The organism is Neobacillus sp. FW104-15D2 (assembly GCF_058790155.1).
The window spans coordinates 1-115343 of record NZ_JBYTCJ010000013.1 but is presented as its reverse complement, the minus strand read 5'-3'; the positions used below and the strand labels follow the sequence as shown (position 1 = coordinate 115343).

The 115343-nt window shown below is 39.0% G+C and carries 117 protein-coding genes, 2 pseudogenes and 2 riboswitches (1 of these 121 running past the window's edge); of the genes and pseudogenes, 75 read left to right on the top strand and 44 right to left on the bottom strand.

Annotation, left to right across the window (positions count from 1 at the left end; all coding sequences use genetic code 11):
- The 3 genes in view from AC3WR0_RS12500 to AC3WR0_RS12490 are tightly spaced (each overlapping or abutting the next) and all read right to left on the bottom strand, a layout consistent with a single transcriptional unit that may run on beyond the window.
- Positions 1-1459 carry the 5' portion of a bifunctional homocysteine S-methyltransferase/methylenetetrahydrofolate reductase gene (locus AC3WR0_RS12500; RefSeq protein ID WP_492552623.1) on the bottom strand. It extends 404 nt beyond the left edge of the window, so only the first 1459 of its 1863 coding nucleotides appear in the window; it begins with the start codon at positions 1457-1459; the stop codon falls past the left edge of the window.
- A complete protein-coding gene (gene metC, locus AC3WR0_RS12495) occupies positions 1456-2649 on the bottom strand; it encodes a cystathionine beta-lyase (RefSeq protein ID WP_492552622.1) in 1194 nt (397 codons plus the stop codon). The genes AC3WR0_RS12500 and metC overlap by 4 nt, the downstream gene beginning before the upstream one ends.
- Positions 2646-3761: a methionine biosynthesis PLP-dependent protein gene (locus AC3WR0_RS12490; protein WP_492552621.1), complete on the bottom strand. Its 1116-nt coding sequence runs from the start codon at positions 3759-3761 to the stop codon at positions 2646-2648. Before AC3WR0_RS12490 ends, metC begins: the two co-directional genes overlap by 4 nt.
- 128 nt (positions 3762-3889) lie before the next feature.
- Positions 3890-4006: riboswitch (SAM riboswitch) on the bottom strand.
- A 170-nt stretch (positions 4007-4176) separates the two neighbouring features.
- On the opposite strand from AC3WR0_RS12490, the gene AC3WR0_RS12485 reads away from it, so the two are divergent.
- The 3 genes from AC3WR0_RS12485 to AC3WR0_RS12475 all read left to right on the top strand — a co-directional run bounded on the left by AC3WR0_RS12485 (position 4177) and on the right by AC3WR0_RS12475 (position 6665).
- Entirely contained in the window at positions 4177-5295 is a 1119-nt protein-coding gene (locus AC3WR0_RS12485; RefSeq protein WP_492552620.1) for a GAF domain-containing sensor histidine kinase, read from the top strand.
- A gap of 15 nt (positions 5296-5310) precedes the next feature.
- Positions 5311-5949, top strand: coding sequence for a response regulator (locus tag AC3WR0_RS12480; RefSeq protein WP_492552619.1), 639 nt, complete (start codon positions 5311-5313; stop codon positions 5947-5949).
- Between the two features lie 182 nt (positions 5950-6131).
- Positions 6132-6665 carry an NADPH-dependent FMN reductase gene (locus AC3WR0_RS12475; RefSeq protein WP_492552618.1) on the top strand — a complete coding sequence of 178 codons (534 nt, stop codon included), beginning with the start codon at positions 6132-6134 and terminating at the stop codon, positions 6663-6665.
- A 255-nt stretch (positions 6666-6920) separates the two neighbouring features.
- Here AC3WR0_RS12475 and AC3WR0_RS12470 read toward each other — a convergent pair whose 3' ends face one another.
- Positions 6921-7175, bottom strand: coding sequence for a YhdB family protein (locus tag AC3WR0_RS12470; RefSeq protein WP_027320313.1), 255 nt, complete (start codon positions 7173-7175; stop codon positions 6921-6923).
- A 159-nt stretch (positions 7176-7334) separates the two neighbouring features.
- Here AC3WR0_RS12470 and AC3WR0_RS12465 point away from each other — a divergent pair, with 159 nt between their 5' ends.
- The 3 genes from AC3WR0_RS12465 (at position 7335) to AC3WR0_RS12455 (ending at position 10179) form a co-directional block, all read left to right on the top strand.
- A complete protein-coding gene (locus tag AC3WR0_RS12465) occupies positions 7335-8321 on the top strand; it encodes a M14 family zinc carboxypeptidase (RefSeq protein WP_492552617.1) in 987 nt (328 codons plus the stop codon).
- Positions 8322-8337: 16 nt separating this feature from the next.
- Entirely contained in the window at positions 8338-8661 is a 324-nt protein-coding gene (locus tag AC3WR0_RS12460) for a DUF3889 domain-containing protein (protein ID WP_492552616.1), read from the top strand.
- Positions 8662-8772: 111 nt separating this feature from the next.
- On the top strand, positions 8773-10179 hold the full coding sequence (locus AC3WR0_RS12455; protein ID WP_492552615.1) for a SpoVR family protein: 1407 nt from the start codon (positions 8773-8775) through the stop codon (positions 10177-10179).
- An 82-nt stretch (positions 10180-10261) separates the two neighbouring features.
- Here AC3WR0_RS12455 and AC3WR0_RS12450 read toward each other — a convergent pair whose 3' ends face one another.
- From AC3WR0_RS12450 to AC3WR0_RS12440, 3 genes are all read right to left on the bottom strand, one after another.
- A complete protein-coding gene (locus AC3WR0_RS12450) occupies positions 10262-10768 on the bottom strand; it encodes a CBO0543 family protein (RefSeq protein ID WP_492552614.1) in 507 nt (168 codons plus the stop codon).
- A gap of 187 nt (positions 10769-10955) precedes the next feature.
- Positions 10956-11474, bottom strand: coding sequence for a DUF3231 family protein (locus AC3WR0_RS12445; RefSeq protein WP_492552613.1), 519 nt, complete (start codon positions 11472-11474; stop codon positions 10956-10958).
- 111 nt (positions 11475-11585) lie between these two features.
- Positions 11586-11963, bottom strand: a complete 378-nt coding sequence (locus tag AC3WR0_RS12440; protein WP_492552612.1) for a DUF3231 family protein — start codon at positions 11961-11963, stop codon at positions 11586-11588.
- A gap of 208 nt (positions 11964-12171) precedes the next feature.
- Here AC3WR0_RS12440 and AC3WR0_RS12435 point away from each other — a divergent pair, with 208 nt between their 5' ends.
- Together AC3WR0_RS12435 and AC3WR0_RS12430 are read left to right on the top strand one after the other, a co-directional pair.
- Positions 12172-13311, top strand: coding sequence for a GGDEF domain-containing protein (locus tag AC3WR0_RS12435; RefSeq protein ID WP_492552611.1), 1140 nt, complete (start codon positions 12172-12174; stop codon positions 13309-13311).
- Positions 13312-13604: 293 nt separating this feature from the next.
- Positions 13605-14210 (top strand): alpha/beta hydrolase, encoded by a 606-nt coding sequence (locus tag AC3WR0_RS12430; RefSeq protein WP_492552630.1) that lies wholly within the window; start codon positions 13605-13607, stop codon positions 14208-14210.
- A gap of 251 nt (positions 14211-14461) precedes the next feature.
- Here AC3WR0_RS12430 and AC3WR0_RS12425 read toward each other — a convergent pair whose 3' ends face one another.
- The 4 genes from AC3WR0_RS12425 to atpB all read right to left on the bottom strand — a co-directional run bounded on the left by AC3WR0_RS12425 (position 14462) and on the right by atpB (position 17252).
- Positions 14462-14665, bottom strand: a complete 204-nt coding sequence (locus AC3WR0_RS12425; protein ID WP_492552610.1) for a hypothetical protein — start codon at positions 14663-14665, stop codon at positions 14462-14464.
- A 490-nt stretch (positions 14666-15155) separates the two neighbouring features.
- On the bottom strand, positions 15156-16115 hold the full coding sequence (locus AC3WR0_RS12420) for a DUF3939 domain-containing protein (protein WP_492552609.1): 960 nt from the start codon (positions 16113-16115) through the stop codon (positions 15156-15158).
- A gap of 3 nt (positions 16116-16118) precedes the next feature.
- Positions 16119-16514 (bottom strand): F0F1 ATP synthase subunit B, encoded by a 396-nt coding sequence (locus AC3WR0_RS12415; RefSeq protein ID WP_492552608.1) that lies wholly within the window; start codon positions 16512-16514, stop codon positions 16119-16121.
- A gap of 24 nt (positions 16515-16538) precedes the next feature.
- Positions 16539-17252: a F0F1 ATP synthase subunit A gene (gene atpB, locus AC3WR0_RS12410; protein WP_492552629.1), complete on the bottom strand. Its 714-nt coding sequence runs from the start codon at positions 17250-17252 to the stop codon at positions 16539-16541.
- Positions 17253-17675: 423 nt separating this feature from the next.
- Here atpB and AC3WR0_RS12405 point away from each other — a divergent pair, with 423 nt between their 5' ends.
- Together AC3WR0_RS12405 and AC3WR0_RS12400 are read left to right on the top strand one after the other, a co-directional pair.
- Entirely contained in the window at positions 17676-18374 is a 699-nt protein-coding gene (locus AC3WR0_RS12405; protein WP_027320304.1) for a response regulator transcription factor, read from the top strand.
- Positions 18364-19782, top strand: coding sequence for a sensor histidine kinase (locus AC3WR0_RS12400; protein WP_492552607.1), 1419 nt, complete (start codon positions 18364-18366; stop codon positions 19780-19782). The genes AC3WR0_RS12405 and AC3WR0_RS12400 overlap by 11 nt, the downstream gene beginning before the upstream one ends.
- Before the next feature lie 38 nt (positions 19783-19820).
- On the opposite strand, the gene AC3WR0_RS12395 is transcribed toward AC3WR0_RS12400, so the two are convergent.
- A complete protein-coding gene (locus tag AC3WR0_RS12395) occupies positions 19821-20117 on the bottom strand; it encodes a hypothetical protein (protein WP_027320302.1) in 297 nt (98 codons plus the stop codon).
- Between the two features lie 250 nt (positions 20118-20367).
- Between AC3WR0_RS12395 and AC3WR0_RS12390 the strand changes: the two genes are divergently transcribed.
- Entirely contained in the window at positions 20368-20718 is a 351-nt protein-coding gene (locus AC3WR0_RS12390; RefSeq protein ID WP_492552606.1) for a hypothetical protein, read from the top strand.
- A gap of 199 nt (positions 20719-20917) precedes the next feature.
- Here AC3WR0_RS12390 and AC3WR0_RS12385 read toward each other — a convergent pair whose 3' ends face one another.
- From AC3WR0_RS12385 to AC3WR0_RS12365, 5 genes and pseudogenes are all read right to left on the bottom strand, one after another.
- Positions 20918-21103 (bottom strand): hypothetical protein, encoded by a 186-nt coding sequence (locus AC3WR0_RS12385; protein WP_027320300.1) that lies wholly within the window; start codon positions 21101-21103, stop codon positions 20918-20920.
- Positions 21104-21230: 127 nt separating this feature from the next.
- On the bottom strand, positions 21231-22586 hold the full coding sequence (locus AC3WR0_RS12380; RefSeq protein WP_027320299.1) for a hemolysin family protein: 1356 nt from the start codon (positions 22584-22586) through the stop codon (positions 21231-21233).
- Positions 22587-22638: 52 nt separating this feature from the next.
- On the bottom strand, positions 22639-22851 hold the full coding sequence (locus AC3WR0_RS12375; RefSeq protein WP_492552605.1) for a MerR family transcriptional regulator: 213 nt from the start codon (positions 22849-22851) through the stop codon (positions 22639-22641).
- Positions 22852-22908: 57 nt separating this feature from the next.
- A pseudogene (locus AC3WR0_RS12370) lies at positions 22909-23028 on the bottom strand (MerR family DNA-binding transcriptional regulator); the annotation flags it as partial.
- A 540-nt stretch (positions 23029-23568) separates the two neighbouring features.
- The gene (locus AC3WR0_RS12365; RefSeq protein WP_492552604.1) at positions 23569-24891 is read right to left on the bottom strand and encodes a hemolysin family protein; all 1323 of its coding nucleotides are present in this window, start codon (positions 24889-24891) and stop codon (positions 23569-23571) included.
- 212 nt (positions 24892-25103) lie between these two features.
- On the opposite strand from AC3WR0_RS12365, the gene AC3WR0_RS12360 reads away from it, so the two are divergent.
- Both AC3WR0_RS12360 and AC3WR0_RS12355 read left to right on the top strand, forming a co-directional pair.
- Positions 25104-25580 (top strand): hypothetical protein, encoded by a 477-nt coding sequence (locus AC3WR0_RS12360; RefSeq protein ID WP_492552603.1) that lies wholly within the window; start codon positions 25104-25106, stop codon positions 25578-25580.
- Positions 25567-26061, top strand: coding sequence for a hypothetical protein (locus AC3WR0_RS12355; RefSeq protein WP_492552602.1), 495 nt, complete (start codon positions 25567-25569; stop codon positions 26059-26061). Before AC3WR0_RS12360 ends, AC3WR0_RS12355 begins: the two co-directional genes overlap by 14 nt.
- Here AC3WR0_RS12355 and AC3WR0_RS12350 read toward each other — a convergent pair.
- Positions 26058-26600: a GNAT family N-acetyltransferase gene (locus AC3WR0_RS12350; protein WP_492552601.1), complete on the bottom strand. Its 543-nt coding sequence runs from the start codon at positions 26598-26600 to the stop codon at positions 26058-26060. The genes AC3WR0_RS12355 and AC3WR0_RS12350 overlap by 4 nt on opposite strands.
- Positions 26601-26619: 19 nt before the next feature.
- The gene (locus AC3WR0_RS12345; RefSeq protein ID WP_492552600.1) at positions 26620-27750 is read right to left on the bottom strand and encodes a histidine kinase N-terminal domain-containing protein; all 1131 of its coding nucleotides are present in this window, start codon (positions 27748-27750) and stop codon (positions 26620-26622) included.
- A gap of 172 nt (positions 27751-27922) precedes the next feature.
- A riboswitch (TPP riboswitch) is annotated at positions 27923-28028 on the top strand.
- A gap of 109 nt (positions 28029-28137) precedes the next feature.
- On the opposite strand from AC3WR0_RS12345, the gene thiT reads away from it, so the two are divergent.
- Complete coding sequence (gene thiT, locus AC3WR0_RS12340) at positions 28138-28734, top strand: energy-coupled thiamine transporter ThiT (RefSeq protein ID WP_492552599.1); 597 nt, start codon at positions 28138-28140, stop codon at positions 28732-28734.
- Between the two features lie 65 nt (positions 28735-28799).
- Here the strand turns inward: thiT and AC3WR0_RS12335 are convergent, their stop codons facing one another.
- A complete protein-coding gene (locus AC3WR0_RS12335) occupies positions 28800-31250 on the bottom strand; it encodes a YhgE/Pip family protein (RefSeq protein ID WP_492552598.1) in 2451 nt (816 codons plus the stop codon).
- Positions 31251-31742: 492 nt separating this feature from the next.
- Here AC3WR0_RS12335 and AC3WR0_RS12330 point away from each other — a divergent pair, with 492 nt between their 5' ends.
- The 6 genes from AC3WR0_RS12330 (at position 31743) to AC3WR0_RS12305 (ending at position 37273) form a co-directional block, all read left to right on the top strand.
- Positions 31743-31967, top strand: coding sequence for a FeoA family protein (locus AC3WR0_RS12330; RefSeq protein ID WP_492552597.1), 225 nt, complete (start codon positions 31743-31745; stop codon positions 31965-31967).
- Complete coding sequence (feoB, locus tag AC3WR0_RS12325; RefSeq protein ID WP_492552596.1) at positions 31967-33970, top strand: ferrous iron transport protein B; 2004 nt, start codon at positions 31967-31969, stop codon at positions 33968-33970. The genes AC3WR0_RS12330 and feoB overlap by 1 nt, the downstream gene beginning before the upstream one ends.
- A gap of 61 nt (positions 33971-34031) precedes the next feature.
- Entirely contained in the window at positions 34032-34184 is a 153-nt protein-coding gene (locus tag AC3WR0_RS12320; protein WP_081679961.1) for a FeoB-associated Cys-rich membrane protein, read from the top strand.
- A 101-nt stretch (positions 34185-34285) separates the two neighbouring features.
- The gene (locus AC3WR0_RS12315) at positions 34286-34747 is read left to right on the top strand and encodes a helix-turn-helix transcriptional regulator (protein ID WP_492552595.1); all 462 of its coding nucleotides are present in this window, start codon (positions 34286-34288) and stop codon (positions 34745-34747) included.
- Positions 34748-34876: 129 nt separating this feature from the next.
- Positions 34877-35041 (top strand): hypothetical protein, encoded by a 165-nt coding sequence (locus tag AC3WR0_RS12310; protein ID WP_492552594.1) that lies wholly within the window; start codon positions 34877-34879, stop codon positions 35039-35041.
- Positions 35042-35200: 159 nt separating this feature from the next.
- Positions 35201-37273, top strand: a complete 2073-nt coding sequence (locus tag AC3WR0_RS12305; RefSeq protein ID WP_492552593.1) for a transglycosylase domain-containing protein — start codon at positions 35201-35203, stop codon at positions 37271-37273.
- 612 nt (positions 37274-37885) lie between these two features.
- Here the strand turns inward: AC3WR0_RS12305 and AC3WR0_RS12300 are convergent.
- Positions 37886-38212 carry an HPr family phosphocarrier protein gene (locus tag AC3WR0_RS12300; protein WP_492552592.1) on the bottom strand — a complete coding sequence of 109 codons (327 nt, stop codon included), beginning with the start codon at positions 38210-38212 and terminating at the stop codon, positions 37886-37888.
- A gap of 182 nt (positions 38213-38394) precedes the next feature.
- Here AC3WR0_RS12300 and iadA point away from each other — a divergent pair, with 182 nt between their 5' ends.
- The 7 genes from iadA (at position 38395) to AC3WR0_RS12265 (ending at position 45984) form a co-directional block, all read left to right on the top strand.
- Positions 38395-39570, top strand: a complete 1176-nt coding sequence (gene iadA / locus AC3WR0_RS12295) for a beta-aspartyl-peptidase (protein WP_492552591.1) — start codon at positions 38395-38397, stop codon at positions 39568-39570.
- A gap of 491 nt (positions 39571-40061) precedes the next feature.
- A complete protein-coding gene (gene sigY, locus AC3WR0_RS12290; protein ID WP_492552590.1) occupies positions 40062-40631 on the top strand; it encodes an RNA polymerase sigma factor SigY in 570 nt (189 codons plus the stop codon).
- Positions 40573-40920, top strand: a complete 348-nt coding sequence (locus tag AC3WR0_RS12285) for a YxlC family protein (protein WP_492552589.1) — start codon at positions 40573-40575, stop codon at positions 40918-40920. The genes sigY and AC3WR0_RS12285 overlap by 59 nt, the downstream gene beginning before the upstream one ends.
- Positions 40917-41114 carry a sigma-Y antisigma factor component gene (locus tag AC3WR0_RS12280; protein WP_492552588.1) on the top strand — a complete coding sequence of 66 codons (198 nt, stop codon included), beginning with the start codon at positions 40917-40919 and terminating at the stop codon, positions 41112-41114. Before AC3WR0_RS12285 ends, AC3WR0_RS12280 begins: the two co-directional genes overlap by 4 nt.
- Positions 41115-41133: 19 nt before the next feature.
- On the top strand, positions 41134-41448 hold the full coding sequence (locus AC3WR0_RS12275) for a YbjQ family protein (protein ID WP_492552587.1): 315 nt from the start codon (positions 41134-41136) through the stop codon (positions 41446-41448).
- Between the two features lie 778 nt (positions 41449-42226).
- The gene (locus AC3WR0_RS12270) at positions 42227-43984 is read left to right on the top strand and encodes an ABC transporter ATP-binding protein (protein ID WP_492552586.1); all 1758 of its coding nucleotides are present in this window, start codon (positions 42227-42229) and stop codon (positions 43982-43984) included.
- Positions 43981-45984 carry an ABC transporter ATP-binding protein gene (locus AC3WR0_RS12265; protein WP_492552585.1) on the top strand — a complete coding sequence of 668 codons (2004 nt, stop codon included), beginning with the start codon at positions 43981-43983 and terminating at the stop codon, positions 45982-45984. The genes AC3WR0_RS12270 and AC3WR0_RS12265 overlap by 4 nt, the downstream gene beginning before the upstream one ends.
- 242 nt (positions 45985-46226) lie before the next feature.
- On the opposite strand, the gene AC3WR0_RS12260 is transcribed toward AC3WR0_RS12265, so the two are convergent.
- On the bottom strand, positions 46227-46847 hold the full coding sequence (locus tag AC3WR0_RS12260) for an NAD(P)-dependent oxidoreductase (RefSeq protein ID WP_492552584.1): 621 nt from the start codon (positions 46845-46847) through the stop codon (positions 46227-46229).
- A 308-nt stretch (positions 46848-47155) separates the two neighbouring features.
- Between AC3WR0_RS12260 and fumC the strand changes: the two genes are divergently transcribed.
- Positions 47156-48535 carry a class II fumarate hydratase gene (gene fumC, locus AC3WR0_RS12255; protein ID WP_492552583.1) on the top strand — a complete coding sequence of 460 codons (1380 nt, stop codon included), beginning with the start codon at positions 47156-47158 and terminating at the stop codon, positions 48533-48535.
- Positions 48536-48618: 83 nt separating this feature from the next.
- On the opposite strand, the gene AC3WR0_RS12250 is transcribed toward fumC, so the two are convergent.
- On the bottom strand, positions 48619-48840 hold the full coding sequence (locus AC3WR0_RS12250; protein ID WP_027322815.1) for an alpha/beta-type small acid-soluble spore protein: 222 nt from the start codon (positions 48838-48840) through the stop codon (positions 48619-48621).
- A 323-nt stretch (positions 48841-49163) separates the two neighbouring features.
- Between AC3WR0_RS12250 and AC3WR0_RS12245 the strand changes: the two genes are divergently transcribed.
- Positions 49164-49406 (top strand): hypothetical protein, encoded by a 243-nt coding sequence (locus AC3WR0_RS12245; protein ID WP_492552582.1) that lies wholly within the window; start codon positions 49164-49166, stop codon positions 49404-49406.
- Positions 49407-49671: 265 nt separating this feature from the next.
- Here the strand turns inward: AC3WR0_RS12245 and AC3WR0_RS12240 are convergent, their stop codons facing one another.
- The gene (locus AC3WR0_RS12240; RefSeq protein ID WP_492552581.1) at positions 49672-50784 is read right to left on the bottom strand and encodes an ABC transporter ATP-binding protein; all 1113 of its coding nucleotides are present in this window, start codon (positions 50782-50784) and stop codon (positions 49672-49674) included.
- Positions 50785-50892: 108 nt separating this feature from the next.
- The gene (locus AC3WR0_RS12235; protein ID WP_492552580.1) at positions 50893-51795 is read right to left on the bottom strand and encodes a PucR family transcriptional regulator; all 903 of its coding nucleotides are present in this window, start codon (positions 51793-51795) and stop codon (positions 50893-50895) included.
- A 216-nt stretch (positions 51796-52011) separates the two neighbouring features.
- On the opposite strand from AC3WR0_RS12235, the gene AC3WR0_RS12230 reads away from it, so the two are divergent.
- Positions 52012-52272 (top strand): metal-sensitive transcriptional regulator, encoded by a 261-nt coding sequence (locus tag AC3WR0_RS12230; RefSeq protein WP_166028054.1) that lies wholly within the window; start codon positions 52012-52014, stop codon positions 52270-52272.
- Between the two features lie 120 nt (positions 52273-52392).
- On the opposite strand, the gene AC3WR0_RS12225 is transcribed toward AC3WR0_RS12230, so the two are convergent.
- The 5 genes from AC3WR0_RS12225 to AC3WR0_RS12205 all read right to left on the bottom strand — a co-directional run bounded on the left by AC3WR0_RS12225 (position 52393) and on the right by AC3WR0_RS12205 (position 57685).
- Positions 52393-52611, bottom strand: coding sequence for a YheE family protein (locus AC3WR0_RS12225; RefSeq protein WP_492552579.1), 219 nt, complete (start codon positions 52609-52611; stop codon positions 52393-52395).
- Between the two features lie 64 nt (positions 52612-52675).
- The gene (locus tag AC3WR0_RS12220) at positions 52676-53851 is read right to left on the bottom strand and encodes a YheC/YheD family endospore coat-associated protein (protein WP_492552578.1); all 1176 of its coding nucleotides are present in this window, start codon (positions 53849-53851) and stop codon (positions 52676-52678) included.
- Positions 53848-55212 carry a YheC/YheD family endospore coat-associated protein gene (locus AC3WR0_RS12215; RefSeq protein WP_492552577.1) on the bottom strand — a complete coding sequence of 455 codons (1365 nt, stop codon included), beginning with the start codon at positions 55210-55212 and terminating at the stop codon, positions 53848-53850. Before AC3WR0_RS12215 ends, AC3WR0_RS12220 begins: the two co-directional genes overlap by 4 nt.
- Complete coding sequence (locus AC3WR0_RS12210) at positions 55190-56299, bottom strand: YheC/YheD family endospore coat-associated protein (RefSeq protein ID WP_492552576.1); 1110 nt, start codon at positions 56297-56299, stop codon at positions 55190-55192. The genes AC3WR0_RS12215 and AC3WR0_RS12210 overlap by 23 nt, the downstream gene beginning before the upstream one ends.
- A gap of 3 nt (positions 56300-56302) precedes the next feature.
- Complete coding sequence (locus tag AC3WR0_RS12205) at positions 56303-57685, bottom strand: YheC/YheD family endospore coat-associated protein (RefSeq protein WP_492552575.1); 1383 nt, start codon at positions 57683-57685, stop codon at positions 56303-56305.
- A gap of 469 nt (positions 57686-58154) precedes the next feature.
- Here AC3WR0_RS12205 and AC3WR0_RS12200 point away from each other — a divergent pair, with 469 nt between their 5' ends.
- From AC3WR0_RS12200 to AC3WR0_RS12185, 4 genes are all read left to right on the top strand, one after another.
- Positions 58155-58508 carry a YlbF/YmcA family competence regulator gene (locus tag AC3WR0_RS12200; RefSeq protein ID WP_492552574.1) on the top strand — a complete coding sequence of 118 codons (354 nt, stop codon included), beginning with the start codon at positions 58155-58157 and terminating at the stop codon, positions 58506-58508.
- Positions 58509-58863: 355 nt separating this feature from the next.
- Positions 58864-59733: a Cof-type HAD-IIB family hydrolase gene (locus AC3WR0_RS12195; RefSeq protein ID WP_492552573.1), complete on the top strand. Its 870-nt coding sequence runs from the start codon at positions 58864-58866 to the stop codon at positions 59731-59733.
- A 205-nt stretch (positions 59734-59938) separates the two neighbouring features.
- Complete coding sequence (locus AC3WR0_RS12190; protein ID WP_492552572.1) at positions 59939-61450, top strand: coproporphyrinogen III oxidase; 1512 nt, start codon at positions 59939-59941, stop codon at positions 61448-61450.
- A 238-nt stretch (positions 61451-61688) separates the two neighbouring features.
- Positions 61689-62480 (top strand): enoyl-CoA hydratase, encoded by a 792-nt coding sequence (locus tag AC3WR0_RS12185; protein ID WP_492552571.1) that lies wholly within the window; start codon positions 61689-61691, stop codon positions 62478-62480.
- Positions 62481-62573: 93 nt separating this feature from the next.
- Here the strand turns inward: AC3WR0_RS12185 and AC3WR0_RS12180 are convergent, their stop codons facing one another.
- Complete coding sequence (locus tag AC3WR0_RS12180) at positions 62574-62759, bottom strand: YhzD family protein (RefSeq protein ID WP_492552570.1); 186 nt, start codon at positions 62757-62759, stop codon at positions 62574-62576.
- A gap of 142 nt (positions 62760-62901) precedes the next feature.
- On the opposite strand from AC3WR0_RS12180, the gene AC3WR0_RS12175 reads away from it, so the two are divergent.
- The 6 genes from AC3WR0_RS12175 (at position 62902) to AC3WR0_RS12150 (ending at position 71198) form a co-directional block, all read left to right on the top strand.
- The gene (locus AC3WR0_RS12175) at positions 62902-63801 is read left to right on the top strand and encodes an ABC transporter ATP-binding protein (protein WP_492552569.1); all 900 of its coding nucleotides are present in this window, start codon (positions 62902-62904) and stop codon (positions 63799-63801) included.
- Complete coding sequence (locus AC3WR0_RS12170; protein WP_492552568.1) at positions 63794-65047, top strand: ABC transporter permease; 1254 nt, start codon at positions 63794-63796, stop codon at positions 65045-65047. Before AC3WR0_RS12175 ends, AC3WR0_RS12170 begins: the two co-directional genes overlap by 8 nt.
- A gap of 428 nt (positions 65048-65475) precedes the next feature.
- Complete coding sequence (locus AC3WR0_RS12165) at positions 65476-66699, top strand: metallophosphoesterase family protein (protein WP_492552567.1); 1224 nt, start codon at positions 65476-65478, stop codon at positions 66697-66699.
- Between the two features lie 20 nt (positions 66700-66719).
- A complete protein-coding gene (locus AC3WR0_RS12160; RefSeq protein ID WP_492552566.1) occupies positions 66720-69722 on the top strand; it encodes an ATP-binding protein in 3003 nt (1000 codons plus the stop codon).
- A gap of 55 nt (positions 69723-69777) precedes the next feature.
- The gene (yhaM, locus tag AC3WR0_RS12155) at positions 69778-70722 is read left to right on the top strand and encodes a 3'-5' exoribonuclease YhaM (RefSeq protein ID WP_492552565.1); all 945 of its coding nucleotides are present in this window, start codon (positions 69778-69780) and stop codon (positions 70720-70722) included.
- A gap of 281 nt (positions 70723-71003) precedes the next feature.
- A complete protein-coding gene (locus AC3WR0_RS12150) occupies positions 71004-71198 on the top strand; it encodes a sporulation YhaL family protein (RefSeq protein ID WP_492552564.1) in 195 nt (64 codons plus the stop codon).
- A gap of 154 nt (positions 71199-71352) precedes the next feature.
- Here AC3WR0_RS12150 and AC3WR0_RS12145 read toward each other — a convergent pair whose 3' ends face one another.
- Entirely contained in the window at positions 71353-72222 is an 870-nt protein-coding gene (locus AC3WR0_RS12145) for a peptidylprolyl isomerase (protein ID WP_492552563.1), read from the bottom strand.
- 324 nt (positions 72223-72546) lie between these two features.
- Here AC3WR0_RS12145 and AC3WR0_RS12140 point away from each other — a divergent pair, with 324 nt between their 5' ends.
- On the top strand, positions 72547-72642 hold the full coding sequence (locus AC3WR0_RS12140; RefSeq protein ID WP_492552562.1) for a YjcZ family sporulation protein: 96 nt from the start codon (positions 72547-72549) through the stop codon (positions 72640-72642).
- Between the two features lie 129 nt (positions 72643-72771).
- A complete protein-coding gene (locus AC3WR0_RS12135) occupies positions 72772-72864 on the top strand; it encodes a YjcZ family sporulation protein (protein ID WP_081680155.1) in 93 nt (30 codons plus the stop codon).
- A gap of 303 nt (positions 72865-73167) precedes the next feature.
- On the opposite strand, the gene AC3WR0_RS12130 is transcribed toward AC3WR0_RS12135, so the two are convergent.
- Positions 73168-73347 (bottom strand): hypothetical protein, encoded by a 180-nt coding sequence (locus tag AC3WR0_RS12130; RefSeq protein WP_027323084.1) that lies wholly within the window; start codon positions 73345-73347, stop codon positions 73168-73170.
- Between the two features lie 205 nt (positions 73348-73552).
- Here AC3WR0_RS12130 and AC3WR0_RS12125 point away from each other — a divergent pair, with 205 nt between their 5' ends.
- Entirely contained in the window at positions 73553-73891 is a 339-nt protein-coding gene (locus tag AC3WR0_RS12125) for a DUF1878 family protein (RefSeq protein ID WP_492552561.1), read from the top strand.
- On the opposite strand, the gene AC3WR0_RS12120 is transcribed toward AC3WR0_RS12125, so the two are convergent.
- The gene (locus AC3WR0_RS12120) at positions 73888-74457 is read right to left on the bottom strand and encodes an HTH-type transcriptional regulator Hpr (protein WP_492552560.1); all 570 of its coding nucleotides are present in this window, start codon (positions 74455-74457) and stop codon (positions 73888-73890) included. The two genes, AC3WR0_RS12125 and AC3WR0_RS12120, sit on opposite strands and share 4 nt — an antisense overlap.
- 229 nt (positions 74458-74686) lie before the next feature.
- Entirely contained in the window at positions 74687-75058 is a 372-nt protein-coding gene (locus tag AC3WR0_RS12115) for a YtxH domain-containing protein (protein ID WP_492552559.1), read from the bottom strand.
- 196 nt (positions 75059-75254) lie between these two features.
- On the opposite strand from AC3WR0_RS12115, the gene yhzF reads away from it, so the two are divergent.
- Positions 75255-75443, top strand: a complete 189-nt coding sequence (yhzF, locus tag AC3WR0_RS12110; RefSeq protein ID WP_492552558.1) for a membrane protein YhzF — start codon at positions 75255-75257, stop codon at positions 75441-75443.
- Between the two features lie 48 nt (positions 75444-75491).
- Here the strand turns inward: yhzF and AC3WR0_RS12105 are convergent, their stop codons facing one another.
- Positions 75492-76025, bottom strand: a complete 534-nt coding sequence (locus AC3WR0_RS12105; RefSeq protein WP_492552557.1) for a tryptophan transporter — start codon at positions 76023-76025, stop codon at positions 75492-75494.
- A gap of 143 nt (positions 76026-76168) precedes the next feature.
- Positions 76169-76588: an HIT family protein gene (locus AC3WR0_RS12100; protein ID WP_492552556.1), complete on the bottom strand. Its 420-nt coding sequence runs from the start codon at positions 76586-76588 to the stop codon at positions 76169-76171.
- A 682-nt stretch (positions 76589-77270) separates the two neighbouring features.
- On the opposite strand from AC3WR0_RS12100, the gene AC3WR0_RS12095 reads away from it, so the two are divergent.
- From AC3WR0_RS12095 to AC3WR0_RS12085, 3 genes are all read left to right on the top strand, one after another.
- Positions 77271-78011 (top strand): ABC transporter ATP-binding protein, encoded by a 741-nt coding sequence (locus AC3WR0_RS12095; protein WP_492552555.1) that lies wholly within the window; start codon positions 77271-77273, stop codon positions 78009-78011.
- Positions 78004-79230 carry an ABC transporter permease gene (locus AC3WR0_RS12090; protein ID WP_492552554.1) on the top strand — a complete coding sequence of 409 codons (1227 nt, stop codon included), beginning with the start codon at positions 78004-78006 and terminating at the stop codon, positions 79228-79230. Before AC3WR0_RS12095 ends, AC3WR0_RS12090 begins: the two co-directional genes overlap by 8 nt.
- A gap of 78 nt (positions 79231-79308) precedes the next feature.
- Positions 79309-80034, top strand: a complete 726-nt coding sequence (locus AC3WR0_RS12085; RefSeq protein WP_492552553.1) for an EcsC family protein — start codon at positions 79309-79311, stop codon at positions 80032-80034.
- Positions 80035-80064: 30 nt separating this feature from the next.
- Here AC3WR0_RS12085 and AC3WR0_RS12080 read toward each other — a convergent pair whose 3' ends face one another.
- Positions 80065-81261, bottom strand: a complete 1197-nt coding sequence (locus tag AC3WR0_RS12080; RefSeq protein WP_492552552.1) for a M20 family metallopeptidase — start codon at positions 81259-81261, stop codon at positions 80065-80067.
- A gap of 177 nt (positions 81262-81438) precedes the next feature.
- On the opposite strand from AC3WR0_RS12080, the gene AC3WR0_RS12075 reads away from it, so the two are divergent.
- Entirely contained in the window at positions 81439-82080 is a 642-nt protein-coding gene (locus AC3WR0_RS12075; protein WP_492552551.1) for a phosphatase PAP2 family protein, read from the top strand.
- 185 nt (positions 82081-82265) lie between these two features.
- On the opposite strand, the gene AC3WR0_RS12070 is transcribed toward AC3WR0_RS12075, so the two are convergent.
- Both AC3WR0_RS12070 and AC3WR0_RS12065 read right to left on the bottom strand, forming a co-directional pair.
- A complete protein-coding gene (locus AC3WR0_RS12070; RefSeq protein WP_492552550.1) occupies positions 82266-83660 on the bottom strand; it encodes a hypothetical protein in 1395 nt (464 codons plus the stop codon).
- Positions 83661-84005: 345 nt separating this feature from the next.
- On the bottom strand, positions 84006-84512 hold the full coding sequence (locus AC3WR0_RS12065; protein ID WP_492552549.1) for an antibiotic biosynthesis monooxygenase family protein: 507 nt from the start codon (positions 84510-84512) through the stop codon (positions 84006-84008).
- A gap of 264 nt (positions 84513-84776) precedes the next feature.
- Here AC3WR0_RS12065 and hemE point away from each other — a divergent pair, with 264 nt between their 5' ends.
- The 6 genes from hemE to AC3WR0_RS12035 all read left to right on the top strand — a co-directional run bounded on the left by hemE (position 84777) and on the right by AC3WR0_RS12035 (position 92305).
- Positions 84777-85814 (top strand): uroporphyrinogen decarboxylase, encoded by a 1038-nt coding sequence (hemE, locus tag AC3WR0_RS12060; protein WP_492552548.1) that lies wholly within the window; start codon positions 84777-84779, stop codon positions 85812-85814.
- A 119-nt stretch (positions 85815-85933) separates the two neighbouring features.
- Positions 85934-86869 (top strand): ferrochelatase, encoded by a 936-nt coding sequence (gene hemH / locus AC3WR0_RS12055; RefSeq protein WP_492552628.1) that lies wholly within the window; start codon positions 85934-85936, stop codon positions 86867-86869.
- Positions 86870-86891: 22 nt separating this feature from the next.
- Positions 86892-88307, top strand: a complete 1416-nt coding sequence (gene hemY / locus AC3WR0_RS12050; protein ID WP_492552547.1) for a protoporphyrinogen oxidase — start codon at positions 86892-86894, stop codon at positions 88305-88307.
- 198 nt (positions 88308-88505) lie between these two features.
- Positions 88506-89240 carry an MBL fold metallo-hydrolase gene (locus AC3WR0_RS12045; RefSeq protein WP_492552546.1) on the top strand — a complete coding sequence of 245 codons (735 nt, stop codon included), beginning with the start codon at positions 88506-88508 and terminating at the stop codon, positions 89238-89240.
- 15 nt (positions 89241-89255) lie between these two features.
- Entirely contained in the window at positions 89256-90245 is a 990-nt protein-coding gene (gene lplA / locus AC3WR0_RS12040; RefSeq protein ID WP_492552545.1) for a lipoate--protein ligase, read from the top strand.
- A 500-nt stretch (positions 90246-90745) separates the two neighbouring features.
- Positions 90746-92305, top strand: a complete 1560-nt coding sequence (locus AC3WR0_RS12035) for a fatty acid--CoA ligase family protein (protein ID WP_492552544.1) — start codon at positions 90746-90748, stop codon at positions 92303-92305.
- A 2-nt stretch (positions 92306-92307) separates the two neighbouring features.
- Here the strand turns inward: AC3WR0_RS12035 and AC3WR0_RS12030 are convergent, their stop codons facing one another.
- Positions 92308-92484: a hypothetical protein gene (locus AC3WR0_RS12030; RefSeq protein ID WP_492552543.1), complete on the bottom strand. Its 177-nt coding sequence runs from the start codon at positions 92482-92484 to the stop codon at positions 92308-92310.
- Positions 92485-92552: 68 nt separating this feature from the next.
- On the opposite strand from AC3WR0_RS12030, the gene AC3WR0_RS12025 reads away from it, so the two are divergent.
- From AC3WR0_RS12025 to AC3WR0_RS12005, 5 genes are all read left to right on the top strand, one after another.
- Positions 92553-93329: an enoyl-CoA hydratase-related protein gene (locus tag AC3WR0_RS12025; protein ID WP_492552542.1), complete on the top strand. Its 777-nt coding sequence runs from the start codon at positions 92553-92555 to the stop codon at positions 93327-93329.
- A 145-nt stretch (positions 93330-93474) separates the two neighbouring features.
- Positions 93475-94203 (top strand): AzlC family ABC transporter permease, encoded by a 729-nt coding sequence (locus tag AC3WR0_RS12020; protein ID WP_492552627.1) that lies wholly within the window; start codon positions 93475-93477, stop codon positions 94201-94203.
- A complete protein-coding gene (locus AC3WR0_RS12015; RefSeq protein WP_492552541.1) occupies positions 94193-94498 on the top strand; it encodes an AzlD domain-containing protein in 306 nt (101 codons plus the stop codon). Before AC3WR0_RS12020 ends, AC3WR0_RS12015 begins: the two co-directional genes overlap by 11 nt.
- Positions 94499-94631: 133 nt before the next feature.
- A complete protein-coding gene (locus tag AC3WR0_RS12010; protein ID WP_492552540.1) occupies positions 94632-95912 on the top strand; it encodes a M48 family metallopeptidase in 1281 nt (426 codons plus the stop codon).
- A gap of 123 nt (positions 95913-96035) precedes the next feature.
- Positions 96036-96704, top strand: coding sequence for an SOS response-associated peptidase (locus AC3WR0_RS12005; RefSeq protein WP_492552539.1), 669 nt, complete (start codon positions 96036-96038; stop codon positions 96702-96704).
- 75 nt (positions 96705-96779) lie between these two features.
- Here the strand turns inward: AC3WR0_RS12005 and AC3WR0_RS12000 are convergent, their stop codons facing one another.
- Positions 96780-97013, bottom strand: coding sequence for an IDEAL domain-containing protein (locus AC3WR0_RS12000; protein WP_492552538.1), 234 nt, complete (start codon positions 97011-97013; stop codon positions 96780-96782).
- A gap of 222 nt (positions 97014-97235) precedes the next feature.
- Here AC3WR0_RS12000 and AC3WR0_RS11995 point away from each other — a divergent pair, with 222 nt between their 5' ends.
- Positions 97236-97808 (top strand): competence protein ComK, encoded by a 573-nt coding sequence (locus AC3WR0_RS11995; RefSeq protein ID WP_492552537.1) that lies wholly within the window; start codon positions 97236-97238, stop codon positions 97806-97808.
- A 2-nt stretch (positions 97809-97810) separates the two neighbouring features.
- Here the strand turns inward: AC3WR0_RS11995 and AC3WR0_RS11990 are convergent, their stop codons facing one another.
- The gene (locus tag AC3WR0_RS11990; protein WP_492552536.1) at positions 97811-98197 is read right to left on the bottom strand and encodes a YhjD family protein; all 387 of its coding nucleotides are present in this window, start codon (positions 98195-98197) and stop codon (positions 97811-97813) included.
- 197 nt (positions 98198-98394) lie between these two features.
- On the opposite strand from AC3WR0_RS11990, the gene AC3WR0_RS11985 reads away from it, so the two are divergent.
- The 13 genes from AC3WR0_RS11985 (at position 98395) to lepB (ending at position 111740) form a co-directional block, all read left to right on the top strand.
- Positions 98395-100374 carry a S9 family peptidase gene (locus tag AC3WR0_RS11985; RefSeq protein ID WP_492552535.1) on the top strand — a complete coding sequence of 660 codons (1980 nt, stop codon included), beginning with the start codon at positions 98395-98397 and terminating at the stop codon, positions 100372-100374.
- Positions 100375-100751: 377 nt separating this feature from the next.
- Positions 100752-101198 (top strand): Lrp/AsnC family transcriptional regulator, encoded by a 447-nt coding sequence (locus AC3WR0_RS11980; RefSeq protein ID WP_492552534.1) that lies wholly within the window; start codon positions 100752-100754, stop codon positions 101196-101198.
- A gap of 16 nt (positions 101199-101214) precedes the next feature.
- On the top strand, positions 101215-102276 hold the full coding sequence (locus tag AC3WR0_RS11975) for a M42 family metallopeptidase (protein ID WP_492552533.1): 1062 nt from the start codon (positions 101215-101217) through the stop codon (positions 102274-102276).
- 79 nt (positions 102277-102355) lie between these two features.
- Positions 102356-103204 (top strand): M55 family metallopeptidase, encoded by an 849-nt coding sequence (locus tag AC3WR0_RS11970; protein ID WP_492552532.1) that lies wholly within the window; start codon positions 102356-102358, stop codon positions 103202-103204.
- Positions 103205-103229: 25 nt separating this feature from the next.
- Entirely contained in the window at positions 103230-104156 is a 927-nt protein-coding gene (locus AC3WR0_RS11965; RefSeq protein WP_492552531.1) for an ABC transporter permease, read from the top strand.
- Between the two features lies 1 nt (position 104157).
- The gene (locus AC3WR0_RS11960; protein ID WP_492552530.1) at positions 104158-105102 is read left to right on the top strand and encodes an ABC transporter permease; all 945 of its coding nucleotides are present in this window, start codon (positions 104158-104160) and stop codon (positions 105100-105102) included.
- A gap of 11 nt (positions 105103-105113) precedes the next feature.
- Positions 105114-106133, top strand: coding sequence for an ABC transporter ATP-binding protein (locus AC3WR0_RS11955; RefSeq protein WP_492552529.1), 1020 nt, complete (start codon positions 105114-105116; stop codon positions 106131-106133).
- Positions 106130-107083: an ABC transporter ATP-binding protein gene (locus AC3WR0_RS11950; RefSeq protein WP_492552528.1), complete on the top strand. Its 954-nt coding sequence runs from the start codon at positions 106130-106132 to the stop codon at positions 107081-107083. The genes AC3WR0_RS11955 and AC3WR0_RS11950 overlap by 4 nt, the downstream gene beginning before the upstream one ends.
- 25 nt (positions 107084-107108) lie before the next feature.
- Positions 107109-108743 carry a peptide ABC transporter substrate-binding protein gene (locus AC3WR0_RS11945; protein WP_492552527.1) on the top strand — a complete coding sequence of 545 codons (1635 nt, stop codon included), beginning with the start codon at positions 107109-107111 and terminating at the stop codon, positions 108741-108743.
- 143 nt (positions 108744-108886) lie between these two features.
- Entirely contained in the window at positions 108887-109261 is a 375-nt protein-coding gene (locus AC3WR0_RS11940; RefSeq protein ID WP_492552526.1) for a DUF3899 domain-containing protein, read from the top strand.
- Between the two features lie 289 nt (positions 109262-109550).
- Complete coding sequence (locus AC3WR0_RS11935) at positions 109551-110495, top strand: LCP family protein (protein WP_492552525.1); 945 nt, start codon at positions 109551-109553, stop codon at positions 110493-110495.
- Positions 110496-110541: 46 nt separating this feature from the next.
- Positions 110542-111171 carry a TVP38/TMEM64 family protein gene (locus tag AC3WR0_RS11930; protein WP_492552524.1) on the top strand — a complete coding sequence of 210 codons (630 nt, stop codon included), beginning with the start codon at positions 110542-110544 and terminating at the stop codon, positions 111169-111171.
- Positions 111172-111185: 14 nt separating this feature from the next.
- A complete protein-coding gene (gene lepB, locus AC3WR0_RS11925) occupies positions 111186-111740 on the top strand; it encodes a signal peptidase I (protein ID WP_027322716.1) in 555 nt (184 codons plus the stop codon).
- Between the two features lie 222 nt (positions 111741-111962).
- On the opposite strand, the pseudogene AC3WR0_RS11920 reads toward lepB, so the two are convergent.
- Positions 111963-112372 (bottom strand): annotated as a pseudogene (locus AC3WR0_RS11920) (transposase); the annotation flags it as partial.
- Between the two features lie 363 nt (positions 112373-112735).
- On the opposite strand from AC3WR0_RS11920, the gene AC3WR0_RS11915 reads away from it, so the two are divergent.
- Both AC3WR0_RS11915 and AC3WR0_RS11910 read left to right on the top strand, forming a co-directional pair.
- Positions 112736-113281, top strand: a complete 546-nt coding sequence (locus AC3WR0_RS11915) for a GNAT family N-acetyltransferase (RefSeq protein ID WP_492552523.1) — start codon at positions 112736-112738, stop codon at positions 113279-113281.
- Between the two features lie 173 nt (positions 113282-113454).
- Positions 113455-115343: helicase-exonuclease AddAB subunit AddB (locus AC3WR0_RS11910; RefSeq protein WP_492552522.1), on the top strand; the 1889-nt coding region annotated here is incomplete at its 3' end.

Below are 115343 nucleotides of genomic sequence, written 5' to 3'. Positions count from 1 at the left end.
GGATTTTCTTCTCCAGCCGCTTTACAGCTTTTTCAAGTGAACGTACATTAGGATTAAAAGCAGCGGCAATACTGAATGCGGCTTTTTGTCCCAAGTCTTTGCCCGAAAAAGACAAACCTTCATTTAATTGCTTGATCATTTGGATCAATTCAAAGGAAGAAACATCATATACAGAAGATGCTCCTGGAAAGTCCCCAACTCTGGCAGGGTCACCAGTAATGGCCAAAACATCGTGGAGACCTAGAGTATGCAGTCCCATAAGGTGAGACTGAAGGCCAATAATATTCCTGTCGCGGCAGGCGATATGGATGAGAGGGCGCATGTCGAGTTCCTGCTTTACGAGATAGCCAAGGGACTCATTTGAAATTCTAACAGATGCAAGGGAATTGTCTGCTAATGTAATAGCATCTATTCCAGCCTGCTTTAATACCCTTGCGCCTTCAAAAAATTTGCTTGTATCCAGCTTACGCGGCGGATCCAATTCAACAATAACGGAAGGGCGCTCTTTCACAATTTCCTGTAGAGGGGAGTAATCCCGTTGTGTTGGCAGAGGTACAACCGTAATTTTTTCTGGCTGAAGTTTAACTTTTTTCTCCGAAACGGGAGCGATATTTTTTAATTCCGAAGCAAAAGCCCGAATATGCTCAGGTGTTGTTCCACAGCAGCCGCCAAGCAAACGGACACCTTCATTCCTAAAAGCCATTGCTGAGTTTCTAAAATAATCAGCATCTCCTTCGTAATGGAATTTGCCGTCTGTATATGTTGGTAGACTGGCGTTAGGATATGCTGATAAAAATGCCTTCGAGGGAAGTTCTATTTGCTCAAGAGTCAGCAGCATATGGTGAGGACCGAGACGGCAATTTAATCCCACAATGTCTGCACCGATTCCCTCAAGCCGTTTCAATGCCTCGTTTACCGGGATTTGATTTTGCAATATACCAGGCTCCTGAAGAGAAACCTGCGCAACAATCGGAAGTTTAGTTTCCTTCCGGGCAATGGCGAGGACTGTTTCCAGTTCTTCCAGATCATAAAAGGTTTCCAAAAGAAGTCCATCCACACCTTCTAGGAGAAGGCAGTAAAGCTGTTCGCGAAAGCTTCTCTTAATTTCTTCGATTGAGACAGAATTAGGCTTAATTCCCCGATTTCCACCGATGGTGCCAAGCACATAAGCCTTATTTTTTGCCGCTATTTTTGCATTTCTGACAGCAGCACTGTTAATTTCCTTTACGGAATCCTCCAGGCCGTATCTTAACAGTTTAAGATAATTAGCCGCATAAGTATTGGTCTGAATCAAATCAGCTCCAGCGTCAATATAGGCCTTATGAATACTTTGAATCTGCCCGGGATGAGACAGATTCAGTTCTTCAAAACAACAATCAGTGCCGAATGAGTATAAAAGAGTACCCATAGCGCCATCACCGATTAATATTTGTTTTTCCAGCTTTTCTAAAAAGCTCATGATAGTTCTCCTTGTTGAAGGATTAATTCTTTCTTATTCACATTCTCCAGTGCTTGAGTAAAGTCCTTTATGAGATCATCCGGATGCTCCAATCCGACTGATAAGCGAAGCAGGCTGTTAGTAATGCCGCGCTTTTCTCTTTCAGCCTGTGGCATTGCCGCATGGGACATTTTTGCTGGGTAGGATAAAATCGACTCAACGGCTCCAAGACTAACTGCAAATACAGGGAGTTTGACAGCCGTTACAAAGTTCCGGAGAGCTTCTTCATTAGAAAGTTCAAAAGATAACACTGCTCCAGGGCCTTGAGCCTGAGATTTTTGTAATTCATTTTGTGGATGTGAAGAAAGTGCTGGATAATATACATTTTTGATGGCAGGATGATTATTCAAAAACTCAGCTATTTTTAAAGCCGATTTCTGGGACTGTTCCAGACGTACCTGCAAGGTTTTAATACCTCGCATTACCAGCCACGCATCCTGCACACCGAGAATGGCCCCAAAAGCATTTTGAAGAAATCCTAGTTTCTTTGCCAATTCCTCATCCTTCACAACTGCCAGACCAGCAACTACATCACTGTGCCCAGACAGGAACTTTGTAGCGCTATGCAGGACAATATCTGCACCAAGCTCCAGCGGCCTTTGCAGGGCAGGGGTTAAAAAGGTGTTATCTACAAAAGTAAGGGCGCCCTGTTTCTTTGCCAGCTCACTGATAGCCCTTATATCCGTTACCTTTAGCAAAGGGTTGGAGGGGGTTTCGACATAAAAGGCTTTAGTATTTGGTTTGATGGCAGCTTTCACTTGCTCTAAATCTGTCATATCAACAAAGGTGTGATCAATGCCGAACCTTGAAAGTACTTCTGTTACCATTCTGAAAGTTCCGCCGTATACATCTTCGGTAATGACAATATGGTCATCGGATGACAATAGTAGAAAAGCAGTAGAGATCGCCGCCATTCCAGATGCGAAGGCAAAGCCTTTTGTACCGCCTTCAAGCTCAGCAATAATTTCCTCGAGCGCTTCGCGTGTCGGGTTGCCGCTCCGGCTGTAATCATATTTTCCAAAACGGTCAATTTCAAATTGGTGGAAGGTTGAAGCATGATGAATCGGAGTGCTGACCGCACCTGTTGATGAATCTATTTTTTGCCGGTTATGAAGAAGCTTTGTTTCAAATGAATAATTTTCACCTGTCATCGCACGGCCACTTCCTTTTCCACTCTGGCAAATGCCTGCTCAAGATCATTAATTAAATCTTCATGGTCTTCAATACCAACAGAAAAACGCAATAGCCTATTGCAAACACCCGACTGTATTCTAATTTCCTCTGGTATGTCAGCATGTGTCTGTGTTGCCGGATAGGTTATTAAACTTTCAGTTCCTCCCAGACTTTCAGCAAAGGTAATGAGGGAAAGCCCTTGAAGGAAAGGATTAACCCATGACTCGTCCTTTACCCTAAAGGAAACCATGCCTCCTCTCCCGGGATAAAGCACATCTGTAATACCATCATGATTGCTTAGAAATTCAACTACTTCCTTAGCATTTTTCTCATGTTGTTTCATTCTCAGCGACAGGGTTTTCATTCCCCTCATTAACAGCCAGGAGTCAAATGGACTTAGTACCGCTCCTGCTCCATTATGGTAGAGAGCCAGAGCTTCACATAGTTCCTGGCCCTTACCTACAATCAAACCGGCAAGCACATCATTGTGTCCGCCAAGGTATTTGGTTGCACTATGTATAACAATATCAGCACCAAGATTTATCGGCTGCTGTAAAATTGGAGTATAAAAAGTATTATCAACAATTAGCAGGATGCCGTGCTCCTTAGCAATTTTTGAAACAGCAGAAATGTCTGATTGCTGCATGAGAGGATTAGTTGGAGTTTCAAGAAAGATTGCTTTTGTTTGCGGGGTAATCTTTTTCTCAATCTCCTCAGGACAACAGGTATTTACATACTGGGATTTTAATCCCCATTTTTTATAGCCCTGTTCAAGCAGACGATATGTACCGCCATATAGATCTTCACTTACAAGCCATTCATCACCAGACTGGAATAGTGATAAAACTGTAAAAATAGCTGCCATCCCAGAACTGCAGGCAAATCCCTGATCTCCGCACTCAAGGTCTGCAATTGTTTTTTCTAGCAGCTGTCTTGTTGGATTTCCGGTGCGGACATAATCAAACCCGGAGGATTGCCCAATTCCATCATGGCGGTAGGCTGTCGAAAAATAGACAGGAGGGTTAACAGTTCCTGTGGAAGATTCACTTCTATTACCGATTTGTGCAAGTTTTGTTTCAATTTTATACATTTTTTTCACTCCTTTAATGTTGGAAAGCTATATTGCATGAAAGCGGGATTTCATTGAGGGGAGGAGAAGAAAAATAAAAAAGCCTTCTATAAGAAGAAGACTTTTAAGTGCAGATTAAGCAGCCATTCTTCTTATCTCCCAAGTTACAATCCTAACTTGCTGGAATTAGCACCTTTTCAATGGCAAAGCCATTGATGGTTGCTGAGGTGTCATAGGGCCGTTCCCTCAACCTCTCTTGATAAGAAACAAATATTTAAATTATTTATAAAATTTACTACAATTTAAGGAATGTGTCAATTGTTTTTACAAATTTCCGACCTTTGACGGAGTCATTCTCAGTCTTTATTCTAAAGATTCTGCTTCCTGAAAAAGGTATAATGATGAAAAAGAGTGAAGAAACGGGGAGGAAAATGAAGTGGGGGAGGACAATCGGTATTCGGAATTAAAGATATTAAAAGAGATAGCCGAGCTATTAAATAATGGCACAGACCTAAAGCAGGTACTTACGCAGGTTTTAAAAAAACTGTTAAATGTAACTGGATTAAAGACAGGCTGGATATTTTTAATTAACAGTGACGGGCATTATGAAATGGCGGCAAATGAAAACTTGCCTAATGCCTTATCATTTAATAGGTGCGAGCCGATGTGTTCAGGTGAATGCTGGTGTATTAATCGGTATCTCAATGGAAGATTGGATAAGGCTACCAATATAATTGAATGCAAACGACTCGAAGATGCGATTGATTTAAACTGGGGAGAGACAAACGGACTAACACATCACGCAACTGTCCCTTTAAAAGCGGGGGATGAAAAATTCGGAATCCTTAATGTTGGTTCCCCGCAAAAAAGACATTTTGAGATAGACGAGCTAACCATGCTTGAATCCGTTGCCTTTCAAATAGGAACGGCCATTAAACGAATAAACTTAACACAGAAAGAACAGGAGCTCGCCCTGACCGCGGAAAGAAACAGGCTCGCAAGGGATCTTCATGATTCAGTTAATCAGCTGCTATTTTCACTTACTCTGACAGCAAGAGGAGGAATAGAAAGGTCTGAAGATCAAGAAGTAAAAGAAACCTTTGCTTACATCCAGGATCTTGCACAGGAAGCTCTTAATGAAATGAGGGCATTAATTTGGCAATTGCGTCCAAGAGGATTGGAATGCGGATTGGTCAGTGCACTAAAAAGCTACGGAGAAATGCTTGGGCTCAAAATGGACATCAAAGTAAAAGGCGTTATCTCTCTTCCAGGCCAGGTAGAGGAAGTGCTCTGGAGAATTGGCCAAGAGGCATTAGCTAACTGTAAAAAGCATTCCGGGCAGAATGAGGCAAGGCTGAAATTTACGATAAAAGAAAAAGAAGCATTTCTTGAAATCCGGGACGAAGGCTGTGGATTTTTATATGATGGAATAAAAGAACTTCCATCGTTGGGACTGAAAAATATGAAAAACAGGGCAGAAGCACTTAATGGGCGTTTTATATTAAAGAGTGAACTGGATAAAGGAACAGAAATCAAGATTGTCATTCCGGTTTAAAGGGGATATTTTTATATGGGAATTCGGATTTTAATTGCTGATGATCATCATGTGGTTAGAAGAGGCCTGGTTTTTTTTCTTAAAACTCAGCAGGGGATTGAAATAATTGGTGAAGCCAAAAATGGGCAGGAAGCAGTGGAGCTAGCTGCTCAAATGACACCAGATATCATATTAATGGATTTGGATATGCCAGTTATGAATGGTATAGAGGCGACACGGCAAATCAAAGCTCATAACCCTTTAATTAAGATTATGATGCTGACAAGCTTTTCTGATCAAGATCATGTTATTCCAGCCATCGAAGCAGGAGCTTCAGGCTACCAGCTTAAGGATATTGAACCGGATGAACTAGTCCGGGCAATTAAACAGCTGATGGATGGAGAAAACCAACTCCATCCAAAAGCAACTACTCACCTCCTTACACACTTTAACAATAGAAATAAACCGGAAAAAACCCCTCTGGATGAACTGACTAAGAGAGAAATGGATGTGCTGAAGGAAATTGCCAAAGGAAAAAGCAATAAAGAGATTGCCTTATCTTTGTTTATAACTGAAAAGACAGTAAAGACGCATGTATCTAATATTTTGGCAAAGCTTGATCTGGCCGATCGTACTCAGGCAGCACTTTACGCTGTACGAAATAGGGTCGTTTAGGAATGAAAAATGCAGAATAGCTAGAACATCAGACTAAAGTTGTAGATATTTCTTTTTATTTACGACTAATTTCGGAGGCAAAAATCAATCTGACCGACGAGTTGCAAGTTCATGATTCTCTCTATACTGAAAGTAACAATAGTAACTGGCTGCAAAAAGCCTGGGACAAAGGAGAGCTTATCATGAATTTAGTTATTATAAATGGAAGTGCGCGCAAAAACGGACGGACTGGAATTGCCTGCCGGCATATTCAAAAGAAATTTGGGGTTGACCTAATTGATCTTAGCCTGCTGCAGCTGCCCATTTTTAATGGGGAAAAAGAACAATTTGAACTTGCTGAATATAAGTGGCTTGAGGAAAAGGTAAGCAAGGCGGATGGAATTATACTTGCCACACCTGAATACCACAATGGAATGAGTGGGGCGCTCAAAAATGCACTCGATTTTCTCGGGAGCCAGCAATTCTTTCAAAAGCCAGTTGCCTTGTTAGCGGCAGCCGGCGGCGGTAAAGGCGGCATTAATGCTCTTAATAATATGAGGATTGTTGCCAGAGGGCTTTATGCAAATGTCATTCCAAGACAGCTTATTGTTGACCCTGATTGCTTTGATTATGAAAGGGAAGAACTTCTTCCCGAGGCAGATGGACTGGCGAGTTTGATGATGGAGGAATTGAAGCTTTTTGTAAAACTCCACAGTATGATGAAGGAGGGGAAATAATGGTGATTTTATATTAAGATCGCTGTTTCCACTCCATATTGGCTGCTGATATTCTTTCGTTTGGCTCAAAATTACAATAACCGTCGTTCCTTCTAATTTCAAAGGACGAAGGGGGCACACTTAAATCGAAACGCTAATACGAAATGGTGCATTCTTAAAAACACGGCATCCCACTAGGGACACCGTGTTTTTTTGGTGGAATTCTTCAGCCCGGTTTTTAAAAAATTTTTTAACTTCATGCATTTACTTTTCGCTTCAGGAAAGACTATACATCGGTTCATCCTGCGGATCATTTTCCAATGATTCGTTGGCATGGTCAATGTAACGTAACAGGGAAAATAATGTTTTTTCTATTACTGAATAGTCATGTTCAAAATTATAAGCGTGTAGAAATTGCTCAATTTTTTTAGATAAAAATTGGTCTGATGTTCTTACCATCAGAATTAATAAGTTATCCCATTGGGAACGGTGCGTATAGTATAGCGCCCGATCATAATCCATCTTATTCATTTAGACTTTCCTCCTTATAAGGAGTTGATATTATTTTGTGAGTTTTTCCTGAGAACTTTCACAGAAAATCTTGGACATCCCTGTTCAAAGGGTTTAGCAAATTTAACCTGTATAAATTTTGTGGATGTTCTTCAAATTTGAGAGGGATGATAAAAACAGATGCCTAAAATTTTATTGTGTTTACTATGTCTGTTTTTACCTTACAATCCGGAAGATGCGGGGGCTGCCGAATTGTATCGTCCCTATTCATATCAGTCGCAGGTTCGTGATTTAATGGAACTGCGTTTTAAATATAAAAAAGAATTAACCTTTCGAGTGATCGGGACAGCTCATTCGGGAAGAAAGATTTGGGCAGTCAAGCTTGGAAAAGGGGAAAAAAATATTCTGCTTGTCGGATCCCATCATGGGAGGGAGTGGATGACAAGCATGCTACTGACAAAAATGCTTAAGACCTATACTGAGGCCTATGCCAAAGGAAAACCCATTGGCTCCTTTCCATCCGACTTACTTAATGAAGTTTCTATATGGTTTGTTCCGATGCTGAACCCCGATGGAGTCACCATCCAGCAGAAAGGGTATCGCGAATTTCCTTTCTGGGATAAGGATAAGATAATAAAAATGAATAATGGATCGACTGACTTTACAAGATGGAAAGCAAACGGCATAGGGGTCGATTTAAACAGACAATATCCCGCTGGGTGGAATAAGCTTGATAGAACTACTCCAACACCGTCATACCAATTTTATAAAGGTAAAGCCCCGTTGGAAGCGCATGAAGTAATTTATCTTGTTAAATTTGTAAAAGAAATTAATCCGAAAATTGCAGGAGCGTACCATACTGCTGGAAGAGAAATTTTCTGGAATTATCACAACGGCCCTAATATAAAACGGGACAGGGCAATAGCAAAAAAAATTACGAAGATGACTGGATATAAGTTAAGCAAGCCAGTTAGAGAGGCGGTTGGAGGGGGCTTTACGGATTGGTTTATAACAGAGTATCGCAGGCCAGCTTTTACGATTGAAATCAGCTACTTAGTAGGGGAAAGCCACCCGCCATTATCCGTATTTCCCGAAGAATGGAAAAGAAATCGATTGGTTGGAATGCTTCTAGCAAATGAGGCTTATAAATTGACTTGGAAAAAATAAATTTGGAGGTATTACAATGATAAGAAAAAATATATGGATGTTTTTTGCAGCTGTTTTTTTAGTTATGAATCTTAATCCTCAGGGTACAGCAGCGCAAAACCCTGATTATGAGAAGTACGGACGAATTGCTATTGCGGTAGTCAGAGCGGATTATCCGGAAGCAGAGGTTAGAGAATATGAATATTTAGGCAGGGTAAAGGGTGCAGAAACAAATGTTACAGATTCCTTCCGTTTTCAAATAAAAGAAAAAGGAAAAATGGGATATGTCATTATTAGGATTGAGCACAATTTAACTAATAAGAAGCTGTTAAATCTAAAGGTGGAACCTGCTGCTGGCTAATAGAGAGCCCAGGTTTTTCCACTGCTAAAATGGACTTAATTTTATATCTCGTTTCATCATTCCCCCTTTTTCTTCATACATTGTGGTAAGAAGTGAAAGGGGGAACAGCTCGTGAATGCAGAAGAACGAAAGGCCTTGGAATATTCCATAGAAGAGATTACTGAAGTAGCGACTGGCTTTGGTTTGGATTTTTTTCCGATGAGATATGAGATTTGTCCTGCTGACATCATATATACCTTTGGTGCTTATGGAATGCCAACCCGATTTTCACATTGGAGTTTTGGAAAACAATTTTACAAGATGAAGCTCCAATATGACCTTGGATTGAGCAAAATATATGAATTGGTCATAAACTCTAATCCATGCTATGCATTCCTGCTTGATTCCAACAGCTTGATCCAGAATAAATTGATTGTTGCGCATGTTCTCGCTCACTGTGATTTTTTTAAAAACAATGTTCGTTTCCAAAACACGAAAAGAGACATGGTCGAAAGTATGGCGGCTACTGCCGATAGAATAAGCCAATATGAAATCCGTTATGGAAAAAAGGAAGTAGAAACCTTCCTTAATGCTGTTCTTGCCATTGATGAACATATTGATCCTTCTTTAATGCGGCCAAAGCTTTCCTGGTCAATGGAGGACGAGGAAGAAGAGGATCAGCCAAGAGTAACTCCGTATGATGATCTATGGAAGTTAGGTCAAAAGGAAGTCCCAAAAAAGGAAGTAAACAATAGAAAAGTATTCCCGCCTAAACCCGAAAAAGATTTGCTCTTATTTATTGAAACCTACAGCAAGGAATTGACTGAATGGCAAAGAGATATCCTGACCATGATGAGAGAGGAAATGCTTTATTTCTGGCCGCAGCTTGAAACTAAAATCATGAACGAAGGCTGGGCTTCCTATTGGCATCAGCGCATACTTCGCGAGCTGGATTTAACTAGTGGTGAGTCTATTGAGTTCGCCAAGCTCAACGCGGGAGTAGTTCAGCCATCCAAAACAGGAATTAATCCATATTACCTTGGCATTAAAATGTTTGAGGATATTGAGGAAAGATATGATAATCCGACGGAAGAAATGAAACGCAGGGGAGTCAAGCCGGGTTCCGGAAGAGAGAAAATGTTTGAAGTAAGGGAAATCGAATCAGATATCTCTTTTTTAAGGAATTATCTAACCAAAGACCTGGTTATGCGCGAGGATATGTATCTCTTCCAAAAACAGGGCCGTGAATACAAAATTATTGATAAACAATGGGAAGAGGTCCGTGACCGTCTTGTTAATATGAGGGTTAACGGCGGATTTCCATATATTACTGTTAACGATGGAGACTATTTACGGAATGGCGAATTATATTTAAAGCACTGGTTTGAAGGAATCGAATTAGATATTAAATACCTGGAGAAGGTACTTCCTTATGTGCATCAGCTTTGGGGAAGGCCTGTGCATATGGAGTCTATTATTGAGGATAGGCAAATGCTTTTTTCGTATGATGGAAAAGGAGTACATCGGAAATACTTATAGGGTCGGTGAGGGCGCCTCAAAGGGTGCTCTCTCTTTAATTAAGCTAAAGAAGCCATTAATAATAAGGGGATCTTTAGCTTAATTATTTTGCGAATTTAAAAGGTACTTCGAAATGCCATATTAAAAATAAAATAACAAGGATTGATATGAAATAGGCACGAAAAGGATGGTATTGGTGAAGGGCTATAACTGAAAACATGACAATATCAAATAAAAAGGAGTACCAGAAGTGCCACCCGTTTTGATAGGAAATTCTGCCGCTTATCAGTAAAATCCACTCAGCTGTAATGTAGATCAGCGACCACATTAGGATGTAGAAAAACCTTACGCGCCAGGTTTTGGGAAAGTGTGAAAGGAACAAAAAAACACTTATAGGCATGGTTATAAGAGCATAGACGACAACAGTCAATCCATGGCCATATAAAAAATCGGGATGAAATTTCCAGAGGGTATATTCTCTAACTATGTATTCATATAACAGTCCACCGGCAGCAATGAATAACATACTTGCATGGTATTCTCTCCAGTTTTTCCAATCTCCCCATTTAAAAGAAGCGATAATTGTAAAAACAGTTAGTGCAAGATGCATTTTCTACAATCCCTTCTGCTTATGTTTTCTATATTTTCCCCATAATCTGGTTAGTCATTCCAACTTGCCGGGTATGCTGCATTTTTGAAATTATGCATCTGGTAAATCAGGTGTTCGAATGAGAACAGGAAGCTCTATAGTTGTATGTGAAAGCTTTTAAGCTCTTGATTGGATAAGAAGTTTGACTCTATTCACCTCTAATTAGATGTTCCCGGTCAATTGTCTGAGGAGGTTCCTCCATCCAGCCATGATTAATCATAATATTCACCCCATCTTCAGCGTAAAGGACCACTTCGGGAATGAGTGAAGCAAATCTTAGCGCCAGATCGCGTCTGGGGCTTCCTGAAATGGCTGCTCCGTAATTTGTTACCCCTGCCGCAGTCATGCCGGATACATGGAACATCATGAGCTTATCAGAAAAAATAGGCTCTGTTGAGTCAGATAAAGAGGTATCCCATGCCATTGGAGCTGGAAGGTCCTCTTTCATTAAAATATCAGTGAAAATCTCAATATGCTTTTCTGAGAGTTTTTTTCCTCGTAAAAAGTACTCCTTCACATCTTTATGTTTGGCTATTTGGGCAAAACCAATAATTAAAGTTTTTCCGATGGAGTTGGTTTGGACGTTATTAAAAAGAATTGTGACTTCCTGGGCAGTTAAAGGCCGCTTCTCACCGATAAATCCAGCAAGGAAATGCTGTCTTTTCACAAAATCAACCTTGTCTGGCATTGAAAGCATTGGGGGCCTAATATATATCCCCTGACTGAGCATTAGTTCTCTTGTTAAGTCCTGCAAACCGACTGCAGACTTTAATACAGATTAAAAAAAAGAAATGACATCTTCCCTTGTGGAAAGTCCAATGGCACCGCTGCTAGATGCCATTCCTAGGACCGACATATTTCTTAAGTACATAAGAGCATAAGAATCAGAAAATAATTTAGGGGCATTCGGTTTGACATCCTCTTTGGTAAAACCTAAAGGGGGCGGGAATCCCTCCGCCAGAAAAAGGTTCTTTAAAAAAGAGATATTTCGTTTTGAGGATTCTAGAGCAAATTCAATAACAGGGCGGACTTGATCATCTTCCGCCTTTGAAAGGAAATGGCTATTTATACAAATGGAAGCTGTGTCATTTACATATTGCATCCATAATGCAGATATTTCTGCAGCCGTTAAACGAATTTTTGTTTTATTATCCAAAAACATCACACCCTAATTAACATATATGCTTTTAGTATTTTTCAAGAGGGGAAAAATTATTATATATCCTTGTAATTTATTAAGGTGAGAATAATATCACGGAAAAAATTAACCATTTTAAACCAAAAACATGATAAAATAGTCCTATTAATCATTATGGAAATTAAAATGATAGCCTGTTTATTTTAGTGAGTGGGAATGAGGAAATATGAAAACAAATAAAGTAATAGTTGGAGCAATTGCTGCTTTTGGTGCCATTTCATCGATTTATGGAATGGTTTTAACTATATCTGATAAAAGCTTACCTTATCTAGTTGATATGTGTGTCTTAGGAGTTATTTTTCTTTTAATATCAAATTGGTCAGTAGTCTTGCCAAGCGGGGCATCCTGGCGGCCTGGAATATCCGTCATTATGTTCAATGCTTTGGTGTTTCCTGCTCCGCTTGCGATTTTTGTTTCATTACCGGGACTTTTAAGAATTACAGTTAAAAATAAAAATCCATTACGGCAGACTTTTTTAATGATTGGTCATATTAACGCGGGAATATTGGGAACAAACTTGGTTTTTTATCACTTCTCCCAATATTCTCATAGTATCTATTATACTTTTGCGGTTCTTCTGGTAGCCTTTTTCATTCACTTTATCATTAATCGTTTTCTATCTGCCTGTATTTTGGCCAATAAGAAAAAAACAACGATTATTCAGCAAATCAATGAAAGCAAGAAGGACATAAACTGGGGTTTTTTAAATATTTATCTTATCAGCTATATAATGTATCTTCAGTATTACTTTATGGGTGTTGTCGGAATTATCCCGGAGATTCTCCTTTTAATCGGGATATATCAATCAGTAAATTATTTTAATAGAGCCTATAAACTCGAAAAAAAGGCACATACTGATGCACTTACAGGTGCGGAAAACCGAGCTTCCTGGGAAAGATTTACCTCAATCAAGACAGAACTTAACGGAACATTTGCATTGCTTGATTTGAATGATTTTAAAAAAGTTAATGATAACTTTGGTCACGATAGAGGGGACTTGGTCTTAAAGGATACGGTGAAAAAGCTGCAGGAGGATTCCTATTTTTATCACCGAGTATTCAGGTACGGGGGAGATGAGTTTATTCTCTATTTTCCACATGGTGAAGATAGGAAGGATTACGTAAAAATGTGGATTAAAAAGTGCATTCTGGAATTAGAGGAGTTATGGGAAAGGGAGGGGCTCCCAGTTACAATCAGTTTTGGATCAGTATTCTTTCAAGGTAGCCCAGTGGATTTGGCTGTAACAATAAAAAAGGCAGACGAACAAATGTATGAGTATAAAAAGAAGAAAAAAAGGTTAATATAAAAATTTTTGAAAAGCTGACTTGAGGTTATTATGACATTTTAGCTAGTCAGCTTTTTTTAGGTTTTGTGTGAACAGTGAATGATAAAAGCTTTAAAATTGACACAATTTTATATACGAGTTACTATTATCTTGAATTCGAGACATTTTAGAAAAAATTAAGGAACCTTTATTTATAGTTGTTCAGGAGAGCAGGGAATAATAAAGAAGCTTACTGACAATATTTTTTTCACTAGCCTGCAAAGGTAAGATTTCCTATAGCTTCAGGGATTAAAATATTTTACGAAAGGATAATTATAATGAAACATTTATTTCAAAAAGGGACCGATGAAACAAGTCCAACATTGCTTTTACTGCATGGGACTGGAGGAAATGAACATGATCTGCTCCCAATCGCAGGAATGATTGACAAACAAGCTTCAGTCCTAAGTGTTAGAGGAAATGTTCTTGAAAATGGCATGCCGCGTTTTTTTAGGCGGCTTGCTGAAGGGGTTTTTGATGAAGAGGATTTAATTTTTCGGACAAAAGAATTAAATGAATTCCTTGATGAGGCAGCAGAAAAGTATCATTTTGACAGAAATAATATTATAGCTATCGGTTATTCAAATGGTGCTAATATAGCTGCAAGCTTATTGTTTCACTATCAGAATGCTCTAAAGGGTGCAATCCTGCATCATCCAATGGTGCCAAGACGAGGAATAGAGCTTCCGGATTTAACAGGAGTTCCAGTCTTTATTGGAGCTGGGACAAATGATCCTATTTGTTCTCCGCTAGAGTCATCCCTTCTTGATGAGCTGCTAAGAGGAGCAAAAGCAGATGTCCATATACATTGGGAGAATAGAGGGCACCAATTAACTGTTGAGGAAATTGAAGCTGCTGCCCAGTGGTATCGTACAAAATAGAATAGAAAACAAAAAGCGCAGGCGTCCTATCTGGACGCTTGCGCTTTTCTAATTTCTAATTCCAGCGCGCAGTGACTCGTGCACCCCTCTAATCAACAACGAATCGATTTGCATTTCCTCAGTCATAGCGGGGGGCTGAAGGACAAGGAAAGCTTCGAACGATGCAGGTTAGAAAGTGTTCCCAAAAGAATATAGCATTTTTAGCCTTTTTTTAATTCCCATTGGACGCTCAACGGGCACTTCCTCTTTTCTTATATAGTGCCATTTATAAATGGCTGGTCTGAACTTAAACGAACAACCATTTCACTTAGAGCAATTGTGACAAGATCTTTTTCCGTGTATGTTTCTGCATCAAGAGGAGAAATACCGAGTGCATGACTACCGTGAGCCAGTTTTTCTCTGATTTGCTGGCACATCCAAAGGTGGTAGTCGGAAAGTTCGACTTGCTTGGTCATAAAAACCCCTCCTTTACACTTTATTTCCCCGCTTTTATTCGCACTCAAACGTATGGATCGTTCTTAAAAATGAACATTTTGAGGCGTTTTCTCTGTATAGCTTTCTTTATAGCTTTCAGATTTGAAGGTGCCATCGTCTATGAGCGGGGGGCTATTAAGAACAAAACACACCCGGCTCAATGAAGTAGGTCCGGCTTTCCAATGAAAGGCTTTACTGTTTTGTTCCCAGCTTTGCTATATCTACCGTTTTTCAATCAGAAGGAAGATACTGGACAATAAGGTCCATCTTTATTACCCGTTTTTAAACCTAAAAGAGGTTTACGATCAAAAAGAACCTTGGATATTATCTGTTTCTCCTTCTTAATAATAATCTCGGTCAATAATGGCTGTAATAGTTTGTGACATAGTTATAGTTTTTATAAGTTGTTTATTAGAAATGCCGCAATAAAAAGAGGGCGTCACAATTATGTCACCCACTTCCAATTTATATTTAAAAGCTCTTGGACTTTTTTTGTTTTTTATGTGAGACAAGACCATCAACATCCGTTATATAAAATTGGATTTGAGGTTCTGTCTGAAGAAGGTGTGCCTGTATGAGCTGAAAATAATTCACACGGCGGGAAGGATCAAATTTTAACATCGGATATTGTTTGTGCTCTTTCATATACTGGTCGACCGCTTGCTGGATAATATCCATTTCACCTGGAATATGTTTTTCCTCTTCATCGAAAATATCATATGTTTCCCTTGACATATAAAAATTTTTAGAAGGAATTCCGTCTAGCAAATGGGCAAGCTGTTTAAAATCAATGCTGTGATCATCTTGAATAAGAATTGTCCGGTAAACGCCTCCTGGAAGATCTTCTGAAAAAGAACGTACAGCTCTTTGTACATCCTCAATGGTTACGTCAATAATAGGGTAATTTTTAGCTTCCATCTTTTTATGAACTCTTGGTTTCTTTTTCTTGTGTACCTCAACTTGTGCAGGTCTCATATATTTATAAATAATTCCATATGCACCTAGTCCGCCAACACTAATACCACTAAAAACTCCTACTAAAGTAAAGGTTGGAAATATAGCGTACCTGGTATCCAATAGAGATCCAATTTTAAATCCGGTAAAAATAGATAATCCAAGAATTACACCTATTACTAGGTGAAGGGAGAGTGCTTTTATTAAGAAGTCGGTAAAATCCTTCCATTTGGAATCCTTATTCTGGCTAACTCCCATCAAAAAGGTTTTGATTTCTTTTTTTATTTCTTCCGAAACGCGGTTTTCTTCTAAAAAGCCTGAAATGTATTCCCAGATTGGTTTAGAATCATTTTTTAGAATACATGCTGTTTGTTCTTTAGTTCCTTTAGAATAATGAACATAAATCCATTTGTCCTCCAGGATGATATCAAAAGCCTCGGTTACCTTTCCAAAGGTTTTAGTGAAGGTTTTTTTCATCTTTTACGCCCCCTTGTTTTTTCCTTTGGAGTTGGGAGACAAAGAACGGGCATTAATAGAATTCATCTTTACATTCCGTAAAACTTCATAAGCTTCCTTCTCAGCATCCTTAATTATTAGATTGGCTTCTTTTCGGCTATGCTCCAATATTTCCTGCGCTTCTTTTTTGGTTTGTAATATTGACTGAATATAAGCTTCTGCGTCCTGCCTGGCCTCAACCTTATACCTTTCTGTTAAGGCCAGTTGATTTTCGATATAATCTTTTCTGAGTTCAATTACTTTTACTAGCTTTTTAATAACAAACTTTTTCAATAAGAACACCAGAACTGTAAAGATAATGGCCTGGTAAATCATTGTTCCAAGGGAGACAGGCAAACCGAATATATAAAAATCACCCATGGAAAACAGCTCCTTCCTACTAAATTAGGTAACTCTGTGACCAATGTAAACCATCGTTAAGGTAACAAATATATATGCCTGAATGGCACCGATAAAGAGGCAAAATCCCTGCCAAAGAAGCATTGGAACCGAGATGAGAACGGCAGCCAATAACCCATTAGTAATGGCTCCTGCTAAAAGGCCCATCATCATTTCACCTGCATATATATTTCCAAACAGCCTTAGTCCTAAAGTTAAAGTGGTACAAAACTGCTCCATGATATTAATCACGAATAAAAATTTAAAAGGCCTAAAGTAACCAAGGATATAATGCTTAAATCCATGAAGGCGAATATCGATAAAATGAGTGTAAGCCATGATCATGATCGCAAGAGTCATAGTGACATGAGCATCAGCAGTGGGGGACTTCCACCATGAAATAGGATGCTCAATCCCAGTTATAAAGTTAAACGGAAGTCCTAGCAGGTTGGAAATGAAGATAAACATTAGAAGCGCAATACCAGTGGATAAAATAAATAGGTTATCTGCCTTGCCCATGGAGCTTTGCATAATATCCTGCACAAACTCTACAATCCACTCCATAAAATTTTGCCATTTTGCAGGAGTTTTTAGGGAAAGATTTCTTACCGAAAGTAATGCTAAGAGGAAAACGGCGAGAGAAGCAAGTGTGCTTGTGAGGATGATTGAAATGTCAAAGGTAAGGTTGAACCAGGTGAATAAGGGTCTTGAGTAATCCATCATATCCTTCCCCCTTCTATTAAAAGATGGGAAACAATTAATAAAGTGATTAAGCTGTAATTTGGTTCAAAAGTATTATTTGAAACCTATTTTCGTAATATAATATGTCTCTTCAATTATATTGTAACTAATTTCACAATTATTTACTATTTTCTGAAAAAGATAGATTAGCACGATATAAACATTCAAAAGAGGAAAAAAGACTGGGATTTTCACTGGAATTTGTTTTGGAAGGTTGGCTTTTTTCGTTGGGAAATTCCTATTTGACCTTTGGGCATACTCTTTCCTGATTATTATTGTTTCTGCATAACGAATGGAACATGATAAAATGGTAGGTAAACATGGATGCAATTTAATATATGATAGCTATAATTGAGATCGTTGTTAGGTATAATCCCGAGGAAAAAAAGGCAGGTAGCGTATATGAATATTTTAGTCATAGAGGATAATGAAAGTGTTTGTTCCATGCTGGAAATGTTTTTTATGAAAGAGGGATATAAAGGGGAGTTTGTCCATAATGGGCTCATGGGCTATGATCGATTTCGAGCGGGAAATTGGGATTTGCTAATTGTTGACTGGATGCTTCCGGGGATGGATGGGGTAAATCTCATTAAAAAGATAAGAGAGACCAGCAATGTGCCCATTATTCTATTGACTGCTAAAGATAGTGAATCAGATCAGGTCCTTGGTTTAGAGATGGGGGCAGATGATTATGTAACGAAACCTTTCAGCCCCCTGACTTTGCTGGCAAGAATAAAAGCAGTTTCCCGCAGGTTTCAGCAGGATGTAAGGAATCAGGAGAACCATTTTATAGAGACTGAGTATTTTAAAATCAGCAAGGAAACAAGGGAAGTTTATTTCAATGGAGAGAAAATGCCAAATCTAACTCCGAAGGAATTTGATCTGCTTTATTTCTTTATCCAGAATCCTCGCCAGGTTTTTTCGAGGGAACAGCTTCTCGATAAAGTATGGGGTTATCAATTTTATGGAGATGAAAGAACAGTAGATGTTCATGTGAAACGATTGAGAAAGAAAATTGGGAGCCCGAATCAGCCATTCATTCATACCATTTGGGGAATAGGCTATAAATTTGATGAATCGGTGATTGAAAATGAGGTTTAAATACCTGTATCAATTACTCCTAAGCCATATCAGCGTATTGCTTATTGCTATTTTACTATTGTGGCTTTTGTTTTCCAGCTTTGTCGAGCATTTTATTTATGAAAGTAAAGTGGACGAGCTAAATTCATTTGGGGTACAAATACTCCATGATCTTTCCGATCCTGCCCAGGCAAGTCCGCAATTTTTAAAGCATTATAGTAATTTGCTTCAAGCAAGGAATATTAGGTTTTATTTATTTGATGCGAATAGCCGGGTAGTGAATTATAAAAATCAATCAACTCTGCTTGTGAAATTAACGGATAAAGAATGGGCACAAATTGAAAAAGGCCAAAGGATTATGGTCAAGCGTGATTTGAAGAGGTTTGGACAGGAGGTCACTCTTGTAGCAATTCCTTATATGCAGGGTGATATTTTTTTAGGCGGGGTATTGCTTGTATCTCCCATAAGCGGAACAAAGGAAACAATTGATGAAATTATTCAGTTTTTCTTCTATGCTGTTTTAGCAGCTTTGGCTGTTACTATACTGCTTAGCTGGTTTTTATCAAAGTTCCATGTAAAACGAATTGACAGGATTCGTCACGCTACATCCCTTATAGCCAGTGGGAATTACGATATTAATATTCCAGCGAGTGAATTGGACGAAATAGGGGACCTTGCAAAGGATTTCAATGGAATGGCGGGCAGATTGCTTTCCTCTCAGGAAGAAATTGAAATGCTTGAAAATAGAAGAAGGCAGTTTATTGCAGATGTCTCCCATGAGCTTAAAACGCCCCTTACCACAATAGGAGGGCTTGTAACAGGCCTGAAAAATGATTTGATCCCGTCTGGGGAAAAGGAAAGATGCCTCGGGCTTATCGAAAAGGAAACAAAACGGCTTTCAAGGCTGGTAAATGAAAATCTGGATTATGAAAAAATCCGTTCAAATCAGATTGTTTTAAATATTGAACCCATCCAGATATCTGAGGTTTTTGAGATTATCAAGGAGCAGCTAGAAATGCAGGCTGATGAGAAAGGCAACCGCCTTAAAACAGAAGCGGCTGAAGACTTGGTTATTTATGCGGATTACGACAGACTCTTTCAAATTCTAATTAATATCACCAAGAATAGTATTCAGTTTACCAACAATGGAGAAATCTTTTTAAGGGCGTTTGAAGATGGTCCAAATAATATTATTGAAATAGAAGATACGGGTATTGGGATAAAACCGGAGGAAATCGAGTCTATCTGGGTGCGGTTTTATAAGGCAGATATTTCTCGAACAAGCAATCCTTACGGGGAATTTGGACTTGGCCTTTCGATTGTGAAAAAACTGGTGGAATTCCATAAAGGCACAATTGAAGTTTCTAGCGGAATTGGGCAGGGAACAAAATTCAAGATTAAGTTTCCCCGCTATACACAGAAGAATTGAAAAAGGAGGAGGTCCTTGAAGAAAGGACCTCCTTTTATTTAATGAACTCCCTCATATTTTACAAGAAGCTCTTTTATTCTCTCATCATAGGATAAGAATGTATTGGTATCTTCAAAAAACCAGGTATCATTGCCCTCTACATAAAAAGTAATGCCTTTCTGTTCTTGAATAAAGCCTGCATTGGCAGGTACTTCAGCAGAAAAGGCAAGACTGTATCCTTTATGCTTTTCTCCAAAGCCTGCGTATTGCGGAAACATACGAATATAAAATGGTCTGTTTATTCCAAACTCATCAGTAAACCAAATCAGGGCCTTTTCATCAATGGAAATCAACATAGTGAGCACCAACCTTTATAAATTTTGATTTCAAAAAAACAATTCATCCTATAATCAAATGGTATAAGGAAACAAACTTTTTCACTATGATTTTTTTCACACTTTCTGGTTAAATCCGAATAAGTAATAAAGTGTTCAAATATAAAACAAAGTTCCTACACAAGTTGTGCTGATTTTGTAACATCCTCATAGTGTTTAAGGTGTTAAAATTAGATTAAAGAAAACACTATGTTATAAGGAGAATGCCATCATGGATCAAAAAGTTAATCAGCTGTGGGACAGCGTTCACGATATAAAAAGCTTAATAGAATCTTTTCATGCTACTTTAGAAAGTATTGAAAACAGGCTGGCAAGGCTTGAGAAGGTTGACAGTATCGAACACCGGGTTGCAGTAAACCAGATCGATTTATCAGATATTAAAGATTCTCTTCATAGGATTGAAGAATTTCAGGAGCATGTTCAAAAAAGAGTAATTGCTTCCGATGAGGAAGTTGGGGCAGGTGGTCCTGATGACGTTCGATATGCACACCGTCGTCTTGACTCTCATCTTGTTAAGATAGCAAAACTTGAAGAAGAGATTCTTATATTAAAATCAAAATAAAAAAACTCGGCAATTGCCGAGCCTTTAGGTGACACGAGTGCGTGTAGTTGCACTTATCAGGCTAAAAAAGGCACATCCTCGAAAAGATATGCCTTTTCTTCGTGCAAAGTTAAAGATGACGAAGATTTCCTTTTCCCGTCTGTCGTCTGATTAGATAAAAAAGCTTCCCCTTATTTAAAGGGGAAGACAGCATGCTAATTTACTTTTTGAGCAGAGCTCGAATACCTAGATAAAGTATGGCAAATCCAAAAATTACGACAGCAACAATAGCTATAATGGAAATAAGATGGCCTAAACCGGAAACCAAACCAATGCCGCCGGCAACTTTTAGCAGTGCAAGACCTGCAAGGATACAAGCCAAGTATAAATATGCCAGTTGATTCATTTTTATCCCCTCCTTATGAATAAACTATTCGTTTGGAGTGGAAAATGAGTGGTCTTTTGACTATTCATAAAAAATTCATTTATAAAAAGATAAAAACCCAGACCGAGTTCTTTGGTCTGGGTTTTAGCTAGAAGAGAACCTCTGATTCTGTCAGGGGAATCTTTTGGGCGGAAGGCTCGCCGCCTTCTGCCATTTTTGATACTTCCAAATATTTTATATGGTGTTCTTCCATTTCTAGAATTTTAAAGGTGTAGGATTCATGCAGAATGTTGTCACCTTCCTTAGCCTCATAATTCTCTGTCAGAATCCACCCGCCTATTGTATCAATATCTTCATCATTAATTTCAATCCCAAGTAAGTCATTGACTTCGGTTACTAAAACTTTTGAATCGATAATGTAATGGTTGTCTTTAATTTTTCTAACCATTGGAATCTCATCCATATCAAATTCATCGCGAATTTCTCCAACAATCTCTTCAAGGATATCCTCTACTGTCACAAGACCGGAGGTTCCGCCATATTCATCCATTAAAATAGCCATATGGACCCTATCCTTCTGCATTTTAACAAGAAGGTCATGAATAGGAATGGTTTCAATTACCCTTATTATCGGCCGTGTATAGGCTTCAAGTGTCTGGGATGACAGGTTCTCATTACCAATTAGATCAGTCATCATTTCCTTAATATTTACAAGGCCTATAATATGGTCCTTATCTCCATCAATAATTGGATAACGTGTGAATTTCTCTTCTCTCAGCACTTCGAGGAAGGTTTCGAGCGTATCATCCTTTGATAAAGAAACCATTTCAGTTCTCGGAACCATTATTTCTTTAGCTATTCTGTTATCGAATTCAAAAATTTTATTAACATACTTAAACTCTGATTGGTTAATTTCACCACTTTTATAGCTTTCAGACAAAATGATTCGAAGTTCTTCTTCACTGTGGGCCAATTCATTCTCTGATACCGGCTTTAACCCGAAAATACCTGCTGTAAGGCGGGCTGAACCATTCAGTGCCCAAATAAATGGGTACATCACTTTATAAAAAAGAATAAGAGGCTTTGACATGTAAAGAGTAATTGATTCTGCTTTCTGGATGGCAAAGGTTTTAGGAGCCAATTCCCCGACAACTACATGGAGAAAGGTAATTGCAGCAAAAGCAATTGTAAATGATAGCACCTTAGCCACACCTTCCGGAATGTTCAGCCCGCTACTAAACAGAGGGTGAAGCATATCCTCGATGGTTGGTTCTCCAAGCCAGCCGAGGCCGAGTGCAGTAAGGGTAATACCTAATTGGCACGCAGAGAGATATCCATCCAGATTGGTTACTACTTTTTTCGCAGAAATTGCAGATGTCCTGCCTTCCTCAATCAGCTGATCAATTCTAGAACTTCTCACCTTAACAATCGCAAATTCAGATGCGACAAAAAAAGCTGTTAAAGCAATTAAAATGGCTATTAAAACCAAGTTTAATATGTCCAATAAGTTTCCTTATCCCGCTAAAATTCGGGTAAGGAGTCACCTCCCAGTGTAATCAAAAGTTAACCGTTAGATTCAAAAGAGATTTTATCAGGGCAGTTCCCTGCAGGTTTATGGTTTGTTCAAAATCTTCCTTTTGCTGTTGATCCATCTTTTCGATCAATGGTAATAATACAGATAAATCTTCGTGTAGCTGCTTCATCTGCTGGCTGACAGCACTGATATGTTTTTCCATTTCGGATTCACGGATTTTTTTTGCTCTCTTCATATCTAGCTTTCTCTTAATCTCGCCCAATGGATAATGCAATACCTTGCAGTCCTCAATAAACTTTAAATCGGCTAATGCCTCTTCAGAATATATACGGTAATTGGACTTGGACCGCTCTGCATTCAGCAAACCAATTGATGTATAATAATCAACTGTGCGCTTAGAAACACTTGCAATACACGCTAATTCGCCGATACGATAGAATACCCCATCATATCACCTCTATATTAAAATTAAGAATAATTATAAAGAAATAAAAGTATACAGTCAAACGTTGCAGTTAGAAACTGTGTTATTTAAAACATTTTATGGAAATGCATAAAAACTTATGTAGGCTGAATAAAAAATATTTTTATGGATATGCAAAAAAAAATCTGTTAAATTTCCCCAAAGGAAATAGATGTTTTTTAGACATAGTGACTGTAAACTTGTCTGTTGATTGGCGCTCACTGTTCTAAGGGCGGACAAGATGCCTCTTGGAAATAACATCGCGATAAGCTCTTTGGACAGCTGCATGCGGCTTTGCGACGAGCGGGCTTCTGCTGGAGCACTAAGGAACCTCCCAGGCGCTTTGCACTTGGGGTCCTTTGACCGCTATTCCTGCAAAATGCAAAGCTTTTACATGGCTAAGCAATAAGAGGGAGAGTAAACGGGTTAAAAAAAGCCGATCTCAAAAACCGCAAATTAATGGTTTTTAGGATCAGCTTATCGGGGTAATTATTGATCTTTAATTTGCTCATGCACAGCTGGGACTTTCTTTACCTCAACATATAGAATATGATGGCCTTCAATTTCTTTTATTTGAAAAATAAACCCTTCCCGCTCAAGTGATTCTCCTTCTTGAACATCAAATTTCTGTGTCAAAAACCAGCCGGCAATTGTATCCACTTCTTCTTCTTCGAGGGCTATTCCTAATAAATCATTCACTTCGGTTATCAATACTTTTCCCTCAAGAATGTAGTGCCCTTCACCCTTTTTTTGAATTAAAGGGAGCTCATCAAGATCAAACTCATCACGAATTTCGCCTACTATTTCTTCCAGGATGTCCTCAACTGTAACAAGTCCTGCCGTACCGCCGTATTCATCAGATAGGATAGCCATATGGGACCTGCTTTTTTGTAAACGTACAAGCAATTCCTGGATGGGAATATTCTCAATAACGTGGATGACAGGTTTAATATAAGGTACAAGAGGCTGATCACCCTCACACTTATGCTGCATACAGTCTGTTAGTACCTCTTTTACATTCACGATACCGAGAATATTATCCTTGTCTCCTTCAGTAACCGGATATCTTGTATATCTCTCTTCTTTGATGATGTCGAAAATTTCCTCCATGACCATGTCTTTTGTCAGAGCGATAATCTCTGTGCGTGGAACCATGATTTCCTTGGCAATCCGGTTATCGAATTCGAAGATGTTATTCACATAGCTGAATTCGGACTGGTTGATTTCTCCGCTTTTATAGCTCTCAGATAAGATCATCCTTAATTCCTCTTCAGTATGGGACACATCAAGTTCTGAGGAGGGCTTTAAGCCAAACATTCCCGTTACCGCTCTGGATGAATGGTTAAGTATCCAGATAAATGGATACATGATTCTGTAAAACCAGATAAGTGGAGAAGCGAAAGAAAGGATAACCTGTTCGGCTTTTTGAATCGCAAAAGTTTTCGGAGAAAGCTCACCAATGACCACATTAAAAAAAGTAATGATCGCAAAAGCTAAAATAAAAGATATGATATGTTTTAATGATCCCTGAAGTTCAATTTTATTAAACAAAGGATTTAGCATTTTCTGAATGGTAGGTTCACCAAGCCAGCCTAAAATTAGTGATGTAATGGTTATGCCTACTTGAGTAGCAGATAAATATCCGTCGAGATTCATTAGTATTTTTTTTACTTTTGTAGCTTTTCTGTTTCCTTCCGAAATTAATTGTTCAATTCTTGTAGTCCGGACTCTGATCATTGCAAATTCTGAGGATACAAAAAAAGCAGTCAATGCTATTAAAATTGCGATAATCATAATATTTGTTAATATCATCTAATACCTTACAATTCCTGTAAGGACGCACCTCCATTCCCAAAACCTACATTTTCACTATTATACCCCTAAGTTACATTTTCTACTTTTTTGGAGCTTTGAAACATTTTTAGCGCAATTTTTTCTTTTTATATCTCATACTTGTCTGCATTTACCGGGTAAAATATTAGCACTAGGACATAATAATCAAAAAATAAAAGGATGCAGACTTAATGACTGTGTTTATTTTTACTTTATTAGCCTTAATACTAGGTGCTGTGTACAATTATCAAAAAAAGAACATTCCTCTTATAGAGAATTTAATTGTTTTTTTCATTGTATCTATGCTTTTGATGAACGGAAGCACGATTCTCTGGCTGAATCTAAATTTTATAAAGGTTTCAGTATCCATCGAGAAATATATTGCTTTTATTATATGCAGAAACATTGTTTTACCATTATTGGTTTTGCTATGGCTTAATTTAAATGAAATCGCTAAGACCTTTCAAAGGAGAGTCATTATATTTATTATGGTTCTTATGGTTTCGATGGGAATTGAAATTCTTCAGAGGCTCTTAGGAATGTTAATTTACAATAAATGGAATGCAATCTTTTCAGTCATGCTGTTCTGTGCAAATTTAATTATATCGTTTTATGTATGGAAAATAGTAAACAAGCAAGAAAGGGTGAAGGGAGTTGGTTCGGTATGACCAGTCATTTGATGCAAATGAAATTTTTGTTCTTATGGTAACTGTTATTGGCTATTTAGCTGTCTATTTAGCCAGAAAACAATTCTCCTTCAAAATGCTGTTATTATGCCTGCTATTCGGGATATACACAGGCTTCTTTTTTGACCATACTATCAGCTTGTATCCCATGAACTACTATGATGTAAATGAGGTCTCGAAATTTGAGCTTTTTGATTTTATTTCGTATGTAATGTATGGACCTTTTTCATACTTTTTTATTTATTTATGGGAAAAGCTTCAACTGCAAACACGCCACGCTGTTGCATATATACTTTGCTGGTCTTTAATTGGATTATTAACGGAAGCAGTGGCTCATAAAGTGGGGATTTACCATTACAGAGACGGGTTTTCTATTTTTTATTCTTTTACTTTCTACCCAATTGTCCAGCTAATATGGCTGAATTTATATTGGAAACTAAAAAAAGAGCCGGCCGCAAATTAATGCAGCCAATCTCTTGATAACATTCCGTATATAACCAGATTATGATAGCGTCCATATAATTGTTCGCCATCTTGAATCATGCCTTCTGTTTTAAATCCCAGCCTTTCAGGAATGGCACGGCTTTTAATGTTTTTTTCACCGCAGCGGATTTCCACCCGGTTTAGTCCAAGATCATAAAATACATAGTTTAACACACCTTGTACTGCCCTTGTCATAATTCCATGTCCCTGAAACTTTTGGCCAAGGTAATAACCAATGCTGGTTTGCCGGTTATGCCAATCAATTTGGTGGAGGCCCAAAGAGCCTGCCAGTTCTCCTTTATATACAATCCCGGCGTTAAATCCATTATTTTCGGCGAACTGTTTAAGCCACATTGGGATAATTCCATGATATTGGAAGGAGGAGGTCATACCATCCACCCAAGGCAGCCACTCCCTTAGATAGGTTCTATTTTCATCTACCAGTCTATACAACTTTTGTGAATCATGAAGCTGAAATAATTGAAGTTCAATGTCCTGATCAATTTTCAAGGTAAACATTACAAAATAACTCCTTTAATCAAGTATTTAGTGCTATTGGAAGGATAATAGAAAAGGATGTATTCTTCGGCATGGATTTGCAATAAATTTCACCCTTATGTTTTTCAATAATTTCCTTGCACACAAATAGTCCGAGCCCCGTCCCCAACTTTTTTGTTGTGAAAAAGGGTTCGAAAATTGTTTTTTGTATTTCCTCGGGTATCATCGGACCATTATTTGAGACTGTTATTTTGACGCTTGTCTCATCCAGGGATTCCGATACAATTCCAATTAAAGGATTCTCACTGCTCTGGTGGCCGAGTACATCAATGGCATTAAAGATGATATTAATGAATACTTGCCTTATTTCATCCGCATATCCATAAAGCTGAGGGTCACCTGACAACTTTTTATCAATTTTCACTTTCCCATCCAGAATACTGGGATAGAGAAAGTTTAAAACTTCCTCAATTAAAGTATTCAAACTGTAGTAACTCTTTTCTTTGCCAATCAGTTCCTTTTTTGATAGAAGAAGAAACTGTGAAATGCGGAAATTCAATTGTCCCAATTCGTTCGAAATGATATCCAGATATTTCATATCGGGAAAATCTGATTTTAACAGCTGAATAAATCCCTGAATGGAAGTAAGTGGATTGCGAAATTCATGAATAAAACTTGATGTCATTTGACCAAGCAAGGTAAGCCTGTCCTGATGTGTAGAGTCAATAAACTTGGTTTTTTCTTCTATAATTTTATTTTTTTCCTCGGTATAGTGGGAAACAGCAAAGTAAAGGAATTTGTCAAAACAGAAATTGATTAAATTGATTGATTCCTGCATGTCGCTCCAGTCCAGTTCAGCTTTAGAAAGATAGCTGTAAAGCACACTTCTGCCAAGATTAACGTTATAAACAAATTCCCCGATATTGATATTTGCCTCTACACGCTCTAGAGATACGCTTGTAGCCAGATGTTCTATGTATTCCAACAGTTCGTCCTGGGTCATTTTAAAAACCATTAACACCATATTGAAAAGGGACTCGCCATTAGCAAGTATTTTGTCCCTAAAAGGATCCTTGTCCGAAACAATAATAGATTTGTCCCAATCGTATAAAAGCTGCTGTTTCTGGCTTTTAAAAAAATTGAGTAAAGCCTCTTTTTTTTGAGTTAGCATGTTGGTCCTCCTATCGGGATAAATGAAAGTGGGCTTTAGATGAATTAATTCGATAGGGTGAAGCATAATTCCTTCTAAATAAAATCGTCCAATGGCCATGTTTTGCATATTCCATGTTTTTCCTTGTCGGAGATGAAAAAAAGTAGTATATTCGAAAAGGAATTAAATTTAATATTTCCACAGGGGGAGCTGCAAAAGCGGCTGAGAGTGAATGTTCGAGTTCTGACCCTATGAACCTGTTAGTTAACGCTAGCGTAGGGATGTGGTTTGAGGATATAGGCAATGCAGGGTCCCCAACCGTCCTGGATTGCTTTTTGCAGTCCACTTTTATGCGGAGCATTAGGTAATAGGGAAAGACACTCTCCAAATTAAAAGGGGGAAAAAGTTTTGAATCAGAAAAGCAATACATTGTTTTTAGTGGAGGTAGCAGTTTTTACAGCACTTGCTTATCTACTGGACCTGGCATCAGGTTTTATTTTTTCTAGAATCTGGCCGCAGGGAGGATCTGTTTCTATTGCGATGGTTCCTATTTTTCTAATGGCCTACCGCTGGGGAACCAAAGGCGGGGTTTTGACTGGCTTTTTATTAGGACTGCTTCAATTGATTTTAGGGTTTTCGACCGTTGTTCATCCTGTTCAGGGCTTCCTTGATTATATTCTAGCTTTTGCAACAGCGGGCCTTGCTGGATTAGTTGCTGCTGGCTTAAAGCAGTCATTGGCACAGAATCGAAAAGGGCAGTGGATGACCCTTGCAGTTGTCGGTGCTTTTATCGGAAGCCTGCTAAGGTTTATCTGCCATTTTATTTCCGGGATTGTATTCTTTGGTTCGTATGCACCCAAAGGCCAGCCTGTAGCACTTTATTCATTAATTTATAACGGCACATATATGCTGGCTAGCTTTGTTATCAGTGCAATCTTGGTGATTCTTGTTATAAACGCAGCACCAAGAACCATGCTCAATAGTACAGCTAAGAAAGAGTATTAATAAGCTGAAAAAAGCCCTCATTCCATATGGAAGAGGGCTTTTTTTTACTTATTTAAAAGAATAATTTAAACCGCAATGTCCGCTTGGTGGGGATGTTCCTTGGACTTAAATAAGAAAACAGCTGCTGAAAGCAACATAAATAATACAAAGAAGCCAAGCAAAATCGCCATGTTTCCAAAAGCTGCACCTGAGTCATTAAGTGAAATAATAGACTTAAATCCTTCTATTGTATAAGTAAATGGAAGGTACGAGCTCAGGTTACGGAGATTTTCAGGCAGCATTTCGATTGGGAGGTTAGCCCCAGTTGTAGAAAGCTGTAATACTACGAACGCAAGAGCCATGAATCTTCCGACATTCCCCAATGATGCAAAAAATAAAATAATACCTGAAAAAATGATACTTACAATTATGGTAAATAAAACGAAAGCCACTGGGTTATCTACATCCATTCCTAAAAAGCCAAGGACAACTAGTGATAATAGGAGAGCTTGTCCTACAGCAAGAACCGAAAGATTTAAGAACTTAGCTCCAAACCAGCTGAGCGCGGAAACTTCTTCAGGCCTTCTGAAATTAATAAATAATGATAAAACCAGAATTCCAACAAATAAAGCTAAAGATAAAACATACGGTGCAGTTGAATCCCGGTAGTGCGGATACTTATGAATCGTGCTTCCTGCCAGATTAACAGGTGAAGCAAACATTTGGATATTTTGATCATCCGCTTTAATGGCACTAGTTTTTTGTGCACCATCTTTTAATCCGGAAGCGAGCTGGTTCGACCCGTCATCAAGCTTGGCAGCTCCATCATTTAATTGAGTAACACCTGTTGTTAGGTCACCCCATCCTTGGTTAACAGATGCATTTCCGTCGCTGACCTGAACCATGCCTGTATGAATTTGTGCAGCACCGGCAGAAAGATCATGCCAACCTTTATCAACCGATGCATTTCCGGCTGAAATCTGAGCGGCTCCATTATCAAGCTTCGTTACGCCTGCAGTCATGTCACTCCAGCCTGTTTGGACGGTCTTTGTTCCATCGGCAATTTGAGTAGTGCCACCGTGGAGAAGTGTAACTTGATCAATCATTGTATTCCAGCCTGTCGCAAGGTCCGCTGTGCCCTTTTGAAGAGCAGGAGCCTTAGCGGCTAAATCAGCAACACCTGCATTGATTTGCGTCTGACCTGCTATTAAAGCATTAAGACCATCAACAGGTGTAAGTATCTTTCCAGGAACTCCACCAGGCTCAAATGCTTTTGGTAAAGCGGTTGCGCCAGCAGTAAGTGCAGAAAGATCGTCTTTTGTTTTTTGTGAATTTAGGTAGTCAGACATCTTTCTAAGTTCACCTATAGCGAAAAGATAAGGTGCTTTATTTTCAGATGTAGGGTTTGAAATATAATTCTCGATTAAAGAAACATAACCATCGAGTCCCTTTGCAGTAAGTGAGACACTCCCAACTAGATCGGTAACACCCTTCGATAGTTCTTCGGTTTTAGGCTTCACTACTAAAGTGAGTCCATTTTTGGTGTCATTTAAACCTTTTAAAATCCCTTCAGTGCCAGCTTTTAGAGCTGGTGCACTTTCTGCTAGGCTCTTCCCGCCTCCAGCGAGCTGCTGAACGCCAGGCTGCCCAGCTTTTAGAGCAGCAAGCAATTTTCCTGTCCCGTCATTAGCAGCAGCAGATCCTTGAGCTAAGCGGGTGATGTCGCCTGATTTACTGTTTAAAGAGGAAAGGAGAAGTCCAGTTCCATTTTTTAATTCCTTGGAACCACTTGCAAGTTTGGTTATATCACTTTGCTTAGAGGATAAAGAACCAGCCATCTCCGCAGTTCCTGCCTCAAGTTCTTGTGAACCGTCTGCAAGTTTTTTAATATCGGCTGATTTTTCTGTTAGTGAATCCAGCAGCTGGCCAGTTCCATCATGAAGCTGGACCGTTCCGTCATGCAGTTGAGAAGAACCATCCGCAGCTGTTTTAAACCCATTTGCTACATCACCAAGATTTGCAAAAATATTCTTTACGTATTTCTCGGTAATTTTATTAGCAAGCTGTTCGCGGATACTTTCTGTTGCAGTTTTGGTTACCTGTGCAGCCATAAAATTAAGACCTTCATTTTGAGTAAATTTAAGCTCCAGGTTTTTTGGGTTTGGTTCAAGTACAGTGGTTACTCTCTTAGAAAAATCCTTTGGGATTTCAATAATCATATAATACTTAAAATTATCAAGTCCGGATCGAGCTTCGTCTGAATCAACAAATTCCCAGCGCAAATCCTTGCCTTTTTTCAGATCAGCAACCAGGTCATTTCCTACATTAATTTTCTCATCTCCTGACATAGCACCTTCATCGTTGTTTACAACTGCTACTGGCAGGTTAGAAAGATTGTCATACGGACTCCATGTAGGAGAGAGAAGAATTCCACCGTACACAACAGGGATCAGCAGAGCAGCTATAACAGACAGTAAAACCCCTTTTTTTACCGCAAGTTTAGCTAATTCACTCCAAAATAAGCTAAAAACATTCAATTCATAATACCCCCTTTGTTTTTTTGTTGAGAAAAACTGAATGATCATTCATTTTTCACTCGATTTATATAATTCTATAGAAATGGTAAAAATACCTTTAATTTACAGAAAATAAAAAATATTGTAAAAATTATATTGGAATAATACTATTTACCTATGTATTGGAAATAAAATAGAAGTAGGTTTCTCTTAAATTTTGGCTGTGTTAAAAAGCAACTTTGAATTTATATGTTGATCGTAGCGCAAGGTCACGAGACTCCCGCGGAAAGCGACCGGCTCGGAGATATAATCAACAACTAAGATTAAAAGCGCCTAAATTTAAAAACCAAAAAAAGCGAAAAAAAAAGTAAATATGTCAAACTTATAAACTTTTATCCTTTTTCAACATATTCAAAGGAATTTCCCTTAATATTGCTTTTACATTTTTTTGTTTTTAATGTTAAAATAACTACATAGTAAAGATAATCATTCTCAATTAAAAGGGTGATAAGCATGTTTGGTCAGTTGAAAGCAGGAGAAAAAGGAAAGATCATTGATATCTCGCATGTAGGTCACCTTGTTAAAAGGCGTTTACTTGATTTAGGTATCACAGAGGGAACTGAGGTCTGTGTAAAATGTGTAATGCCTTTTGGGGGCCCCATCATGATTGAATCCTGCGGGCAGTGTGTGGGCATACGCCGCAAGGAAGCAGATTGTATTGAAGTGGAGCGGTTATAATGGAAGTTGCTTTAATAGGAAACCCCAATACTGGTAAAACTTCGTTGTTTAATAACTTAACTGGGTCCTATGAATATGTCGGCAACTGGAGCGGCGTAACTGTAGAAAAAAAAGTAGGACTGTTTAAAAATAATATTGGCAGATTAATTGATTTGCCAGGAGTTTATACATTAAATCCCCTTTCAAAGGATGAAGGGGTGGTTACATCCTTCTTTTTAAATGAAAAGGTTGATCGATTATTAAATATATTGGATGCCTCGCAGCTGGAGCGTAATTTGCATTTAACGGTCCAATTGCTTGAATATGGAAAGCCAGCTCTAATAGGGCTCAATATGGTTGATGTAGCTGCTAGCCGCGGAATAAATATCGATATTCAGAAGTTTTCCAGTATGGTTGGCGTAACCGTTGTCCCTGTGGTAGCAAGGAGCGGAAAAGGCTGCGACCAACTGGTTAATGTCATTTCCGATGGTGAGGATGCCTTAGACCGGAAAAACCTGGTTTATTATGGAAAAGATGTTGAGGACGTCATTTTATTAACAGCAGGTGAATTAGAGGGAAAAACCAACCATTCACCAAGATGGCTGGCACTTCAATGGTTTGAAGGAAACAAATATGTAGAAGAGTACCTTCGTACTATCATGAATCCGCAAAAAATGGAGGCTCTCCTCACTGATGTTACTGAAAAAGTAAAAGTCAAAGAAGGTGGCAAGACACTTCCTCATTTTATCTATTTAAAGAGAAGAATGGTTATTGAAAATATTTTGAGTGAATCGGTCAGGAAGAAAGAAGCTGGAACTCCCTTAACAGAAAAGATAGATAGTCTGGTAACAAACCGTTATCTTGGAATGCCTATTTTTCTGGCTTTAATGTATGTGATGTTTATGCTCACTTTTGACTGGCTTGGAACTCCTTTGGCTGACCTGCTTGATAAATTACTCACAGGTCCCGTAACAAATGGAATTGAGAAATTACTGTCAGTTGCTGGAGCGTCTCAATTTATCCATGACCTAATTATCCAGGGACTGGTTGCTGGTGTAGGAGGCGTACTTGTCTTTGTACCGCAAATATTTATCCTGTTCTTCTTCATATCACTTTTAGAAGACTCAGGTTATATGGCAAGGGTTGCTCTTGTTATGGACAGGATTATGGAATCTGTCGGATTAAACGGTAAAGCCTTTATTCCAATGATGATTGGCTTTGGCTGTAATGTACCGGGGATTATGGCTGCAAGGACAATCGAGACACCGCGCGAACGACTGTTAACCATATTGCTCACTCCGCTCATGTCCTGTTCAGCAAGACTTCCGGTTTATGCCTTATTTGTGGGGGCCTTTTTTCAGGGACAAAAAGCTTTAGTAGTTTTAAGCTTATATGTACTGGGAATTGTCGTTGCTCTTATTCTAGCTAAAGTTTTTTCTTCAACCATCTTAAAGTCGGAAACATCCTTGTTTGTGATCGAGCTTCCGCCTTACAGACTACCACAGTTTCAGGCACTTAGAAGAAGTACTTGGGATAAAGGGAAAGGCTTTGTTAAAAAAGCCGGAACATTTATTTTTGCAGGTTCTGTTTTTATATGGGTTTTATCGTATGCAGGTCCTGGCGGATTAAAGGTGGATATGGATCACAGCTTCCTTGCATCTATTGGTGGAGTGCTTGCGCCTCTGCTCGCGCCGATTGGCTTTGGTACTTGGCAGGCAGGAGCATCCCTTCTCACAGGCTTTTTGGCGAAAGAATCCATTATCTCCACAATGAATATCATCTATTTTGTTCCTAAGGGTGAAAACCTTCAGGGATTATTATCAAACTACTATACACCGCTTGCGGCCTATAGCTTTATGGTATTTATTCTTCTGTACATTCCATGTCTGGCAACAACAGCGACTATATACAAAGAAACATCATCCAAGAAATGGACTGCTTTCTCCATTATTTATGCCTTAGCAATAGCCTATTTACTGGCTGGAATCGTTTATCAGGGCGGAAAAATGTTTGGGCTTGTATAAGGAATAATTCCAACTCGAACAGCTGTGACTAATTCACGGAAAAGAGAAAGGTGTGGGATTTATGATCGCAAATATTATAATAGGCGGTGCCATCTTTAGCTATGCCAGCTGGGCTTTTGTCCGGTTTATCAATAAATCAAAAAAAGGCAAATGTGCGGCCTGCTCTCTGTCAAAAAATTGCGAAAGCCAGTGCAGTACTTTCGAAAGTAAATAAATCGATCAACGGCTGTTCCCCAGGGGCAGCTGTTTTTCTTTTAAAAAAGGATATTTATGTGTAAAATTTCACTATAACACCAGTTGAAGGAAGGGTTCCTAGTGACCAGGGAAGAAATTATAAAAAAGGTATCTGAAAAACTCCGTCTCATTCGTATGGAAGCAGGATATACCCAGGACAGAATGGCTGATATTATTGGTGTTTCAAAGAAAACTCTTGTTCAAATTGAGAAAGGTAGAGTCTTGGCAGGGTGGTCTACAGTAGTCTCTGCCTGTGCCTTGTTTAGGGAGTCCGATACCGTTCAATTCCTTTTTGGAAATGAACCTATTGAGGTCCTTGAAACTGTCGCCCGTGAAGGTATTGACGTAAAAAAACAAAAGACAATGGGTGGAAGAGTTTGGTGGAAGGAAGTATCCAGGGTAAATGAGTATGTCCTTCAGCAAAATATTTTAAGTAAACATTTTAGAATTCTCGATCAAGACCACTACAGAGTATTCAGCAGTTTTGATGAAGATTATTCCAAGATGCGCTTAGATGAACTTTCAGGACAAAATAACGTGTAGCAAAGGGCAGGAGCATCTTATTTTCATAGGCTTTTTCTCGTCCCAAAATGGTAATCTAACTAGCTTGAAACCCCCACAAATGAACCCTCATTTTCGAATCTTTTTCTAAAGGAATGAGGTGAAAAAATTATGGGTAATGCTGAATCGCAAAGCATGCACTCCACAATTCAAAAATGCCTCCAGCATCTTGATGTTTTAGAAGCAGATAATAAAACAAAACAAATTGTTTATATGTATATGGAAGCACTTTATAAAGAATTAGGCAGCCAGGATTGCAATCAGCAAAATAAATGACAAGAGGCCTTTGAATCAATGGAATCACATTCCGTTTCAAAGGTTTTTATTTTTGTGGCGCCGCATAGAATATCCCGTGTGTAAACGCCTTTATGAATGGGTAAGTGGTATTGCATCTTAGAAAAAAAAGGCAAATTTTTATGGTCTCAGGGGGAAAATATGAGGAAATTAGTGTTAATTAAAAATTGGAAGAAATGGCATATGAATCAGGTGATGATATTATTGTTTGCAACAATTATCCTGTCCTTTTTATGGTTTTTGCATAGCTTTTCCAATGATACAGATATTACTGCATTAAATAATGAATTATCTCAGCCTACCGTGCTGTATGATGTAAATGGAAAAAAGGCGAGTATGATATCAGGATCAAAGCATGAAGGAGTAGCAATCCGGCAGGTGCCAAAGTCCATGAAAAATGCTGTAGTAGCCATTGAGGACCGCCGTTTTTATGAGCATGGAGGAATAGACTACAAAGGTATCTTTAGGGCCTTTTTCAAAAATGCTGTGGCAGGCGAGGTGGTTGAAGGGGGCAGTACCATTACCCAGCAGCTTGCCAAAAACACCTTGCTTACTTCCAAAAGAACATATAAGCGCAAGCTAGAAGAATTCTTTTTGGCCAAAAAAATAGAAGGAAAATACAGCAAGGATGAGATCCTTCAAATGTACTTTAACCAAATTTATTTTGGCAAAGGAGCATGGGGGCTAAAAAATGCCTCCCAAAAATATTTTGGTAAAGACGTTAAAGATTTAACTATAAGTGAATCCGCCATCCTGGCAGGAATCATTAAAGCTCCATCAGCTTTAAATCCATATGACCATCTACAAGAAGCCATTGACCGAAGAAATATTGTTCTCGCAGCAATGAAAACACAAGGCTTTATTACAAGCGAACAATTTAAAAAGTCGGAATCTGAAAAGGTTGTTCTGAAAGATGGCGGAGGAGATCCTTTTTGGGGAAGGTATCCATATTATGTAGACCAGGTTTTTGAAGAAGCTATTAAAGAGTATGGACTATCTCAAAAGAAGCTTTTAGAAGGCGGATACGAGATTTATACTGAAATGGATCCTGGGATGCAGGCTTCAGCAGAAGAAACCTATAAAAATGATTCCTTATTTCCACAGGGAAATGGCCGTCTTGTTCAGAGCGGCGCCGTAATCATGGACCCTCATACTGGAGGAGTAAGGGCTCTTGTGGGGGGCAGGGGAGAACACACCTTTAGAGGTTATAATAGGGCAACCCAGTTACAAGCTCAGCCAGGATCCTCCTTTAAACCGGTTGCTGTTTATGCTCCTGCTCTGGAAGAAGGCTGGAATATTACGGATATGCTAAAAGATGAACCTATGAAATTTGGAACATATGAACCAAAGAATTATAACCATCAGTATCTTGGCGAGGTACCTATGTATGATGCTGTCAAAGAATCTATGAATGTACCAGCAGTCTGGCTTTTAAATGAAATTAGTATCAAAAAAGGCCTTGATTCAATTAAACGTTTTGGAATTCCGCTTGATAAAGAAGACCGTAATTTATCGATTGCACTAGGCGGACTTCATAGGGGCGTATCACCAATGAAAATGGCAGAGGCTTTTTCCGTTTTTCCGAATAAGGGAGAACGAATTCCTGCGCATTTAATACGTAAAATTGTCGACTCAGATGGCAATAAAATAGCAGGCTGGAAAGAAAAAGAAGTAAGGGTAACCACAAAATCTGTCACTGATAAAATGAACACTCTTCTGCTTGGTGTAGTTGAAGAAGGTACAGGAAAAGGTGCTCAGGTTCCGGGTTATGAAATTGCCGGAAAAACTGGTTCCACCCAGGTGCCGATCAAAGGAATCAATGGTGTAAAGGACCAATGGTTTGTCGGCTATTCTCCTAATTTAGTAGGGGCTGTTTGGGTAGGTTATGATAAAACAGACAGTAAGCACTACTTAACCACAACCAGCAGTGAGGGAGCAGCAAGGGTTTTCCAGCAGGTTATGTCCGAGGCTCTAAAAAATACCAATCCTGAAAGCTTTAATGTCCAGCATATAGGAGCATTAATGGAACAAAAGAGACAGGAAGAATTGTTGAAAAAGCAGCTTGAACAGCAGCAGGCCCAGCAAAATAGCCTGCAGCAGCAATTTAATGGGGCTGCGAAAAAGTGGGAAGAAAAGATTAAGAAAGAAAAAGAGAAGTTGGAAAAGAAAGTGAAAGGGCATGGAAAAGGGAAAGGCCATGGCCATGGCCATTAAGAAAAAGGGAGTATCTTAAAGGATACTCCCTTTTTTGTGCACCAACATGGGGATTAAGAAAGACTCAGGACTTGATTGATGTTCTTTTTCTGAAAAAATCATAGTTTTATAGCAATTAAGAAGTAAATTAACTAAAAAACTACCTAAAGCAAATCCAAATCCTCTTTTTTTAACTAAAGTACCCCGCTCCCATGATAAAAAGTTTTAATTTATCAATCAAATGCACGATTTCAAGGAAGGAATGCACGAATTCAGGGGAAGAATGCAAGATTTCAAAGAAGGAATGCACGAATTCAGGGGAAGAATGCACGATTTCAAAGAAGGAATGCACGATTTCAAGGAAGGAATGCACGTCTTGCATTTGCAAATGCCCAGTTCTTAAGTGAAATGCCCGCATTCATCGACAAATGCCCGGTTCTTAAGTGAACTGCCCGAACCGGTTCTTAAGTGAACTGCCCGAACTCATCAGCAAATGCCCGCCTTGAAGCTGGAATGACTGGATAAACCTTGAAGTGCCATCTCGTGTATGTATTGCCCTTCTTTCAGCAGTGCTGTGCACCATTCAAACACAATAAAAGCCCCAGGGTTTCTACCTGGGGCATACATTATAATCTATAACTGAAATGTTTCAGAAGTATTCAAAAAGCGCTTTTGTGAAATTTTAAGAACAGTAACATGACCAGTACACATATTACTAATAAGATCTAAATGCTCCTGAACATTTTCACCTTCAACGATAATTTTCAATGTAGATTTAGTTTTGCATGTTAATAAGAACGAAACAAGTTTTGTTAAATTAGTGGCATCAACTGCTTTATGGTTACTATATAGAAAGGTAGATCCGTTATACTGTTTGGAAGCTTGAAAGATTTCAAGCATTTTCTTCATAGTGAACTTGTTTCGAACGATGACATTAGTTGAAATAATTTCTTTCATCATTCTATTCTCCTTTGTCCTATTAGACTAGTTATTTGTTGTTTGTTGTTATTTATTTACCCAGCAGGAGAACGATTAAACCCTTTTAAAACAAAATGGGTAATTTGCCTAAAGAGTTAAGATTTTCAAATTATGTAAATTGACTTATATTAATTGCATATTGAATTGGAAAGGGTGTCTCAGCCTTGTTAACACTTATTCAGAATGGCGAAATTTACGCTCCTCATTATCTTGGGAAAAAGGATTTATTAATCGTTGATGAGAAAATTGGGTATATCTTAGATAAAATTAATTTACCTGAAAACTTTGTAGACATTAAAGTGGTTAATGCAGAAGGTAAATTAGTTGTTCCCGGCTTTATTGATTCACATGTGCATATTACTGGAGGTGGGGGTGAAGGAAGCTTCCGCACTCGTACACCTGAGATCCAGCTGACAGATGCCACTCTTGCTGGAATTACCACACTAGTTGGTGTTCTTGGTACAGACGGCACAACCAGAACAATGCCCAGCCTGATTGCAAAAGCACGCGGGCTTGAAGAAGAAGGAATTACCTGTTACGTACATACAGGCTCTTATCAGGTGCCCCTAAAAACACTAACTGGGAAAATTGAAGATGATATCATCCTTGTTGATAAAATAATTGGTGCGGGGGAGGTAGCTATTGCAGACCACCGGTCCTCCCAGCCAACAGCAGAGGAAATGGCGAAAATTGCATCTGCTGCCAGGATTGGCGGCCTGCTTTCTGGAAAGGCCGGAATCGTAAATGTGCATGTTGGAGATAGTTTTGATCATTTAAAGATAATTGAAGAGGTTGCAGAAAAAACAGATATACCTATCCGCCAGTTTCATCCCACCCATATAAACCGCAATCCACATCTGTTTGAAGAAGGTATCCGCTTTGCCAAAAAGGGTGGCTATGTTGATTTTACAACAAGTACTATCCCTAAGTTCTTTGAAGAGGGGGAGATAAAATGCAGTGCAGGATTAAGAAGAATGCTTGATGCCCATATTGATATATCGCAAATAACCTTTACTTCAGATGGACAGGCAAGCCTTCCTGACTTTGATGAATTTGGAGAACTTATTGGATTGAAGGTAGGAAGTGTTGCTACTCTCTATCAGGAGGTAAGGGACGCGGTCCTCGAAGAGTCTGTTCCACTTGAAATAGCATTACGAGTTATTACACAAAATCCAGCAGCTATCTTAAAGTTAAAACAAAAGGGAATGATTGTGGAAGGCAAGGATGCAGATCTTGTATTTCTTAACAAAGAGGATTACAACATTCACTCGGTTTTTGCTCGAGGGAAATTAATGGTTGAAAACGGAAAAGCAATTGCGAAAGGAACGTTCGAAAGGTAAAGGGCTGCTCCATGTGCAGTCTTTCTTTCTATATGGCCATTGCGGCTCTCATTGAAAAACAGGTCAGCCAAAAACCATTCATTTTCAACATGTAAAAAAACCAATAATGAACGCTAAAATAGTCAGATCTCTTTAAAGAAGGTACTTGTTCCCTTCCTCTGTCGAAATGCAAAGAATCGACGGAACGAAGATGCGAGACTCCTCGGAAATCCTCAATATGCTTTCGCAAAATGTGGTGCGATGTAAATTTCCGGATGTTTTTCTTGTGCATCGCATTTCCTGGTGTGTGGGGGATTTCAAGAGTGCTAATCAATGTCCTGCGGGAAAGCGGTAAGGGAGACCCCGCAGGCACACAGTACGCACCTAATGCGGAACTCAACAACCCTTTTTGAAAAAAAATAAAAACACTGAACGAAATTAAATTTAAAACGTCTAATTAATAGAGAGAAAAAGGAAGCGGGATACAGGGGAAAGTGAGGACTTAAAATCGAATGGACGACATTATTAAAAGTGCCAAACAGGGCGACCATATTGCTTTTGCAATCCTGTTTAAAGAGAATTATCCATTCCTGGTGAAATACTTAATGAAAATCACTATGAATCCCGATACAGCAGAAGAACTTGCCCAGGAAACAATGACAAAGTGTGTTCAAAAACTAGAGCTTTATAACGGGGAATCTAAATTTTCCACCTGGCTGATATCCATTGCCACGAACACGTATATAGACCATTGCCGGAAGAAAAAGAGGGAGAAGGAGTGGCATCTTCAGGAGGAAACCTCCAGAAAACTAAAATGGCATTTTGAAAGCAGGAATGAGGAATGGAACGACACCCTGGCCGCCCTGGGAAAATTGCCTGAGGAAGTGAGAATACCTATTATTTTAAAGCATTATTACGGATATTCTTATGAGGAAATAGGGAAAATGCTGAAAATATCTGCGGGAACAATTAAGTCAAGAGTGCATAACGGCATTATGTCAGTCAGAAGGGAGCTAAAAATCGATGAAGAAGAAGAAAATCGTATCGCTAGAGAACGAGCATCTAAACAAGGAAGATATTAGAACGATTGATGAGATCAAACAAGGTTTGGAGAAAATTGATCATATACCGGTTTATTCCCCGGATCTTCATTGGTTTGAAACAATGATTCTAAATGAAAAGCAGCAATATAAGAAAAAATTGATTAGAGATCTGACTCTATTTTTCATAATTGCCGCTTTTATCCTTACAGGAATTATTGTGTCCTTATATCACATGCCGATTGTTTTTATCGCCCTTCAGGCTGCAGGGGTCGTTTTTATTGTGTCTTACACCAGCCTTCGCGCTATCAGGAAGGTGAATGATATATGAATAAAGAAATGACGCCTGGCCTCATCCTGCTAGTTGCTATCATCTTATTATCCCAAAGCATCTTTTTGTTTTTGGATGCCAGAAAACGAAGCCATAACTACTGGCTCTGGGGCATAGTCGGGCTTATTCAGGCACCAATGCCTGTCCTGTTTTATTTAATCTTTGTTAGAAAAATTTTTGCGAGAAAAGAATGAATAATAGGGGGACAAGGAAATGATTATTGTAACCACTGAATCTATTCCCGGGATGGAAATTAAAGAGTGTCTGGGTCTCGTCAGGGGCAGCACAGTTCAGTCAAAGCACATTGGCAATGATATTATGGCAGGGTTAAAAACGATCATTGGCGGAGAAATAAAGGAATACACAGATATGCTGAATGAGGCGAGAGAAAAGGCTATCAGAAGAATGGAAGAGGAAGCGGAAAGGCTGGGGGCAAATGCGATTGTTGCAATGAGGGTGGCAACCAGTTCAGTCATGCAGGGGGCCTCTGAAATTATTGCATATGGGACAGCGGTGGCATTAGATTAAAAAATTAAAAAGTTTCTGAAAATGGGAATTGACTTTCATTTCATCTGGTGTTAACCTTACAAAGGAAGAAAATTAAGGAAATGGAGGGGTTGCGAAATGTTGATGATTCAGGCTTTTCACTCATTAACTGAATATGAAATAGTGAATGTAACCTGTCCATATAAGCTCCTTTTTTAATTTTAAAAAAGTATTCTTATGGCATGGGCTGCGTTCTTATACGCTTCCTGTGCCATTTTTAGTTTAAATTGTATTTTAGTTTAACAAGGCATAGCGTATGTTAATTGCGTTATGCCTTTTTTTAATGGTTAAGAAAGCATAAAGTTTTACCTTTTAAATTGTCTAGCTCCAGCGCCCAGCGCCTAGTGTCCATCCCGCTTCTCCCTACGATAAGTCAACATCGAAATGCTTTGCATTTCGTGTATCCTTTATCTCAGTCGAAAGTGGGCCCCAGTCCATACGTCGCTGAACGGGCGCTTACGCTTTTCTAATTTTTCTGGGTTAATGTTTTGGATAATCTGATCATAGTTCCTGTGGAGACCCCCGGGACAGGGAATATCACATGAAGAAAAGCTCAGCTTTTCGAGGGAGTGGCGATTTAGCCTTTCATCTTCTGATCAGGGCGCTTACGTTTTTTGTTTTGGAGACAATTGGTTCATTCCAATTCTCAATAAAATTTAGGAGGATACGTCATGTACAATTTTACGGAAGTTCGGCTTGCTCATCTTGAGGGAGATCTCGATGGCGGATAGTTAAGGACACCTAAGGAGGAGATATTAATATGTTTTCAGTTTTAAAGAAGTTAGGCTGGTTTTTTAAAGAAAATTGGAAAAGATACGTTTTGGCTGTTTCCTTATTAATTCTGGTTGGAATTCTGGATGTAATTCCCCCGAAATTAATCGGATCAGCAATTGATGATATTCACTTTGGAAGGATGTCCAATGAGAAAATCATTCATTATCTCGAATACCTGTTTTTAATAATGGTTTTTTCGTACGGAATTACTTATGTATGGATGTATAACCTATTTGGCGGTGCTTTTCTGGTAGAAAGAAAGCTTCGTTCGCAATTCATGGGGCACTTATTAAAAATGACTCCCTCCTTTTATGAAAAAAACAGGACGGGAGATTTAATGGCAAGGGCAACAAACGATTTAAAAGCCATTTCTAATACGGCAGGGTTTGGGATTCTTACCTTAATTGATTCCTCCGTTTGGATGATGACATTACTGTTCACTATGGGGTTTTTTATCAGCTGGAAATTGACTATAGCTTCAATCCTTCCTTTGCCTATAATGGCGTTACTGATGAAAGTTTATGGAAAAAGAATTCACGCCCGTTTTATGGAAGCACAAGATGCTTTTGGTGACCTGAACGACCGGGTGCTTGAATCAGTTGCAGGTGTGAGGGTAGTAAGGGCATATGTACAGGAAAAAGCTGAAGAGAAAACGTTTCATGAGCTAACAGAGGATGTTTTTAATAAAAATATTAAAGTGGCAAGAATTGACTCTTTGTTTGACCCGACCGTTAAGATACTTGTCGGCCTAAGCTATTTAATTGGACTTGGATATGGGGCATATCTAGTTTTTCATCAGGATATAACCCTTGGGGGACTTGTGTCTTTTAATGTATATCTAGGAATGCTGATTTGGCCAATGTTTGCGATTGGTGAGTTAATCAATGTCATGCAGCGCGGAAATGCATCTCTTGACCGAGTTCAAGAAACTCTTAATTACAAAGAAGATGTTAAAAGTCCGGAGCAGCCAGTACTGGTTTCATCTCCAGATAATATTAACTTTGATGAGGTTACCTTCCGATATCCTTCCTCAGCGACGGATAACTTGCAAAAAATTAATATTCATCTTAATAAAGGTGAAACATTAGGAATTGTTGGGAAAACGGGCAGTGGCAAAACCACTTTTATAAAACAGCTTTTGAGAGAATATCCGCATGGAAAGGGTGCCGTTTCGATTTCTGATGTACCTATTCAGGACCAGGAGCTGAACCAGGTTCGCGGCTGGATTGGATATGTGCCTCAGGATCATGTTCTTTTTTCAAAAAGTGTAAAAGAGAACATTTTATTTGGCCATAAGAGTGCCACAGAGGAAGAACTCCAAACAGCCATTGATTTATCTGCCTTCCGTAAGGATTTAGAGATACTGCCTGAAGGTCTTGAGACACTGGTAGGAGAAAAAGGAGTTGCACTCTCAGGTGGGCAAAAGCAAAGGATTTCTATCGCCAGAGCGCTAATTAAGGATCCTGAAATCCTGATTTTAGACGATTCCCTCTCAGCGGTTGATGCAAAGACCGAAAAAAGAATCATTGATAATATCAGGGAGGTTCGTCAGGAAAAGACGACTATTATTGTTTCGCACCGGATGTCAGCTGTACAGCATGCCAGCCAAATTATTGTACTGGATGAGGGCAGAATCATTGAAGAGGGAACGCATGAGGAACTGATAGCCCAAAACGGCTGGTATAAAGAACAATTCATGCGTCAGCAAATTGAAGCAAACCAGGAAGAGGAGGTTTCAGCATGAGTACAGGAAAACAATTATTAAGATACGCATTAACTTTTAAAAGAATAATATTTGCGGCCCTAATCATGCTGACCATTTCCGTGGCTGCAGACCTTGCTGGGCCGTTTATTGCCAAAACGGTGATTGACCAGCATATACTTGGCATTGAATCTGTTTGGTATGAAGCGGGAAAAGGGGACAGTACCGTAAAGTTTCATGGAAGCTATTATAAGCGTGAAAAGTATTTTTCGAATAATGAAGAAAAAGGCCAGAGTGCAAGGATACTCCAGGCGGGAAGAAATTTTGTCTTTATTAATAGGGATTTAAAGTTTGATGGCAAACGAAGCTTTAAGGATGGAAAGCTGACCGTTCAGCAGGGGGAAAAAACGGCTGTTTACCGGGCGGCCCAATTATCCCCGGGAGAGGTGCTTGCTTTTTCAAGACCTGAAATACCAATGATTATTAAGCTTTTGGCTATTTATTTTGGACTGTTGGTGGTCTCTTCCATTTTTCAATACGGGCAAAAGCTCTGGCTGCAGACATCCGCCAACCGCATTATTCAAAAAATGAGGGAGGACATCTTTAGCCATATTCAGAGGCTCCCAATAAAATATTTTGATAATCTTCCGGCAGGTAAAGTTGTTTCCAGGATAACAAATGATACAGAGGCCATTCGGGAGCTTTACGTTACCGTACTGGCAACCTTTTTTACAAGTGTTATTTATATCGCCGGAATCTATATTGCTCTTTTTATCCTTAATGTTAAATTGGCTGCCATTTGCCTTCTCCTGCTGCCGATTCTATATGGCTGGATGATTGTATACAGGAAGTATGCATCCAAGTATAATCAGGTCATTCGTTCGCGTATAAGTGATATAAACGCTACTGTAAACGAATCCATTCAGGGTATGAATATTATTCAAGCATTCGGCACAGAGAAAGAAACGCAGCAGGAGTTCGAAAAGCTTAACAAGGAGCATTTTGTGTACCAAAATAAGATGCTGAATCTAAATTCAATGACCTCACATAACCTTGTAGGTGTATTGAGGAACCTTATTTTCCTAGCGTTTATTTGGTATTTTGGTGCTCAATCGCTTCAAGCAGATGCAGCTATTTCACTCGGTATGCTGTATGCCTTTATTGACTATATCAACCGATTGTTTCAGCCTGTCCAGGGAATCGTGAATCAGCTTGCAAATCTTGAGCAGGCTATCGTGGCAGGCGAAAGGGTATTTAAGCTAATGAATGAACCTGGGGAGGATGTAAGTGAAGAAACTATTCCTCGGTATAAGGGCAATGTTGTTTTTAACGATGTATCCTTCGGCTACAAAAACGATGAATATGTTTTAAAGAATATAAATTTTGAAGCGAATCATGGTCAAACCGTTGCACTGGTTGGGCATACGGGCTCAGGAAAAAGTTCGATTATGAATTTGCTGTTCCGCTTTTACGAAAGCAATAAAGGAAAAATAACCATTGACGGAAAAGACATTACAAGCCTGCCCCGCCAAGTGATACGGAAGCATATGGGCATTGTTTTGCAGGATCCTTATTTATTCACAGGAACCATTGCTTCCAATGTGAGCCTGAACGATCCTTTTGTCACTCGAGAAAAGGTAGAAAAAGCACTGAAGGACGTTGGGGCTGAAAAAGTATTCAGGAATTTGGAGAATGGGTACGATGAGCCAGTTATAGAAAAAGGCAGCACTCTTTCAAGTGGGCAGCGACAGCTCATTTCCTTTGCAAGGGCGCTTGCCTTTGATCCAGCTATTCTAATTCTGGATGAAGCAACCTCTAATATTGATACAGAAACAGAGGCTATTATTCAAGAAGCTATGGATGTTCTTAAAAAGGGCAGAACCACCTTCATTATTGCCCACCGCTTGTCGACCATAAGAAATGCTGACCTTATTCTGGTTCTTGATCGCGGAAAAATAGTGGAGCAGGGTAACCATGAACAATTGATGGAACATCGCGGCAGATACTACCAAATGTATCAATTACAGCATAAAGCAGGATAAATAGTAGAGCCGGCCCCCTAGGTCAAGGGGGGCAGGCTTTTTTAGCTGATCAGAGTTTATATCCATAAATCCTGAACGCATCATCCAAAGTTATTTGAGGCATTGAAAAAAATTTGAGGTTCTTTCTATAACCGTTTTTCCCTTACTACAACGAGTTTCGGTCACATGAAGCAAGATCTTACGTGACCATTTTTCCTTGATTCAGCATTTTTAGGGAATGAATTTGGTCAATAAAGCAGGTATCAATAGGTCAAACCCACCCTGCAATTCAAAAATTCATTAGAAAAAAGCTGGCTGTACGTAAAGTCAGCCGTATCAAAAATAGAAATTGAAGAAGGATTAACTGGAAGCATGTCTTTTTTGAACCGGTAAGAGCCTATTCTTTCCCCGACTGGTAAATAAGTAGGGCAAACAACAGTCCATATTAATCCTGAATCCTTTAATAGTAAATATGCCTGTAAATGGTCTTCAGCATCTCTTGTGCTTTTCCTTCTTGATTCTGAGGATTGAAAACGGTAGAGAGCAGGCTCAGAACGTGCCTGTAAAATTCCGGCTGTTCCTAGTGTAATGATTCTTTTTATGCCCTGCTCTTTTATTGATTTGATAATCAAAGGCATTGACTGTGACAGGGTTTGATTCCCCCCGGTATTTAGAGCACTAATTACAACATCTGTATTGGCCATAGCATCTGATAAATCCTCAGCATTTAGGACAGAGCCGGGAAGCACGGTTAAATTCCCCTTCGACCCTATAATTTTAGATGGGTCACGAACTAGGGCATGTACAGAATGGTTTTCCTTTAACGCATTTTCTAAAATAATGGAGCCAACCCGCCCTGTGGCTCCTAAAAGGCAAATGTTCAATTAATATTCACTTCCTTGTCACTAAATTGAAACAATCTAGGCTGATGGGAATTTTATTTGTATGTTACGTTTGTTAGTGTGTCACTAGTTAATAAAACAGGGGGAGAGTGCGATGACAGATTTTTCTGTTACACTTGGCATTGGCAGCATCATGATACTTGTTTATTATATCGGATATATGGTCGCGAAACACTAAACTGCAAACAATCGTTTGCAGTTTTTTTCATAATATATACATTAAAAGAGGTTAAAAAGGGAAAAGGAAAAAGTGGATATTCAAAAGTCTGTACATATTAAGGAGGATTTTAATGGCAGAGTTTAGAGTCGAACGGGATACACTTGGAGAAGTCCGGGTACCTGCGGATAAGTTTTGGGGAGCTCAGACGCAGAGGAGCAAGGAAAACTTTAAAATTGGAATAGAAAAAATGCCAAAAGAAGTAGTTTATTCTTTGGCGTATATCAAAAAGGCCGCAGCAATTGTAAATCATCGTTCGGGCAAGCTGAAAGAAGAGAAAATGAAAGTAATCACTGAAGTTTGTGATGAGATTATAGCAGGCAAATATGACGAACATTTTCCGCTAGCTGTTTGGCAAACTGGAAGCGGAACCCAAACGAATATGAATGTAAATGAAGTTGTTGCCAATCAGGCAAATGAAATCTTAAAAGGGCAGGGAAGTTCTGAAATCATTCACCCAAATGATGATGTAAATATGTCGCAAAGCTCTAATGATACATTTCCTTCTGCCATGCATATTGCAGCTTATAAACTAGTAGTCGAAGATCTTATTCCTGCGTTAAATGAATTAAAGAAAACATTCACTGTAAAAGAAAAAGCTTATGATAAGGTAATAAAAATAGGCAGAACACATCTTCAGGATGCTACTCCTTTAACGCTGGGACAGGAAATCAGCGGATGGAAGGCTATGCTCGAAAAAAATGAAAAAATGATTGGGGAAGCTGTATGCCATCTCCTTGATCTGGCCCTTGGCGGTACGGCCGTTGGTACAGGAATTAATGCCAGTCCTGTTTTTGGGAAAGAAGCGGCATCAGTCATTGCTGAAAACACCGGCCATCCATTCCGAACTTCCCAAAATAAATTCCAGGCATTAACCAGCCATAATGAGATTGTCCATGTCCATGGCGCATTAAAAGCATTAGCGGCAGATCTAATGAAGATTGCAAACGATGTTCGGTGGCTTTCCAGTGGCCCCCGCAGTGGAATAGGAGAGTTGAAGATCCCATCAAATGAACCTGGAAGTTCAATAATGCCAGGCAAGGTTAATCCAACGCAGAGTGAAGCAATGACAATGATTGCCTGTCAGGTATTTGGTAATGATACAACCATTGCATTTGCTGCGAGCCAGGGCAATTTTGAGTTAAACGTATTTAAACCTGTGATCATTTATAATTTAATCCAATCTATTAGGCTTTTGGCAGATGGGATGACATCATTTAATGAAAACTGCGCGGTAGGAATTGAGGCAAACGAAGAGGTTATTAAGGCACATGTTAATCGATCCCTGATGCTTGTAACAGCCCTAAACCCACATATCGGTTATGAAAAAGCTGCTGCAATTGCTAAGCTGGCCTTTAATGATAATTCAACCTTAAAGGAAGCGGCTATCAAAACTGGATATTTAACTCCAGAAGAATTTGACCAATGGGTTAATCCGGAAAGAATGGTTTAGAAGCCTTTTTGAAAAACTGAAAGCCCCCTCCATAATAGAGGGGGCTTAGCCATTTTATTTAATTGGTGAAAATTTTCCTAGTCTTAGCGGAATCCGCCGCCAAGCTGTTGTTCAGCCATGCTTACAAGACGCTTAGTAATTTCTCCACCTACAGAACCGTTTGCGCGAGAAGTAGTTTCAGCACCCAATTGAACTCCAAATTCTTGAGCAATTTCCATTTTCATGGATTGAAGTGCTTGGTCTGCTCCTGGTACTAGCAATTGATTGGAATTTGAGGAATTGCTTCTAGTTGATTGATTAGCCATCTTGATTCATTCCCTCGTTTCATTTTTTTTTTTTTTATGGCTGGGTTAGCTGGAATTGAACCAGCAGGCAAGTATATTTCTTGCTTACCAAAACCTGGTTTAACCCACCGATAGCAGGGGATGGCGCTTTAAGCCATCTGTAAAAGATGTTAATGTGTTCCTTTGTTAATTCTATTTTGTTTAATTCTTCTATGGATATACAAAAAAAATTAGGTAATTAATTCCTTTTTTGAATTACCTTATGTTTATGACTGAAAGATTTACATAAAGGTAAGTTTAAGATATACACTACGGCATTAAGAAAAAGTGAAAGGAGATATCTTATGGAGGTTTGCCCTTTATGTAATGGATTGAGAGAAGTTCATGTTTCTTGTGGAAATTGCGGAAATGAAATGGCTGATAATGGGAAAGAAATGGATTACTATGATGATTATAGTGCTTACATGCCTACTGATCTTATGAAAATGGAGGATGGTTTCCCTGATACCTATTCGGCCCATAAATGTCCGCACTTATTTACCTGCAGTAAATGTGGTAAAAACGAAACGATTTTAATAAAAGAATAACCCTGCTGAATTGGCAGGGTTATATATTTATGGTTTTTTATATCTAGATAGTGGAGAAGGTTAAAGAACAGCCTTCTCGCTAGCTCATCTTATTTTTTTAGCCCCTGTCAAGTTGACACTTCCGCATCCTTTATCTCAGTCAAAGTGGAGGCTCTCTGAACAAGGAAAGCTTCGAGGAAAAAAGTCAGAAAGGCGATGCCACAGGAAGTGGCATCGCCTTTCATCATAAGCCTTAAGCGCTTAACAGGCACTAACGCATTTCTTATTATTTCTCATTAGTTGGACGAAGACGAAGTTCAGATTCAGCGTCGAAGAAATGAGCTTTATTCATATCAAATGCAAGCTCCATTTTATCTCCAGGCTGGATATCTGTGCGGGAATCTACGCGAGCTACAAAGTCCTGGCCGCCAAAGTTAGAATAAATCATGGTTTCAGCACCAGTCAGTTCAGATACATCAATGTTAGCTAGGATTTTGGAACCTGCAGAAGCATCAATGAAGATTGGCTCATCATGGATATCTTCAGGACGTACGCCTAGAACGATTGGTTTGCCTACATAACCTTGCTCGCGAAGATATTTCATTTTTCCTTCTGGAACAGCAACAGATTCATTGCCAATAACGAATTTGCCGTCTTGAAGAGTTCCGCTAAAGAAGTTCATTGCAGGTGAGCCGATGAATCCGCCAACGAATACATTTTCTGGCTTTTCATAAACCTCTTTAGGTGAACCAACCTGCTGGATAAGACCATCCTTCATAACAACAAGGCGAGTAGCCATTGTCATAGCTTCAGTCTGGTCATGTGTTACATAGATAGTAGTAGTTTGAAGGCGTCTGTGTAATTTTGCAATTTCAGCACGCATTTGTACACGAAGCTTTGCATCAAGATTGGAGAGCGGCTCGTCCATTAAGAATACTTTTGCATCACGTACGATGGCACGTCCAAGGGCAACACGCTGGCGCTGACCACCGGACAGAGCCTTTGGCTTACGGTCAAGATATGGTTCCAAACCAAGAATTTTAGCAGCATTTTTTACACGTTGGTCAATTTCAGCTTTAGGGAACTTACGAAGCTTTAAACCAAAAGCCATGTTATCATAAACGCTCATATGAGGATAGAGTGCATAGTTTTGGAATACCATTGCGATATCACGATCTTTTGGAGCTACATCGTTAACGCGTTTTCCATCAATAGAAAAATCACCTTTTGAAATTTCTTCCAAGCCAGCAATCATACGAAGAGTAGTAGATTTACCACAGCCGGAAGGGCCAACGAAAACGATAAATTCTTTGTCTTCGATATGAAGATTAAAATCACTAACTGCAGTTACTTTATTATCATAAATTTTATAAATGTGATCGAGTTTTAATTCAGCCATTTATAACAGCCTCCAATATTTTGTGTATATTTGTAGTGTATAAAAAAAAGCCCATTAACGTAATGGACAACATGCACAAATATGTAAGGGCTTTTTTTAGGCACTATGTTATAGTCCTTCGGGAATTGCAAAAAGCTGACAGGCTAGATAAACAGTAAAAGCACCATTAAAGTCTTTTAATTGTATCCCTGTTTTTTCAGTGAATTTCTCCAAACGATATTGGAGAGTATTCCGGTGAATGTACAATTTTTTTGCAGTCAGACTTGCATTTGAATTATTCTCAAGAAAAACCAGAATGGTTGAGAACATTTCAGGGTCTTCATTAAAAGCTCCGGAAAGGGTGGAGAACAATTCCTGTTTAATCTTTTCAGGTAAATGGAAAGCCACGTAGGAAGGAAAAATACGTTCATAGGTGAAAGTAGATAATCTGCCGGGAATATATCGTGAAAAAGAAAAATATTCTTTTTCCTCCTGCAGGAAAACCCGAACCTGGGTATCCATTTCATGGTATTTTCCTAAATAGAAGGTGGTTTTCACGTAAAAATCCGTTTCAAGCGTTTCTGACATTGCCTCGAATTCTTTTTCCGTCATGATGATTTTCCCTTTTTTTTCAATGATAATTCCTGTATGATCATTTTCCCAAAGAACAATAACATCTTCCGAACAAAATCCTTTAATTGCTGATTCCAATTCAGGCTGATCAAATACCTCACCGCTAATATGAAATTGGATAAAGCGAATTTGAGAACCGCTAGGATGTGCCGGTGGCTCGCCGCCTAAAAACAAATACTCGTTCCAGCTTTTTGTGATAGGAGGAAGGGTGGCATCATCACTAAAAGTATAAAGTGTTTTAAGAAGCAAAAGTTCTTTTTTTCCTATTTCCTTCTTTGGAATAGCAACCCACTCTTTATGGTCTTCATCATAGAACAAATGATGGTCGTTAAAGGAAACGTCTGGGGGAGCTGCTGAGAATAATGCATTGGGATATAAGGATAGGATTTTTTTTAACATGATTAGTTCCTCATTTTTAGCCGTATAGTATTTTAAAAGGAATTGAAAGAGTGTATGTTATTTTTGTTAAACCTTTCGTGTCTATTATAACAGTTGAAACATAGGGAAAAAAATAATACCATAAAGCATTATGCACAGTTAAAGTTAGGAAAATGAGCTTGATAAATGTATAATTAAAAGGATAAGGAGGTCGTGTTCGTGGCAGAGATTCAGCATTTGGAATATTCACAAGAAATGAAGAACCGTTTGAAGCGCATTGAAGGACAGGTACGTGGAGTTATCAGAATGATGGAAGAAGATAAACATTGCAAGGATGTTGTAACGCAATTGTCGGCCGTCCGTTCAGCTGTTGATCGCGCTATTGGATATATTGTGGCTAAAAACCTGGAGTCTTGTATCATAGAAGCAAAAAGTGAAGGTGTTTCCGCAGAAGATGCTATTCAGGAAGCAGTAAATATGATTGTAAAAAGCCGATAATCAGGCTAACCATTAAACAGTTCAAAAGCTGGCCTCAGGGACCAGCTTTTTGTTTTTAAAGAAGTACCAATGATTCTTCTTTTGACCGTTCGGGGAACTTTTGCATTTACCCTTTATTGATCATCTTTGGTTATCATAGACGTGGAACAGCATTAATTCATGAAGCTGTTTTATTAAATCGGCTTCGTCCTCTTTTTCTGGATTAACTCCAGCCCATTCCACACTTCCATCTTGATGATAAATACCTGAAAAATTTTGTCTTTTAAAGTAAAAAGAAAATTGCCAGCCTGGCATATTTTTGTTTTCAAATAAAGATTTAAATTGAAAATGTGACAGCATGATGATCATCTCCCTGTGCCCATTTTACCTTTTCTGCCGCCACACGTGAACTTTTTTCTGCTAGTTAAGAAATTATCTGCGATTGGAAAAACAATCGGCATAGATTCTTTATTCTTTTTTTCTCGATTTCCTGTTCATCAAAGCTCATCGGTTTAGAATTTATTTCAAACAAATAATAGTTTCCCTTACTGCTTACTCCTGCGTCTATTGAAAACTCACCAAAAAATCCCCAATGATCTGTCAGCCATTTGCCGGCTTCTTCAACCACAGTTTTTATAAATTGGTCATGTTCCTTTGTCCTAATTTCTTCATAAGGCCTTATACTGCCTCCGTGTGGTACATGGGTGGTGATATCCTGAACAGACGATTGCCTGATTCCAACACCGGTTACTTCATAACCAGAAAAATTAGCATGAGCCAGTATTCTGAAGTCGCAACGCTGTCCACCAAGAGATACAGGATTGATCGCCTCCTGGCCAAAGTACTTTCGAGATTGCAGAAGAGCTCCCCATTGATCCCAAAACTCTTCAATATCCAGGAAAGTTTCCTTATGTCTGCAGCTTCGGAAGAGGAGGCATTCCTTGCTGTATTCAAGTTTATAAAGTCCTTTTCCACTTGCTGATTCAGGGGACTTTAAATATATGGAATTATATTTATTCAATAAGGATTCAATACTGTTTTTATTCTCTATTGAAATAGTGTCAGGAAGGAAATCCTTTAGAATGGGATGTTCCTGGAGAAGGAGGTAGAGCTGGAATTTATTAATAAACCCTGGATTGAAAAATGGAATGTTTTTGTCCTTTAGAAGTTCGAGAAGTTGTTTATAATCACTTTCCTTTTCATTTCGGCGAAAAGGTATCCGGTTGTAGACAATGTCGGGAAGCGGAACAAGGGCCGGTTTCCAAGCCTTTTGATCAGGTGAGTAGATGAAGCCTTTTATCTTATTATTTCTGATATCTCCAGCTGTAAATACAAAACTGCAGCCTTTTAACCGTAAAAGCTCCTCTTGTATTCTAATAAAGAGAGAGCCATTTCCCGCCAGGGTATTATCTGTCTTTCTTCCTGTCAAAATACCAACTAAAGGTCCGGCGTGCTGATCCTTTTCACTTAAATCAAGACAGAAGGAGCCAGGGCTTATGAACCTTCGTTGAGTCAATAACTCTCTCGTTCCCCCAAATGAAATAGCTTCCTCTCCGGTGTGGAACCAGCCTGACTCGCTATTACTATAATAAATTTTCATTTGAAAATTTCCTCAGGATAATAAATGGATTGTTCTGTAAGATAGATAGCAAAAGCAATTGATAGTTTCCTAGTCAGCAAGTCAAAACCTTTAAGCTCCGGATGGCTAAAAATAGATCTTCCAGGTTTTGAATTTGCTTCAAAAAGCCAAACCTTCCCGTCACGGTCCACTCCCAGGTCAAAGCCAATTTCGCCGATAATTCCTTCCATGTTTTTTTCAAGAGACCTGCTTAAAAGAAGAGCAGCTTCGGAGAGATTTTTGCATAAATCCCTGCTTTCGGCAGGTGGGAAGATTTCCTCAGGGGTTTTAATGACTCCTCCATTTTTTAAATGAGTGGTCACACTTCCTGGCCCGGCAATTTTAGCAGCTATCGCTGTTACTTTCCAAAAGCCCTTATCATCTTTGTTTGTATGAACCCTGAAATCAATTTTTCTCTGTTCATTTTTAATAAGGCTGATTCCTTGTTGAACAAGCATGCTGTTCAGGCGTTTACCTTCAAAAACAGTATTAAAAAGTCCATCCAGAGTTGCAAACTTCCTTAGCCTGTTTACACCGTCACTGTCGTTATACCTGCAATAGTAAGACTCCTCCTGGTCATCAAAAATAATTTGGTGAATTCCCAGGCCTAGGCTTCCATTTATAGGCTTCAGGTAGAGGTGACTGTGCATAGCCAGCAGTTCTCTTACTTGTGATACAGAGGAGAAAGCTTGGGTTTCGGGTAAATACTCTCTTACAGTTCGGTCCTGAACAAGGCCATTGAATACATCCAGTTTATTAAAGAACCCAGGATTATACCACGGAATAAGATAGTCGTTTTGAAGTCTTTCTTTTACTTTACGAAGGATCGAGTTATTCTCCGTTCTTCGATTAGGCAAGCGGTCGTAAATAACATTTGGGAAGGGAACTTCGTGGATTTCCCAGCCATTTTCGTGATAAAAGAATCCTTTTATCAGACCGCGATCCCAGTCAATATGCTGTTCTCCAAAAACAAATGGCAGTGCTCCCACCATTTGTTTTACAGAGAGAAGCTTTGAAAAGAAAAGAGATCTTTCACCAATAGGTCTAATGGAAAATGGCGTAAATCCAGCTGTGAAAATTCCAACAAGCGGGCCAATAAATAGGGTTTGGTTTTCAATAAAAACATGAAGAGGGATTTTATAGTCAGGAAAATAAAGCATCTCGGCTACATTTTTTCCAAAAACAAATTTCTCTTTCCTTTCAGGATGAGAAATAAAATTTACTTCTATTGACTGAGATCCGAATGTAAGTTTTTTAATATTACGTCCTTCTAAAAGAGAAGGAGGACAATAGACAGCTGTCTGATTGGAATCCGAGATTTCAATGAGATAACGTTTTCGCATGATAGGGTTTCCTTTCCTTAAGGCCGCTGCCAGAAATATAACTGCCATATAATAAAGGAGCCTGATAAAGTGTCTCCTTCAATTCCTCATGTAATTTTAAAATAACCTTCCTTCCCGGTTTTGAGTTTACATCAAGGATCCAAACAGAACCATTTTTTGCTACGCCAATATCAATGCCTAATTCAAATAGTGGTAAGAACTCTTTTTCAAGCAAAAGGGGAAGATGCTGGATAATATAATCTATTTCAGTACTAATATATTCCCAGTCATGGGCAGGAAGTGTTTCAATCCAGTGATTATAATCTACGAGACGTCCGCCGGCACTTAAATTGGAAAGCAATCCCCCTGTGTTTCCTATCCTTATCCCGCGGCCCCGTTCTGACCAATTTCCATTCTCATCTTTTTGCAGAAATAACCTAACATCAAAGGGCTCCAGATCTTTATTGGAAAGCTCCAAATAGGGCTGAAGCAGATATTTTCGGCTTTCCAGCAGCTGATCAAGCCAATGTACAAGCTTAGTTTCATTAGGGAATATTCGGGAAATGATCTTCTTTTGTTTTTCGGTTTTGACATGGAAATTCCGGTCGTTTTTCTTCACATAATAAATTCCATAACCCTGAGAGCCATTTATTGGCTTTAAGATCAGCTTTTCCTGCCTTTTCAGTCTCTCTAATACCATGTCGGAATTGATGGCCTCGAGAGAAGGGGGCAGATATGGCGCTAAAAGGGTATTGGACAGAGCGCTATAAAGTTCAAGCTTGTTGGGAAGGCCATATCCCAGAAAGGTAATATCGCTTCTGCTTTTTAGCCATGCAACGATTGAAATACACTGTTTGGAATGCTCATCATCTCCGTAAAAACAGCGATCATAGAGGAGTTCAGGTAAAGGGAATTCGCACTCCTGCCAGGATTGTATTTCCGATTCATACTTAAGTCCATTCACCTGGTGTGTCACGGGATTTATTTTGGAAGGTATAAAACGGAAGCAATCGAGTCCGTTTAATGCTGCCCGGCTGGCTATTTGATTAATATAGTCCGCCTCACTTCCAAGATTTAATGAGATAATACCAAAGGCTGATTTATTCATTCATTATTCCTCCTTTTCGGATAAAGCTTCAAAAGCCAGCTTTGTGCAATATTTAATGATAGATCTAGCAGAGGGCCGAATCTTTTTCTCGGGTTCTTCAAAATTTTTCGAGGGCTTTGAATTGACCTCTATGAGCCACAGGTTTCCCGCCATATCAACCCCGATATCTACACCTAATTCCCCAGTTAATCCCGCAGTTTTGCTGCTTAAGATACCTGCTATTTCGATGGATAACTCCTTCATTAATGATATAATTTCCCGGGCAGTGTCCCGGCTGAAAATAGGAGAAAGTGCAGCCAAAGGCTTCATTATTTCCCCGCCGCGGGCAATGTTTGACACAAATTGCTTTTCACTGGAGATTCTGGCCACAAGAGAAGTGACCTCCCATAGTTCCTGAAAATTCTTATGGCACAGTACCCTGAAATCCATCGTTCGTGAATGATAAGAGGTAAGTGAAATGCCTTTTTGTACTATATAAATTTTATTATTGATCATTTGTTTTAAGTGCTCATAGACAGCTTCTTGTGATTCTTTTTTAATAAACTTGTCTGTCATGGAGGTAAGAGAGCTTTGTATGTTAAAAATCTTATCTTCCTTTGATATCTTTAGAATTCTCCTGCCCTGGCTGCCATGAACAGGTTTAACGAAGACGGTATCGTGCTGGCTGAGCATGTTAACCAGGTTTTCGCCTGAGAGTATTTTTGTTTCAGGCAGGTAAGGATGCATAAAATCTTCCTGTACCAGGAGGTTATAAACCTCCCATTTTGAGAGAAAACGGTCATTAAAAAAGGGGATTTTCAAGGAATTAATACATTTGTAAAAAGACAGAAAGATTTTATGATATTCAAGTTTCCGGGAATGTATTCTGTTATAGATCACATCCGGGAGAGGAAAACTTCCTAATACCCATTTTCCGTCTTTATGGTAATAACCTTTAATACCTGTTTCAGAAAAACCCTCAAGTGAAAAAACAAAGAAAAATCCCCCGGTTTCTTTGATGCCATGATGGAGTTCTTCGCAAAAGGCGTGGATAGACCGGAAGTTAGGTTCTTTGTTTTCATTGATTTCAAAATCTGTTAAAAGCCCAATGATAGGCCCAACATGGATGGTATTATTATTTGGTGTATATTTGGCGAGATATCTTCCATCTAGTTCAGGAAGCGCAAAGGTTTCGAAAAGCTTTTTGGGGATTTGGATCTCCCCGGGAGACAGGTCAGCTGATTGGACCAAAACTTCTTTTGAACAGGAACCAATCTTGAATTGGATTATAGTATTGGACTTGAGACTCCATTTTCTTAAAACCTTGCGGCAAATTTTGGCGGTGGCTTCCTCTTCAGGGGTATGGCAAGTTTCAATAATTGTTACAGAAGATAATGATAAAACCATAAACACTCCCCATTTGCCCGCTGCCATGGCACGATTTAAAATTAAAAAACGCCTAGCTAAAAATGGGCTAAAGCTGATATAGCATCGTATGAAATATATGCAAAATTCGTGAGTTAAACTTGGGTAAGGTAGATGAATATGACTATTTTTTTATCATTTTATTCATGATGGCGATTGGAGCTTTAATTGGAGGATTTACCAACCACTTAGCGATAAAAATGCGGTTCCGTCCGTACAATCCAATTTATAGAGGTAAATGGCGAGTTACCTTTACTTGAATCCATAATTTTTGGCATAATCAGCAGTAAATTAAAAATGCTTACACCGGGGGCATTATTGGGTGGGAGGATTAATCGTCATTTTCCAAGGGATCTTTGCTGTGTTTTTCAGCTAAGTAGGCACATGCTCGCTTTTGGGTGCATAGTTTGTTATAGTTGAAAGGAATTGCCGATAAAAAGGAGTGTTTATAATGGCAGTAAACCTATATGACGCCGCACATGAATTAGAAAAACTCATCCGTCAAAGCGATGAATATAAAAGTCTAAAAAATATGTATGATGCAGTAAATTCAGATCCACAGGCAAGGATTATGTTTGATAACTTCCGTCAAATTCAAATGAATCTGCAGCAAAAACAAATGATGGGGCAGGAAATCAGCCCTCAGGAAGTCGATCAGGCCCAAAAGACAGTGACGCTTGTTCAGCAAAATCCAAAAATTGCTGGCCTTATGCAGGCTGAGCAGAGAATGGGAATGGTTATTGGCGAACTGAACCAGCTTATTATGAAGCCCCTTGAGGATTTATACGGAGTTCAGCAAAGATAGTTTGGAATAAAGAGAAGATCTGGCCGAGGAGCCAGATCTTTTTTCTTTGTTTTACAATACTGTTGTTTGTAAGGGAACCTTTGACCCTTCTTGAAATGCATTTGCCTTTCCTTGGGTAAGTACTAATTCTAGGAAGCTAGTTCAATGTTATGAGGAAAACCGACTGGCAAAACCCCACAGCGAGATACAGCGAAGACTTGACAGTTCGTCCGCGGAAAGAGAGGGGGCTCCCTAATTTTTTAAAATAGGCAATATTTATTTTGTTTTAGTGAGGGAGTGGACTGCTGTTCTATTACAAAAGAAATCGTCATACAAGTGATATAGGGACATTTCACCATGAATAGGGGGCAGCCTAATGATTTATCGCATGCTTGCTTTAAATATTGACGGAACGCTGCTGCAAAGCAATGGAAAACTTCATAAATCAACAAAGGAAGCCATTGAATATGTGCAGCAAAAGGGTATATATGTTACCCTTGTTACCTCAAGGAGTTTTCCTTCTGCAAGAAAAGTTGCCAGGGCATTAAAGCTAAAGTCCCTGCTGGTCTCTCATCAGGGAGCCTATATTGCAAGTGCCCAGGAAAAACCGTTCTTTGTTAAAAGAATTGCTGAGGATATCACCTATGATACGGTCCGCTTTCTAGAAGGCTTTCCTTGCCAGATACGTTTAGTGCATGAACAATTTTCTCTTGCAAACAAGCAAAAGATCAATAACGATCTGCTGGTAAAAACAGTCTTTACAACAGGTGACCCTGTTTTTTATTCACAGCAATTTGTTGATTCAGTAAGCGAATCATTGACCGAAAACCCAGTGTCACCACCCAAAATAGAAGTGTATTTTGAAGAGGAAGAAGATCTTCAGGATTCAGTAAAAGCATTAAAAAGCATGTTTACAGAAATAGAGTTAATTAAAATTAGTCCAGTTAGGCTTGATATTGTTCCCGCTGGCATTTCAAAATTAAGCGGTCTCGCATTTCTTTGTGACCATCTTGGCATCAGCCAAAGTGAAATGGTAGTTATCGGAGACAGTAACGATGACATAACCATGATTAAAGCTGCAGGTTTGGGAGTAGCTATGGGAAATGCACCTTATGAGGTTAAGAAGGCGGCTGACTGGATAACAAGATCAGAAAATGAACATGGTGTAAGCTATATGGTGAAAGAACACTTTCGAAAGCAGCAGCCTATAGATTTTTTAAAGAAAATGAAGATTATAAAAAAGTGATCAAGTGAAAAGCATCCTGATTATCTCTGGGATGCTTTTTGGTATTTATGACATGAAATGGCTTTAAGATAATGTTGACGTTTTAATCTTCATTTTAGATTCCTTTAGATAAGCTTTCCTTTTCACAATATATTCCAGGTTATTGACCCGGCATTCTGGTTTTTGTACACTAAAGAAAGTATCTTTTTAAAGGGTGGTCGGCACATTGAAAATAAAAATATTGGGTATTGAGGACGAGCGGTTCGAACGTCCTCTTCGGTTAATTGCCAATTTGTTTTTCGAAGAAACGGAAATTTACATAAATCAAAACACCGAGGCTGATTTAATTGTTGAATTTGAATTGAAGCAAGAAGATGACATTAAGGTAAAAGCCCGAATGGAAAATGAACAAGGACAGGTATTTGAGGCTTCTTATAAAAAAGAACAGAATTATTCTGCTTCATTAAAAGATCAATTTAAACAGGTCAAAAATGCAGTTTCACAAGCTTACCTAACCATTTTGCAGGATTATACCGGAATTGTTCAAAAGTGGGGGATTTTAACGGGTGTACGTCCCACAAAGCTTCTTCACCGTCAGGTACAGCAGGGTGTTCAAATTGATATCGCCCATCAAAAGCTTAAGGAAGAATATCTTATTACAGATGAAAAGATTAATTTGATGCAGGAAATCGTAAATAGGCAGCTTGCAGCTGTGCCTGATTTATACGATTTAAAAAAGGAAGTAAGCATCTATATTGGTATCCCATTCTGTCCAACAAAATGTGCCTACTGCACTTTTCCTGCTTACGCGATTAATGGCAGACAGGGTTCAGTTAACTCCTTCCTTGGCGGATTGCACTTTGAGATGCGGCATGTTGGGGAGTGGCTAAAGAAAAAAGGGGTAAGAATTACCACAGTTTATTATGGTGGAGGTACTCCGACCAGCATCACAGCAGAAGAGATGGACATGCTTTATGAGGAAATGTATGAGTCCTTCCCGGATGTTAAAAACATACGAGAAGTGACAGTTGAAGCAGGCAGACCGGATACAATTACTCCTGAAAAACTGGATGTGCTTAAAAAATGGAATATTGACCGGATTAGCATTAATCCGCAATCCTACATCCAAGAAACATTGAAGGCTATCGGTAGGCACCACACGGTTGAAGAAACAATTGATAAATTCAATCTTGCACGCAAAATGCATATGAACAATATTAATATGGACCTAATTATTGGACTCCCAGGCGAAGGAGTTTCTGAATTTACGCACACACTTAATGAAACGGAAAAACTAATGCCTGAATCGGTTACAGTGCATACTCTATCATTCAAACGTGCTTCGGAAATGACAAGAAATAAAGACAAATATAAAGTGGCTGATAGAAATGAAGCAGAAAAGATGATGCTGCTTGCAGAAGATTGGACCAGAAGCCATGGATATTCCCCTTACTATTTGTACCGCCAGAAAAATATCCTTGGAAACCTTGAAAATGTTGGCTATGCTATTCCGGAACAGGAGAGCATCTATAATATAATGATTATGGAAGAACTCCAAACCATTATTGGTCTTGGCTGCGGTGCATCAAGCAAATTTATTCATCCGGTAACAGGTGAAATCACCCATTTTGCCAATCCGAAAGACCCTAAATCTTATAACGATAGTTTTGAGGATTACACCTCTAAAAAGCTGGCGATTTTAGAAGATTTATTTAGTGAAGAAAGCTCCCGCGTTTAAAGAGGAGCTTTTTAAACTTATTTAGATTGATCCTTGCATATTTACATACTTCCTGAATTTCTGCCGCTCTCCCTTCCTGGGTGAAGCAGAGGTTATCACCCTTTTCAATATTCTTACAACTTTCACTTATTAAACTCAAATGGTTTTTACTCTCTTAATAGAATAAAAGTACAGCTTTTCTTGTTTGAAAGTTTTCTATATTATAATAATTAAGCAGGGTATAAAGGGAGGCGTTGAGGTGAGCGTTAATTTTGAAACGGAAAAAGTAAATGTCACTGTGAATGGGCGAGTTGCAAATGTAGAATTGAATAGGCCGGAGACTTTAAATGCAATGGATAAAGAAATGATTAAAGGGCTGGCATGTTCCCTTAAAGAAATTAGTGAGTCAGATGACATTGATATTGTTGTCTTAACAGGAAGGGGAAAGGCATTCTCATCCGGCGGGGATATTAAGTCCATGATTACGATGAAGGATGAAGATGATTTCTTCCCTATTATGGAATGTATTAGTGATTTAATCATTACCCTTTACAACATGCCAAAACTCACTTTAAGTGCAATTAATGGTGCTGCAGCAGGTCTTGGTTTTAGTTTGGCTTTGGCAACAGACCATATTATTATGCATGCAGAGAGCATAGCTGCAATGAATTTTATTGGCATTGGGCTTATTCCAGATGGTGGTGCCCACTTCTTTTTGGAAAAAAGATTAGGAGAAGTAAAAGCTAAACAGCTAATTTGGGAAGGTAAAGCTTTAACTGCCGCAGAGGCCTTGAAACAGGGACTTATTCAAGAGATAGCAGAAAACGATTTAAAAGAAGCGGTGGAATTGCGCATTCGTGAATGGCTCAGCAAACCTGTCCAGGCAATGATAAAAACCAAGAAAATTCTTGCTGAAAAGAATCGTCCCCAATTACTAAAAATGCTCGAGCTTGAAAAATACGGGCAATTTAAAATGAGGCAAACACAGGATCACCTGGAAGGAATTCAGGCCTTTGCTGAGAAGAGGAAACCTAATTTTATTGGGAAATAGGAAAAGCATAAGAGTCCAGTACAGATGCTGTGGGGCTGAAGCTAGACAAATATAAAAACCCGCCTGTGGGGCGGGTTTTTGCATGGTTAAGTTTTAAACGTGAAAAAGCAAAAGTTTACCTGCAGGTGAAGTGCAGCGATGTGTTTTGTCATGGTAGCCTTTTTCATCCAAAAGTCTGCCGCCGATTTCTTTTGCAGAATCATCATTTTCTGCTTGGAATGATTCCTCCATAATTTTCTCTCCATCTTGTTCAAAAACAGTTAATTTGTATGTCTTCATTTAATAACCCCCTAATAATAAGCTATGTAACTATTATTTTTGCATAATTTAAAAAAATGTGCAAAAAATATAAAGAGTAAATGGCAAATTATCCCTTTAAGTATGCTATATTTGTAAAAGATGTGTGAAGGGGGATAAAGATTTGGCGTTAAATTTGGAACATGTTACTAAAAGATATGGAGAGTTTTCTGCTGTAAATAATTTGTCCATTACTATACCGGAAAAGGAGATGTTTGGTTTTTTAGGTGCTAATGGTGCTGGTAAAACTACTACCTTTAGAATGATACTTGGCTTAATCGATCCGAGCGAAGGGAAAATAACATGGAAGGATAAAGCGTTAGATTATTCTGCCAGCCATTTAATAGGATATCTGCCCGAGGAAAGAGGTTTATATCCAAAACTAAAAGTCCGTGAACAAATTGTATACTTAGCAAGATTGAGAGGAATGGAAAAGTCTGCAGCCCAAAAGGAATTAAAATACTGGCTTGAAAGGTTTAATATTCCGGAATATGAAAATAAAAAGGTAGAGGAGCTTTCTAAGGGCAACCAGCAGAAGATACAATTTATTGCTTCCGTTATCCATAATCCAGAACTATTAATTCTCGATGAACCATTTAGCGGGCTGGATCCGGTTAATGTTGAATTATTGAAGGAAGCAGTTTTAGGCTTAAAAGAAAGCGGTACAACGATAGTATTTTCAAGCCATCGGATGGAACATGTTGAAGAGATGTGTGAACACCTTTGTATTATGCATCACGGTAAACCTGTTGTACACGGCGCTTTAAGAGATATTAAACGATCTTTTGGAAAGAAAAATTTAATTGTTCATGCTGATTTTTCACTTGATTTCTTAAAAAAATTTCCTGGGGTCGTCAAAATGAAAATAACAGCTGAAGGTATCATTTTGCAGATAGAAAATGAGCAAGTTGCGGAAAGAATATTTTCAGAAGTAGCAGGAAAAGGCTTTGTTAGAAAGTTTGCTTTGGAAGAACCTTCTTTAAATGATATTTTTATAGAGAAAGTTGGTGCCTCCTATGAATAACTTCTGGATAATTCTGTCTCATACCTATCTTACAAAATTAAAGACTAAATCTTTTATCGTAACCACAATTGTGATGCTTGTTTTTATGCTTGCTATAACCAATCTAAACCGAATCATGGATTTGTTTGATAAAAATGGTGGAGCGGAAAGAATTGCTGTATTAGATAAAACAGGACAGCTTTATACTCCTTTTAAGGAACAGGTAAAGTTAATTAATAAGGATTTAAAGCTGAGTACTTTTACAGGGACAGAAAAAGAGGCTGAAAAAAAGGTTGAGAATGGTGCCCTCAGAGGATACTTGGTACTAAGCCTTGATAAGGATAATCTTCCCGAAGGATCATATAAAGCCTTGACGATTGCAGATTCAGCGATATATACAGATCTCCAAAACGGATTGCAGCAGTTAAAAACCATGCTTGCTGCAAGACAAATCAATCTCACTGATGCACAGCTTCAAAAGCTCTATAAGCCAGTACTATTTAAAAAAGCAGCTTTAGAGAGAAATGCCAAAACAGAAGCTGAGCTTAATCAAGCCAGGGGAATTGTGTATATTTTGCTTTTCATCATTTACTTTGCAGTTCTCATGTATGCTAATATGATCGCCATGGAAGTTGCCATCGAAAAGTCATCACGTGTAATGGAAATTCTCATTTCAAGTGTATCACCTATCAAGCAGATGTTTGCCAAAATTATAGGTGTAGCACTCCTGAGTATTACCCAGCTCGCTTTTTTGCTTTCAGCCGGTTATTACTCTATGCAAAAAAATATGGAGCAGCTTAAAGGAAGTTTCTCCGACTTCTTTGGATTCAGTGAATTACCTATCGGCACTATTATTTATGCCATTATTTTCTTTCTGCTGGGTTACTTTCTTTATGCAACACTTGCCGCTTTTTTAGGATCTCTTGTCAGCCGTATTGAGGATGTCCAACAGATGATTTCTCCAATGTCAATGTTAGTTATTGCAGGCTTTGTTATTGCAGCTTTTGGGCTGAGTAAGCCAGATTCCACGTTCATTACAGTTACCTCCTTTATTCCCTTTTTTGCTCCTATGATTATGTTTCTTCGTGTTGGAATGCTGAATATTCCAATATGGGAATCATTTTTAAGTATCGCTATTTTGGCTGCAACAATATTATTTCTAGCGATTTTCGGAGCTAAGGTTTACAGAGGCGGAGTATTGATGTATGGCCGATCAAGCTCTTTTAAAGATATTAAGAAAGCCCTTCAGCTTACTAAAAATAAATAATAATAATACTTGAGTTCTCTCCTTAGAGGACTCTTTTTTTTAGCTAATCAGATTTATATCCATAAATTCTGAACGCACGACGGACAGGATAAGGAAGGCTTCGTCAGCAATATCATCGCACGAAGGAAAAGCACTAGCTTTTCCGAGGAAGTCCTAGTCAGGCGAAAGGCACAGGACAAGGAAAGCTACGTCAGCTTTGCCTCGCACGAAGAAAAAGCATAGCTTTTTTGAGGATGTGCCGATTTGAGCGTGATAAGCAAAACTAAAGCATCCGCCAAAAAGGACTTGGCGAATGCCAAGTTTTTCTAAGAATACAATCAGTTTATCTGCTATTTTGTTTTATTTTCTCTCAAAAAAACAAATCGAACGTGCATTCGTTTTTTGCAAATGATAAAATGTTATTAAAAGGCCTTGAAAGGGTTTGGAATATGAAAAAAGTGACTTTTATACATGCGGCTGACCTGCATTTGGATAGCCCAATGACAGGGTTAAAGCACATTCCTGAAAAAATTGCAAAGAGGTTGAGGGAAAGTACCTTTCGTTCACTGAATAAAATTGTAAATGCAGCCATTCAATATAATGTGGATTTTCTTATTCTGGCCGGGGATTTATATGACGGTGAGGATAGAAGTCTTCGGGCTCAATCCATATTTCGTAAGGAAATGAAGAGGCTTGCAGATAAAGGTATTCCCGTTTATGCAGTCCATGGCAATCATGATCATTTAAACGGGACATGGGTTCAAATCGATATGCCGAATGATTTCCATACGTTCTCAACAGAGGTGGAAGTAAAACAAATACAGGTTAAAAGCGGAGCAACAGTAAATATATACGGATTTAGCTATCCCGTAAGGCACGTGACTGAAAAGAAAATTGATGATTATAAAAGAGAAGATAATGCGGATTTTCATATTGGAATTTTACATGGGCATGATGGTGGCAGCAGTGAGCATGGAAAATACGCCCCTTTTCTGTTAACGGATTTGATCAGCAAAAATTTCGATTACTGGGCCTTGGGCCATATACATAAAAGATCAATATTGAATCAGGAACCGCCTATAATTTATTCAGGTAATATTCAAGGAAGAAACCGAAAAGAAACAGGCGAAAAAGGATGTTATCTAGTATCACTTGGAGATACGGGATCCACCTATGAATTTATAAATATGGCGGATATTATCTGGGAGTCAGTAATTATAGATGGAAGTGAAGCTAATACAATAGAAGAGATTCTTTCGTTATGCCATACAGAGATTGAAAAACATCGGGTGGATGGAAGGGGATCTATTATTTCTTTGCGATTGGAAAATATTCAGCTTAAAGAAATAGATGTGGTGAATCACAATTTGTATTCCGAGATTTTAGATCTGCTTCAAGAGGGAGAAGAAGAAGAGGAATCCTTTGTTTGGATTACAAACATTGTGATTGATGACAAGATTCAAACAAGCCGGGAGGAACTGCGAAAAAAAGCAGGTTTTTATGGGGATTTATTTCAGACTATTGATCAGTATGATGAAATCCATCACACTCTTTCCCCTTTGTATGAACACAATCAGGCAAGAAAATTTCTGGAGGGGCTCAGCAAGCTAGAAGAAAAGGAACTTCTCCAAAAAGCAGAAACCACTTTGCTGAGGCTGTTGTCTTCTCTTTAATCAAAAAGGCGGTGTAAGACTTGAAGATTATTGAACTAAATATTTACGGCTATGGCCAGCTCGAAAATCTTAAGCTCTCAATAAAGGATTCCTTACAGGTCTTCTATGGTGAAAATGAGGCTGGGAAATCTACGATAATGGCATTTATACATGGAATTCTGTTTGGCTTTCCAACAAAACAGCAGAATGAGTTGAGGTACGAACCAAAATTGCATTCCAGGTACGGCGGAAATATTAGAGTATTCCATGAACAACATGGATTTGCTGTTATTGAAAGGGTAAAAGGTAAGGCTGTTGGGGATGTTACTGTTTCTATGGAAAACGGGGAAATTGGTGATGAAGAGCTACTAAAAAAATTGCTATCAAGTATGGATAAAGGATTATACCAGGCGATTTTTTCCTTTAACCTGCAAGGTCTCCAAAATATTCATCAGATGAAAAATGAGGAAATCGGAAAATTTCTTTTTTCAGCCGGAACTTTCGGAACAGAAAAACTCGTTCTTGCGGAGGCAGAAATAAAAAAAGAATTGGAACAGAGATTTAAGCCTGGTGGGAAAAATCCTGCATTAAATATGAAACTAAAAGAACTAAATGAACTTCGAACCGAATTAAAAAAGGCTTCATCCAAAACAATGCAATACGAGGCATTAATCAATGAAGGGGAAAGCCTTCAACAGGAAATAGCAAATTTGAAAGAAGAATTATCACTAGTTGTGAGAGAAAGTTCTCACCTTCAGGAGTGGAAGCGGATTGAACCTTTAACCAGGGAAGAAAAATTGTTAGCACATGAATTGAAGCAGTTAGGAGAAGTATCCTTTCCTCCAAACGGTATTGAAAGGTTTGAAAGGTTAAAGCAGTCCTTAAAGCCTCTCTTTGCAAGGGGAAAAATTTTGGAGGAGCGGTTCGAGCTGCTGACTGATCAAGTAAAGGAGCTCAAGCCGGATCTAAGACTGCTGGAGGATGAGCCTAATGTAAGTTCATCAATAGAAATAATGCCTCTTTATGATCAGCTAAAGCTTGAAGATAGACAAACTCAAGAAAGGCTGTTTGAAATTAAGGAGACCCTTGAGGGATTAAAGGAAAAACTGCATCTTTCCATATCTGAGGAAGAACTTCAAGGAATAAATACAAATATTTATATGAAAAAACAAGTAGAGAATCTCCACAAGGAACAGCAGCGGCTTCACAATGCTAAACAGGATTTGGATGTTCGTTTTCAGGAGGAAAAGGAAAAGCTTGAAGAGCTCGAGGAGGAACTTCGGTTAGCCAGCAGAAAAATTCTATCAGCAGATAGCAGATTAGAGCTTGAAGAACAATTAAGAAGCCTGGCAGATGTCAGAGGTTTAGAAGACGCATTAAGATCAGTTCAAGAACAGAAGGAATACTATGAGGATGCTGCACAAAAAGAAAAGGTAACGTTAAAACGGCAAAGAAAAAATCTCCAAATACAATTCACTGCCTATTGTGTGTTTATTGTTTTAGTTTTATATTATGCAATTATTAATAAGCAGTGGACCTTTTTAACTATTGCAGCAGCTGCGGCTGCTGGACTAGGGTTCTCTTATTATTTTAACAGACAGCAGAAGTCTGAAGTGCCAGCTGGACAGGCATTGGAGAGATTAGCTCAAAAGAGGCAGGATTTAGAGGAGAGATTGCGTTCTTCAGATACGCTTAAGTATTCCAATCTTCAGGAAAAGCTGGAAGTGGACCAAAAGAGAAGAGAGCAAGTCAAGATTCTTCAATTAAAATGGGAGCAGCAAAACGCCCAATACGAAAGAATTATTGGACAATATGAGAAATGGGAAGAAAGTGCTGCTGAAAACAATAGGAACCTTCGTCTCATCAGCTCAGAACTTAAGATCCCCCTAAATCTGGCAGAATTATATTTAATGGATGCATTTCAGTTAATAGAGCAATTTAAAGTTAATTTCAGGGAAAAACAAAGATTAGAAGAAAAGCGGGATGCCCTGGGTAAAGAAATAGATCAATTATCAATAGCGGTTAAAAATAATGGAAAAAAATATCTGGGACTGGAAGACTCTGATTTACAACGAATTGCTATACGCTTAAAAGAGAAAATGCGGACAGAATTGGATAAGCAAATCCAGTATAGTGAAAAAACAGCTAAACTGGCTGAACTTAAAGAGGAGATTCAACAAACAATCAGTGAACAAATACTCCTGGATAATGAAATGAAACAACTGCTTAAAACGGCACATGCCGAAACTGAGGATCAATTTTATTTGGCTGGAAATAAGGCTAAACAGATTGAGAGTATTAGTCAAAGGATAAAAGAAATTAGAATGCAGCTTGAGGGATCATTCTTGGGCAAAGATGACAGGGATCAATGGCTTCAATTGAATCCCGGTAATGAAAGACTATTCGAGCTAACTAACAGGGAGGAAGAAGCTCATTCGAAAGTTGAGAAACTACTCGAGAGACAAGCTGAAGTAAAATATGAGATTCAGGTTTTGGAGGATGGAGGAGTATATTCTGAATTGCTTCATCGCTACAAACAAAAAAAGTCTGAATTCGAAGAAGAAGCAAAGGAATGGGCCGTTTATTCCATTGCACAGGATTTGTTAGCCAGAACGGTAGAAAAATATAAAAACAGCCATCTTCCCCGAATGCTGGGAAAAGCGGAAGAGTATCTGCTTTTTCTTACAGATGGAAGGTATAGAAGAATCCAGCTTAAGCCAACAGGTACTGGCTTTTTAATTGAACGGAACGATCATATATTGTTTGAAGCAAATGAGTTAAGTCAAGCTACAGCAGAACAAGTCTATGTTTCTTTAAGATTGGCATTGGCAATTACTTTATATGGAGATTTTCAGATGCCAATCGTTATTGATGATGGCTTTGTAAACTTTGACATACACCGAACCCGAAAGGTAATAGACCTATTAAAGACCATGAAGGGGCATCAAGTGCTTTTTTTCACCTGCCACAAGCATATGCTTGATTTTTTTAACTCCGAAAGCGTTATAAGCCTTCAGGAAGGGAAAGTATTGAATATTTCATAATATCATAGATCAAATGTTATACTTGTCGTAATTTGAAAGGAGCGTTGGTATAGGTATGAGCAGAGGTATTCTAAACTTTGATGTAGGAGAAACGATAGATTTATTTATGTTAATTAAAAATGCATCTAAAGGGATCGCAAGCAATGGGAAGCCATTTCTGACTCTCATCCTTCAGGATCAGAGCGGAGAGATAGAAGCTAAGCTTTGGGATGCCAGTGACGATGATGAAAAAAATTATGCTCCTCAAAATATAGTTAAAATAAATGGTGACATTCAAAATTACCGGGGCAAAAGCCAGTTAAAGATTCGCCAAATCCGTCCCGCAGGACCTTTAGACGGTGTTAAGCTTGGCGATTTTCTGGAGACGGCGCCTCTGAGCCGGGAAGAAATGACCAGCATGCTGACTCAATATATTTTCGAGATGAAAAACCCAAATATACAGAGGATTACGCGTCATCTTATAAAGAAGCATCAGCAGGCATTTCTGGACTACCCAGCGGCAACTAAAAATCATCACGAGTTTGTATCAGGCCTTGCCTACCATGTTGTTAGTATGCTCGACCTGGCAAAGGTGATAGCAGGTCTTTATCCAAGCCTGGACAAAGACCTGCTATATGCTGGAGTAATTTTGCATGATATGGGGAAAGTTTTGGAGCTTTCAGGCCCAGTTTCTACTGTCTACACTGTACAAGGAAATTTGCTTGGGCATATCACCATTATGGTTAATGAAATTGGCAAGGCAGCAGATGAACTGGGGATTTCCGGAGAGGAAGTGCTTATTCTTCAGCATCTTGTTCTTAGTCATCATGGCAAAGCAGAGTGGGGAAGCCCGAAGCCGCCACTTATTAAAGAAGCGGAAATTCTTCATTATATTGATAACCTGGATGCAAAAATGAATATGCTCGACCGTGCGCTGGAACGGGTAAAGCCAGGAGAATTTTCAGAGCGTATTTATGCTCTGGATAACAGGTCTTTCTACAAGCCTTTTTTTCATAAATAAAACTGGAAAAATCCTTTCATTTTATTTGGAAGGATTTTTTATTTGAATATCCATCAAATGTATATTGTTATACTTGCCAGTTGACTTTCGCTTCATGGTTCACTTTCCTCGGGCAGTCGGGGAGCCTGTTAACCCTCATCGCCTAAAGCCACTCGGGGTCTCTTCAGTCCTGACCTTACTTTTGGTTTTGATGAAAAGATGAAAAACAGTCATATTAATGGGAAATTCCGAATATGCTTTTAAAAAAGCGGACAACCAATCATAACAAAGGAGCATCTGATATGATTATTCCTATTTGGGTATATGCAGTTGTAACTGGAATTATAATAAGTGCTTTCATGGCATTGAAAACAGCAAGGGAAGACAGAGTAATCGAGATGGAAATCATTGAACGAGAAGGCGAAATCTATATAACCCGTCTTAACGAGGAGAAAGAAAAAAGAGGCTTAATAACAGTGTCTAATGCTAATTCCTAAGAAAGTTCAGAAGTGAATAAGAAAAGCTGGCCCGAAGGATCGTTTAATCCTTCGGGCCAGCTTTTTTTGTTTGTCTGGGACAATAAAGTGATTTTGCTCAATATCCCATTCGAGGAAGCTTATTCTAAGCAAAGCTTCTATTTACCTTTTATTCTTATTGCTGAGGAGCTGTATTTGTATTAAGGGCACCCTTTAAGTCCTTGTCCTTAATTTTTACATCAGCAGCCTTTAATTCACGCTGAAGGGCTTTGTTAATAACATCGCCGCTCATTTTAGTAGCTTGGATTTCTTCTTTCATCTGAGGCTTCATTTGATCAAAAGATTTTTTCTCTTTTTTATCAGTTACCTGGATAATGTGATAGCCATATTCAGACTTAACAGGTGCACTAATTTCATTAACCTTTAAAGCAAATGCGGCTTTATCAAATTCAGGTACCATTTTTCCAGGGCCGAAATAGCCTAGGTCGCCACCGCTCTGCGCTGAGGCAGTATCAGTTGAATACTTTTTAGCAAGATCTTCAAACTTCTCACCTGCATCAAGCTTTTTCTTTACTTCAAGAGCTGTCTTTTCATCCTTAACAAGGATATGGCGGGCTTTGATTTCTGGTTTATAGTTTGCATAGTAATCCTTTAATTCTTTATCTGTTACTTTTACATCTTTTGAAGCAGCTTTTTGAACTAAAAGCTGGCTTTTTAGGACTTTCTTTAATTCTTTTTCATCTTTAATATTGTTTTGGGCCAATAGCATTTCAAAATTTGCCCCTGCTTGTCCCTTAATTTCATCAACTTTCTTGTTCACTTCTGCATCGGAAACCTTGTATTTTTTAGAAAGGATTCTGTCATTAAGAAGCTCCTGCAGAGTCTGCTCTCCGTATTTGTTCTTCATTGCTTGATAAAGCTCGTCCTTTGTAACATCTCCAGATTTAGATGTCGCAACTGTTTCCGAACCATTCCCTTGATTGTTGCAGGCACTTAAAGCTAAAACCCCGCCGGTTAAAGTGAGGGCTAGTATCCATTTTTTCATGCTGAACCTCTCCTAAACAGTGAATTATTGTGTCATTCCACAAACCCTACTATAACACATATGGGATTTTGTGCAAAAAAAAACGTAAAAAAAGGTAAAAAGGGCGGAAAAAAATTGGCCATAATCACTTCCATTAAAGATAGTCAAACATATGATAAGAGGAACAAAAAGAAAGGAAAAACCAGGCGCAAATCGTAAGTTAATCCTTGTTTGTGACTCCCAAAAATTACCTTTACCTAAAACCTCAAAAAAAGAATGAGATATGGATATTAGCCTAATCGAATTGATCTGTTTCTGAATAATATGAGGTAGAACAAAAAGGGAGTGGTATTACTGTTGGGTTACAAATATGGAAAAGGATTTGCCCTGATCGTAGTACTCTTCAATTTGTTAATCATTATCGGTGCTTCCTGGATTTAAAGGATAACTGGAAAATTAGGTTTTGCCGATGATGGGATGTAAAAAGTTTTCATCAGAATTCTCTTATTCTGATATCTAAAGGTCTGGAGACAGTATGGTTCTCCGGAGAATGAGGAAGGAGGAAAATGTATGTCTGGCGGATATGGTTTTGGCGGAGGTTTTGCGTTAATCGTGGTCCTCTTTATCCTTTTAATAATCATTGGTGCTTCCTGGGTGTACTAATTTAAACAATAAAAAGCGATGAGATTGCCTCATCGCTTGCCTTATTACCTATAGGAAGGCATCATCAGCGCAGAGATCCTTTTGGAGTCTGCGCTTTTTTAATGGTTTAGAAAGTATAAAGTTTTACCTTTTAAATTGTCTAGCTCCAGCGCCCAGCGCTTAGTGTCCATCCCACTTCTCCCTACGATAAGTCAACATCGAAATGCTTGGCATTTCGTGTATCCTTTATCTCAGTCGAAGTGGGCCCCAGTCCATTCGTCGCTGAACGGGCGCTTTCGCTTTTCTTATTGATAAATCATTCATTTAAGTAAATAAAATTTCTATATAGGAAGAAATAAGTAAAATGGTTACAAGGACATTTATTGTTCTAAATACCTTCTGTTGGTTTTCTTCTGGGATCTCCTTCTGAAGGCAAAGCGAATTGGTCATTTTATTTACATAAAATAAAATAAAAACGGAGAACAAAATAAAAATGGAGATCACTAATGACCCTCCTTTTATGCTAGATTCATAAGATTAATTTGTTACGTTTTATACAATAGCAAAACTTCCAAAAAAAAGATAGTAAAAAAGCGTTCAAAATTGATTCTCTATTTCAAAAACGGTCATTTAAAAAGGTGTTTACCAAATCAATTTATAGGTCAATAATATAATTAAGGATTTTAGAAGAGTGGGACGGGGAATAGTAATGGATACAAAGGAACTTTTGGAGAGAATCAAGGTACTGGAGTACTATCAAAAATTAATGTTTAGTATGCTTGGCAATAATAAATACCCATTTTATAGGATGATAATAGAAAAAGGCCTTAAAGAAGAGCAGGTAACAGCATTTTTTCGAGTTTGTGATGAACTGAACAAAATATGGGAAGAACAAAAAGCGGAAGGATTTATCCATTTTCATCCGCTTTTTCAAAAGTTTGCTGAAAGCCTTCCTGGCAGTCTAAAGGCAAAAGAAGTGGTAGAGGCATGTATTAAACAGCAGCTCTTTAGACCGTTTATGCAGGAAATGCAAAAGTATTTATCTTAAACCCTTTCAGGATTTTTAGACTTTTGCAGTTTGCCTTCTTTTTCAACAAATTCACTCTCAATATTATGGAATGAACGCTCAAAGATTTCCATGAAATCATCGCCATAAATATTGCGGACAATAGCCATCATTTCAATTATTTCTGGGAACTTGCCATAAAGGTCTCTTAACGGCAGGGCGCCTGTATATACAGCATTGTTGCCGGGATCATAAGATTCCATTAAAGTTAGCAGGATATGTTCACCCTCTGGAGTAAGGCAGACATATGTGTTCCTTTTGTCGTTCTCCTTTTTTGAAAATTGAAGCAGGCCTCTTTCTTCTAATTTTTTTGAAAAATTAAAAGCTGTAGATACATGCATGACACCGAATTTAGCCACATCTGAAATGGAAGCGCCGTTTAAGTGATAGGCAATCCAAAGAATGTGATGTTCATTGATGTTTAAATCAAATGGTTTTATCCACTGCTGCCAATCCTTCTCAATAGACTTCCACAAGGCTTTACTTAATTGGGCTACCCGTTGGCTAAATAACATAGCTTCTTTCATCGAATATTGTTTTTCCGTCATCCCCATATTCACCTACTTTTTTATTTCTCTATTAACATTATGCCAATAAAATAAAAATTAATAAAGATATAAATTTGCAAAATTTTTAGAAATTTACACGAATATATGTTTAATACAATATTTTACAGTATTATACTATCTTTTAAGATAAAAATCCTTCTTTTATTTAATTAAAAGAAGGATTTTATAGTGAGAAACCAATTTTTCTTGAAAAATATCCTTAACTAAGTTAGCTCTTCTGTTTATTTGTATCTGCCAGACTAGCTTCTAATTGCTGAATAGCAGCTTCAATTTCTGTGATTTCTTCTTTAAGCTCCTCCTGATGAGGATAAATATCTTCTTTCCATGTGTTAATCGAATTCTTTGTTTCTTGCAGGAAAATGGAAGTTTGGGCTTTTGCTTCTCTGGAAGCAACCACGGAAACAGCCTTAAGCTCGGTAAGACTTTTCTTGAGGTCAGCAAGCTGGCTTTTCCATAGATCTTTGTTTTCCTTTAGGGAAGTTCTTACTTCTTTACCTGATTGAGGAGCAGTCAATAAGGTGCTTACACCCGCTGCAATTCCCCCCAGTACCAGACCGTAAAAAAATTGTTTTATTTTCATAAATATCCCGTCCCCCACATTAAAATTTCAATATACATCTTTTCTTCATCAAGGGAAGAATACCCTTTAAACAATCAAAAAATGCATGTACTCTTTTTTATCACAAACATAATACTCTTAAACCATACAAGCTCATACCGTGTTTTTGTATGACATATATATAATATAAACAGTTATTTTGGAGGGAGGGGAATAGGTGAAAGGTGCAGCAGTCATTTTATTCTCTCTAAGTGCGGTTTTCTTTTATGGGGCGGTTCGGTTTTTCTTGCATTTTCTAAAGCGGGGAGTATATCCGCCTAAACAGATATTAAAAAAAAGAATTGCGGTTTTTTCTGGAGGAGGGCTCCTGCTTCTGCTGACAGGATGGCTGATTTATGTTCTCTAAGTTAATAGGCAAAAAAAAGGCCTGCACTCTGCAGGCCTGTCTGTCAACTTATTTATTAACCTGTGCTGGACGTGATGTCATATTGGTTCTTCTGACTACCGAGCTTGCAATTGGGAACAGGATTACCATCGCTGCAGTGTTTAGTGCGGCTGCCGGAAGGACAACCCCTGCAAATAGAGCAGCAAATGGACCAGGAAGCCCAACGATAAAGTAAGCGGATGTTAGGAAGGCAATACCGGAAATAAGAGTTCCAACAGCTGTTAGAACACCAACGGCAACAAGGTTTGTCTGATATTTCTTGAATAATGTGAACAGTAATAAAAACAAAGCTGCTGTAACAGGCTTATCAATGATATTTGGGATCAATCCGCCAGGAAAAGTGGATGTGATTCCTGAAACAACTCCACTAACAATGGCAAGAAGCATGACGCTTTTCTTCTCGGGAAAAAGGATAATGCCCAGGAACATCATAGTTAAAAGCATGTCTGGCTTCATTCCAAGTACTATGTTTGGAATAACAGCATGCAGCACGGCACCCATTCCCACTAAAAGTGAAAGGGCCACAAGGTTTTTTGTATTCATTTCTCATCTCTCCTCTGCTCAACTAAGCAATTTGGTTCCTCCTGCAGTGCACTCTTTGCCTGCAGCGAAAAACTTATAATCATTATATAACAGAAAGGCATATAAATGAAAGAAATTTTTCTTCCTGTTTTTTAAATATTCTATTAAATATGTTTCTTAATGCCTGTTGCCATTTCCACAAGATCTTGTGAAGAATAATCACCTTGATTATTTTTCCATACTGCACCAAATCCATCGCCAGTACCGTAGCGGGGGATTAAATGAAGGTGAAAATGGAATACTGACTGGCCGGCGTGTTCGCCATTATTGTTTACTGTATTTAATCCAATTGGATTAAACGTTTCCTTCAAAGCATTAGCAATATCAGGAACAACTTCGTAAAGATTCCTTGCCATTTCAGGTGTTAGCTCGTAAATGTTTTCTTTATGTATTTTAGGAATTATTAAGGTATGTCCCTTTGTTACCTGGCTGATATCAAGGAACGCCATTACATGTTCATTTTCAAAAACCTTTGCAGACGGAATTTCACCGCGAATTATTTTGCAAAAAATACAATCGTCCATCTTTCTATCACTCCTTCTATAATGTTAGCTAGTCAGAATAAATATTTATGTATCCTGAACGCATTATTGGGATATCGGTCTAGTCACCGATTTTCTTTACCGTATTTTACCACACTTGTGCCCCATAAAAAAACAAAAACAAAAGCAGGATCCGCTAAGGAATCCTGCCCTGTGAAGGGGGAAATGCTTCTTATTGGGACGTTCTTTCAGGATTTCTCTTTGATAAACACCTCATTTTTTAAAATGATGGTATGTGTTCATTTAAAGAGTTTACTTCGTTCAAGCTGACCATCCCCTTGTATCTTTATAGGTTTTCTCAACATATAAAGCGGTTGATAGGTCTTTTGCAAACACCTCATTTTTCAGTTTTAATAACTGCCTTAGACGGTGCGGTGCTTTCTGAACGTTAAATGGTTTATAGTTACAACGTGCATAACAACCATCCCCTTATTAAACGTATGGAAGCGGTTAAATTGAATAATTATATGTCTGCGACAGACACCTCATTTTCAATTTGATGTTTTCCCCTTCACTAATTATGATGTCCCTCTTTTTAAAAAAAATGCACTTAAATTTTCAAATTAGCGGATTTCTATTTTTATCAAGGATATTTTGTTAAAATGAAACATTATAGGCAACACAATTTAGTACCCAGGATACTAAAGAGGAAGGACGTTTTGCAATGTCGTTATTGGAAATTCAAAACCTGACAGGCGGCTATACAAGGAATCCTGTCCTAAAAGATGTTTCGTTCGATGTAAAGGAAAAAGAAATTATTGGCTTAATTGGATTGAACGGTGCCGGGAAAAGTACAACAATAAAACATATCATAGGCCTAATGGAGCCTCATAGCGGTCAAATTAAATTGAATGGCCACACCATTATGGAGGATAAAGAAGCTTATCGAAAAAAATTTACCTTTATTCCTGAAACACCAATACTATATGAAGAATTAACGCTGGAAGAACACTTAAAGCTTACAGCCATGGCATATGGGCTTAATCCATCGGACTATGAAGAGCGGACAGCCAGACTGTTAAAGGAATTTCGAATGGAAAAACGCTTAAAATGGTTTCCAGCGCATTTTTCAAAGGGAATGAAGCAAAAAGTAATGATTATGTGCGCTTTTTTGGTGCAGCCATCCCTATACATAGTAGATGAGCCATTTGTAGGTCTTGATCCTCTTGGAATTCAATCACTATTGGATTTAATGAAGAAAATGAAAGAAAATGGCGCGGGAATTTTGATGTCCACTCATATACTTGCAACTGCGGAGAGATACTGTGACCGGTTTGTTATCTTACATGAAGGAAAGATCAGGGCAAAGGGGACACTGGAAGAATTAAGGGAGGAATTTTCAATGCCTGGTGCGACCCTTGATGATTTGTATATCCAGCTGACAAAGGAAGAAAATTATGTTTGATGAAAATAAGCTATGGAAGGACCGTTCCGGACAGCGGATGAAGGACATTGGAAAATATCTTCGCTATATTTTCAATGGGCACCTTATGATCGTGCTGTTATTTCTTATTGGTTCGGCCGCCTTTTATTATCAAAAGTGGGTCAAAACTTTGCCGGAAGACTTTCCTGCTGCGTCTATTATGGCACTGGTGCTGGGATTTTTACTGACCTACAGTCCTGTTTATAATTTTTTATTGGAAGCGGATAAAGTTTTCCTCCTGCCCCTGGAAAATAAACTGAATAAATTCTTTTTCCGTGCGGGTATAGTCAGCCTTATTTTTCAGGGCTATATTCTCCTGATGATTCAGGCTGTACTCATGCCGATTTTTGCACAGGTAAGCGGAAAGGGATTTGGACTTTTTATTCCATTCTTTGCTGTTTTATTGGTCGTAAAAGCGTGGAACCTGGCTGTTGGCTGGAAGGTTCAATACGAAGTAGATCAATCTGTTCATGTTCGGGACTTCGTTGTTCGTTTTTTTGTAAATGCGGTTTTCGTATATCTCCTCTTCAATCAGGCAAGTTTCCTTTTACTTGGGATTATGGGCTTAATCATGGTTTTATATTACCTTTATTTTAAAAGGAAATCGGAACAAAAAGGATTAAAATGGGATGCCCTTATTACCCAGGAAGAAAAAAGAATGGCTTCCTTTTACAGGCTGGCCAATATGTTTACGGATGTGCCTAAATTAAAGGATTCTGTAAAGAGGCGGATATGGCTGGATATTTTCCTTCGTTCCATCTCTTTCTCATCTGAAAAAACATTTCATTATTTATTTTCCAGAACGTTTCTTCGGACGGGGGATTATTTGGGATTATTCCTTCGGCTTACAGTAATTGGTGGTCTGGCGGTTTACTTTTTATCCTTCGGATGGGGCCAGGTGCTCCTATCTGTTTTGTTTCTTTATTTAACAGGATTTCAGCTGTTGCCACTATGGAATCATCACCAAAATAAGCTTTGGGTTGATTTATACCCGGTTATGGAGAAATATAAGGAAGCTGCTTTTTTCTTTATACTTTCCGTGGTCCTTTGTATACAGGCCTTTCTCTTTGCTTTATTAATTCTGGTAAAGGGAGAATTTTTTGAGGCGCTTGTTTCACTGGCGGTTGGGCTTCTTTTTACGTATTATTTTGTTTATATTTACAGCAACAAGAGAATAAAGAAACCAGGGTCCTCTTTCTAATGAAAGAGGATTTTTTGAAACAATATACGGTATTTTACGTACTAACTTGTATAAACAATTTGTAAAGGTTGGGAATCTATGAATGAATATGAATTAAAGCTTTGCGATGAATTACAGGAATGGAAGCAGGAGGTTACAAAACGATCAGGGATCATGAACCGTTTATCGAAAAAGGCTCAGACAAAAATAAATGGAATTATTCCTGAAAAGGTTCACTCTGTTGTAACTGAGGGGATAAAAGGAATGGTGAAAGCTACATTGGTCGGTTCTCAATATACTAATTTCAGAAAACAGCCTCCTGCCAAAACTTTAGAGGAGCGGGATGAGCTTGCTCGAAAAAAAATAGCTGCATATCAAAAGGCAGCCGTCATTGAGGGGGCGGGAACAGGAGCAGGAGGAATTCTTCTGGGGCTTGCTGACTTTCCATTGCTTTTAGCTATTAAAATGAAAGCACTATTTGAATTGGCAGCTGTATATGGATATGATACAAGCGAATATTCAGAACGGCTGTTTATCCTTCATGTTTTTAAGCTTGCGTTTTCAAGTGATGAAGCCAGGAGGGAAGCTTACGAAATCATTGATCATTGGGACCAGAAGAAGGAAGGAATAACCGAAATTGACTGGAGAGAGTTTCAGCAGGAGTATCGGGATTATCTGGACCTTGCCAAATTACTGCAGCTTGTTCCGGGAATTGGCGCCTTTGTGGGAGCCTATGCAAACAACAATCTTTTAAAGCACCTTGGAGATACAGCGATGAATGCCTACAGGCTTAGAATATTAAAAGAAAGCCCCCATGCCGATTAAATAGCTGGGGGCTGGTCTCTTATTTTTAATTTAAACTTGTACAGGTTCTTGCGCTTTTAAACTATATTGAATAGCCGCGGTTCCTAGTGTTTTTGCCGCAATAAGCATTGCCCGCTCATCTATATCAAATCTTGGATGATGGTGAGGAAAGATGGCTTCTGCATTTGCCGGACTGGCTCCAGTAAAAAAGAAATTTCCCGGAACCTTTTGAAGATAATAGGCAAAATCCTCGCCTCCCATATGAGGCTCAGTTTCTTCAATAATATTTACTTCCGGAACATTTTTCGCACAGGAAATGAGGAATTCTGTTTCCGCAGAAGGATTTACCACTGCCGGATATCCTCTTACAAATTCATACTCATAAGTACTCTCTGTGGAATAGCACGTGCCATAAGTAACCCTTTCTATTTCTTTCTCTATGAAAGTCCGGGTATCTTCATTAAAAGTTCTGACAGTACCAATCAGCTTTGCTTTATCCGCGATAACATTAAAAGCATTTTCAGCGGTAAAGGAACCAACAGTAACAACTGCAGAATCCACCGGATTTACCCTCCTGCTCACAATCTGCTGGAGATTGATAACAAGCTGAGAGGCTGTAACAATTGTATCTTTTGTATTATGAGGCTGGGCTCCATGACCGCCCTTTCCCTGAATATTTATTTCAAACCTGTCCGCCGCCGCCATAATAGGTCCTGTGCGGTATTGAATTTTGCCCAATGGCTCCAAAGCCCAAAGATGGGTTCCAAAGATTGCGTCTACACCCTCAAGACAGCCAGCATCTATCATAGATGCCGCGCCTCCGGGAGCATACTCCTCCGCATGCTGATGAATAAAAACGAATGTGCCAGCCAATTCGTTTTTGTGTTCATTAATCGCTTTGGCAAGGACCAGAAGAGTGGCCGTATGCCCATCATGTCCGCATGCATGCATGACACCTGGTACGAGGGAGCGGTAAGGTACATCTTTTTCGTCCTGGATCGGCAGTGCATCAAAGTCTGCACGCAATGCTACTGTTTTACCCGGTTTTCCTCCATAGACCTTTGCCACGACTCCGTTTCCGCCTACATTTCCTCTGACTTCAATTCCAAGCTCCTCATAAAAGGACTTTATGTATTTTGCGGTATTTACTTCTTTAAAAGACAGTTCTGGATTCTGATGTAAATAGCGGCGGATAGAAACCATTTCATCGTATCGGCTTTCTAATGAGTCAAAGATTTCCTTTAGCAAAGTAACTCCTCCATTGTTTGTATTTTCTAACTATTTTAACATTCTTCTATTAAATAAAGTGGATTTTATTTAAAAATTTTCATATACTTTTTAATGTTTGCAGGTATACTCTCAGAAACAGTCATAAGGGATTTATACAAATAGGGAGAAGCTGTAAACGGGTTAAGGGGGAGAAGAATGGAGAGAAAAAACGGTTTCAAGTTGTCTTTTATTATGTTTTGTTTATCTATCGTTGTATCAGTATTAACCATAATGGAGGTCCAAAAGGATAAACCTTTATGGCTGGATGAAAAAATTACTGCGTTATTTTCAAATGTTCCAGAAGCATTTCATCCTTTTTTTATCCAGCTAACAGCAATGGGGGATAAAAAGGGAATAGGGCTGGTTGCGTTACTCGTGCTTGCCTATTTATTAATCCGAAAAAAAGATTTTACAGGGGTGGGTGCTTTTGCGCTGGCAATTGCTCTGGGGAATGAACTGAGCAAATGGATAAAGGATACAGTGGCCCGTCCCAGACCAGAACTGGAACATCTTGTTCCTGTTAGCAGCTACAGCTTTCCAAGCGGTCATGCAATGCTTGGAATGATTTTATACTTTTTTACTGTTTATTTCATTACCATGGATCTTAAAAGTAAAAAAGCCAAAAAAATTACGGCTGCAGTTTTTATTATATTTATTCTGTTATTAGGTGCAAGCAGAATCATACTGCAAGTCCATTTCCCTACTGATGTAATTGGAGGCTATGCACTAGGATATGCTTGGGTTTATTTATGGATTCTCTTATACAACTACTCTAAAAAAATAGCTTTTAAAAAATAGTCTTTTGAAAATGGGGACTCCGCTCCTTTACGCGGACGAACTGGCAAGCCACCTCGTACCTCGCTTGAGGGTATTGCCAGCCCGTTTTCCGCTGGAGTGTCGCAGATTCCCTTACCATTAACAATATTAAAATAAGAAGCCGACCCAATTTCCTCTATTTAAAAGAGAATTTGGGCCAGCTTTTTTTAGATAAGGAACATTGCTACAATAGTCGTAACGACTAGCCCGATTGTAACAGGAAGCAGATTTCTTCGCGCCAGTTCAAATGGATCCACATTACAAATTGCAGCAGCCGGAATAAGGGCCCATGGGACAAGTGTTCCTCCGCCAACCCATATGGCTGCAATCTGTCCAAGTGCTGTAAGAGTGGCTGCGCCCTTTCCAATCGAAATAGCAAATAAGTGGGCAATAGACCCGGCAAGGGAAATACCGGAGAAGCCTGATCCATCCAAACCAGTAATAGCACCGACTGTGGTTAGCGTTATAGCCCCAACCTCCTTGCTCAAAGGAACAATTGAAGCAAGTGCCACCCCTAAATCATTCACAATTCCCTGAGAACCCTTAGGCAAAAACTCACCAATAATTTTAGTGAAGCCAGCATCACCTAGGTAGAAGAAGGCTGCAATGGGAATGACCGGTCCAAAGACTCTAAAACCAAATTGAAATCCCTCAATCAAGTATTCTGTGGTTTGTTCAAGACCTTTATTTTTATAGGCTGCAAGTGTGATAGTCAGGAGGATAAAGATCGATGTTCCGCCGATAAGAGCAGTAGCATCTCCGCCCTGTAAATGCAGGAAATACATAGCAGCTACGTCAATTAGAAATAAAACAGGTACAAATATTGCAAAGAAGCGCTTTTTTCCCTGTGTTAATAACTCCGGCTGGACTTGCAAATCTTCCTGTTTTACTTCAGAAAGTACCTCGGCCTGAAGCTTTCCCTTTTTCATATCCCTTTTTAAGAAATAAAAGGCCGTTACTGTTGTGACAAGTCCCATAATAAATACTAAGGGAATACTAGCCTGAACAACATCGCTCACCTGGAGGCTTGCGGCATCAGCAGTAAGTTTCGGTGCAGCCTGGATAATGTAGTCGCCGGATAGGGCTATCCCATGACCAAATAAGTTCATTGCCATTGCTACGCCAAGTGCAGGTAAACCAGCTTTTAAGGCTACTGGCAGAAGCACAGCTCCTAATAAAGCTACAGCTGGGGATGGCCAGAAGAACCAGGAAATGACCATCATGAGAATTCCAATTATCCAGTAAGCGAGTGAAGAATTTTTTATAAGCTTTGAAAAAGGAGAAATCATTACATCATTGATCCCGGTTACTGTCAGAGTTCTGCTCATTCCTACAATAATAGAGATAACGAGAATAGTGGACAACAATTCCGTAATAGCATAAATGAAGCTATTAAAGATACTGCTCACTGAGCCGCTTAAAGAACCTGTGGCGGTGAACGCAATTAAAAATATTCCTGCGATACAGACCAGGGTAGTATCCCTTCTCATTACCATAAATCCAATAATGAGTGCGATAAAAAGTACATATATCCAGTGGAGAGCGGTAAGCTCTACAACCATAAAAAGGCCTCCTTCCTATCATCTCCGGATGGGCGTGGGTGATAGCCCGGGGGATGTAATACAGGATATGAGGGACCTATCAAGTGGTGAGCAATCATGATAAATTTTGTGAAATTCACTAAGAACAAAAAGCGGAAGCGCCTGGGTAGATGATGCAATGCTAAAATCGCCACGTCCTCGAAAAAGCTAAAGCTTTTCCTTCGTGCGATGATTAAGCTGACGACGCTTTCCTTGTGGAGCTGGATTACAATAACCAAGTTCGAAGTCATCCACAAAGTAAAAATCTATAATTTTATAAACGATAAAAAAGGAACAGGGAAGACCTGTTCCTTTTTTAATCTTGTATTATCCCTCGATAATGGTGTATTTAGTAACGTAGGAGCTGGCCGAAAAAATATTCGGTACAGTATCGATCCCTTTTTCGGTTCCTCTTTTTTCATGCGCTTTTTCGTAAGATTTCGAGGACTGCCAGTTAAGAAAGTCGTCAGCGGCATCCCATACAGTCAGGATAATGTAGGTATCGTTTGATAGTGGCCGCAGAACCCGGATCGCCTGGAATCCTGGTACATTTTCAACCATTCTTGCCCTGTTGTTAAAGCGATATTCAAATAACGGCCTGCCCTCCTCCGTTACAGGGATATTATTCATAACTACGTAAGCAATGCTTCCAAGCTCACCTGCAGAATCTACCACCTCATAGCTTCTTGGTGTACTAAAAACAGTATCGCCATTTGTCTCATGAAGAAGAAGGGCTCCTTCAGCATTTTGCATGATGGACATTTTCTCATTCGCATGTTTTTTTCGAATGCTATTAAGAAAGTCAAACGTTCCTGTGGTCATGTAGATATTCAATACTATCCACCCCTGTTTTTTATAAGATTTAAGGCATTCCTTTATTAAAAGTACCCTATTATGTTTGTATATCCAATTTTTACAGTCAGAAAAACAAAAAAACGACTATTTTTTGACACTTATCCTTGCCGCCTATACATAAAGCAGCTAAATCCTATATAGTGGAGACAGTTATGAAAAGGAAAACACGGACAATTAGTTTCTATTTTTAAGTTGGATATATTAAAATGAAAAAAGATATGCTCCAGAAAGGTGGCTCCCTTAATGACAAGGAAGATTAACGAAACATTTTTAAAAGCCGCAAGAGGTGGAAAAACAGATTATACACCAGTATGGTATATGAGGCAGGCGGGAAGATCTCAGCCTGAGTATAGAGCCATTAAAGAGAAATATTCTTTATTTGAAATAACCCATCAGCCTGAGCTTTGTGCATATGTGACGCGCTTGCCCGTGGAACAATATAACGTAGACGCAGCAATTCTTTATAAAGATATTATGACTCCACTGCCGGCTATAGGTGTGGATGTGGAAATAAAATCAGGAATTGGCCCGGTTATCGCAAATCCTGTAGGGTCACTTGCAGATGTTGAAAAGCTTGGAGAAATTAATCCGGAAGAGGATGTTCCGTATGTCCTTAATACAATTAAACTCTTAACAGAGGAACAATTATCTGTACCACTGATTGGATTTTCGGGCGCTCCCTTTACATTAGCGAGTTATATGATAGAGGGCGGGCCTTCAAGAAATTACAACAAAACAAAAGCGTTTATGTATGCGGAGCCTAAAGCCTGGTTTGCATTAATGGATAAGCTAGGGGATATGATTATTACATATGTTAAATCCCAGATAAAAGCAGGAGCAAAGGCTATTCAAATTTTTGACTCATGGGTCGGTGCCTTGAATACGGTAGATTACCGCTATTATATTAAACCAGTAATGCAGCGGATTTTTTCTTCTTTAAAAGAAGAAAACGTACCATTAATTATGTTTGGTGTAGGAGCTAGCCACCTGGCTATGGAATGGAACGATCTGCCGATTGATGTAGTAGGGCTGGATTGGCGATTATCTATCACAGAAGCAAGAGAATTAGGAATTACTAAAACTGTTCAGGGAAATCTTGATCCTGCCATTTTGCTTGCACCATGGGAAGTAATTGAACAAAAAGCGAAGGATGTGCTTGACCAGGGACTGGCAAAGCCAGGACATATATTTAACCTTGGGCATGGAGTGTTTCCACAGGTAAATCCTGAAATGCTGAAACGATTAGCAGCCTTTATTCACGATTATTCAGCATCAAAATAAAGAGAAAAAGCTGTTTATTTATGAATTTGAATGAAGCTAAAAAGTCATCGGCAGGGGAATTCTCTGCCGATGCAAGTGTTCCCGGGGATGGCGGGAAAATTTACAAACGAGGTGCAGGAATGACGAAAAAGAAAATGGGCTTACTGGTAATGGCGTATGGTACGCCTTACAAAATAGAAGATCTCGAAAGATATTACACACATATCAGACGCGGAAGAAAGCCGTCTCCCGAGATGATCGACGAGCTTCGGGGCAGGTATGAAGCAATTGGCGGAATATCCCCGCTTGCAAAGATCACACAGGAACAGGCTGAAAAACTAGAGAAGCATTTAAACAGTGTTCAAGACGAGATAGAATTTAAAATGTATCTAGGTTTAAAGCATATTAACCCTTTCATTGAGGACGCAGTTCAGCAAATGCACGAGGATGGAATTGAAGAAGCGGTTAGTCTTGTCCTTGCTCCTCATTTTTCTACCTTTAGCGTAAAGTCCTACAATGGAAGAGCTGCTGAGGAAGCTGAAAAATTGGGAGGACCGCGTATCACTTCCATTGAAAGCTGGTATGAAGAGCCTAAATTTATCGCTTACTGGGCAGAAAAGTTGAAGAACGTGTATGCTCAGATGCCTCAGGAAGAAAGAGAGCATTCTATGCTAATTGTTTCAGCTCACAGCCTTCCTGAAAAGATTCTCCAATTTGGAGACCCATACCCTGAGCAGCTGCGTGAAACAGCAGAATTAATAGCAAAAGAAGCGGGTGTAGAAAGATATACTATTGGGTGGCAGAGTGCTGGAAACACACCGGAGCCTTGGCTTGGTCCTGATGTTCAGGATCTCACACGAGAACTGTATCAGGAAAATCAATATAAGGCTTTTGTCTACGCGCCGGTCGGATTTGTATGTGACCATTTGGAAGTTCTTTACGATAATGATTATGAATGTAAAGCTGTAACGCAAGAGGTAGGAGCAAGCTATTACCGCCCTGAAATGCCGAATGCGAAGGATGAATTTATAGAAGCTCTATCGAATGTAGTTTTGAATAAGCTCAATAATAGGTAAAAAGCAAAAGGCGGTGTTTTTTATGACGGAAGAAAAACAGAAGATTGCCATTATAGGTGGAGGAATAGCGGGACTAACAGCTGCGTTTTATCTCCAAAAAACAATACTCGAAAATAATCTTCCGGTCGAGATTAAAATCATAGAAGCTTCACACCGTCTTGGTGGAAAAATGCAAACCGTTATAAGGGACGGCTTTATCATTGAACGTGGACCGGATTCATTTCTCGCAAGGAAATCTAGTATAGCTAAACTTGCAAAGGAAGTTGGAATGGAAGATGAGCTTGTTCAAAATTCCACTGGAACATCATATGTCCTGGTCAATGAAAGGCTTTATCCTATGCCGGGTGGTTCTATCATGGGCATTCCTACTGAATTAGCACCTTTTGTAACTACTGGTTTATTTTCACTTCCAGGAAAGATTAGGGCTGCTGCGGACTTTATACTGCCAAGGTCTCCTAAGGAACAGGATAAATCTCTCGGTGAATTTTTCAGAAGAAGAATGGGCGATGAAGTGGTAGAAAATTTAATCGAACCCCTTCTTTCCGGTATTTATGCAGGAGATATCGACCAATTAAGCCTGATGTCAACCTTCCCGCAATTTTATCAGGTAGAGCAAAAGTATAGAAGCCTTATTATAGGCATGAAAAAGACCACTCCTGCACCGGCAAGAAAATCTGATACAACTGGCAGGAAGCAGGGTGCATTTTTAACCTTTAAAACCGGATTGCAGTCATTTGCCGATGCAATTGCGGACAAATTGGATCCGGAGTCTATTTTAACGGGACATAAAGTGAGCAAAATAGACAAAACAGATACGAAGTATGAAATTTACTTAAATAATGGGGAGACTCTTTATGCAGATAGTATTATTGCTGCAATTCCCCATAAAGTAACACAGTCTATGTTTTCGCAATATGAGTTTTTTGACAATTTTAAGCTTATGCCATCAACATCAGTCGCTACTGTAGCCCTTGCCTTTCCTAAGGAAGCCATACAAAATGATATTGACGGGACTGGTTTTGTGGTTTCTCGGAACAGTGACTATACGATTACAGCCTGTACCTGGACACACAAAAAATGGGAGCATTCCACCCCTGAGGGGAAAGTGCTTCTCCGTTGTTATGTTGGCAGAGCGGGTGAGGAAACAATCGTTGATCTTTCTGATGATCAAATTGTTAAAATTGTATTGGATGACTTGAATAAAACAATGGATATTACAATGGAACCAGAGTTCTTCGTGGTTTCCCGATGGAAAAGTGCTATGCCTCAATACACAGTTGGACACAAGCAGCGAATTGGGGAAATTAAGGAACATATGTTAACAGAACTGCCTGGAGTATTTCTTGCGGGAGCCTCATACGAAGGAATTGGCCTGCCTGATTGTATCGACCAGGGTGAAGCAGCTGCAGTAAAAGTGCTTGAGTATTTAAACCCTTAAAAAAGGGAGCTGTTAAAAGGTAACGGCTTCTTTGTTTTTATTACGATATTTAAGTGAATACTTTAATGGAATGTTGGCAACTTTTAACTAAAACATAAGCGCCAATCCTAGCTTAACTAGCTGTCAGACAGGCGGCTGGTTTTTTTATCTGAGATATGTTTTGATTGGATTATGTAGAGTGTTTAAGGAGGAATAGAGTTGAAATTAACTGTTATTGGACCATGGGGCGGCTACCCGAAGAAGAATGAAGCAAGTTCCGGCTATCTTCTTGAACATAAAGATTTTAGATTGTTAATCGATTGTGGAAGCGGAGTACTTTCGAAACTGCAAAATCTTATTCAGCCTGAACAGCTTGACGCAGTTCTTATTTCTCACTATCATCCCGATCATATTGCCGATATCGGAGTTCTTCAGCATGCTCGCTTAATCCAGGGATTTCTTGGCGTGGAAATGTCAAGTCTGCCTGTTTATGGCCATGAATTGGACAAGCCAGAGTTTGAAAAATTAACATATAAAAATATTACAACAGGTACTCCATACGATCCTGATTCCAAAATACAGATTGGTCCTTTTGAGGTGTCTTTCCTTCGTACCGTTCATCCTGTTCCCTGCTTTGCTATGCGAATCGAAGCGGAGGGGAAAGTGATGGTCTATACAGCCGACACCTCATTTAAAGAAGAATTTATACCTTTTAGCCAGGATGCAGATTTACTGGTTTGCGAATGTAATTTTTATGCACACCAGAACGGAAGCGGGGCAGGACATATGACAAGTACCCAGGCAGGGAAGCTGGCGGAAAGTGCCTGCGTTAAACAACTGATTCTGACCCATTTGCCTCATTATGGAAGACTTTCAGATTTAATCTTAGAAGCTGGTGAAGAATATGAAGGAGATATTCATCTGGCTGAGCAATTCTTGACTGTGGAAATATAAAAGGAGGAGACAACCATGTTATTTATAGATAACAAAGGGATAACCGATCCAAGGATCAACCTGGCCATCGAGGAATATGCCCTTAAAAGCTTGGATATTAATGAAACATATTTGCTTTTTTATATAAATAAACCTTCAATCATTATTGGGAAAAACCAAAATACGATTGAGGAAATTAACACTGATTATGTAGAAAGCCAAGGAATCCATGTCGTTAGGCGATTATCCGGAGGCGGAGCTGTTTACCATGACTTGGGTAATTTGAATTTTAGCTTTATTACAAAGGATGACGGCGATAGTTTTCATAATTTTAGGAAGTTTACAGAGCCAGTGATAGCTGCCCTTCAAAAGCTTGGGGTAAATGCGGAGCTAAGCGGGCGGAATGATATCCTTGCGGAAGGGCGGAAAATTTCCGGAAACGCCCAATTCTCTACAAGAGGAAGAATGTTTAGCCACGGAACACTGTTGTTTAATTCTGAAATGGATCATGTGGTTTCTGCCTTAAAAGTCAGAAAGGATAAAATTGAATCGAAGGGCATTAAATCTATTCGAAGCCGGGTTGCGAATATTTCAGAATTCCTTACCGAAGAAATTGATATTGAAACCTTCCGTTCACTCCTTCTAAAAAATATATTTAATGGTTCGGATGAAATCCTTGAATATGTTCTTACAGAAGAAGACTGGGAAAAAATCAATGAGTTATCCAAAGAAAGATATCAAAACTGGGATTGGAATTATGGACGGTCACCTAAATTTAATCTTCAGCGCTCCCACCGTTTTCCAGTTGGACAGGTTGATGTAAGACTTGAAGTAAATAAAGGAATTATTGAGAACTGTAAAATTTATGGCGACTTTTTTGGAGTCGGTGATGTTTCCGATATTGAAAAACTTCTGAAGGATACCAGGTATGAAAAATCAGATATTGAGGGAGCGCTAGCGGACATTGATATTAAGCATTATTTTGGAAATATAACAAAAGAAGAATTTGTTGATCTGGTTTATTAATATGGAAGGAGAGCGTGGCTTTAATGCCACGCTTTCTTTTTTGAGGCTGCGTTAAAGCATATTGTTTATTTTTATCTATGTTGAGCGAAAATCCACAATCAAGCTTAATATAGTTTTTAGTTGAGCATTGACATTAAAAACTTGGGCATTTATTAGCTGAAGTTAGGCATTCCGGCGATGAACCCATGGGCATTTGTAGGGAATTCAGAGGGGCGTCATTAAGTAATCCTTTTTAGTAGTTGTTGGCAGCCGATGAAATAACATACTAGAAAAATTAACAATTTTACTTAGTAGTAACTTAGAAAATGATGTAGTTTTAAAGTAAAAGTAAAGATGGATTTGCTTTGATACCATATAGAGTATCTAACAATACTTATTTTTTCCTATTCTTAAATAATAGAAAACTTGAATACATAAATTTCTTGCAATATAATATATTTAGAAAATTGTTTATATTTTTATGAATGACTATTCATTCATGTTGAGAGGGGCAGGGAGAAATGAACTTATCGTCACAGCTTCACGAAACAGCAAAACTTTTTTCGGCTAAAACAGCGTATCACTTCATGGGACAGTCAACTACATATGCCGAACTTGATGGTGCGGTAACAAAATTTGCTTCAGGATTAGAAAAACTAGGTGTAAAACAGGGAGACCACATTGGATTATTGCTTGGGAATTCCCCGCATTTTGTGATTGGGTTGTATGGTGCATTAAGACTAGGAGCAACCGTAATTCCCATCAATCCAATTTATACGCCTGATGAAATTGGTTATATCTTAAACAACGGTGATGTAAAAGTGGTAGTAGCACTGGATTTACTTTTGCCTCTAGCTGAAAAAATGCATCAGTTTCTTCCAAAAGTGGAGAATTTCATTATGTGCGAAACCCAGCCTGGCAGTGATAGCAGCCAGTTCGAAAAAGTTCTTTCACCAAGCACAAAAATGAAATCGTTTACAAGTGTTTTGCAATCTGGAGACTTAAACTTCAAAGGACCAGAACTGCTTGAAGACGATACGGCGCTTATCCTTTATACTTCCGGAACTACCGGAAAGCCAAAAGGTGCTATGCTTAGCCACAAAAACCTTTACAGCAATGCAAAAGATACAGGAGATTATTTACACATTAATGACCAGGACCGGGTCATTACCACTCTTCCTATGTTTCATGTTTTCTGTCTGACTGTTGCCTTGAATGCCCCTCTTATGAACGGGGCAACATTGCTGATTGTCCCTAAATTCAGCCCAAAAGAAATTTTCCGACTTGGAAAAGAATATGAACCAACCGTTTTTGCCGGTGTTCCAACTATGTACAATTTCTTATATCAGTACCCAGAAGGTGATACGGACGATCTTAAATCATTACGGTTATGTATTTCAGGAGGAGCAGCAATGCCTGTAGCACTCCTGAATAATTTCGAAAAGAAATTCAATGTAGTAGTTTCTGAAGGTTATGGTCTGTCGGAATCATCACCAGTAACTTGTTTTAATCCACTTGATCGTCCACGTAAGGCAGGATCAATTGGAATGTCAATCCTCAATGTTGAAAATAGGGTTGTAGATGAACTTGGTGAGGAAGTTCCTGTTGGTGTTGTAGGCGAACTAATTGTCCGCGGCCCAAATGTAATGAAGGGATACTATAAGATGCCGGAAGAAACTGCTGCCACTCTTCGCAATGGATGGCTCTACACTGGAGATCTAGCTAAAATGGATGAGGATGGTTACTTTTATATAGTAGATCGTAAAAAGGATATGGTTATCGTTGGCGGTTACAATGTATATCCAAGAGAAGTAGAAGAAATCCTTTATGACCACCCTGATGTTGTTGAGGCGGCGGTTCTTGGAGTGCCAGATCCGAATTTTGGCGAAGCAGTAAAATGCTATGTGGTTAGCAAAAACCCTAATTTGACTGAGAAGGATCTCCTTGATTATTGCTCCCAACACCTTGCGAAGTACAAGGTTCCATCATCAATCGAATTTTTAGAAGAGCTTCCAAAGAACACAACAGGAAAAATTTTAAGACGTGCTTTGAAGGAACAGGTAAAGCAAATATCGAAATAATTTTAAAAGGGGCAGGCGCTTAGCCTGTCTTTTTTCAAAAGCTCTGTTAAAGCTGTTTTTCTTCGTACAAGAGACCCAGCAGTCGTGTTCTGCACTGAAGATGCTCCATGACGGTTTGTGGAAAGCGAATTCCTCGTGACAGGTAAACGGTGGCCTGTCCCAGCGATGATTCTTTTCAAGGTAGCTTCTCTTGTGGAGCAGAAATCAATATGCTAATTTAACAGAATCTTTTTAAGGAGATGGGGATATGGATTCAATTTTGCTGGAAATCAAGAATTATATTGCGTTTGTTACCATTAACCGGGAGGAAGCATTAAACGCCTTCAACTATGAAACATTGGCATCACTGCAAAGAGTGGTGGAGGATATAAGGGTTAATCCGGATATCCGGGCGGTCATATTTACAGGAGCAGGTGAGAAGGCATTCAGCGTTGGAGCTGATTTGAAAGAACGGCGAACGCTTTCTGACGAACAGGTAAAAAGAAACTTAAATAAAATAAATGATGTATTAAATGCTATCGATCAGCTGCCACAGCCGACCATCGCGGCAATGAACGGTTTTGCCTTTGGCGGTGGCATGGAGCTTGCATTAGCCTGTGATTTCCGAATTGCAGCTAAAGGAACAAAAATGGGGCTTACTGAAACAAGTCTCGCTATTATTCCTGGAGCAGGCGGAACACAGAGGCTTCCAAGGCTGATAGGGCAGGCAAAGGCTCTTGAATTAATCCTGACTGCCCGAAGGCTCACTTCAGAGGAAGCGCTGGCATATGGATTGGTAACTAGAGTAACGGATAATGAGGAAGTGCTTGCAGATAGCCAGGCTTTTGCAGAAACAATCCTTCAAAACGGTCCAATAGCCCTTCAGCAAGCAAAATTTTCCGTTAAAAATGGAATGAATACAGACCTGCAAACTGGTCTTCAGATTGAGCGGAAAGCTTATGAAATTACTATTCCAACAGAGGACAGGATTGAGGCACTTCAGGCATTTGCCGAAAAGAGAAAACCCCAATTTAAAGGAAAGTAGCATGGCATTCCAGCCATGCTTTTCGCTTGTTAAGCTTTATTTCGGCCTTTCCGCCGAAGTTTTTTAAAAATAACAATTTAATATAAACAGAGAATTTGTTAAAATATATTCTTAATTACACAGACGAGAGGAGAAGGTGAGAAGATTGGCTGATCTGGCGATGGGGAAACAGGCATCAGAATTTAGAAAAGGGCTTCAGGCTGGCATCAGTATCGGAGTGGGATATTTTCCTATAGCTTTGACATTTGGCCTGCTGGCTAAAGGGTCAGGTTTAAGTCTATCCGAGACACTGCTAATGAGCCTTCTGGTATTTGCGGGTGCAGCCCAATACATATCTTTAAGTTTATTATCATTTGGAACTGGGATTTTCGAAATCATTTTAACTACTTTTATCGTTAATATTCGTCATTTTTTAATGTCGGCATCCTTAAATGAAAAGGTAGAGGAAGATCGTCTCCTTTATAAAATTTTCTATTCATTTGGCATAACAGATGAAACATTCTCTGTAGCCGCCACCAAGGAAGGGACAGTCACAACAGGATTTATGTTTGGTGTTATTTTAGTCTCCTATTCTAGCTGGGTAGTAAATTCAGGACTGGGACACCTCATTGGAGCAAGCCTTCCTCAAACCCTTCAGGACAGCATGGGTGTTGCCCTTTATGCCATGTTTATAGGGCTATTAGTTCCTTCTATGAGGAAAAATATAAAGGTAGTCATGCTTGCGATATTAGCGGCAGCTTTCAATTCGATTTTTACTTTTGAAAAATTAATGGCACCTGGCTGGGCGATCGTATCCGCAACTATGCTGTCTGCAATTATTGTAGAGAGCGTCGTAATGCTTGCTAAGAAAAGGGGGCACTTCAATGAAGAATGAGATTTTATGGATGATTCTTGGAATGTCCATCGTTACGTATATTCCAAGGATGCTGCCATTTGTTTTGTTTAAAGGGAAGGAATTACCCTCCTTTGTACAGGGCATTCTGAAAAATGTTCCCTTTGCTACTCTGGGTGCGCTCATTTTTCCCGGTATTTTATTAATACAAAAGGATATCTGGTATGGGCTGATTGGCGCGGCCGCTGCTTTTATTGCTGCTTTCCTTGGGGCAAATGTGATTGTTACTGTCCTGGGATCGATTGCCGTTCTCGCTCTCTATTCGTTTATTCTTTAAGGGATTACTCTATAATAGATATATTTTAAAAAAGCCGATTAAATCTAATTGGCTTTTATTTTGCGGATTGGTTCTAAAACAGGCCGTTTAAACTAAACTAGGTAGAGAGGCTGTACAAAAAGGGGGACAATTCATGGCAAGGAAAATGGGGGTATACGCGGTACTGGCCTATGTAATATATGGGTTGTTTTTTTATTGGTATCTTTTCTATTTTGCAGATACCAGCCTCCCGTTTGAATATCAGGGAACCAAGGCTGATCCAGCGACATTTTTAAATGGCAGGGAATTAATGCTGAGCGAGGAATACTCCAAAACAAGGAATTTGCTATTTTTCTTATCTACTCCTCTTGAATGGCTCTTTTACTTTTTGGTCCTGTTACTTGGGCTTTCAAAGGCCTTTAAGCGTTGGGCTGACAAATCAGCTAAATATAAAGCTGCCCATATGCCAATATATCTGATTTGGCTTTCATTCTTTGCTTTTTTAGCAACCTTCCCGCTAAGCTACATCGGTTACTCACTTTCAAAAACCTATAATATATCCACTCAAACCTTTGCTTCCTGGATGAAGGATGAACTAATAGACTTTTGGATTAATTACGCTGCACTGCTGATTATTGTGCCAGTATTGTACTGGCTGATTAAAAAAAGCAGCAAACGCTGGTGGCTTTATGCGTGGCTGCTTTCTATTCCATTCACGCTGTTTATGATGTTTTTGCAGCCGGTAGTGATTGATCCCCTATATAATGATTTTTATCCGCTTAAAAATAAAGCTTTAGAAACAAAAATCCTGACTATGGCTGATAAGGCTCACATTCCCGCAGAGCATGTTTTTGAGGTAAACATGGCTGAAAAAACCAATTCCCTCAATGCGTATGTTACCGGAATTGGTTCCAATTCAAGAATCGTTTTATGGGATACCACTTTAAATAGGCTGAGTGAAGATCAGATTTTGTTTATAATGGCACATGAAATGGCCCACTATGTGAAAAAACATATTTATTACGGGATTGCAGGCTATCTGCTATTATCTCTGTTTGGACTTTATCTGGCCTACAGGCTTTTAAACTGGTCAATAAGTAAATGGGGAATAGAGTTAAAAGTGGGGGATGCTGCCGATATCCGTTCGCTTCCGCTCATTTTAATGATATTATCCATATTAATGTTTATTTCTAGTCCCATATCCAACTTAGTAGCCCGCTATGAAGAAAGCAGTGCTGACAGATATGCTATTAATATGACAAAAGATCCGGAAGCAGCAATAAGCTCCTTTCAGGAGCTTACTCGGTCAGGACTTAGCGAGGTAAAGCCGCCGTTCCTGGTAAAAATTTTCCGTTATACCCATCCTTCTATGCTCGAGCGTATTTCAATGGTAGAGGATTACGAAGTTAAACATAGGGATGAATTGAATAAGTAAGCCTGAGACCGGGGAGCTTTCTCCGGTTATTTTTTTAGGAAAGATACTTAAAATTAATTTTAAAAGTGACATACGCTAAAATAAGGGTAAAAGGAATATAAACGAAGCAGGAGGGGGAGTTTTATGTGCGGCCGTTTTTCACTTATATCCACGAGAGAAACTTTGGAGGAAGAATTTCAATTTGATTATTCGGGTGAATTACCATCTAGATATAATATAGCGCCTGGACAGGAAATTCTAGCTATTATTTCTCAAAATCAGCATAGAGCAGGAAGGCTTTTTCACTGGGGGTTGATTCCTTTTTGGGCTTCAGATGAAAAGATCGGCTACAAAATGATTAATGCCCGTGCAGAAACACTTAATGAAAAATCAAGTTTTAAGAACCCGTTGAAAAAGAGAAGATGCATTATACCTGCAGATGGTTATTTTGAATGGAAAAGGGAAGGGAAATTAAAACAGCCATACCGATTCGTTCAAAAGGATGGAAAGCCATTAGCTTTTGCGGGATTATGGGAGGTCTGGGAAGGGGAAGGGAAAAGAGTAGAGTCCTGTACAATAATAACTACCAGTGCAAATGAAATGGCAGCAGAAGTCCATGATCGAATGCCAGTTATTTTAACACCCGAAAAACAGAATATCTGGCTAGACCAGAAATTGGAGGATTCCCTGCTATTACAAACCCTTCTTAACCCTTATGAATCAGAAAAAATGGAAATGTATGAGGTATCAACACTTGTTAATTCTGTTAAGAATGAGTCCAATGAAATAATCAGGCCGTTCAATAGTAAATAACATAAGGGCTTCCAAAACGGAGGCCCTTTAGTATTTAATACATTAGTATAGTTTATTAGCCAAGTTCCTGTTTTTTTAAGTTCCAAATCTCTTGTTAATATCGACAAGCTGTCTTGATAACTTCATAAATTGATTCTTGTCGTTTGTATCGATTGCCTGATCAATTTTTTTCATAAGCCTCTCTTTTTCGGTTGTCAGTTGAATTTCGGCCAGCAGCATTTCTATATACAGGTCCTGAACAAAAGCTTCTTTTGCCTGCTGCCGGTTCATGGCACCTTTTTTCATCAAATCTGTATACTTATCATTCATCGAAATCACCCCTGTGGCTTTTTACTATTATATGGAGTTTTATAGATAAAATCAATAAATGTTTTAAATTTTCAGATAATATTTTTTTAGATTATGAATAATTTCGTAACTATTTCAAAAAAACAAAATTTCGACAAAAATACATGGTATGATAGGGTAAATATTACAATTACCGGCAAATTCAGGCAATTGTATAGGGGGCTTTTCCATAAATATAGAGGAGTGGAAATATTGGAGTCTAAATTGATTGAGATGTATGAGGTAAATCCATTTACTATGTTCATTCAGCCAGAGGAGTATGGCAGAAAAGTTTATTCGAAAATTGTAGAATTGGAAGATGAATTTATATCACCTTACAAACCAACAGATTTAATTAAACGGAGCTGTGAATTCTTCGGAAGTACTTTGGAAGGCAGGCAAAAAGGAAGCAGCCTGTTAATGGGAATTACACATAAAGTGCCAATTGCAATCGATCCATCAAATTTTATTTACTTTTTTCCAACAACATCTCCAGTCAGAGCAGAATGTATATGGATCTCTCATGAGCATGTCATTAGTCATCGCCGCTATTCTCCAGGCCAGACTCTTGTTACTTTTCAAAACAAAGAATCTTACTTGTTTCCCATTTCATATAGTTCATTTGAAAATCAGCTGCTCAGGACAGCTCTTTTAAAGACAAAGCTGATGCAGAGGATGGAGCATATGGAAAGAAAAACCTTTTATTTGCATCATCGCCCTAAGTTCATGGAGGCTTCTGAGGCAGAGCGAAAATACGGCTCAAATACTATTTTATAACTTTATTGCAGCTTTTTAGCCTGCTTTCGGGACTGATGCCTTTTGAAAAAATAATACTCCATTATTTCCTGTACTTTGTTTCGGATCCTCGGATTGAAATAATTGTGATATTCCTCAAATCCGTTATAGACGAACATAAACATCGTAAAGGTGTCGTCCCTTTTTGTCTCCAATACTTTTAGTTTTTTTGCGCCCATATATTTTTTTGCTTTGGCTAAATCAGCATGAACATCCCTCATTGTTTCTTCAATTAACTCGAGATAAGGCTTCTTGAGCTTAAAAGGACTTTTGTCGACTACAGCTAAATCCCTGTTTAATATGGTTAAGACCATAGGTAAATATATGGCTTTCTCCATGACGTTTCGTTCTTCCTCAGGTATTCTTGTCATCGTTCTATACTCCTTCCAACTCCAAAAAGAACATTTGTTCGTAAGTTAATGATACAAAATAGTCCGCCGAAAGGCAATATTCATTTCTAGCTTATGTAAATTGGCAGATTACTATGAAAAATCTAGAAGGAATATTATTTCTGTTGTCGAAATAATAAGTTGGTTGAAAATTAATTAAAAAGCTGGGGGTTGCAGAATTGAAAAAAGGAATTAGCGCTGAAGACTTGTATGAATTAAACTCGGTTTCTGATCCGCGTTTTTCTCCGGATAATAACAAATGCGTTTTTGTCCAGACAGGGATAAATAAGGAAACGGATGATTATTTTTCTCATCTTTTTATTATGGATATGGAAAAAGAGGGAGAGGCTATCCAGTTGACCTATGGCAAGAGCAAGAATAACTCTCCACGCTGGTCGTCAGATGGACAAAGTGTTGCTTTTGTTTCAAATAGAGAGGGCGGAAAGAATCAGATTTTTGTTCTTTCGATAAACGGTGGAGAGGCACGCCAGGTAACCGAACTGGAGACAGGTGCTTCTAATCCTGTCTGGTCCCCGGATGGAAAAAGAATTGCTTTTTTATCAACAGTAAGCAGCCAGAAGGAATCTGGTGAGAAAGAGTCAGATAAAAAACTATTGCCGCTTGAAGTAGGGAAAATGAAATACAAATCCGATGCTTCGGGTTTCTGGAAAGGAACCTTCCGCCATGTATCTGTTGTTGAAGTGGCTACGGGTGAGGTTTCTCAGTTAACAGAGGGAGAGAACGACTTTGCTCTATACAGCTGGTCTCCTGATGGGAAAAATATAGCTGTTGGCGCAGATTTGGAGTCAAACAAGGACCAGTCCTTTATCCATGACATTTATTTACTTGACCCAGAAACTAAAGACCTCTCTAGGATTACTAATGGAACAGGTTCTTTTGGGAATGTAGCATGGTCGCCAAATGGTAAGTTTCTTGCTGCGATTGGCCAGGATATGGAATATTATAATGCTACTCTTTCAAGATTGTGGATTTACGACGTGGCAGCAAAGAAGTTTTCTTGTTTTACAGAGGGTCTGGATTTGCCGGTCGGGGATTTCATGGTAGGAGACTTTCAGCAGGGTGCTGTTTTGCCTGGAGCCCAATGGACCGAAGATAGTTCAAGCTTTTATTTTGTGGGTACAGACAATGGGAACACAGTTTTATATTATGGAAATGTAGAAGGTGAAATTTATCCTGCCCTTCTGGACCAGCAGCATATTTACGGATTTACTTTGGATAGTAAGAATCAGCGCGCTGTTGTGGCAATCAGCAGGCCATCCAAGCCATCTGATTTATTCCTGCTTAATATCACAGAGGGAACTACCAAGCAGCTAACAGATGTTAACAAAGAGATTTTATTGAAAGTTGAACTGTCTGATGCACAGTCCTTTGAATTCGAGGCTAGTGATGGATGGAAAGTTCAGGGCTGGCTTATGCTGCCAATCGGCTATGAAGAAGGCAAGAAATACCCAATGGTTCTTGAAATTCATGGCGGGCCGCATGCGATGTATGGAAATACCTATATGCATGAGTTCCAGCTGCTTGCATCCAAAGGCTATGCCGTATTGTTTACCAATCCAAGAGGCAGCCACGGTTATGGGCAGAAATTTGTTAATGCAGTAAGAGGAGATTATGGCGGAAAAGATTATCAGGATATTATGGATGCAGTCGATTATGTCCTCGATCAGCATGACTTTATAGATGACCAGCAGCTTTTTGTTACTGGCGGCAGCTATGGCGGCTTTATGACCAACTGGATTGTCGGACATACAAATAGATTTAAGGCTGCAGTTACACAAAGGTCCATATCCAACTGGATAAGCTTTTACGGGGTGAGCGACATTGGCTATTACTTTACGGAATGGCAAATCGAGTCTGACTTAAGCGACATAGAAAAGCTTTGGAAGCATTCTCCTCTTGCGTATGTTAAAAACGTTGAAACGCCATTATTAATTTTGCATAGTGAAAAGGATTACCGCTGCCCGATTGAACAAGGGGAGCAGCTATTTATTGCCTTAAAGAGACTTGAGAAGCCAGCTAAAATGATTCGATTCCCAGAAGAAAACCATGAGCTTTCAAGAAGCGGCAAACCATCATTACGTATTTACCGTCTCAACTATATTGCAGACTGGTTTGGTGAGTATACTCATAAACATTAATAATTTCTATGTAATAAATAAGTGAGTTGCAAAAACACGCAGGGGTTAAAACCTCTGTGTGTTTCTTTGTTATTTTTAAAATTTTTTGACTCTATAGGTCTTGGGACACCTGTTCGCTCCTAGAATAGGGACTTTTATACCGTTTTGGTTTTTGGTTAACAGAAGATCCACTTGAACTTTTTCATATTTTTATAGTTTTCAAAAATTTTCTTAAAAGAATATATTAAAATAGTTGATTTCTGAAAATTCCTTTTATATAATAATTCCTAATTCGGTAATAAATTTGAATTTAAATATTGTAATAGATTATTGAATTTGGATTAATTTCCTATTTAGGGAACTGTAATAGAAAAATGGTTCCGAAAGGAGGAAATACTTTGAAATACGAAATAGATGATATGGATCGTGGAATCATTAAGCATCTTTCCATTGATGGCCGCATGTCCTTTACAGAAATAGCATCTAATTTAAATGTTACAGAAAAAACAATTCGCCTTCGCTACAAAAACTTACTGGATCACGGAATCCTCAGTGTGGTAGGAGTGGTCAATCCGGTAGCTCTCGGCGTAAAGTCGGGTGCAATCATTCAATTAAAGGTAAAACCGCAGACCATTAAAGAGGCAGTGGAAGAGTTAAAGAAGTTTCGTGAAATTCGTTATATCACTATGACTTCCGGCCCTTATTCAATCCTCGTACAGATTGCCGTTCCCGGTCCGGACGAGATCACTGATACACTTCACCGGATCAACGAACTTGAATATATAACAGAAATGAATACTATCGTACAGCTGGCAGTTTATAAAAATGCATATGACTATTTTTAAAAAGGAGATGATTAGGATGATTGAAATATTAAAAAAATTAACAAGCTTGTCAGGGCCATGCGGCTATGAACATTCCGTATCATACTTTCTCAAAGACTATTTGGAAAATAAGGTGGATGAAGTACGAATTGATCCAATAGGCAATGTTATTGCTACGAAAAAAGGGGGAAAGCCAGGCCCAACGGTAATTTTAACTGCTCACATTGATGAAATTGGTTTCATTGTTAAGAAAATAGAAGCAAACGGCCTATTAAGATTTGAGAAGCTGGGAGGTAATGACGATAGGATTCTTTTAGCACAGCCAGTAACGGTAATGGGGAATAAGGGTGAAATTTCAGGTGTGATTGGTACAATGTCAGCTCATTATGTGAAATTCGATGATCCATCTAAAGTAAGGAAGCATTCTCAACTTTATATTGATATTGGTGCATCTTCGATAGAGGAAGCGGAGGAATTGGGTATTGAGGTGGGTACTCCTATTACTTGGGGGACTCCATTCCAGCAATTTGGACCTGCTTCTTCTCCTAAAATTAGGTCAAAATCCTTGGATGACCGAGCAGGCTGTGCTGTACTACTTCAAGCACTTGAAGAATTACAGGACACTAAATTTTCTGGAGAGTTAATATTCCTCTTTGCTGTTCAGGAAGAAGTAGGATTAAGGGGAGCTAAAACAGCCTCAGAGCATATTCAGGCAGATGCAGCCATTGCAGTGGATACAACGGCAGTGAGCGATACGCCAGAGGAAACGATGGACCAAAGTTTATCACTCGGTAAGGGAACAGGTATTAAGGTAATGGATTTTAGCTTAATAGTACATAAGACGATGAAGGACACGCTAATTAAGTTGGCTAAAGAACAGAATATTCCTTACCAGCTAGAGGTTTTTCCTGGTATTGGAACTGACGGCGGAGCAGTAAATTATGCCAGTAAAGGAATTCCAACCGGAGTATTGTCGATTCCATCCCGATATGCGCATTCACCAGTTGAGGTTATAGACGTTGGGGATTTGATAGCAACTAAGGACTTGGTTAAAGCGTTTATTCTTAACTTGAATGAAGGGCAGACATTCCCATTTTAATCTCAAAAAGAGAGCGTAAATCAGCTCTCTATATAAGGAAAAGTCTAAATATTTAAATAATCTTTAGGGGGAAAAAGCGATGAAGTTATTTATTTCAGCAGATATGGAAGGTATTTCAGGTGTAGCTACGAACCAACAGCTAAAGACAAATTCAGAGTATCAGCGTTTCCGCAAACTCATGACCGCCGATGTAAATGCAGCAATTGAAGGTGCATTTAACGGCGGAGCAACTGAGGTAGTAGTGGCGGATGGGCACGGAAATATGTCCAATATTCTCATAGAAGAAATGGATTCCCGTGCAAGGCTCGTATCAGGGAATAACCGTGTTATGTGCCAATTGGAGGGGTTGGACGAATCCTTCGATGGAATTATGTTTGTCGGGCACCATGGCCGGGAAGGCGGGTCTGATGTTGCTGTAATTAGCCATACCTTGGCAGGGATTTGTGTAAATGAAATGAAAATAAATGGCAAGGTTGTTGGAGAAACAGAGATGAACTCATTAGTTGCTGGCTCTTTTGGTGTACCTGCCATTTTTATTAGCGGGGATGATGCCTATGTACGAGAAGTAAAAGAAACGCTTCCTGATGTCGAAGCTGCAGTAACGAAAAGAGCAGTTGATCGTTTTGCAGCAGAATTAATTCATCCAGAAGTGGCAAGGGAAGAAATCCGAGCGAAAGCAGAAGCAGCGGTTAAAAAGGCTAAGGCTATTAAGCCTATTACTTTTGAAGGGCCCATTACTTTTGATTTGGAACTAAAAGGTTCCCAACAGGCAAAAATGACCACTACTATTCCAACGGTAGAATTAACTGGCCCAAAAAGTATCAGGTTTACCTGTGATGACATGGTAACAGCATATAAGCATATGTGGGGTTGTGTCATTATCGCTATGACAGCAACTAACGGTGTCCTTGGTTCCGTAAACGCATAAAAATTAAACGGAGGTGAATGACGGGATGTACATCGTGAAAAGGGTACTAACGATGCTTCTTACCCTATGGGTAATTATCACTTTAACGTTTGTCATTATGAAATGTATTCCGGGTGATCCATTTGCATCGGATGCGGATGTTCTTCCAAAGGAAGTGCTTCAAAACATGAGGGCTAAATATAACCTGGACAAGCCGATACCAGTCCAATATGCCCTCTATATGAAAAACCTGGTCACTTTTGATATGGGACCTTCTATTAAATCAGAAACACGTTCAGTTAACAGTATTATTGCTGACGGAATTCCGGCTTCTTCAAGGCTGGGGCTGCAGGCTTTGGTGATTTCCTTATTCTTTGGTTTATTGCTGGGCATTGTTGCAGCTCTTAATCATAATAAACCATTGGATTTTGCCGCTATGCTCTTTGCGATTATCGGAATCTCCATTCCAAGTTTTATCCTTGCCCCCTTGTTAATTAAGTACTTTGCAGTAAATTGGCATTTGCTTCCGGTAGCCTCTTGGGGAACTTGGCAGCATACGGTTTTGCCTTCCATAGCTCTTGCGGCTTCACCGCTGGCAGTAATCGCTCGCTTTATGAGGTCCAGCATGCTGGAGGTTATGAATCAGAACTATATTAAAACTGCAAATGCAAAGGGATTGTCCACTGTACAGCTGGTCATAAAACATGGTATCCGAAATGCAATCTTGCCTGTTATAACCTTTATCGGTCCTTTATTTGTAGTATTAATTACCGGAACATTTGTAATTGAAAAAATATTTGCCATACCTGGTCTAGGAAAGTATTTCGTGGACAGCATTTTTAACCGTGATTATCCGGTCATTATGGGTACAACAGTCTTTTTCAGTACAATACTTGTTTTTACCTTGTTTTTAATTGATATTTCCTATCGCCTGATTGATCCAAGAATTAAGCTTACAAGCGGGGGAAACTAATATGCAGACAAATACAGCCGAATCTAACTTATTTACACCGGTATCTGAAGAAAAGAAAAGACAGGCAGCGGTTGAGAGACCATCCTTAAGTGTTTGGAAAGAAACTATAATTAATATTTTTAAGAATAAACTGGCTGTTTTTGGTCTGACTTTATTACTTGCAATATTAATTTTAGCCATTTTAGGCCCATTACTTGTTAAATTTAGCCCTTCCGACCAGGATTTGATGAAAGCAAATTTGCAGCCAGGCGGAAAGCATTGGTTTGGTACTGATGATCTTGGCCGGGATATGTGGTCGAGAACCTGGTATGGAGCCAGAGTTTCGCTAACAATTGGTTTTGCAGCTGCATTAATCGACCTTATTTTAGGAGTAACCGTCGGTGGGATTTCCGGCTATATGGCTGGAAGAAGCAAGTTGGGAGACCGTGTTGATAATGCGATCATGAGAATTGTCGAAATTCTGTATGGTATCCCTTATCTTTTAGTAGTTATTTTATTGATGGTGATTATGGATCCTGGTATAACTACCATCATTATTGCTTTGTCTGTAACTGGGTGGGTCGGAATGGCGAGGATTACTCGTGGTCAAATTCTTCAACTTAAATCACAGGAATACGTGATGGCAGCTGAGAAGCTTGGCACTTCACACCGGAAAATTATTCTGCGCCACTTGCTTCCAAACACCCTTGGGATCATTATTGTAAATTTAACATTTACGATTCCACAGGCCATTTTTGCTGAATCATTCCTTAGTTTCCTGGGCCTTGGCGTGCAGGCGCCATTTGCAAGCTGGGGAACAATGGCAAATGATGCGCTTGGTGTTATTTTGAGTGGGCAGTGGTGGCGACTATTCTTCCCAGGTTTTATGATCTCTCTTACGATGTTTGCTTTCAATGCATTTGGTGATGGACTTCAGGATGCATTAGACCCAAGGAATCGCGGCTAGGAGGTACAGCAGTGACTCATTTACTTGAAGTAAAGAATTTAGAAGTGAATTTTAAAACCTTCGGCGGCGAAGTTAAGGCTGTCCGCAATGTTTCCTTTCATGTTGATAAGGGCGAAATAGTCGCAATTGTAGGCGAAAGCGGAAGCGGAAAGAGCGTGACAGTGCAGACAATAATGGGGCTTATTCCAACACCGCCTGGAAAAATAAAAAATGGAGAAATACTTTTTCAAAACAGGGATCTTTTAAAACTATCTAAAAAAGAAATGCAAAAAATAAAAGGTTCAAAGATTAGTATGATTTTTCAGGATCCAATGACCTCTCTGAATCCGACAATGAGGATAGGTAAGCAAATAGAAGAGGCACTCATCGTACACCAGAAGCTTTCTAAGGCGGAAGCTAGAGAAAGGGCAGTGGAGATGATCCGCCTGGTAGGGATTCCAAATCCTAAGGAACGGTATAACCAATATCCTCATGAATTCAGTGGGGGTATGAGACAAAGGGCCATGATAGCAATCGCGCTTGCCTGTAACCCTGAATTGCTGATTGCTGATGAACCTACAACAGCGCTGGACGTAACTATTCAAGCCCAAGTGCTGGACTTAATGAAGGACTTAAAGGAAAAAACCAATACTGCGATTATCTTAATAACCCATGATTTGGGGGTGGTCGCCGAAACAGCCGAGCGGGTCATCGTTATGTATGCAGGGATGATGGTTGAAAGTGGAAGTGTAAACGAGCTTTTCGAAAATCCAAGGCATCCTTATACATGGGGGTTAATGGATTCCATCCCTGATACGAATGCAGAACATAAGTCCCGCCTAGTTCCAATTGAAGGGTCACCGCCAGATTTGTTTGCCCCGCCACAAGGCTGTCCTTTCGCACCAAGATGCAAATATGCCATGGAAATATGCTTAAGTGAAATGCCTCCGGCTTTTGAAATCGGGGTGGGCCACCATTCAAGATGCTGGCTTAATGACCCGCGTGCACCAAAGGTAGAGAATGAGGTTGCAGCAGGGAGGGAAAAGCAATGAGTGATGCTCTTCTTCAAGTAGAGGGAATGAAAAAGTATTTTAAAATCAAAAAAGACCAAACTGTTAAATCGGTTGATGATATTTCGATCGAAATTAAAAAAGGGGAAACCTTTGGCTTGGTTGGGGAAAGTGGCAGCGGTAAGTCTACACTCGGCAAAACGATTGTCGGCCTTCAAAGCCCCACTGCTGGTAAGATTATTTACAATGGTATTGATGTTGAGACACTAGATAAAAAGTCGAAAATTAATGTGAACCGTGAAATGCAAATCATTTTTCAGGATCCCTACGCCTCTTTGAATCCACGTATGCGGGTTGGTGACATCATTGCTGAGGGAATCGACGCTCACAATCTTGCAAAAGGAAAGGACAGGCAGAATCGTATCTTTGAGCTTTTGGACAAAGTAGGTCTTCGCCCTGAACATGCAAGAAGATATCCTCATGAATTCAGCGGCGGGCAGCGGCAGAGAATCGGAATTGCCCGAGCTCTTGCAGTAAACCCTAAATTTATCGTTGCGGATGAACCAATATCTGCACTTGACGTCTCTATTCAGGCTCAGGTCATCAACTTAATGGAAGACCTTAAGGAGAAGGAAGGACTCACCTATTTGTTTATTGCCCATGACCTTGGGATGGTCAAGCATATAAGTGATCGCATTGGAGTAATGTACCTTGGCAGGATGATGGAGCAGGCAAGCAGCTATGACCTATTCTCAGAGCCGCTTCATCCATACACACAGGCACTCTTATCAGCAATACCAGTAGCCAACCCAAAGGCTGCCAAAAGGGAAAGAATTGTTCTGGCGGGAGATCCGCCGAGCCCGGTTAATCCGCCCAGCGGCTGCCGGTTTCGTACAAGATGTCCGCATGCTATGTCCATCTGTGCCGGGGAAGTTCCTGCCTGGAAAGAAGTGAAGCCAAATCACTGGACGGCATGCCATCTATATAATTAATAGATTAAAAGGAGGAAGGGAAACAGTGAAAAAGTGGACTTGGATTTTAGCTGTAGTTCTGTTGCTTAGCTCTGCGTTAGCAGGTTGCAGCAGCAGTGGGGATAAAAAAGCATCCTCGAGTTCTTCAAATGGAAATACAAAAGGGGTAAAACAGGAAATTACGGTAAACGCAATGAGTGAACCGCCTTCCCTTGATCCGGCACTTGCCACAGACACCACTTCTGGCTGGATTATAGACCATACCTTTGAAGGATTATTTACAAAAGATAAAGATGGTAAGCCTGTAGAAGGTGTTGCAAAGGATGTTCAAACCTCTGCAGATGGAAAAACATATACCTTCACTCTTAAAGATGACGCTAAGTGGTCTGATGGATCACCTGTAACAGCAAAAGATTTTGAATACGAATGGAAACGTGTATTAAATCCACAGACAGGAAGCGCTTTTGCGTTTTATCTTTACTATATTAAAGGTGCTGAGGAGTATAACAAAGGAAAAGGACCAGTTGAAAATGTAGGAATTACTGCCAAGGACGACAAAACTTTAGTGGTAGAACTTACAAATCCTCTAGGCTATTTTAAGGAACTTTTAACAATGTGGACCTTTTATCCAGTAAAAAAGGAATTAGTTGAAGGAAACAAAGACTGGGCTGCAAACACTGAAGGATATGTGAGCAACGGACCTTTTAAGTTAACTGAGTGGAAGCATGACAGCCAAGTTGTAGCAGAAAAGAATGAAAATTACTGGGGTAATAAAGATGTTAGCTTGACTAAAGTTACATGGAAAATGGTCAATGATGCTACAACCTATTACCAAATGTATAAGACAAATGAACTTGACTTAATTCAAACACTTCCATCAGATGTAGTGGCACAGGAAAAGTCCAATAAGGAATTTAAAAACACTCCATACTTTGGAACGTATATGTATATGTTCAATGTTAAGAAGGAGCCATTTACCAACGCTAAAATCCGAAAAGCATTTGCAATGGCCATCAACCGTGAGGCTATTACCAAGAATGTTACAAAGGCTGGCGAAACCCCGGCATTTGCATTCGTTCCTCCTGGAGTAAAAACAAAGGATGGAGATTTCCGTAAGGATGGCGGAAAAATGCTCAAGGAAGATCCAAAGGAAGCGAAAAAATTACTTGAGGAAGGTATGGCTGAAGAGGGCTGGAAAGAGCTTCCACAAGTAACACTTTTGTATAATACTTTGGAGAGTAACAAAAAGATTTCCGAAGCTGTTCAGGAAATGATAAAGAAAAATTTAGGTGTTAACATTAAACTGGCAAACCAGGAATGGAAGACTTACCTTGATACAACTAAACAGCATAACTTCCAAATGGCTCGAATGGGATGGATTGGAGTATTACTTGATCCTGCAGTCATTCTTGACTACTATTTAGGAGATAGCCCCAACAACCGTACACAATGGGTTAATCCTAAATATGACAGTCTGATTGCACAGGCAAAAGCTGAACAGGATCCAGACAAGCACTTCCAACTAGAGCATGAAGCAGAGAAAATATTAATGGAAGATTTGCCGTTCATGCCAGTATATCACTATACAAATACGTATCTTACTTCATCGAAATTTAATGGTGTCGTTTACCCGATGAATCGTTATCCTAACCTCAAATGGACTAAAAAGGTATCTGATTAATCAGTTTTAAAGGAATAAGGCAGGTGCGATTTTTTAAAGCACCTGCTTTATTTTAAAAGATTGAACCTAAACAAGGCCTAATTAGGTGAATAAATTTAATCTATTAAAAAATCCTCTTTAAATCATAATTGAGGAAGGGGAAGATGATAATAAAAAAGGTCGTTTTTTTTCTCCTATTACTTATTTTCTGGATTTATATAAAAGCAGCAGGATATGTTACTCAACTGGAATGGATCAACCAATCCTTTCTGGTAGGTATAGTAGCATTAATGGCTGGGGCATGCATGGTTATTTTTAAAACCGGTTTTTTATCAATGTTTTTTCAAGGTTTTAGAACAATAGGTTCTTTTATCACTCCAAAGTCAAATGCGATGGAGCGAGCAGATGCCTTATTGAATAAAGATGAGTTAATAATCGAGTTTAAAAAGGGATTCGCCAATAAAGCAGCCTTTTTTGCATTCATGGTGGGAGCTAGTTCCATCACAGTCTCGATTATAGGTTTAATTTTTTATAATTAGAGGCGATAATTGGTTATTTTTGTTATTCCATCATTAGTGGAAGTCATATGCTGCATAGTGAACTTCATTTAGAGAAGATATAAAAGAAGAATAATTAGTCATTAGTCAGAATTCCTTATAAAATTGCCCGCAAAGTATTAATTCTTTGCGGGTTTTTCTTGTCAAAACAGATGCAGGTATGAGAAAGTTTTGATAGAAGGAAGTTCACTGGAGAAAATACTATTAGCAGAGACTTTTTTTAGATAAAGGGAGTCAAAATAAGAAAAAAGATGATGGAAGGACTAAAAAGATGAGATCTGAACGGCATGAGAATAAGGGAAAAAAGAAGAGAAAAGCCTGGAAAGTTATCTTACTGATTTTGCTGCTAATTATTGTGTGTGTAGTGGCTTATGCTTATTATCAATATAAACAGGGAATAAACCAATCAATGGAAAAAATTGAAGGAACTACTAAGCAAGAGACCTATAAATTTGAGGGGCAAAAAGATCAGTATGGAAATACGAATATTTTACTAATGGGGAGCGACGCCCGAGGTAAAGAAAAATCTAGGTCTGATACCATTATGATTGCTACTTATAATCAGGAAAAAGGTACGTACAAATTAACCTCTATCATGAGGGATTCCTATGTCGATATTCCGGGATATGGAAAGCATAAGATTAATTCTGCATTTGCGTCTGGCGGACCTGAATTAATGAGGCAAACAATTAAAGAAAATTTTGATATAGACCTGCAATACTATGCCATCCTTGATTTTGAAGGCTTCGTACAAGTAATAGATGAAGCTTTTCCAAATGGTGTTGAAATTAACGTCGAGAAAAAAATGGCAGAATATGTGGATCCTCCGCTGGAACCTGGATTACAAAAGCTTGATGGAAGGCATCTGCTAAGTTATGTCCGCTTCCGTCACGACCGTATTGGAGATTTTGGCAGAGTTCAGCGTCAGCAGGAGGTTATCCAGAAACTTGGAGAGCAAATGACAAGCATTACAGTCATTCCGAAACTGCCAAAATTAATTGGTATCATTTCACCGTATATCAATACGAACATGAAATCGACTGATATTTTATTTATGTCAAAAAATTATCTTACTGAAGGTAAAGAAAATATCCCAACGCTTAGAATTCCCGTTGATAACAGTTTCACCGAGCCAAGGATAAGCGGAGAAGGAGCTATCCTAAAAATAGACGTTGAAAAAAATAAGGAAGCACTCCATCAATTTATATCAAATTAAAAGTATTTATAAAAAAAGTTTTGGCAACAATTGTAGGGGATGAAAGATGGAATTTGAAGCTATTTTCAATGACTTGTTTGAGATAGAACATATAATGAATCTTATCCGCAAATATCGGTCCCTCGGCCCCTTTTTTGGCATCATGCTAACATTTGCAGAAGCATTTCTGCCTTTCCTCCCATTATTCTTATTTGTTGTGGTTAATGCCACCGCCTTTGGGTTATGGGCCGGATTTTTCTATTCATGGATCGGTGCCTGCGCAGGAGCATTAATTGTATTTTTACTGGCAAGAAAGTTTGGACAAAAGAAAATGCTTTCTTTTGTCCAAAAGCATTCAAAAGTTAAAAAATTAATGGGATGGCTGGATTATCATGGATTTGGACCAATCTTTCTTCTTCTATGCTTTCCATTTACCCCTTCAGCTGTGGTAAACATTGTAGCCGGGATTTCAAAGGTTAGAATGGCCAGGTATATGCTGGCTGTCCTGGCAGGTAAAGTCGTTATGATTTTTTCAATTAGTTTTATAGGTCATGATCTCCATTCGTTTTTTACTAGGCCTGAACGGACGGTACTTGTTTTTTTAGCTATTTTTATTCTTTGGTATGCGGATAGAAAAGTGGAAGTACAATTAAATAAGAGAACCAAAGAGAAGGTGACTGAAGGGAATACTAAATAGGTGGAGGGCAGTACATGAAAGAGGATTGGAAAAAAGAAGGCTTTGAATGGGTTAAGGCATTAGCTATTGGTGTGCTTATTTTTGTTTTTATTAAATCTTTTTTCTTCTCCAATTATGTAGTAGAAGGCCGGTCCATGATGCCAACCCTTCAAGAAGGAAATAAACTGGTCGTCAATAAACTTGGTTTTGAAACAGGAGATTTACATAGGTTTGATGTGATTGTTTTTCATGCCAATCCAAAAGAAGATTTTGTTAAAAGAATTATTGGATTGCCGGGAGACAGAATTGAGTACAGAGATGACCATCTTTATATAAATGGCCATAAGTATGCTGAACCTTTTTTGGATGTTTACCGGGAAAAGAATCCTGGGAGCCGGCTGACAGGAAACTTTACGCTAAAAGAAATTACAGGGAGAATTAAAGTTCCTAAAGGAAAGCTGTTTGTACTTGGCGACAATCGTCTTGGGAGCTGGGACAGCCGTCATTTTGGTTTTATTTCAGCCAGCAAGGTTGTAGGTAAAGTTAATTTGCGGTACTGGCCTATAAATGAAGTAGCAACCTCCTTTTAAAAAGAACTCATTAATTTGTAGTCTTCAGATTGTAGACAAAAGGTCTCGAGTGTACCCTTTCTCGAGACTTTTTGTCGCTATTTTGATCTTAATATAGGAAAAAGTTTATCTCCGCTCTAGGCGCTTGCTTTCCGGGGGGCGTTCGCCGAGCCTCCTCGTCGCTAGCTCCTGCGGAGTCTCGCCTGTAACGCTGATCCCCCAGGAGTCAAGTGCCTTCCCGCTCCAATAATCTAGTTGAATGAGGTTTTGATGATTTTTACTTTCTGTTCATTGTGTAGAAATGGACAGAACGCACAAACTTCTTAATCTGATTGATACTGGCGATACCCACCTAGTTGTTGTCGTGTACTTTAATACTTTCCCTTGCGTACAAAGACTTCCATCATACTATTCATCATAGCCATCACGAGTGTAAGGAAGTCCTCGTATCATTTGATTCTCTAATAGAAAAAGTTCGTATACCAGAAGTTTTATAGGCTGCATCGGCTGTGATAGCTAGTGGCTTCTGTACTTTTGCATCATCTTCTCATAATTGGTTGTCAAATATGACGATCATGTACATTTCCAGACGTCACAATAGTACTTAAAATGAATCCTTTTTCATCAGTTGGATAAATAAAAGAAAAATAAAAAGCCTGCTAAAGCTTTCGTACTAAATGAATTACAGGAACTAATGTATTAAAGGTCAACATCTTTCTAACTTTTTCCAGTTCATTTCATCTATTTCTAGTCATAATTGTTCTAACCCCTCAGAGAGTATTACTTTGTATTTAGTAAGGATTTAGTAAGTAATGTAACTCGATAGGAGCGAAGGGTGGCGACTCCAGCGGGAAAGGCGGCTCGGCCCCGCCCGAGGAAAGCGTCCACCCGTAGCGGAAATCTCCCTAGACTGTTCAACTTTATTCATTGTAAAAGAAAAAAGGCTGTAGAACTCACTATATGGTGGGTTCTTTTGTTATTCTGTAATTAATAAGAAAAAATGGAGAGGATTGTAAATGAATGAGGCCAGAAATTTATTTTTAGGGGAAAAGGTATATCTGGACGGGTTAGCCGAAACAGACATTCCGCTATTATCAAGGTGGTGGACAAAGCCTGAAGTTATGCGTTATTTTGATGCACTTCCGGTTAAGTTCAGAAGCCACGGTGACAGGACGAAATGGCTTAAGGAAACAGACGCTAATACATATCGATTTGCAATCAGATCAGTTGAAGAACAAAAATTAATCGGATATGCAGAGATTGAAGGTATCCTTTGGGTACATGGTATTGGCTGGCTCTCGATTCTAATCGGAGAGGAAGAAAACCATGGGAAAGGTTATGGACGGGAAACAATGGAAAAGGTAATCACCTTTGCTTTCCAGGAATTAAATTTACATAGGCTTCAGCTAACCGTCTTTTCCTATAATCAAAAAGCCATATCGCTATATGAACGGCTTGGATTTAAAAAGGAAGGTACTTACAGGGAGTTCCTGGAGAGAGACTCAAAGCGATTCGATATGTTCCTGTATGGTCTTCTTCGCCATGAATGGAAGAGGAGATAGAACCTGCGATGTGATTTTTGCCTCTGCTATAGTTGAAACTGTCTTATTTAACTATAGATAATTGTGCTATTCTTTCCTGAATCTGGAGGTCACTAATACAAACATTTGTGCCCATTTTGTGGTAAAATAGACTAATAGAATTGATGATGATTTAAGAGGAAGCGGGGAAAATTATGTCGCTAAGATTATTAATAGGGCGTTCTGGCAGCGGTAAAACGGCTTTATGTCTGAATGAGATAAAAGAGAGGCTTCTGGAAAATCCGGAGGGGACCCCTATTATTTATCTGGTTCCTGAACAGATGACCTTTTTATCAGAATATCGCCTCGCTACAGACAATGATTTAGGCGGAATGATACGGGCACAGGTTTATAGCTTTTCGCGTCTTGCCTGGAGAATTCTTCAGGAAACAGGCGGCTTTAGCAGGTATCATCTGGACAGTGTGGGACTCAGTATGTTAATCCGTAAGATTATTGAAGACCAGAAGGAAAATTTAAAACTGTTCCAAAGAGCAGCAGATAAAAATGGCTTCATAGACCAGGTTGAGCAAATGATAACGGAATTTAAAAGATATTGTATTAAGCCGGAGGAGTTAACTGGCATTGGCATGGGAAAATCACTTCAGGATAAATTGCATGACCTTGAAGTTATTTATAAACATTTTGAGGAAGCCACCTACGGCAAATATATTGATTCCGAAGATTATTTTCGCCTTCTCTCGGAAAAAGCAGCGGCCTCTGAATATTTAAAAGGTGCGGAAATTTACATTGACGGTTTTTACAGTTTTACTCCGCAGGAGCTCAATGTAATTGCAGAACTGATGAAAAACTGCAGCCGGGTCACAGTGGCTGTTACAGCGGATGGAGAAGAAGAGCATCTTTCGGATGACCTTAACATGTTCCGCATGTCAGGAGAAACATATCGTTCTGTATATGAATTGGCTAAAGCCAACACAATTGAAATTGAGCCCAAGGTTCATCTTAGAGGGCAAAAAAGGTGGAACACAGATTCACTGAGGCATCTGGAGGAGTATTTTGATTCCATGCCTGCAGTGCCGTTTGAGGAAGTTAATTCGTCCGTCCACATTTGCCATGCTGCCAACAGGAGAGCGGAAGTGGAAGGGATCGCAAGAGAAATACGCCTTTTGATAAGAGAGCAGGGCTACAGATATAAGGATATTGCCTTGCTAATCAGGAACGGCACGGACTACCATGAAATCCTTGAACCGGTTTTCCATGATTACTCGATTCCTTACTTTATTGATCAAAAAAGAACTATGCTTAATCATCCATTGATCGAGCTCATCCGTTCATCAATAGAGATAATTAATGGCAATTGGCGCTACGAGCCTGTTTTTCGCGCCGTAAAAACCGAGCTTCTATTTCCGCTTCAGGAAAATCAACACAGAATTCGAAAGCAAATGGATCAGCTTGAAAACTACGTTTTGGCTTATGGAATTAAAGGCGACAAATGGACTAAAAAAGAGCGCTGGATTTATAAGAGATTCCGAGGACTTGATATAGAAACTAACATACAGACAGATGCAGAAAAACAAATCGAACAGCAGTTAAACGAGCTGCGCCTTATGATAACAGCCCCTATTCTTCGGCTTTCAAGACGCCTAAAAAGGGCTGACAGCGGGAGAAGGTTTTGCGAGGCAGTCTACTTATTCCTAGAGGAACTTGATGTGCCAGCTAAACTGGAAAAGTGGAAAGATGAAGCGGAAAGCAACCGTAACCTTGTAAAATCCCGTGAGCATGACCAAGTGTGGAATGCTGTTATTAATCTATTGGATCAATATGTGGAAATATTGGGTGATGAACCTGTCTCTTTAAAGCAGTTTGCAACTATTATGGAGGCTGGGATAGAGTCAATGGAGTTTTCCCTTATACCGCCTGCCATTGACCAGGTCATGATTGCTAATCTGGAAAAATCAAGACTTTCAGAAATTAAGGTTGCTTTTGTAATCGGCGCAAATGAAGGACCCCTGCCTGCAAAGATTCAGGAAGGCGGGATTCTTGGTGATGAAGACCGGGAGAAGCTTGAACTTTCTGGTGTGAAAAT

Coding starts and splice junctions, on each gene's coding strand:
- metC (WP_492552622.1), bottom strand. CDS start 2,649: ATGACAGGTGAAAATTATTCATTTGAAACAAAGCTTCTTCATAACCGG.
- AC3WR0_RS12490 (WP_492552621.1), bottom strand. CDS start 3,761: ATGTATAAAATTGAAACAAAACTTGCACAAATCGGTAATAGAAGTGAA.
- AC3WR0_RS12480 (WP_492552619.1), top strand. CDS start 5,311: ATGGGAATTCGGATTTTAATTGCTGATGATCATCATGTGGTTAGAAGA.
- AC3WR0_RS12475 (WP_492552618.1), top strand. CDS start 6,132: ATGAATTTAGTTATTATAAATGGAAGTGCGCGCAAAAACGGACGGACT.
- AC3WR0_RS12470 (WP_027320313.1), bottom strand. CDS start 7,175: ATGAATAAGATGGATTATGATCGGGCGCTATACTATACGCACCGTTCC.
- AC3WR0_RS12465 (WP_492552617.1), top strand. CDS start 7,335: ATGCCTAAAATTTTATTGTGTTTACTATGTCTGTTTTTACCTTACAAT.
- AC3WR0_RS12460 (WP_492552616.1), top strand. CDS start 8,338: ATGATAAGAAAAAATATATGGATGTTTTTTGCAGCTGTTTTTTTAGTT.
- AC3WR0_RS12450 (WP_492552614.1), bottom strand. CDS start 10,768: ATGCATCTTGCACTAACTGTTTTTACAATTATCGCTTCTTTTAAATGG.
- AC3WR0_RS12435 (WP_492552611.1), top strand. CDS start 12,172: ATGAAAACAAATAAAGTAATAGTTGGAGCAATTGCTGCTTTTGGTGCC.
- AC3WR0_RS12425 (WP_492552610.1), bottom strand. CDS start 14,665: ATGACCAAGCAAGTCGAACTTTCCGACTACCACCTTTGGATGTGCCAG.
- AC3WR0_RS12420 (WP_492552609.1), bottom strand. CDS start 16,115: ATGAAAAAAACCTTCACTAAAACCTTTGGAAAGGTAACCGAGGCTTTT.
- AC3WR0_RS12415 (WP_492552608.1), bottom strand. CDS start 16,514: ATGGGTGATTTTTATATATTCGGTTTGCCTGTCTCCCTTGGAACAATG.
- atpB (WP_492552629.1), bottom strand. CDS start 17,252: ATGGATTACTCAAGACCCTTATTCACCTGGTTCAACCTTACCTTTGAC.
- AC3WR0_RS12405 (WP_027320304.1), top strand. CDS start 17,676: ATGAATATTTTAGTCATAGAGGATAATGAAAGTGTTTGTTCCATGCTG.
- AC3WR0_RS12400 (WP_492552607.1), top strand. CDS start 18,364: ATGAGGTTTAAATACCTGTATCAATTACTCCTAAGCCATATCAGCGTA.
- AC3WR0_RS12395 (WP_027320302.1), bottom strand. CDS start 20,117: ATGTTGATTTCCATTGATGAAAAGGCCCTGATTTGGTTTACTGATGAG.
- AC3WR0_RS12390 (WP_492552606.1), top strand. CDS start 20,368: ATGGATCAAAAAGTTAATCAGCTGTGGGACAGCGTTCACGATATAAAA.
- AC3WR0_RS12385 (WP_027320300.1), bottom strand. CDS start 21,103: ATGAATCAACTGGCATATTTATACTTGGCTTGTATCCTTGCAGGTCTT.
- AC3WR0_RS12375 (WP_492552605.1), bottom strand. CDS start 22,851: ATGAAGAGAGCAAAAAAAATCCGTGAATCCGAAATGGAAAAACATATC.
- AC3WR0_RS12365 (WP_492552604.1), bottom strand. CDS start 24,891: ATGATATTAACAAATATTATGATTATCGCAATTTTAATAGCATTGACT.
- AC3WR0_RS12360 (WP_492552603.1), top strand. CDS start 25,104: ATGACTGTGTTTATTTTTACTTTATTAGCCTTAATACTAGGTGCTGTG.
- AC3WR0_RS12350 (WP_492552601.1), bottom strand. CDS start 26,600: ATGTTTACCTTGAAAATTGATCAGGACATTGAACTTCAATTATTTCAG.
- AC3WR0_RS12345 (WP_492552600.1), bottom strand. CDS start 27,750: ATGCTAACTCAAAAAAAAGAGGCTTTACTCAATTTTTTTAAAAGCCAG.
- AC3WR0_RS12330 (WP_492552597.1), top strand. CDS start 31,743: ATGTTTGGTCAGTTGAAAGCAGGAGAAAAAGGAAAGATCATTGATATC.
- feoB (WP_492552596.1), top strand. CDS start 31,967: ATGGAAGTTGCTTTAATAGGAAACCCCAATACTGGTAAAACTTCGTTG.
- AC3WR0_RS12320 (WP_081679961.1), top strand. CDS start 34,032: ATGATCGCAAATATTATAATAGGCGGTGCCATCTTTAGCTATGCCAGC.
- AC3WR0_RS12310 (WP_492552594.1), top strand. CDS start 34,877: ATGGGTAATGCTGAATCGCAAAGCATGCACTCCACAATTCAAAAATGC.
- AC3WR0_RS12305 (WP_492552593.1), top strand. CDS start 35,201: ATGAGGAAATTAGTGTTAATTAAAAATTGGAAGAAATGGCATATGAAT.
- AC3WR0_RS12300 (WP_492552592.1), bottom strand. CDS start 38,212: ATGATGAAAGAAATTATTTCAACTAATGTCATCGTTCGAAACAAGTTC.
- sigY (WP_492552590.1), top strand. CDS start 40,062: ATGGACGACATTATTAAAAGTGCCAAACAGGGCGACCATATTGCTTTT.
- AC3WR0_RS12285 (WP_492552589.1), top strand. CDS start 40,573: ATGAAGAAGAAGAAAATCGTATCGCTAGAGAACGAGCATCTAAACAAG.
- AC3WR0_RS12280 (WP_492552588.1), top strand. CDS start 40,917: ATGAATAAAGAAATGACGCCTGGCCTCATCCTGCTAGTTGCTATCATC.
- AC3WR0_RS12275 (WP_492552587.1), top strand. CDS start 41,134: ATGATTATTGTAACCACTGAATCTATTCCCGGGATGGAAATTAAAGAG.
- AC3WR0_RS12270 (WP_492552586.1), top strand. CDS start 42,227: ATGTTTTCAGTTTTAAAGAAGTTAGGCTGGTTTTTTAAAGAAAATTGG.
- AC3WR0_RS12265 (WP_492552585.1), top strand. CDS start 43,981: ATGAGTACAGGAAAACAATTATTAAGATACGCATTAACTTTTAAAAGA.
- fumC (WP_492552583.1), top strand. CDS start 47,156: ATGGCAGAGTTTAGAGTCGAACGGGATACACTTGGAGAAGTCCGGGTA.
- AC3WR0_RS12250 (WP_027322815.1), bottom strand. CDS start 48,840: ATGGCTAATCAATCAACTAGAAGCAATTCCTCAAATTCCAATCAATTG.
- AC3WR0_RS12245 (WP_492552582.1), top strand. CDS start 49,164: ATGGAGGTTTGCCCTTTATGTAATGGATTGAGAGAAGTTCATGTTTCT.
- AC3WR0_RS12240 (WP_492552581.1), bottom strand. CDS start 50,784: ATGGCTGAATTAAAACTCGATCACATTTATAAAATTTATGATAATAAA.
- AC3WR0_RS12235 (WP_492552580.1), bottom strand. CDS start 51,795: ATGTTAAAAAAAATCCTATCCTTATATCCCAATGCATTATTCTCAGCA.
- AC3WR0_RS12225 (WP_492552579.1), bottom strand. CDS start 52,611: ATGCTGTCACATTTTCAATTTAAATCTTTATTTGAAAACAAAAATATG.
- AC3WR0_RS12220 (WP_492552578.1), bottom strand. CDS start 53,851: ATGAAAATTTATTATAGTAATAGCGAGTCAGGCTGGTTCCACACCGGA.
- AC3WR0_RS12215 (WP_492552577.1), bottom strand. CDS start 55,212: ATGCGAAAACGTTATCTCATTGAAATCTCGGATTCCAATCAGACAGCT.
- AC3WR0_RS12210 (WP_492552576.1), bottom strand. CDS start 56,299: ATGAATAAATCAGCCTTTGGTATTATCTCATTAAATCTTGGAAGTGAG.
- AC3WR0_RS12205 (WP_492552575.1), bottom strand. CDS start 57,685: ATGGTTTTATCATTATCTTCTGTAACAATTATTGAAACTTGCCATACC.
- AC3WR0_RS12200 (WP_492552574.1), top strand. CDS start 58,155: ATGGCAGTAAACCTATATGACGCCGCACATGAATTAGAAAAACTCATC.
- AC3WR0_RS12195 (WP_492552573.1), top strand. CDS start 58,864: ATGATTTATCGCATGCTTGCTTTAAATATTGACGGAACGCTGCTGCAA.
- AC3WR0_RS12180 (WP_492552570.1), bottom strand. CDS start 62,759: ATGAAGACATACAAATTAACTGTTTTTGAACAAGATGGAGAGAAAATT.
- AC3WR0_RS12170 (WP_492552568.1), top strand. CDS start 63,794: ATGAATAACTTCTGGATAATTCTGTCTCATACCTATCTTACAAAATTA.
- AC3WR0_RS12165 (WP_492552567.1), top strand. CDS start 65,476: ATGAAAAAAGTGACTTTTATACATGCGGCTGACCTGCATTTGGATAGC.
- yhaM (WP_492552565.1), top strand. CDS start 69,778: ATGAGCAGAGGTATTCTAAACTTTGATGTAGGAGAAACGATAGATTTA.
- AC3WR0_RS12150 (WP_492552564.1), top strand. CDS start 71,004: ATGATTATTCCTATTTGGGTATATGCAGTTGTAACTGGAATTATAATA.
- AC3WR0_RS12145 (WP_492552563.1), bottom strand. CDS start 72,222: ATGAAAAAATGGATACTAGCCCTCACTTTAACCGGCGGGGTTTTAGCT.
- AC3WR0_RS12135 (WP_081680155.1), top strand. CDS start 72,772: ATGTCTGGCGGATATGGTTTTGGCGGAGGTTTTGCGTTAATCGTGGTC.
- AC3WR0_RS12125 (WP_492552561.1), top strand. CDS start 73,553: ATGGATACAAAGGAACTTTTGGAGAGAATCAAGGTACTGGAGTACTAT.
- AC3WR0_RS12120 (WP_492552560.1), bottom strand. CDS start 74,457: ATGACGGAAAAACAATATTCGATGAAAGAAGCTATGTTATTTAGCCAA.
- AC3WR0_RS12115 (WP_492552559.1), bottom strand. CDS start 75,058: ATGAAAATAAAACAATTTTTTTACGGTCTGGTACTGGGGGGAATTGCA.
- AC3WR0_RS12105 (WP_492552557.1), bottom strand. CDS start 76,025: ATGAATACAAAAAACCTTGTGGCCCTTTCACTTTTAGTGGGAATGGGT.
- AC3WR0_RS12100 (WP_492552556.1), bottom strand. CDS start 76,588: ATGGACGATTGTATTTTTTGCAAAATAATTCGCGGTGAAATTCCGTCT.
- AC3WR0_RS12095 (WP_492552555.1), top strand. CDS start 77,271: ATGTCGTTATTGGAAATTCAAAACCTGACAGGCGGCTATACAAGGAAT.
- AC3WR0_RS12090 (WP_492552554.1), top strand. CDS start 78,004: ATGTTTGATGAAAATAAGCTATGGAAGGACCGTTCCGGACAGCGGATG.
- AC3WR0_RS12085 (WP_492552553.1), top strand. CDS start 79,309: ATGAATGAATATGAATTAAAGCTTTGCGATGAATTACAGGAATGGAAG.
- AC3WR0_RS12075 (WP_492552551.1), top strand. CDS start 81,439: ATGGAGAGAAAAAACGGTTTCAAGTTGTCTTTTATTATGTTTTGTTTA.
- AC3WR0_RS12070 (WP_492552550.1), bottom strand. CDS start 83,660: ATGGTTGTAGAGCTTACCGCTCTCCACTGGATATATGTACTTTTTATC.
- hemE (WP_492552548.1), top strand. CDS start 84,777: ATGACAAGGAAGATTAACGAAACATTTTTAAAAGCCGCAAGAGGTGGA.
- hemH (WP_492552628.1), top strand. CDS start 85,934: ATGACGAAAAAGAAAATGGGCTTACTGGTAATGGCGTATGGTACGCCT.
- hemY (WP_492552547.1), top strand. CDS start 86,892: ATGACGGAAGAAAAACAGAAGATTGCCATTATAGGTGGAGGAATAGCG.
- lplA (WP_492552545.1), top strand. CDS start 89,256: ATGTTATTTATAGATAACAAAGGGATAACCGATCCAAGGATCAACCTG.
- AC3WR0_RS12035 (WP_492552544.1), top strand. CDS start 90,746: ATGAACTTATCGTCACAGCTTCACGAAACAGCAAAACTTTTTTCGGCT.
- AC3WR0_RS12025 (WP_492552542.1), top strand. CDS start 92,553: ATGGATTCAATTTTGCTGGAAATCAAGAATTATATTGCGTTTGTTACC.
- AC3WR0_RS12015 (WP_492552541.1), top strand. CDS start 94,193: ATGAAGAATGAGATTTTATGGATGATTCTTGGAATGTCCATCGTTACG.
- AC3WR0_RS12010 (WP_492552540.1), top strand. CDS start 94,632: ATGGCAAGGAAAATGGGGGTATACGCGGTACTGGCCTATGTAATATAT.
- AC3WR0_RS12005 (WP_492552539.1), top strand. CDS start 96,036: ATGTGCGGCCGTTTTTCACTTATATCCACGAGAGAAACTTTGGAGGAA.
- AC3WR0_RS12000 (WP_492552538.1), bottom strand. CDS start 97,013: ATGAATGATAAGTATACAGATTTGATGAAAAAAGGTGCCATGAACCGG.
- AC3WR0_RS11990 (WP_492552536.1), bottom strand. CDS start 98,197: ATGACAAGAATACCTGAGGAAGAACGAAACGTCATGGAGAAAGCCATA.
- AC3WR0_RS11975 (WP_492552533.1), top strand. CDS start 101,215: ATGATTGAAATATTAAAAAAATTAACAAGCTTGTCAGGGCCATGCGGC.
- AC3WR0_RS11970 (WP_492552532.1), top strand. CDS start 102,356: ATGAAGTTATTTATTTCAGCAGATATGGAAGGTATTTCAGGTGTAGCT.
- AC3WR0_RS11965 (WP_492552531.1), top strand. CDS start 103,230: ATGTACATCGTGAAAAGGGTACTAACGATGCTTCTTACCCTATGGGTA.
- AC3WR0_RS11960 (WP_492552530.1), top strand. CDS start 104,158: ATGCAGACAAATACAGCCGAATCTAACTTATTTACACCGGTATCTGAA.
- AC3WR0_RS11950 (WP_492552528.1), top strand. CDS start 106,130: ATGAGTGATGCTCTTCTTCAAGTAGAGGGAATGAAAAAGTATTTTAAA.
- AC3WR0_RS11940 (WP_492552526.1), top strand. CDS start 108,887: ATGATAATAAAAAAGGTCGTTTTTTTTCTCCTATTACTTATTTTCTGG.
- AC3WR0_RS11935 (WP_492552525.1), top strand. CDS start 109,551: ATGAGATCTGAACGGCATGAGAATAAGGGAAAAAAGAAGAGAAAAGCC.
- AC3WR0_RS11930 (WP_492552524.1), top strand. CDS start 110,542: ATGGAATTTGAAGCTATTTTCAATGACTTGTTTGAGATAGAACATATA.
- lepB (WP_027322716.1), top strand. CDS start 111,186: ATGAAAGAGGATTGGAAAAAAGAAGGCTTTGAATGGGTTAAGGCATTA.
- AC3WR0_RS11915 (WP_492552523.1), top strand. CDS start 112,736: ATGAATGAGGCCAGAAATTTATTTTTAGGGGAAAAGGTATATCTGGAC.